Origin of the sequence: Pseudomonas soli (assembly GCF_900110655.1) — a bacterium.
In the GTDB taxonomy this organism is placed as follows: domain Bacteria; phylum Pseudomonadota; class Gammaproteobacteria; order Pseudomonadales; family Pseudomonadaceae; genus Aquipseudomonas; species Aquipseudomonas soli.
The window spans coordinates 226,374-337,318 of record NZ_FOEQ01000006.1; the positions used below are offsets into that span (position 1 = coordinate 226,374).

Here is a 110,945-nt window from a genome sequence, read left to right on the forward strand (position 1 = left end):
CAGCAGCAAGTACACCTGGGCCAACGCCGCCTACGCCATGGCGGTGAACATCAACCGTTCGTTCAAGCACTACGGCTGGTGCTCGCGCATCCGCGGCGTGGAGTCGGGCGGTGAAGTCGAAGGCCTGCCGGCGCACACCTTCCCCACCGACGACGGTGGCGTGGACATGAAGTGCCCGACCGAGATCGCCATTTCCGACCGCCGCGAGGCGGAACTGGCCAAGAACGGCTTCATGCCACTGCTGCACAAGAAGAACACCGACTTCGCCGCCTTCATCGGCGCGCAGTCGCTGCAGAAACCGGCCGAGTACGATGATCCGGACGCCACCGCCAACGCCAACCTGGCCGCGCGCCTGCCGTACCTGTTCGCCACCTGCCGCTTCGCCCATTACCTGAAGTGCATCGTTCGCGACAAGATCGGCTCGTTCAAGGAAAAGGACGAGATGCAGCGCTGGCTGCAGGACTGGATCCTCAACTACGTCGATGGCGATCCGGCGCACTCCACCGAGACCACCAAGGCCCAGCACCCGCTGGCGGCCGCCGAAGTGGTGGTCGAGGAAGTCGAAGGCAACCCGGGTTACTACAACTCGCGCTTCTACCTGCGCCCGCACTACCAGCTCGAAGGGCTGACCGTGTCGCTGCGCCTGGTGTCGAAGCTGCCTTCGGCCAAAGGGGCCTGATCATCGCGGGGCCGCCCGCGCCCACAGAGGGGGCGGGCCCCGCGATCAGCCAATACCACCGCTAACCGACGCGAAATCCCGAGGACATCATGGCTGTAGATATTTTCATCAAGATCGGCGACATCAAGGGCGAGTCCCACGACAAGGCCCACAAGGACGAAATCGACGTGCTCAACTGGAGCTGGGGCATGTCCCAGTCCGGCAACATGCACCTGGGCAGCGGCGGCGGTTCGGGCAAGGTCAACATCCAGGACCTGTCGATCACCAAGTACATCGACAAGTCCAGCCCCAACCTGATGGCTCACTGCTCCAGCGGCAAGCACATCGACAAGGTCAAGCTGACGGTGCGCAAGGCCGGCGGTGAAAGCCAGGTCGAGTACCTGATCATCAACCTCGAAGAGGTGATCATCAGCTCGCTGAGCACCGGCGGTTCGGGCAGCGACGACCGCCTGACCGAGAACGTGACCCTGAACTTCGCCAAGGTCACCGTCGACTACCAGCCGCAGAAAGCCGACGGCACCAAGGAAGGCGGCCCGATCAAGTACGGCTGGAACATCCGCTCGAACGTCAAGATCTGATCGACCGCGCCCGTGCCGCGCCTGGGCGCGGCGCGGGCGCACCTCCCCACGCGTCACCCGCTCACGGTGAACATAATGGCCAAGCCTTCTTTCATCAACCTGTGGAATGCCTACCCGAGCGTGTCCTCGCCCTGCGACGGCCCGTGGGACAACCAGTGCGCCATCCGCATGAGCATCGCGCTCAACGGCGAGATGAGCCTCAAGGTCAACAAATCGACCTATACCGAACCCAAGTGCGCCCACGAGCATGCCCGTGGCGCCGAATCCCTGGCCAACTGGCTGGAGACACGATTGTTCTACCCGCTGAAGATTGCCGGTACCGCCCAGGCCCGCGAAGCGCTCAAGGCCAAGACCGGGATCATCTTCTACAGAGACTGCTTCGCCCGCACCGGGCAGAGCCAGGAGAACCGCACGGGCGACCATATCGACCTGTGGAACCGCGGCCTGACCAAAGGTTTCTCCGACCACAACTACCAGTCGAAGCAAGTCTGGTTCTGGGAGCTCACATGACCCGCGCTGCCCTGGCCGGCGCCCTGCTGTTGGCCTTGAGCGCTTGCGCCGACGCCGAACTGCTGAACCAGGCCAACCTGGGCGGGCAGACCGTGACGCTGAGCGAGAATGCCGGCCAGTGTGTGCTCGATCGCGGCGAACAGCGCCTGGCGCTGGACATGCAATGGCCCTGCGGCCTGAGCCCGGACCGCGCCGGCAAGGCCCGGGTCGAGCAGTTCAATGGCACGCCAATCGTGCTGGTGACCCATGTGCAGCCACACCCGACGCTCAAGGGCGAATGCCTGAAGACCTCGCGCGCCGTGCGCCTGACCCAGGCCGGCCTGGAAGCCTCAACGCCGGCGCCGAGCGCCTCGTGCGACACCGGTTTCGAAGACCAGAAAATGTTCACAGGGATGTTCCAGTGGTAGCCGAAATCGCCACCCGCGACCGCCTGCAGCCTTCGCTGCTGGATCGCCTGACCGACGATGACCCGGGCAACCCACAGGAAGCCCCCGACAAGCGCGTGCTCAGCCTGCAGCAGCTCAAGGCCTCGGTACTGCGCGACCTGGCCTGGCTGCTCAACACCACGTCGCTGCTCGACACCGGCGCCACGCTGAACTCCCCGGCCGGCGCCTCGGTAATCAACTACGGGTTGCCGGCATTGGCCGGCAACAGCGCGTCGAACATCGACCTCAACGCGCTCGAACGCATCATCCACCAGGCCATCGCCACCTACGAGCCGCGCATCCTCGCCCATACCCTGAAGGTACGCGCCCAGGCCGCACCCGGCGAGATGAACGCCAACGCCCTGAGCTTCGAGATCGAAGGCGACCTGTGGGCCCAGCCTGCAGCCCTGCCGCTGCTGCTCCAGACCGACGTCGACCTGGAATCCGGGCACGTGCGTGTGGCCCCCGCCGACCGCCGGAGGCGCGCATGAACCCGCGCCTGCTCGAACTGTACAACCAGGAACTGCAGCACATCCGCGAGGGTGCCGCGGAGTTCGCCAAGGAATACCCGAAGATCGCCGGGCGCCTGACGCTGTCCGGGATCGAGTGCGCCGACCCTTACGTCGAGCGCCTGCTCGAAGGTTTCGCCTACCTCACCGCGCGGGTGCAGCTCAAGCTCGACGCCGAATACCCGACCTTCACCCACAACCTGCTGGAAATCGCCTACCCGCACTACCTGGCGCCGACGCCATCGATGACCGTGGTGCAACTGCAGACCGATCCCGACGAAGGCTCGCTGGCCGCCGGATTCCAGCTACCCCGTGACAGCGTCCTGCGCGCCAATCTTGGGCGCAATTCGCAGACGCCCTGCGAATTTCGCAGCACCCAGGACGTCACCCTGTGGCCGTTGCAGGTTGCCCGGGCCGAGTACTTCGGCAACCCCGGGGCTGTGCTCGGGCGCCTGGCCGCCAGCGAACCGAAAGCCCGCGCCGGACTGCGCCTGACCCTGCGCAGCGGCGCCGAGATTCCGTTCTCCAGCCTGCCGCTGACGCACTTGCCGCTGTACCTCAACGGTGCCGACGAAACCCCGTTCCGCCTGTACGAACAACTGCTGGGCAGCGCCTGCGCGGTGTTCGTGCGCCAGCCGGGCGCCGACTGGGTCGAACGCATCCCCGTCGAGGACGCCTTGCTGCCCTGTGGCTTCGATGACCGCGAAGCAGCGTTGCCGGTGGTGCCGCAGGCCTTCCAGGGCTATCGCCTGTTGCAGGAGTATTTCGCCCTGCCCCAGCGCTATCTGTTCGTCGACTTCGCCGGGCTGGAACGCGCGGTCAAGCGCTGCGACGGCCAGGAGCTGGAGCTGCTGGTGCTGTTCGACCGTATCGACGCCGCGCTGGAAAGCAGCGTGGGCCCCGCCCAGTTCGTGCCGTTCTGCACCCCGGCGATCAACCTGTTCCCGCGCCGGGTGGATCGCATCCACCTGACCGACCGGGTCCACGAGCACCATGTGATCGCCGACCGTACCCGGCCCACCGATTTCGAGATCCACTCACTGCAGCGGGTCACCGGCCACGGTACCGGGCCGGACCAGGAATTCCTGCCGTTCTACGCGGTGCGCGACCCGTCGCGCTATGGCCGTGACCAGGCGTACTACCTGGTGCGCCGCGAACCGCGCGTGCTCTCCAGCGAGCAGCGGCGCAACGGTACGCGCTCCAGCTACATGGGCAGCGAGACCTTCGTCAGCCTGGTCGATGGCAACCAGGCGCCGTACCGCCATGACCTGCGCCAGCTGGGCATCAGCGCGCTGTGCAGCAACCGCGACCTGCCGCTGTTCATGAATGTCGGCGACGGGCGCAGCGACTTCAGCCTGGCCGACAGCGCACCGGTATCCGCCGTGCGCTGCCTGGCCGGCCCCAGCCGACCGAAGGCCAGCCACGCCCACGACAACCGGGCCTGGCGCCTGATCAGCCAGTTGTCGCTGAACTACCTGTCACTGGCCGAGCAAGGCCAGGGCGCCGCCGCCCTGCGCGAGCTGCTGCGCCTGTACGGCGACCAGCAGGACAGCGCCCTGCAGCTGCAGATCGACGGCCTGCGCGAAGTCAACTGCAAACCCTGCACGCGGCGCCTGCCGATGCCCGGGCCGATCGTCTTCGGCCGTGGCCTGGAGATCACCCTGACGTTCGACGAGAACGCCTTCCGCGGCACCGGTGTGTTCCTGCTGGGCGCGGTGTTCGAGCGCTTCCTGACCCGCTATGTGTCGATCAACAGCTTCACCGAAACCGTGCTGCGCACCAGCGAAAGAGGCGAGATCATGCGCTGGAAAGCCAAGCCCGGGCGCAGGCCGAACCTGTGAACACGCTACAGGCCATGCAGGCCGAGCCCTGGGAATACGATTTCTTCCAGGCGCTGCGTCGCCTCGAGGCGGAGAACCCCGAGCTGCCCCGCTTCGGCCACTCGCTGCGCCTGGCCGACGAACCGGTGCGCCTGGGCCAGCGCCTGGACTGCGGCTTCGCCCCGGCGACGCTGGCCTCGGTCACGGCCAACGACGACCAGCCAGCGCGCCTGGAGCAGTTCTTCTTCGGCCTCGGCGGCCCCAACGGCCCGCTGCCGCTGCACCTGACCGAGTACATGCGCGAGCGCCAGCGCAACCACGCCGACCCGACCAGCAAGCGCTTCCTCGATGTCTTCCACCACCGCCTGCTGAGCCTGTTCTATCGCGCCTGGGCCGAGGCCCGGCCGACCGTCAGCCATGACCGCCCGGGCGACGATTACTGGGCCGCGCGCCTGGCCGCCCTCAGCGGCCGCGGTCAACCGGAGCTGCAAGGCCAGGGGCCGCTGGCCGATACCGCCAAGCTGCACTGGTCCGGCCACCTGGCGGCGCAGACCCGCTACCCGGATGGCCTGTGCAGCATCCTGGCCAGCTACTTCGGCGTGCCGGTGAAGCTCGAGGAATACGTCGGCCAGTGGCTGGAGCTGCCTGAACGCAGCCAGCTCGGCGTGCGCGCCAACCGCCTGGGTGTCGACCTGTGCCTGGGCCGCTACGTCTGGGACCGCCAGCACAAGTTCCGCCTGTGCCTGGGCCCGCTGACCCTCGACCAGTACCACGCCCTGCTCCCCGGCGGGCAGGCGTTCGTCGAGCTGGCCGCGTGGGTCGCCGAGTACCTGGGCCAGGAACTGGACTGGGACCTCAACCTCATTCTCGCGCAGGGCCAGGTGCCCGCGCTGCAACTCAATGCCGGCCAACGCCTGGGGTTCGATACCTGGCTCGGCCGGCCGTCGCACGATGCCAACGACCTGAAGCTTGCCCGGTACTACGCCGAGCGGCCGGTCAACGCCCCGCCAACAAGGAGTCAGGACCATGGGTGAAATCAGCCGCGCCGCGCTGTTCGGCAAACTCAACAGTGTCGCCTACAAGGCCATCGAGGCCGCCACGGTGTTCTGCAAGCTGCGGGGCAACCCCTATGTCGAATTGGCGCACTGGCTGCACCAGCTGCTGCAGCTGCAGGACAGCGACCTGCACCGCATCATCCGCCAGTTCAACGTCGAGCCGGCGCGCCTGGCCCGCGACCTGACCGACGCCCTGGACCGCCTGCCGCGGGGTTCGACGTCGATCACCGACCTGTCCTCCCAGGTCGAGGAAGCCGTCGAGCGCGGCTGGGTGTACGGCAGCCTGATGTTCGGCGAAAGCCAGGTGCGCACCGGCTACCTGCTGGTCGGCATCCTCAAGACCCCGAGCCTGCGCAACGCCCTGCTGGGGCTGTCCAGCGAATTCGCCAAGCTGAAGGTCGAGGCCCTGAGCGAGCGCTTCGACGAGTACGTCGGCGACTCGCCGGAAAACAACCTGGCTGCCAGCGACGGCTTCAGCGCTGCCGCCCCGGGCGAAGCCAGCGGCGCGGTGGCGCCAGCGGCGATGGGCAAGCAGGAGGCACTCAAGCGCTTCACCGTCGACCTCACCGAACAGGCGCGCAGCGGCAAGCTCGACCCCATCGTCGGCCGTGATGAGGAAATTCGCCAACTGGTGGACATCCTCATGCGCCGCCGCCAGAACAACCCGATCCTCACCGGCGAGGCCGGCGTCGGCAAGACCGCCGTGGTCGAAGGCTTCGCCCTGCGCATCGTCGCCGGCGATGTGCCGCCGGCCTTGAAAGACGTCGAACTGCGCAGCCTGGATGTCGGCCTGCTGCAGGCCGGCGCCAGCATGAAGGGCGAGTTCGAGCAGCGCCTGCGCCAGGTCATCGAAGACGTGCAGGCTTCGCCCAAGCCGATCATCCTGTTCATCGACGAAGCCCACACACTGGTCGGCGCTGGCGGCGCGGCCGGCACGGGCGATGCCGCCAACCTGCTCAAGCCGGCCCTTGCTCGTGGCAGCCTGCGCACCGTGGCGGCGACCACCTGGGCCGAGTACAAGAAGCATATCGAGAAGGACCCGGCGCTGACCCGGCGCTTCCAGGTCGTCCAGGTGGACGAGCCGAGCGAAGCCAAGGCGCTGCTGATGATGCGCGGCGTGGCCTCGACCATGGAGAAGCACCACCAGGTACAGATCCTCGACGAAGCGCTGGAAGCCGCCGTGAAGCTGTCGCACCGCTACATTCCGGCGCGCCAGCTGCCCGACAAGTCGGTGAGCCTGCTCGACACCGCCTGCGCCCGCGTGGCCATCAGCCTGCACGCAGTGCCGGCCGAGGTGGACGACAGCCGTCGGCGCATCGAGGCGCTGGAAGTCGAGCTGCAGATCATCGCCCGCGAAGCCGCCATCGGTGTCAACACCGGGCAACGTCAGGCCCAGGCCGACAGCCTGCTGGCCGAGGAGCGCGAGCGCCTGGCCGCCCTGGAAAGCCGTTGGGCCGAGGAGAAAGCCATGGTCGACGAGCTGCTGGCCACCCGTGCGCAACTGCGTGAACAGGTCGGCGTGGTCGATCAGGAAGTGGACGTGCAGGGCAGCCATGAGCTGCGCGAAAAACTCGTCGACCTGCAGCAGCGCCTGAGCCAGCTGCAAGGCGAGAGCCCGCTGATCCTGCCAACCGTGGACTACCAGGCAGTGGCCTCGGTGGTCGCCGACTGGACCGGTATCCCGGTGGGGCGCATGGCGCGCAACGAAATCGAGACCGTGCTCAACCTCGACTCGCACCTGGCCAAGCGCATCATCGGTCAGGATCACGCGCTGAAGATGATCGCCAAGCGCATCCAGACCTCCCGCGCAGGCCTGGACAACCCGAACAAGCCGATCGGCGTGTTCATGCTCGCCGGCACCTCCGGCGTGGGCAAGACCGAGACCGCCCTGGCCCTGGCCGAGGCCATGTACGGCGGTGAACAGAACCTGATCACCATCAACATGAGCGAATTCCAGGAAGCCCATACCGTCTCGACCCTCAAGGGCGCGCCACCCGGCTACGTCGGCTACGGCGAAGGCGGCGTGCTGACCGAGGCCGTGCGCCGCCGCCCGTACAGTGTGGTGTTGCTGGACGAGGTGGAAAAAGCCCACCCCGACGTGCACGAGATTTTCTTCCAGGTATTCGACAAGGGCGTGATGGAAGACGGCGAAGGCCGCCAGATCGACTTCCGCAATACCCTGATCCTGCTCACCACCAACGCCGGCACCGAGCTGATCGCCAACACCTGCAAGGACCCGCAGGCCCTGCCCGACCCCGAGGCCGTGGCCACCTCGCTGCGCAAGCCGCTGCTGGAGATCTTCCCGCCGGCGCTGCTCGGCCGCCTGGTGACCATCCCCTACTACCCGCTCAGCGACACCATGCTCAAGGCCATCACCCGCCTGCAGCTGGAGCGCATTCGCAAGCGCGTGGAAGGTACCCACAAGGTCGGCTTCGCCTACGACGACGAGGTGGTCGAGCTGATTGTCTCGCGCTGCACCGAGACCGAAAGCGGTGGCCGCATGATCGACGCCATCCTCACCAACGGCCTGCTGCCGGACATGAGCCGCGAGTTCCTCACGCGCCTGCTCGAAGGCAAGCCGCTGGCCAGCGTCAGCATCAGCCGTCGCGACAACGACTTGCACTATGACTTCGGCGCCGCCGACTGACAGGACCGACCATGCTGTTCAAGCAGTTCACGCGCCTGGCGCAGATCAACAGCCCCCTGGGGCCGGACAAGCTGATCCTTGCCGAGATGGGCGGCAGCGAGGAGCTTGGCCGCCTGTTCGACTATGAGCTGCAGCTGACCAGCGACGACCCCGCCATCGACCTCAACCAGCTGCTGGGCAAACCGATGAGCCTGAGCGTGCAGCAGAGCGTCGGCACATCGCGGCACTTCCACGGCATCGTCGCCCGCTGCAGCCAGTCGGTGGACCAGGGCCAGTTCGCCAGCTACCGCGTCACCCTGCGCCCCTGGCTGTGGTTGCTGACGCGCACCAGCGACTGCCGGATCTTCCAGCACCTGAGCGCGCCGCAGATCATCAAGCAGGTGTTTCGCGACCTGGGCTTCTCGGATTTCGAGGACCTGCTCAGCCGCAACTACCGCGAGCGCGAGTACTGCGTGCAGTACCGCGAGACCAGCTTCGACTTCGTCAGCCGCCTGATGGAAGAAGAAGGCATCTACTACTTCTTCCGCCACGAGCAGGAGCGCCACGTGCTGGTGCTCGCCGACGCCTATGGCGCGCACCAGAAGGCCCCCGGCTACGAGACCGTGCCCTACTACCCGCCGGACGGCCAGCACCGCGAGCGCGACCATATCAACGACTGGCACCTGGCCCAGGAAGTCCAGCCGGGCTCGCTGGAGCTCAACGACTACGACTTCCAGCGCCCCAGCGCGCGCATCGACGTGCGTTCGGCGATGCCCCGGCCGCACCAGGCCGGCGACTACCCGCTGTACGACTACCCCGGTGCCTATGAACAGACCCAGGATGGCGAGCACTACGCCCGCACCCGCCTGGAATCGCTGCAAAGCCTGCACGAGCGCGTCGAGCTGCGTGGCAACGCCCGGGGCCTGGGCAGCGGCCATCTTTTCAGCCTGAGCAACTTCAGCCGCCAGGACCAGAACCGCGAGTACCTGATCGTCGCCGCCCGCTACTACGTGCACCAGGAACGCCTGGAAAGCGGTGGCGGCAGCGGCGCGGCGCAGTTCGAGAGCAACCTGAGCTGCATCGACGCGCAGCAGAGTTACCGCCCGGTGAGCAGTTCGCTGCGCCCGATCGTCAAGGGGCCGCAGACCGCCGTGGTGGTCGGCCCGGCTGGCGAGGAGATCTGGACCGACCAGTACGGCCGGGTCAAGGTGCACTTCCACTGGGACCGCCACGACCAGTCCAACGAGAACAGCTCGTGCTGGATCCGCGTGTCCCAGGCCACGGCCGGTAAGAACTGGGGTTCGATCCAGGTGCCGCGCATCGGCCAGGAGGTGATCGTCAGCTTCCTCGAAGGCGACCCCGACCGGCCGATCATCACCGGGCGGGTGTACAACGCCGAACAGACCGTGCCCTACGACCTGCCCGGCGGCGCCACCCAAAGCGGCATGAAGAGCCGTTCGAGCAAGGGCGGCAGCCCGGCCAACTTCAATGAAATCCGCATGGAAGACAAGAAGGGCGCCGAGCAGTTGTACATGCATGCCGAACGCAACATGGACACCGTGGTCGAGCAGAGCGAGACGCTGTCGGTGGGCATCAACCGCACCCAGACCGTCGGCATGCTCGAGACCATCACCATCGGCCAGGACCGCATCCGCGCCGTGCGCCGCGACGACATGCTGCTGGTCGGCGCGAGCAAGACCGACAGTGTCAGCACCAGCTACCTGATCGAAGTCGGCGAGAACCTGCGCCTGGTCTGCGGCAAGAGCGTGATCGAGCTCAACGCCAGCGGGCAGATCAACATCAGCTGCGAGCAGTTCAGCTTCCACGCCAACGCCGACGCCGAGATCAACACTGGCGGCACCCTTGACCTGAACGTGGGCAGCGGCGCGCAGACCGGCCCGAACAACCAGGGCGTTAAAACGGCCATCGACGGTGCGGTGAAGGCCCTCTTCCCCGGTACCGGCAAGTAACGAGACCAAACCATGAGCTACCGCCTCAACGAATTCCGCTTCGCCCTGCCCGATGCGCAGGTACGCGACACCAGCATCAACATCCTGCGCTTCGAAGCCCTGGGCACCTCGCTGATCGTCAGCCGCAGCCTGCTCGAAGAGGGCGAGACGCTGCAGAGCAACTTTGACGGCCAGTTGCAGCGCCTGCAGCAACAGGTCAAGGACCTGCAGTTCCAGCCGGCCCGCGCCACCCAGGTGGGCGCGGCGCAGCCGATCGAGGCGATCGAGCTGAGCAGCCAGTTCAGCAAGGGCCAGGAAAAGGTCTACCAGTACCAGCTGGCGCTGGTGATACCGGGCACGCGCAAGATGTTCGCCCTGAGCTATGTCAAACCCACCCCCCTGGGCGAGACCGAGGCGACGCACTGGGCGGCGCTCAAGCAGTCCCTCGATTTCGACAACCTGGGCTGACACCGCACCATGTCCGACGCACTCTGGGCCGCCCGCGAAGGCGATGCGCTGCTGCACACCTCGGTGATGGCCGACATCATCGGCGGCGTGCTGGAAGTGGCCGCCAACGTCGCCATCGGCGCCCTGGCCACCGCTGCGGTGGGTGCGGCACTGGGCATTACCGTGGTCACCGGCGGCCTGGGCTGCTTTGTGCTTGGCGCGGTGGTGGGCCTGGTGGTCGGCGTGGTCATGGCCAAGACCGGCGCCGACACCGGGCTCAGTCGATTATGCGAAGGCATCGGCAACGCCCTGTTCCCGCCGACCGTGCAAGCCACCATCGCCAGTGGCTCGCCCAACACCAAGACCAACGGCAAGCGCGCCGCGCGCGCGGCCGGCGTGGTCACCGCGCCCTCGGCCCCGGCCAGTGGCGAGGGCGGTGACGCGCAGGCCGAGGAGCAGGAAGAGACCTTCCTTGACATGGCCAAGGGCTTCTTCTCACAGATGTGGCGGCCGACCGTCGCCAGCCCATCGGCCAACACCCAGGAAGCTCCCGACGACAAGGTGCTGTGCACCAAGCACCCGCCGATGCCGCCGCAGTACCTGGCCGAGGGTTCGAGCAAGGTGCTGATCAACGGCCACCCGGCCTGCCGCAGCGGCGACCGTAGCACCTGCGAGGCGGTGATCGTCGATGGCGGGCTGGTGTCGGACAACGTGCGCATCGGCGGCGGGCCGATCGTGGTGCGCGAGATCCGCAGCGGCAAGACGCCGGGGATCGGCCTGGCTATTACGGCGTTGATGATGTTGCGAGGGCGGGGGGGGAAGTTTTACAGCAAGTTTGGGTGCATGTTGATCGGGGGCGTCACCAGCTTGGTGACCAGCCAAGTCACCAGTGCCCTCACTTCGGCCATCGCCGGCTCACCCAACCCGGTGCATGCGCCTACTGGTGCGAAGATCCTCAATGGTGAGGCCGAGTTGGATTTCGAGCTGCCGGCACTGATCCCACTGGACTGGCAGCGCTACTACAACAGCCATGGGGAGCGTGAGGCAGGACTGCTCGGCAGCGGCTGGAGCGTACCTTACGAGGTCCATATCGACGTCATACCCCATGCCGATGGCGGTGAAAGCCTGGTCTTCAACGATGAGCAGGCCCGAGCAATCGACATGGGGCATCTCCCGCTGGGAGATGCGCTTTATAGCACCGGCGAAGGCCTGAGCGTGCGCCGAGCACTCAACGGTGAGGTACTGATCGAAGATCGTGATGGCCGCTATCGTCTATTTGAGCAGGTGCCCGGCAACCCAGCCAGATTGCGCTTGAGCCAGATCGGCGACCGCAACGACAATCGTGTCTACCTGGACTATGACGACCGCGGGCGCCTGCGCGGCCTGCGGGATACCTTCGGCCTGGTCGAGGTGGAACTGCACTACAGCCCGCAATGGCCTCAACGTGTCAGCCATGTGCAACGCCGCTTCGCCGATACCAGCACCGAACAACTGGTCAGTTACAACTACGACGACAGAGGAAACCTCACCGAGGTGCGAGACGCCCAGGGCCAGGTGAAACGACGCTTCGCCTATGACCAGGGCCAGAGGATGATCGAGCACCAACTACCAACCGGCCTGCGCTGCCATTACGAGTGGGTGCTGACCGAAGATGGCTGGCGCGTGGCTCGGCACTGGACCGACGAGGGTGACGAGTACCTTTTTGAGTACGATGTAGCCGCAGGTGTGACCCGTATCACCGATGGGCTTCAACGCCAGAGCATCCGCATTTGGAACAACCAATACCAGGTCACCGCCTACACTGATGCCCTTGGCCGGACCTGGCGCTTCGACTGGAACGACGAGCGCCAACTGCTGGCCGCCAGCGACCCGGACGGTGGGCTGTGGACGTTCGACTACGACACGTCTGGCAACCTCGCACAGACTATCGACCCTCTTGGTCGCAGTGAGTCGACACACTGGATGGAGCACTGGGCACTACCCCGCGCCTGGACCGACGCCGCCGGCAACTGCTGGCAATACGGCTACGATCAGCGTGGTAATTGTGTCCGGGAAACTGATCCGCTAGGCCTGGTAACCCGTTATCGCCATGACGGACACGGACGCACGGTCGAAATCGTCGACGCCATGGGTAAAGCCAGACAACTGCAATGGAACGACCTGGGCCTGATCAGTGCATTTACCGATTGCTCCGGCTACACCACGCGCCTCGTCTATGACCGCCATGGCTACCTGGCCACGGTGGTCGACGCACAAGGGGAACGCACCGACTATCGCCATGATGCACAGGGACGACTGCTGGAGGTCCGCACGCCAGATGGTCGCAGCGAGCACTACCGGTACAATACCGCCAGCCTGCTGGTGCGACGTGAGGACCCCACCGGCCATGGCTATGAGTTTCACTACGACGTTTGCGGCCGACTGCAACGGCAGGTTGATCCCCTGGGGCGGACCGTCGCGTACCGCTACGACACTTATGGTCGTCTGCTCAGCCTGGCCAACGAGAACGGCGAAAGCTATCGATTTACCTGGGACCCCGCCGACCGGTTGGTTGAGCAGCGTGATCTAGATGGCAGCGCCCGACGCTACCATTACGACCGCCTCGACTGTCTGCAGCGCCTTGATTACATGCCTGCGCCCCATGGCTTGGGACTGGCACTGGTACCCGGCACGCCGATGGCGCCGATCAGCCACGTCTTCGAGCGCGATGCCGGTGGTCGCCTCCTGGCCAAGGTGACCGACGACGGACGTACCGAGCACCAATACGATGCACTCGACCAACTGCTCATGGTCCGCTTCACCGACAACCAGGGCGATAGCCAACAGCTTGGCTTTGCCTACGATGCCCTGGGTCGACTGATCGAGGAGCACGGTACATCGGGTGTTTTACGCCATCACTACGATGAACTGGGCAATCGCATCCGCACCCAGTTACCGGACGGCCGCGAGCTGAACCAGCTTTACTACGGCAGTGGCTATCTGCATCAGGTGAATCTCGATGGCAAGGTGATCTGCGACTTCGAGCGTGACCGCCTGCACCGCGAAGTCCTGCGCACCCAGGGCAACCTCGATACCCACAGCGAGTACGACCGATCCGGCCGCTTGCGTTCGCGTCGAAGTCGACCGCGTGGAATGCCCAGGCAGCTGCCAGCCCCCCTGCAGCAGCACTTCGAATACGACCTGGCGGACAACCTCACAACGCGCTTACGGCAGAGCCCTGGCGAGCAGCACGCACAGCATCTGCGCCACGATGCCAGTGAACGCATCATCGCCAGCCAGCCAACCGGTATGCAGCCGGGCGAAACCTTCACCTATGATGCGGCAGCCAACCTGCTCGATGGCCCACAAGGTGGCTGGGTCCGCCACAATCGCGTGCTGACTTACCAGGACAAGCGTTACCGCTATGACGCTTTTGGCCGACTCATCGAGAAGCGTAGCGCGCGGCGCGGTGTGCAGCGCTTGCGTTACGATGCCGAGCACCGTCTGATCGAAGTGCGCTCCCAGCACAGCGGACGCGAGCGCGTGGTGCGCATGCAGTACGACCCCCTTGGCAGACGCATCGCCAAGAGCGAATACGATGATACGGGGCAGTGCCTCGGCCTCACCCGGTTCGACTGGGACGGCTACCGCTTGCTCGAAGAGCGTCGCCATGGGCAACGCTGCCTCTACCTGTATGAAGACGACAGCCATGAGCCCCTGGCCCGTGTCGACGGCCTGGGCGAGTACCAGCAGATACATCACTACCACAACGACCTCAATGGCCTGGCGGAGCAACTGAGTGATGAAGCTGGCAACATCGTTTGGCAGGCCCGCTATCAGGTCTGGGGTAATACGGTGCAGGAACTGCGCGAGCCGGCACTCGTCGAGCAACAAAACCTGAGGTTCCAGGGCCAGTACCTTGATAGGGAAACCGGCCTGCACTACAACTTGTTCCGCTTCTACGATCCGGATGTGGGTCGGTTTACCCAGCCGGATCCGATCGGCCTGGCGGGCGGGCTGAACTTGTACCAATACGCCCCGACACCCGCCACCTGGATCGACCCACTAGGGCTGGAAGTCTGCCGGTTGAGTAGCGCAGACAAGAAGAAGATGGGGCGCGCGCCCAAAAACATGAAAAACCCGCACCGGCACCACATCGTTCGGGAAAACGCGCCACGCAACTGGAAACAGCAGAACCGTGACTACATCCTCAATGCGCAGGCGATCATGGCCAAGCATAAAATCGACCTGAACACCGATTTACGCAATTTCACCTGGGCGCGCAATGGCGGCAAAACCCACACTGTCGCGTCGGCCCAGAAAGTCTTCGAGCGTCTGCAGAAAGCCGATGCCAAAGGATTGAAAGCGGTGGAGCGCGAATTAAAACGCATGGGACTGGCCTTCAAACGGGGAACTTTCATCTGATGATCGACTGGCAACAACTCTACGAAAAGCATGAGACCAAGCTCGACCGCCTCTATGACGATGTAGAAGAGGGCAAGCTGGAGCGGCTACGTGCGTTCGCACAAAAATACCCCGAGCTGCTGGTGCTGCCCCGCTATGGCGAGGCCGACGAGGAAGGGCTGCTGCATATGGCCGCCCGGGCCGGACAGACTGCGAACTGTGGCCTGCTCCTGGAGCTGGGCCTGGCGCCTAACCAGCCGTATGTAGACGAGGGCCATGCCAGTGCACTCGAACTGGCAGCCAGTGAAGGGCACCTTGAAACCTGCGTTTGCCTGCTCGATGCCGGTGCCTGGGTCGATGGCCTGCCACTCAGCGTCTGCCCACCGCTATACGCAGCGGCCCAATCGGGCCACAACGAGGTCGTCGCACTGCTGCTGACTCGAGGCGCACAGGTCAATCGCCTGCACCGACGCGCCAATGACAGCGCACTGGACGCTGCGCGTGAATGGGGGCATCAGCGCACGGTCGATCTGCTGCTCGAACACGGCGCACGCAGCATCAACGATGTCGAGGGTGCCGATGCCGAAGGCGCCGGACAGGCCATTGTCACCTTCGTGCACAATACTGCTGGGTGGGTCCTGCCCACCGAGTTCTGCCCCCCCAGTGAAGACCCTCGCAGCACGCTGCATGTCAGCCTGATCGATAGCAAGACTGACTACAAGCTGTTGTTCACCAGCGGCCTGTACCAGGTTGCCCCGATGACCGAGTTGTTCCTCTGCCTGCCAGGTGACTGGGCACTGCCCCAGGCCGGATTGCCGGTGCCAGACGCCTGGTGTTTTCCAGTACGAATGCTGGCACGCCTCGCCGCCACAACCTTCGAGCACGGCCCGGTGGCCGAGGGCATGCTGTTCCAGCGTGACGATCCACAATTTGCCGACCTGCGCTGGCCTTGCGCGGTGGATGCGCTGTTGGCGGTGGACAAGCCCTGGAACAAGCATGGTGATGACGTGCGGATTCCCGAAAGTGACAAGGTCACCCTGCTGACCCTGGCACCGGTGAAGTTCACCGGCAAGGGTGCTCCGACCGCCAAGGCCCTGGCCGCGCTCATCGAACGTAAACGCAAGGCGAGCTGGAAGGCCTTGGCGCTGGAGGGGCCGACTGAAGCCCCTGTGTAGGGGTATGGATACCTGTATGCCGAGGGACCGGCAGGTACGGCGCGGTAGCCGGTGTCCGCGCCAGGCGCATCCGCGTCGAGTAACAGTCTTTTACCGAAACCCCAGGTTTTCCCTGCGCAACCTTTGCCTATCCTAGGCCGGGTCATCCCGCCTGCGATGGACCCATGAAAGACTCGCTCCCCAGCCGCTATGCCTGCCTGTTCCTGTGTCTGGTCTTCACGATTGCCAGTGCCCCTTTGCTGCTTGCCCACACCTGGCTCTGGCCCTTTACCGTCACCAGCGCCCTGCTCAGCCTGGTCGGCCTCAACGACCTGCGCCAACGCCACCACGCCGTGCGCCGCAACTACCCGATCCTGGGCAATATCCGCTACCTGATCGAGACCATCCGCCCGGAGATCCGCCAGTACCTGATCGAGGGCGACGACGACAAGCTGCCGTTCTCCCGCGCCCAGCGTTCGCTGGTGTACGCCAGGGCCAAGAACGAAAGTGCCGAGAAAGCCTTCGGCACGCTCAATGATGCCTACAAACCGGGCTTCGAGTTCATCAGCCACTCGATGCTGCCGGTGCCGATGCCCGACCCTGCGTCGTTCCGCATCCGCATCGGCGGCCCGCAGTGCCGCCAACCGTACTCGGCGTCGATCTTCAATATCTCGGCCATGAGCTTCGGCGCCCTCAGCGCCAACGCCATCGCCGCGCTGAACAAGGGCGCGCGCCTTGGTCGCTTCGCCCATGACACTGGCGAGGGCAGCATCAGTCCCTACCACCGCGAACACGGCGGCGACCTGATCTGGGAAATCGGCAGCGGCTACTTCGGCTGCCGCACCGAGGACGGCCAGTTCGACCCCGAGCGCTTCGCCGAGCAGGCCCGTGCCGCCCAGGTGAAGATGATCGAGATCAAGCTCAGCCAGGGCGCCAAGCCGGGCCATGGCGGGATCCTACCGGCGCACAAGGTCAGCGCCGAGATCGCCGCCACCCGAGGCGTGCGCGAGGGCGAGGACTGCATCTCGCCGGCCGCCCACAGTGTTTTCGCCACGCCGCGGGAACTGCTGCAGTTCGTCGCCCGGCTGCGCGAGCTGTCTGGCGGCAAGCCGGTGGGCTTCAAGTTCTGCCTGGGCCACCCGTGGGAGTTCATGGGCATCGCCAAGGCCATGCTGGCCACCGGCATCACCCCGGACTTCATCGTCGTCGACGGCAAGGAAGGCGGCACCGGCGCGGCGCCCCGGGAGTTCTCCGACAACATGGGCGTGCCGCTGCGTGAGGGCCTGATGTTCGTGCACAACACCTTGGTGGGGCTGAACCTGCGCGAGCGCATCCGCATCGGCGCGGCGGGCAAGCTGGTCAGCGCCTTCGACATAGCCTGCGTGCTGGCCATCGGCGCGGACTGGGTCAACTCGGCCCGGGGCTTCATGTTCGCCATCGGCTGCATCCAGTCGCAAAGCTGCCACACCAACAAGTGCCCGACCGGCGTGGCGACCCAGGATGCGTTGCGCCAGCGCGCGCTAGTGGTGCCGGAGAAGGCCGAGCGGGTCGCCAGCTTCCACCGCAATACCCTGCACGCCTTGGCCGAGATGCTTGCCGCTGCCGGCCTGGACCATCCTTCTGAACTCAAGCCCAAGCACCTGGCGCGGCGTATCAGCGCCAGCGAGATCAGCCTGTTCTCGCAGCTGCACACCTTCCTCAAGCCGGGCGAGCTGCTCAGCGGTGCGATCGACAGCGAGTTCTATGCACGGATGTGGCGGATGGCGCGCAGTGACAGCTTTGCGCCGGAGACGGGGGAGATCGAGGTGGCGGCGTCGGTTAACGTGCGCCGGAAAGAAACAGCCCCGGCATAGGCCGGGGCTGCGGGTGACGCGGGATCAGGATCAGAAGATGCTGATCGGGTACTCGACGAATACGCGGACTTCGTTGCCGTCGTCGTTGTAACCGTTCTGCTGGACAGCATTGTTGGTCCGCAGGAAGGAGCTACGCAGTTTGACGGACAGGTCCTTGGCCGGGCCTTCCTGAACCACGTAACGGATCTGGTTGAAGATCTCGCGCTCTTTACCTTCACCGAAGCCTTGTGGGGCGCCGACTTTACGGGTGTTGATGTTGTCACCCACTACATAGGCAAACTTGTAGGTCAGCCCCGGCACGCCGAAGGCACCGAAGTCCAGGCCGTAGCCCAGCTGCCAGGAGCGCTCGTCTTCTGCGTTGAAGTCGGACCAGTAGGAGTTGGCGAGGTAGATGGTCGAGCCACCGTCACCCACGCCACCATCGTTCTGGTACCAGCCGTAGTTGTAGCCGGTGCTGCCGGTGCTGCGCTGGTGCGCCAGGGTGAACGAGTGCGGGCCGTAAGCGTAGGTGGCGGCCAGGCTCCAGATGGTGTTGGAGTCGCCGTTGAGCTTGGCGGCACGCACGTACTTGTTGTCGATGTCCGACTTGTAGCCGTTGAAGTCCAGGGTCAGGGACTGGTCGCTGGCAATCGGGAAGACGTAGTTCAAGCCCAGGTAGTGCTTCTTCATCACGTCTTCGTTGTCGGCGGTGTACAGCGACGCGGTGAAGTTGTCGGTGAACTTGTAGCTGCCGCCGAGCACGTTGATCGACTTCAGGCCGCCGCCATCGCGACGCTCGGCGCTCTTGCGCGCTTCCTGGGTGAAGCGGCCGGCGTTGATTTCCAGGCCCTTGATCTCCTTGGAGGTGATCATGGTGCCGGTGAAGCTTTCTGGCAGCAGGCGACCGTCGTCGTACTGCAGGACCGGCAGGGCCGGCATCTGGTCACCGTATTTGAGTACGGTGTTCGAAACACGGAACTTCACCGCAGCGCCACCACGGGCCAGGTTGTGCGGAGCGTTGGTCTTTTCACCATCGAAAGTGGGATCGGAACGCTTGAAGAAGTCGACACCGCCACCCTGGTTACGGCCCTTGCCGCCATCGAGGCGCAGGGCGTACAGGCCGAAGGCGTCGACACCTACACCGACGGTGCCTTGGGTGAAACCGGAGGAGAAGTTGGCGATGACACCCTGGCCCCACTGAGACTGGTCGTTGGTGTGATGCTTCTTGTCACGGTTGATGAAGGCGTTGCGCAGAAGGACGTTGGCGTGGCTGTCCTCGATGAAGCCCTTGCTCTCGGCCTGGTCATTGGCCTGTGCCTGGGTCGCGGCGATCATCGCCAGGGCGACCAGGCTGATCCTGGTTTTCAACATGTTATTTTCCTTATTTCGTATTCAAAAACGCTCTGCATCAGAACGCCAGGAACCAACGCCCCTTCGTAGGTTCGACGCTATGCGGATCCAAGCCGAAGGCCCGCCAATGGTCTGCAACGGGCCTTGCAGCCGCATGGCCAGAGAATGGCCAGCAGGCGTAGAGCCCGAATCCTAGCCCTGCCTGCTTATACATGTCAAAAAAACGTGAAATGCAGGTTGATATAACCAAAAACAAGGTCAGCACTGGTGCATTTACATGCATATCTGTCGTGGGTCAGCGCAAATTTGTCTCTTTTGTGGAAAGCAGTCGAAATCCATAAAACCGTCATACGGCCATGTTCCCGCAGTCCTTCCGAAAGCCTTGAACTGCCCTGTTCTTCCCACTGCGCGGTCACGCGCAGAGCAACGTTGCACTCACCGCCGCTTCCACAAGCCATTCCGAAGCGCATCCTTGTGAATGCCAATACACTTCAAATCAATTCAAACAAATAGCAACATCTTGAAACATATGTAAAGGCAACCCTTTACAAATGTCGATGCAACAGCAAATAGCAAGCATTACCATTCGCGCCCAATTTCTCACTCCTCCCTTGGACGCCTTCGATGCCTGCCCCCTGCCGCCTCTCACCCTTGACTCTGGGCCTGTCGCTGCTGTTCAGCACCGGCCTGGCCAGTGCCGCCACCACCACACTGCCGGAAACCTCGGTGACCGCCGACAGCACCCGCGAAGAGGACAACCCGCGAGTCAAGGACGTGACCACCGCGACCCGCACCTCGACCCCCGCGCGCTACGTGCCACAGGCCATCGATTCGGTGAAGACCCGCAACGTGCTGGACTACGGCAGCAGCAACCTGGGCAAGGCGCTGGAAGGCATCCCCAACGTCAGCAGTGGCGCCGACACCCGCTTCGACAGCCTGCGTATCCGCGGCTTCGACGCCAGCAACGACTTCTACCTGGACGGAGTCCGCGACGACAGCCAGTACACCCGCGACCTGCACAACATCGAGCGGGTCGAGGTACTCAAGGGGCCAGCGGCAGTGCTTTATGGCCGTGGCAGCCAGGGCGGCATCGTCAACCGGGTGAGCAAGGCGCCGGAGCACGGCCGCCGCTCGAGCATCGAGGCTCAAGGTGGCAGCCAGGACCTGCGCAGCCTATATGCCGACCTCAGCGCCGACCCCAGCGACACCCTCAGCCTGCGCCTGAACCTGGGCAACGAGGACAAGAACAGCTTCCGCGACGGCATTGACGGCAACCACCGCCAACTGTTCGCCCCGTCCATGAGCTGGCAGATCACCCCCGAGCTGAACTGGCTGGTGCAGTATGAGTACAGCCGTTACGACCGCACGCCCGACCGTGGCATCCCCGGCAACCCGCTCACCGGGCGCCCGGCCGATGTCAGCCGCAAGACCACCTACGGCGACACCCAGCGCGACTACATCAACGACCGCGCCGAGTCGCTGCGTTCGCGCCTGAACTACGAGCTGAATGACCAGTGGCAACTGCGCCACACCTTCAGCCTGTTCACCCTGGAGAGCGACTTCGACAATACCTACCTGACCGCCTACCGCCCCGCTACCGGACTGGTGGACCGCCAGCGCTGGCAGCAGGACCTGAGCACCCGCAATCTCTACAACACCGTCGAACTCGAAGGTCATGTAGAAACCTTCGGTCTGGAGCACACGCTGCTGGTGGGTCTGGAAATGGGCGAACAGCGTCGCAACTCGCTGCTGAGCCAAGGCGTGGGCGTGCCCTCGGTACCGCTGCAGGGGGCCACGGCCAGCCAGCAGCACAACGGCACGATGCGGGTGTCCAGCAACAACCACACCGACGTCGAGAGCCGAGGGATCTACCTGCAGGACCAGATCCGCCTCAACGACCAGTGGCAGCTGCTGGCCGGCGGGCGCTTCGACCAGTTCGAGGTGGACACCACCAACAAACTGCGCAACATCTCGGAAAAGCAGAAGGACAACAGTTTCAGTCCGCGTATCGGCGTGGTGTACACCCCCTGGCAGGATCACTCCTTCTATGCCTCCTGGAGCAAGACCTACTCTCCGGTCGGTGGCGGCCTGATAGGCATCACCCCTGGCGCGGCCGGCAACGCCAACCAGACCGACCCGGAACAGACCCGGCAGAAGGAGATCGGGGTCAAGAGCGAATGGTTCGACGAACGCCTGAGCACCACCCTGGCGATCTACGAACTGGAACTGTACAACCGCCGTACCCGCGACCCGATCAACCCGGAACTGATCCAGCTCAGCGGCCTGCAGCGTTCACGCGGCATCGAGCTAACCGCCACCGGCAACGTGGTGGGCAACTGGTATGTGCGCGGCGGCATCGGCCTGCAGGACGCGACCATCGTCAAGGACAACAACGGCCAGCAGGGCAACCGCATCAACGACGTGGCCAAGCGTAACGCCAGCCTGTTCGTGACCTGGAAGCCGGAGCTGGGCTGGTACGCCGAAACCGGCCTGACCCTGGTCGGCGACCGCTACGCCGACAACCAGAACACCGTGATCCTGCCGGGCTACGGCCGCTGGGACGCGCTGGCCGGTTATCGCACCCACGACTGGGATGTACGCGCGGCGTTGAGCAACATCACCGACAAGACCTACTACAGCTCGGCCACCAGTGCGGCGCAGATCCAAGTGGGCGATCCGCGCAGCCTGGTGGTGACCGGAACCTATAGCTTCTGAGTTGTGACAGCAGCGAGCATCAAGGACGGGCCGCCCAAACGAAAACGCCACCGCAATTGCGGTGGCGTTTTTTTCTGCGACGGGTTCCTTCCCGGTCAATGCCAGACAGCCAGCAGAGCTTCGAGCTCTTCCTCGCTGATCAGGCCTTGGGGGTATCGCCCATCCAGCAGGCGTCGTGGGTCGGTCGTCCTGACCCGATCGTCTCCATGACGTTTCAACCACTGAGCCAGGATTCTGAGCGATTGGTGACTGGCCGCCGTTGAGGGCAAAGCCGACTCACTTGCTGCGTTCATTTCCTCACGTACTCCCTGGGCCGAGTGAGCGGCTAAGTTACTTCAGGCACGTTACAGAACGGCGTAGGCCGATTCCCCTGAAGTACGAGGAAAAATCAATACAATTGCTGTGCCATTCCAAGTGTCCGACTATCGCCAGCAAAAAAAAGCCCGTCTTGCGACGGGCTTTTCTCTCAGTGGCCGATCAGCGTTTGACCGGTGCCGGCTGCTGCTGGGTCAGGCAGTGAATGTTGCCACCGCCAAGCAGCAGTTCACGCCCTGGGATCATCACCACTTCGTGGTCCGGGAAAACCTTGGCCAGGATCGCTCTGGCCTGGGCATCAGCCGGGTCGTCGAAACTCGGGGCGATGATGCCCCCGTTGACGATCAGGAAGTTCACGTAGGAACCGGCCAGGCGTACCGAAGGGTCGCGCTCCTGGCTGCCCGCCACGTGATCGACGCCGTCGCATTCTGCCTGGGTGGCATACAGCGGCCCCGGGATCGGCATTTTGTGCACCACGAACTCGCGCCCTTTGGCATCGCGGGTGTTTTTCAACACCTCGTAGGCGGCGTGGCAGCGTGCATAGTTGGGGTCATTGGAATCATCGGTCCAGGCCAGTAACACTTCGCCTGGGCTGACGTAACAGCAGAAGTTGTCGACGTGGCCATCGGTCTCGTCGTTGTACAGGCCGTCCGGCAGCCAGACGATGGTCTCGACCGCCAGGTGCTCGCGCAGGATCTCCTCGATCTGTTCGCGGTCCAGGTGCGGGTTGCGGTTGCGGTTGAGCAGGCATTCTTCGGTGGTGATCAGGGTGCCTTCGCCATCGACGTGGATCGAACCGCCTTCGAGCACGAAGCCTTCGGTGTGGTAACGCTGCACGCGCTCCATCTCCATGACCTTGGCGGCCAGCTCCTCGTCACGGTTCCAGGGCGCGTACAGGCCGCCGTCGAAACCGCCCCAGGCGTTGAAGCCCCAGTCCACGCCGCGTACCTCGCCGTGGTCGTTGATGACGAAGGTCGGGCCGGTGTCACGCACCCAGGCGTCGTCGTTGCTGATCTCGACCACGCGGATGTTGGGCAGGTCGAGCTGGCGACGGGCGTTCTCGTACTGCCCGGCGGACACCGCCACGGTGACCGGCTCGAAGCGGGCGATGGCCTTGGCCAGGGTCACGTGCGCGGCCTGCGCCGGCTTGCCGCCCAGGCGCCAGTTGTCCGGACGCTCCGGCCAGACCATCCACACCTGGGTCTGCGGGGCCCACTCGGCGGGCATGTGGAAACCGTCGGCGCGGGGGGTCGAGTTGAGGGTCTTCATGGGTAACCTCTGCGAAGGCCCGGGGCCAGGGGCGCCAGGTCGGTGATCGAAAAAGATGCAGGCCCGCCAATATAGGCAGCGTAATGATCCGTCGATAATACAACCGATAAATATCGACATTAAATAGATAATCATAAAATATTTAGGCATAAAAAAGCCTGACAAACCGATAACAATCGATTTACCAGGCCTGCATGCCTTGAATCAGAGCCCTTCGTCGAGGACCCGCTCCACGCTGTCGACGAAGTAGTCCACGCTGGCCCGCGTGGTGCACATCGGTGGCTTGATCTTGAGGATGTTCAGGTAGTCGCCGGTCGGCTGCATGAAGATCCCCAGATCGCGCAGGCGATCACACAGGATCATGGTCTCCTCGGTCGCGGGTTCCAGCGTCTGGCGATCACGCACCAACTCCAGCCCCAGGTAGAACCCAGAACCATGGGCGGCGCCAGCAAGCGGATATTTATCGACCAATGCCTGCAGCCGAGCCTTGAAGTAACGGCCCACGTCTCGGGCGTTGTCCCACAACCCTTCGTCGCGCATCACCTCCAGCACCGCCATGCCGATGCGGCAACTGACCGGGCTGCCACCGGCCGACGAGAAGAAGTAGCCCTCGGCCTCCAGCGCCTCGGCGATCTCGCGCCGGGTGATCACCGCGCCCAGCGGCTGGCCGTTGCCCATGCCCTTGGCCATGGTGATGATGTCCGGCACCACGCCCTGCTCCTCGAAGCCCCAGAAGTACTCGCCCAGGCGCCCGTAACCGACCTGCACCTCGTCGGCGATGCACACCCCGCCGCGTTGGCGCACCTTGGCGTAGGCCTCGCGCAGGTAGCCCGGCGGCAACGAGATGCCCCCAGCGTTTCCGTACACCGGTTCGCAGATCATCCCGGCCAACTGGCGACCACGGGCGTCGAGGTCGGCCAGCTTGGCATCGACATCGCGCAGGTAGTCGGCGGCGCTGTCAGCGCCCCGGTAGCGACCGCGGAAGGTGTTCGGCGCCTCCACCGGATGCACCCAGTCTGGCCGGGTCTCCAGGGCCTGGGGGTTGTCGGCGATGGAGGTGGAGATCGCGTCAGTGGCCACCGACCAGCCGTGATAGGCCTCCAGCACGCTGAGCAGGTCGCGCCCGCCGCTGTAGGCCCAGGCCAGACGAATCGCCAGGTCATTGGCCTCGGTGCCGCTGTTGACCAGGAACACCCGGTCGAAGCCTTCCGGGGCCACTTCCAGCAGGCGTTCGGAGAATTCGGCGATGGCTGCGTAGTGAAAGCGCGAGTTGGTGTTGACCAGCGACCACTGGCGCGCCGACTCGGCGGCCATGCGCGGATGACCATGGCCAAGCACCGCGACGTTGTTGAGCATGTCCAGGTACGAGCGGCCCTGCATGTCGATGAGGTAGTTGCGCCAACCGCGCTCGATATGCGGAGGCTGGGCGTAGTAGTGCTTCTGCGAGCGTGCGAAGCTGGCATCGCGACGGGCCAGCAGGGCCCGTGCGTCGGCCAGCGGCTCGGCATCGCAGTCGAAGCCGAGCAGGGTGCGCGGTGACGGGCACAGGGCCAGCCAGGCGGCAGCGTGGGAGGGCGTGGCAAAGAATGGCGGACGGATATCGGTATCCACGCACAGCTGCACGCGAAGGTACCCACAGGTCGCGCCGATGGCCTGGCCCTTGCGCAACGCCTGGCCATCGGTCGGTGCCTCCTCCAGGCCATCGAGCCACAGACTCCAGTGCGCGGTGCGCAGGCAGCCACGGCCATCGCCGATGCATTGCCATACCCCAGCAGCGGGCGCCTGCAACGCGGTGCCGGGTAACAGGTTCAGCTCCACGCCCAAGGCGCAGGTAGCCGGTTCTTCAGGCCGGTCGATGTGGGTTTGCGACAGGCGGTACTGCCCATGCAGGCTGCACGCCGGCCCCGGCTGGGCAGCAAGCAGGCGCTGGTCAAAGCCGGGTTGCTCCCAGTTGCCCGCCTCGCAGTGGGGGCTGAGCACGCCCAAGTCGACCCGGGTCATCGCCTCGCCGTTCAGCGTCGGCAGCAACACGGCGCAATCGCCAAGATCGATGCTGGCCGGTTTGCGCCCAGCCGCCTGGAGGATCGCCGCCTCCATCAAAGCTGCGGGCACGGCGCAGGCCGTATCTAAGATCTCCCACTCATGGGCGATGTTGTCACGGGTGTACTGGTTGTCCGGATCGATGGCCAGTTGCTGTTCGCTGCTGAGCACCAGCACGGCTGCTCGGTTCAGCACCAGCGGCCAGAGGGCGCGCAACTCCGAGTCCTGCAGGGGATTCACGGCATGGTAGGCGCTGACCGCCGGCAGGATCCGCAGCGGGTCGCCCTCGGCGTGATGCAGCAAGGCCGCGCAGGTCACCGACAGATCAGCGATGCGCCAGGTACGCACCAGGTCACCGAAGTCGATGACACCCTGCACCTGCCACTGCCGCTCGGCATCGCGCGCCCAGACCACGTTGTCGTCGGTGATGTCCAGGTGCACGGCCTGGATCGGCAGCAGGTCGACCAACGGTTGCAGACGTGCGGCTGCCGACTGGGCGACCTGCTCCACCTGCGCCCGGCGCTGGGCATTCTGCAACACGGGCGACAAATGCGGGATCAGTACCTGGGCATGGCGCGGATCCCACTGCAAGGTGCGCTCGAGGCCTGGATGGTCGAAATCGGCTAGCGCCTCATCGACACGGGCGCAAAGCGTACCGAGCTCAGCCATCACCCGCGCTGGCAAATGGCCCAGGCGGGTCAGTGGCTGCCCGTCGATGTAATCGAGCAGGCGGGCCCGAAGCGGCTGGCCATCGACCTCGAGGTCCAGCAATAGCTCGCCGGTACTGGCTTTGCGCACTACCGGCACTGGCACGCCTTGCCCATGCAGGAACGCCAGCGCCGCATGCTGGGCTTGCAGTTCGACCGCCGCATAGCCGCCATGGCAGACCTTGAGCACGAAGCGGCCCTGGTCGCTGTCCACGCGAAAGTTGAGGTCCTGCTGGCTGCCCAGCACCTGCAACGTGCCCTGCAAGTCGTAGTGCGACCTCAGCAGGGCATGGGCCTGGGCCTCGCCAAGTGAAGGACTGGGCTGGCTCGAACGCTGGATCAGGGTGCTCAGGAGCATGAACGGGAAACCTCGTTTTTTTGTCGCTTATATCGCCACCACCGCTGCCGATAAGCAAGTGGCAGCCTTGCACAGACGACAGGCCGCCCTGCAACAAGACTTGCAACAGACGACGCCAGCCAACAAGCTAGGCATCTGCCACCACGTTTTCCGCACAGGCATCTGCACATGCGCATTCTCGTCACCGGCGGCGCCGGCTTCATCGGCTCGGCCCTGATCCGCCACCTGATTGACCATACCGAGCATGAAGTGCTCAATCTCGACAAGTTGACCTACGCGGGCAACCTGCAGTCCCTGCAGCGGATCGCCGACAACCCCCGCTATGAATTTGTCCAGGCTGATATCGCCGACCAGGTCAGTGTCAGCGCCTTGCTTGCCAGGTTCCAGCCACACGCCATCATGCACCTGGCCGCAGAGTCGCACGTCGACCGCTCCATCGATGGCCCGGCGGACTTCATTTACACCAATATCGTCGGCACCTACAGCCTGCTGGAGGCCGCTCGCGGTTACTGGAGCTCGCTTGAAAAGCCTGCCCGCGACACGTTCCGCTTCCACCACGTTTCCACCGACGAAGTGTTCGGCGACCTGCACGGCCCCGACGGACTGTTCGATGAAAACACCCCGTACGCCCCCAGCTCTCCCTACTCGGCCAGCAAGGCGGCAGCCGATCATCTGGTCCGCGCCTGGCAACGTACCTACGGCCTGCCGACGGTGATCAGCAACTGCTCCAACAATTACGGCCCGTATCACTTCCCAGAAAAGCTGATCCCGTTGATGATCCTCAACGCCCTGGCCGGCAAGCCGCTTGCGGTGTACGGCGATGGCCAGCAAGTCCGCGACTGGCTGTACGTCGAGGATCACGTCCGAGCCCTGCTCCGGATCGTTACCGCTGGAGAGGTCGGCCAGACCTACACCATCGGCGGCCACAACGAGCAGCGGAACATCGACGTGGTGCAGGCCGTGTGTGCGCTGCTGGAAGAGCTGGCCCCTGCGCACCCCGCCGGGGTGACCCGCTACACCGACCTGATCACCCACGTCCAGGACCGCCCGGGGCATGACCTGCGCTACGCTATCGATGCCGGCAGGATCGAGCGTGAGCTCGGTTGGGTACCGCAGGAAACCTTCGCCTCAGGCTTGCGCAAGACCGTGCAGTGGTACCTGAACAATCTCGACTGGTGCCGCCAGGTCCAGGACGGCAGCTATCAAGGACAGCGCCTGGGCAATTCGGACTTCAAGGACCTGATCGCATGACTAAAGGAATCGTCCTGGCCGGCGGCACGGGCACCCGCCTGCACCCCATCACCCTCGGTGTCTCCAAGCAGTTGCTGCCGATCTACGACAAACCGATGATCTACTACCCGATATCGGTGCTGATGCTCGCCGGCATCCGCGACATCCTGCTGATCTCCACGCCACAAGACCTGCCGCAGTACCGCCAGTTGTTCGGTGACGGCAGCCCGTTCGGCATTCACATAAGCTATGCCGAACAGCCGTCCCCCGACGGGCTGGCACAGGCGTTCCTGATCGGAGAGTCGTTCATCGGTGAAGATGCCGTCTGCCTGATTCTTGGCGACAATATCTTTCACGGCCAGAGCTTCAGCGAACAGTTGCAGCGTGCAGTGAAGCACACCTCGGGCGCCACCGTGTTCGGCTACTGGGTCAAGGACCCGGAGCGATTTGGCGTGATCGAGTTCGACGCCGATGGCCGGGCGTTGTCGATCGAGGAGAAGCCCCGGCAACCCAAGTCCAGCTTTGCCGTGACCGGCCTGTACTTCTACGACAACGATGTGGTGAACATCGCCAAGAGCATCCGCCCGTCAGCCCGCGGCGAACTGGAGATCACCGACATCAACAACGCCTACCTGGCACGCGGCGACCTGCGCGTAGAACGCTTCGGCCGTGGCTTCGCCTGGCTCGACACCGGCACGCACGACAGCCTGCTGGAAGCCTCGCAGTACGTGCAGACCCTCGAACATCGCCAGGGGCTGAAGGTGGCCTGCCTGGAAGAGATCGCCTTCCAGAACGGTTGGATCAGCCGTGAGCAACTGCTGGCCAAGGCCTGCGAACTGCAAAAGACCGGCTACGGCCAATACCTGAGCCAACTGGCCGAAGAACAGCCATGAATGTCATCTCCACCGCACTTCCCGACGTCCTGATCATCGAGCCCAAGGTGTTCGGTGACAGCCGAGGGTTCTTCTACGAAAGCTACAACGCCCGCGACTTCGCCCTGCGCACCGGCATCGATACGCCATTCGTCCAGGACAACCACTCTCGCTCCCTACACGGAGTGCTACGTGGGCTGCACTACCAGTTGCAAAATGCCCAGGGCAAACTGGTCCGCGTGCTGCAAGGCGATATCCTCGACGTGGCGGTGGACATCCGTCGCAGCTCGCCAACCCTGGGCCAGTGGGTGGCGGTGCGACTGTCCGCCACCAACCACCGCCAACTGTGGCTGCCACCCGGTTTCGCCCATGGTTTCCGGGTGTTGAGCGAGTCGGCCGAAGTGCTCTACAAGACCACCGACTACTACAACCCCGACGCCGAGTACGGCATCCGCTGGGACGACCCGCAGCTGGCCATCGACTGGCAGCTGAACGGCCTGCAACCGTTGCTGTCGGCCAAGGACCAGGCCGCCATGTCATTTGCCGATGCACAGCTGTTCCCATGAAGATCCTCGTCTGCGGCCGCCACGGCCAGGTTGCACTGGCACTCCAGGAAGCATTGCGCGGCCTGGGCGATATGCAGCGGCTCGGTCGTGACGGGTTCGACATGGCCCGACCAGGGCAACTGCGCGCCGTGCTGCGCCAGATGGCGCCCGACCTGATCATCAACGCCGCCGCCTACACGGCAGTCGACCAGGCCGAAAGCGAAACGCAGCTGGCCCATGCCATCAACGCCGAAGCGCCCCGGATACTGGCCGAAGAAGCCGCACGGCTCGGCGCACCGCTGATCCACTACTCCACCGACTATGTCTTCGACGGCAGCAAGCCAGCTCCCTACAGCGAGGATGACGCCCCCAATCCACTGAGCGTCTATGGCCGAAGCAAGCTGGCGGGCGAACAGGCCATCACCGCTGTCGCCGGTGAACATCTGATCCTGCGCACCAGCTGGGTCTATTCGCTGCATGGACGCAACTTCCTGCTGACCATGCAGCGCCTGCTTCAGGAACGTCCACAGCTGAAAGTCGTCAACGACCAGATCGGCGCCCCGACCTGGGCAGGCACCCTCGCCGCCAGCACCCGCGCGCTGATCGAGCGCTGGCGCGACGGCCAGGCCGGTGCCTGGGGCACCTACCACCTGACCGCACAGGGCGAGACCTCCTGGTTCGGCTTCGCCCAGGCCATCGCTGACCAGCTCAAGGCCCAGGGGCGGCCTTGCGCCGAACTGCTGCCGATCCCTTCCAGCGAGTACCCGACACCGGCAAGACGACCGCTCAACTCACGCCTGGATTGTTCCCGCCTGGCCCGTGAATGGCACGTCAGCCAACCGCACTGGCACGATGCACTCATCGACTGCCTCAAGTAGCGCATAATTGCGCCAGATCCTACTGGCGCCCTTATTGCGATGATCCCAAGACCCACGCCTCCCCGCCGCCCCCGCTGGCGCAGCCTGGCCCTGCTGGCGCTGTGCCTGGCCCCACTGCTGTGGCCGCTGCACCACCTGGCCGAACGCTACTACCAGGATGAGCTGGCCTCGCAGAATCGCCAGACCCTCGACCTCTACGTTGCCAACCTGCTGGGCACCTTGCACCGCTACGAAACCCTGCCGCAGATCCTCGGCGACCTGCCGGCGCTGCGCGGCGTGCTGGCCGACCCGTTCCGCCTCGAGGCGGTGACCAACGCCAACCGGTTGCTCAAGGACATCACCCAGCAGACCGGTGCCGAGGTGATGTACCTGATGGATGTCAGCGGCAACACCCTGGCCGCGTCCAACTGGGACAAGCAGGACAGCTTCGTCGGCCGCAACTTCTCGTTCCGCCCGTACTTCATCGAGGCGATGGAGGGGCGGCTGGGACGGTTCTTCGGCCAGGGCACCACTTCGGCCAAGCGCGGCTACTTCTTCGCCGCCGCCGTGCACGACCGCGACAAGGTGATCGGCGTGCTGGTGGTCAAGGTCGACCTCGACCACACCGAAACCCTGTGGGGCCGCACGCCGGAACAACTGCTGCTGACCGACCAGAACGGCGTGGTGGTGCTCACCTCACGCCCGGACTGGCGGTTCCGCGCCACCCGCGAATTGACCGCGGCCGAGCGCCAGGCCATCGTCGCCATCCAGCCCTACCCGACCCAGGCTCCACAGCCGCTGAGCCTTGACCGTGACGCCTGGCTGATCCAGACCCGCGACATCAAGGAAACCGGCTGGCAGGTGAACATCCTCGCCCCACGCCTGCTGGTCGACCGCTCGGTGCAGACGGTCATGGCCATCGGCGGTGGCGCGCTGCTGGTGACCATGCTCCTGGCTGGCCTGGTGATGCAGCGCCGACGCCACTATATCGACCGCATCGACTTCGAGGCCCGTGCCCGACAAGAGCTGGAAAAGCGCGTGATCGAGCGCACCGCCGATTTGGAAGGCCTCAATACCCGGCTTAAGAGCGCGGTGCTGGAGCGCGAAAGCGCCCAGCAAGAGCTGGTGCGCGCCCAGGACGAACTGGTCCAGGCCGGCAAGCTCTCCGTGCTGGGCACCATGTCGGCGAGCATAAGCCATGAGCTCAATCAGCCGTTGGCGGCGATTCGCAGTTATGCCGAGAACGCCGAGATCCTCCTCGACCATCAGCGCACCGAGGACGTGCGCGGCAACCTCAAGCTGATTGGCGAACTGACCGGGCGCATGGCCTCGATCATCGCCCACCTGCGCGCCTTCGCCCGCCGCGACCAGCACGCCCCGGAGAGCGTTGCCCTGCAACCGGCCCTGGATGATGCCCTGGCGCTGCTGGCCAAGCGTCGCCGGGCCATGGCCGTAGAGCTGGTGCGCGACCTGCCTGAGGCCACCCTGTGGGTGCAGGCCGGCGAAACCCGCCTGCGCCAGGTACTGGGCAACCTGCTGGCCAACGCCCTCGATGCCCTGACCGAAAAAGCCAACCCGCGCAGGCTCTGGCTAAGTGCCGAACGCCAGGACGGCTGCGTCTACCTGTACATCCGCGACAATGGCCCAGGCTTCAGCCGCCAGGCCCTGGAGCACGCCAAGGAGCCGTTCTTCACCACCAAGACCCGCACCCAGGGCCTCGGCTTGGGGCTGGCTATCTGCGAAAGCCTGATGCACGCGCTCGGCGGCGAGTTGCTGCTGGGCAACCACCCTGAAGGCGGTGCCCTGCTGACCCTGAAACTGCGCGTGGCCAAGCCCGGCGCCAATCTGCAATCTTCGGAGGACACCTCGGCATGAGCACCGAGACACCCATCGACAGCCGTGCCCAGGTGATCCTGGTCGATGACGACCCGCACCTGCGCCAAGCCCTGAGCCAGACCTTGGACCTGGCCGGGCTCAAGGTGGTGGCCCTGGCCGAAGCCCAAGGCTTGGCCGAACGCCTCGAGGAAGACTGGCCGGGGGTTGTGGTCAGCGATATCCGCATGCCCGGCATCGATGGCCTGCAACTGCTGGAGCAACTGCACGCCCGCGACAGCGAATTGCCGGTGCTGCTGATCACCGGCCACGGTGATGTGCCATTGGCGGTGCAGGCCATGCGCGCCGGGGCCTATGACTTCCTCGAGAAGCCCTTCGCCAGCGACGCCCTGCTCGACAGCGTGCGCCGCGCCCTGGCCCTGCGCCGCTTGGTGCTCGACAACCGTAGCCTGCGCCTGGCCCTGAGCGATCGCCAGCAGTTGGCCACGCGCCTGCTCGGCCAGTCCCCCGGCATGCAGCGCCTGCGCGAGCAGATCGGCGCCCTGGCCGGCACCCGCGCCGACGTGCTGATCCTTGGCGAAACCGGCGCCGGCAAGGAGGTGGTGGCGCGTGCGCTGCACGACCTGTCGAGCCGGCGCGACGGCCCCTTCGTGGCGATCAACGCCGGCGCACTGGCCGAGTCGGTGGTCGAGAGCGAGTTGTTCGGCCATGAGCCGGGCGCCTTCACCGGTGCGCAGAAGCGCCGCATCGGCAAGTTCGAGTTCGCCAATGGCGGGACGCTGTTCCTCGATGAAATCGAGAGCATGAGCTTGGATGTTCAGGTCAAGCTGCTGCGCCTGCTGCAGGAGCGGGTGGTCGAGCGTCTGGGCGGCAACCAGCTTATCCCGCTGGATATCCGTATCATCGCCGCCACCAAGGAAGATCTGCGCCAGGCCGCTGACCAGGGGCGTTTCCGTGCTGACCTCTACTACCGCCTGAACGTCGCACCGTTGCGTATCCCCGCGCTGCGTGAGCGCGGCGACGACATCCTGATGCTGTTCCAGCACTTCGCCGACGCCGCCAGCGACCGGCATGGCCTGCCCCCCCACAACCTGCAACCGGTGCAGCGTGCCCTGCTGCTGCGCCACGACTGGCCGGGCAATGTACGCGAGCTGCAGAATGCCGCCGAACGATTCGCCCTTGGCCTGGAGCTGGCCCTCGATGGCCAGGCGCCTGCGGTGGCCAACGATAGCCATGTCCCGGTGCCAGCCGGCAACCTCAGCGAGCAGGTCGAACAATTCGAGCGCTCGCTGATCGCCGCCGAGCTGATGCAGCCGCACAGCTCCATGCGCAGCCTCGCCGAGGCCCTTGGCATCCCGCGCAAGACCCTGCACGACAAACTGCGCAAGCACAGCCTGAGCTTTGGCGGACACGACGACCAGGAGGACAACCGTCAATGAGCAACGACAGCCAGTACCTGCAGTCCGTACTGCACAGCGATATTCCGCTGACCCGCGAAATGGGCATGGAGGTCATCGATTGGCAGGCGCACACCTTGCGTCTGAAGCTGCCTTTGGCGCCCAACGTCAACCACAAGAGCACCATGTTCGGCGGCAGCCTGTACTGCGGCGCTGTGCTGGTGGGTTGGGGCTGGCTGCACCTGCGTCTGCGCGAGCTGGGGATCGATGACGGGCATATCGTCATCCAGGAGGGGCAGATCAGCTACCCGCTGCCAGTCACCGGGGCCGCCGTGGCGCGTTGCCCGGCGCCGGACGAGAGGACCTGGGAGCGGTTTCTGACAATGTATCAACGTCGTGGACGGGCACGCCTGACGCTGGAGACGGTGGTGAGCAACGAGGGTAGTGACGAGCCTGCGGTGACGTTCAGCGGGCAATACGTGCTGCATCGCTGAAAGCTTGGGGCGCGTAGCGGCCCCGACAAGCTCAAGCTTTGATCGCACTCGCCAGTTCGACGAGCGCCTGTCGCCATTCAGCAGCGCGGGGCAACGCCAGGAAGAACGGATTGAGCAACGACTCACGCGGTGGGTAGCGGAACGGCAACCCGTCCAGCCCGATCACCTCGCCCCCGGCACCTTCCAGCACGCCCTGGGCGGCGGCAGTATCCCACTGCGAGGTCGGCGCCAGCCGCGGATAACAGTCGGCACTGCCTTCGGCGAGCAGGCAGAACTTCAAGGAGCTGCCGATGTTGGCCAGTTCCAGCTCCCCTAACGCACTCCCAAGCCCCGCCAGCAGCGCTTCCTGCTCCGGGCTGGAATGCCGACGGCTGGCGACGACGGTAAACCGCTCATGCGCCGGTGGGGCATTACGCACCTGGATCGGTTGAGCCTCTTCGTTATGCTCGGTCTTCCAGGCACCTAACTCGCGCCCACCGGAATAACAGCGGCCATTGGTCGGCATTGCCACCACGCCAAACACCACCTCGCCGTTTTCGATCAGCGCGATGTTGACGGTGAACTCCTCACTACCGGCGATGAACTCCTTGGTGCCATCCAAAGGATCGACCAGCCACCAGCGCTGCCAACCTGCGCGGGTTGCCAGCGGGATGTCGCAGTCCTCCTCGGAGAGCACCGGAATCTGCGGCGCCAACGCCTGCAAGCCATCGGCGATAACCCGATGGGCTGCCAGGTCGGCAGCGGTCACCGGTGAATCGTCGGCCTTGTTGCTTACCGCCACGTCAGCGCGCCAGAACGGCAGGATCGCCTCGCCAGCCAACAGGGCGAGCTTGACCACGTCCTGCATCAGTTGCCGATCATTCATACGCTCAGCACCCCACGCTGGATCAGCAGGTCACGGGCCAGGTACAACGCCGCCAGTGCTCGGCCTTCGCTGAACTGCGGGTGCATGGCCAGGGCCGAGAGCTCGCGCAGGTTGACCTTGTCGACCCGCATCGGCTCGGGCTCGTCGCCCTCCAGACGCTCTTCGTACAGGTCGGTGGCTAGGACCACCTGAATCTTCTGGCTCATGTAGCCGGGCGACAGCGACAGCTCGGTCAGGTGCTCCAGCTGACGCGCGCCAAAACCAGCCTCTTCCTTGAGCTCCCGGTCGGCGGCGGCGAGCACGTCCTCGCCCGGCTCGATCAGGCCTTTGGGCAACGACAGCTCGTACTCGTCGGTACCGCCGCAATATTCCTCGACCAGCACAGCATGCTCGGCATCGAGCATGGCCACGATCATCACCGCGCCATAGCCGTTGCCGCGGCCAACCAGTCGCTCATAGGTGCGCTCGGTGCCGTTGGAGAAGCGCAACTGCACGGCTTCCACGCGGAACAGGCGGCTGCTGGCGACGATTTCGCGGCTGAGAACGGTGGGTTTCTGGCGCATGGGGCGGCTCCTTGGCGTGAACGGGTTACTATACCGTGGCTTGCCGACTGATCGAGAATTTCCCATGCCCGTTCTTCCCTGGTCCGCCATCGATACCGTCCTGCTGGACATGGACGGCACCCTGCTCGACCTCCATTACGACAACCGCTTCTGGCTGCAGCACCTGCCCCAGCGCTACGCCGAGCTGCATGGCGTGAGCCGGGCCATGGCCGAGCTCGAGCTGCGCCCGCTGTTCGAACAGCATGCCGGCACGCTCAACTGGTACTGCCTGGACTTCTGGAGCCGTGAACTGCGCCTGCCGATCCGCGAGCTCAAGCTGGAGATCGCCGACCTGATCGCCTTGAAGCCGGATGCCGATACCTTCCTCGCCGCCATTCGCAAGGCCGGCAAGCGGGTGGTGATGATCACCAACGCCCACCGCGACTCGCTGTCGCTGAAGCTGGAGCGGGTTGAACTGGCGCCGTACTTCGAGCGGCTGATCAGCTCGCACGACTATGGCTATCCGAAGGAGAGCCCGCAGTTCTGGGATGCGCTGCAGGCGGACATCGGCTTTGAGCCGGCGCGCAGCCTGTTCATCGATGACACCCTGGCGATTCTGCGCAGTGCCCGGCAATTTGGCGTGGGGCACCTGCTGGCTGTGCGCCAGCCGGATAGTCGGGCCGAGCCACGCGATACCCAGGAGTTCACGGCAGTAGAGGATTACCGGGAGTTGCTGGAAGGGTTGTAACTGCGCAATCGCCCCGTAGGAGCGGCTTCAGCCGCTCCTACAAGCGCCCCCTCAGTCGGGAATACGCAGCACCTGCCCCGGATAGATCTTGTTGGGATCCTTCAGCATCGGCTTGTTTGCCTCGAAGATCTTCTGGTACTTGTTGGCATCGCCGTAGACTCGCTTGGAGATGGCACTCAGGGTGTCACCCTTCTCGACCTCGACGAACCGGGCAGCTTGAGCAATTGGCCCGGTGACGGTGATCTGGTCATCCACCGAGGCCACACCGGCGATGTTGCCTGCAGCCAGGATGATCTTCTCTTTCTCTTCCTGGCTGCTTACCTCACCCTTGAGGATGACCTTGTCACCCTCTACAGTGGCCGAGATGTTCGGGTTGCCCAAGCCAACGTCACTGACGTGTTTCTTCAACTGTTCCTCGGCATTGGCATTGCCGGGGGTCAGCAGGTCGATCAACTTCTCGCCGGCTTCCTTCACGAAACTGAACAGGCTCATGTGGCGCTCCTTTGATGGTGAATCCATGGAAGCAGGAGTCTAGGCCAGGATCGGCCAACCCGCCCCGGTGCGACCAATCGACGCGCTCTATCACGGGATAGACGCTAGCGATTAGACGCCATCTGCACAGGGGCCTAGGCTTGTGGGGTCAAACTGCCAGCCGGTATTCGAGCCGATGAACAGCAAGCCACCGGTCTGCGCGGCGTCAACGCCTCTCGCCCTGCCCGCCGCCAGCAACACCTACGACTACGTCCAGCTTTCCGATGCCGCCCGCGACAATACCCCGCTGGCCGAGGAAGTGGCGTTGGCGATCGTCTACAACGGCCTGAACCAGGCGGTGATGCTGGTCAGCCCGACCGACCTGGAAGACTTCGCCGTCGGTTTCAGCATCGGCAGCGGCATCGTTGCCGGTACCGAGGAAATCTACGACATGAAGCTCTCCGGCAGCGGTTCGGCGCTCTACGCCGACCTGGAGATATCCAGCCGCGCCTTCTGGAACCTGAAGAACCAGCGCCGCCAGCTGGCCGGCACCAGCGGTTGCGGCCTGTGCGGCGTCGAGGCATTGGAGCAGGCGCTGCCCGAGCTGAACGTGCTGCCTGGCGCGCCGCTGCCACCTGCCCACTGGCTGAAGGACCTGCGCCAGCGCATCGACGCCTTCCAGCCACTGGGCCAGCACTGCGGTGCGGTGCACGCGGCACTGTTCATGGACCGCGACGGCCAGCTGCTGCTGGGTCGCGAGGACATTGGCCGGCACAACGCCCTGGACAAGCTGATCGGCGCCCTGCTGCGCCAGCGCATCGAGACCCAAGGGGGGCTGGCCATCGTCACCAGCCGCTGCAGCCTGGAACTGATCCAGAAGGTCCTGCGCGCCGGCATCCAGACCCTGGTAAGCCTTTCCGCGCCCACCGGCCTGGCCCTGCAATGGGCCCGCAAGCACAACCTCAACCTCATTCATCTGCCCAAACACAGCGCACCGCGGGTGTTCAGCCCAGCGGCGGAGTAGCAACAGCCGTGACCTCCTACGAAAAACTGCCAGACAACGCCCCCGCCTCCACCCCTCGCTACAAACCTTATCCCGGCCCCGCCGGCGGCTGGGGCGCGCTGCGCAGCGTGGCCAAGGCCTGGGTGGGCAGCGACAACGCCCTGAAGAACATCCGCGCCCTGCTCAAGACCAACCAGAACGGCGGCTTCGACTGCCCCGGCTGCGCCTGGGGCGACTCGCCCGAAAGCGGCATGGTCAAGTTCTGCGAGAACGGCGCCAAGGCGGTCAACTGGGAAGCCACCAAGCGCCGGGTGGATGCCGCGTTCTTCGCCCGCTACAGCGTGAGCGCGCTGCTGGGGCAGAGCGACTACTGGCTCGAGTACCAGGGCCGACTGACCGAGCCGATGGTCTATGACCCGATCACCGACCGTTACCGGCCGATCGACTGGGACGCCGCCTTCGCCCTGATCGCCCGGCACCTGAACAACCTGGCAAGCCCCGACCAGGCCGAGTTCTATACATCCGGCCGGGCCAGCAACGAGGCGGCTTATCTCTATCAGCTGTTCGTGCGCGCCTACGGCACCAACAATTTCCCCGACTGCTCGAACATGTGCCACGAGGCCAGCGGCGTGGCCTTGGGCCAGAGCGTCGGCGTGGGCAAGGGCACGGTCACGTACGACGATTTCGAGCACGCCGACACGATCTTCGTCTGGGGCCAGAACCCCGGCACCAACCACCCTCGCATGCTCGACCCGTTGCGTGACGCGGTGAAACGCGGCGCCCAGGTGGTGTGTGTCAACCCGCTCAAGGAGCGTGGCCTGGAGCGTTTCCAGCACCCGCAGAACCCGTTGGAGATGCTGACCAACAGCGACCGACCGACCAACACCGCATTCTTCCGCCCGGCGCTGGGCGGCGACATGGCGCTGCTGCGCGGCATGGCCAAGTTCCTGCTGCAATGGGAGCGTGAGGCCCAGGCCAGCGGCGCGCCGGCGATCTTCGATCATGCCTTCATCGCCGAACACGGCCATGGCGTGGACGAATACCTGGCGGTGGTCGACGCCACCCCATGGGAACAGATCCAGGCCCAGTCCGGGCTGACCCTGGCCGATATCGAGCTGTCGGCACACATGTACTGCAAAGGCAAACGCGTGATCATGTGCTGGGCCATGGGCATCACCCAGCACCGCCATTCGGTGCCGACCATCCAGGAAATCGTCAACCTGATGCTGCTGCGCGGCAACCTCGGGGTACCGGGCGCCGGCCTGTGCCCGGTGCGCGGCCACAGCAACGTGCAGGGCGACCGCACCATGGGCATCAACGAACGCCCACCGGTGTTGCTGCTCGATGCCATCGAAAAACGCTTCGGCTTCCCGGTGCCGCGCCATAACGGCCACAACACCGTCGAGGCCATCCACGCCATGTTGGAAGGCCGGGCCAAGGTGTTCATCGGTTTAGGCGGCAACTTCGCCCAGGCCACGCCGGACACCGAGCGCACCGCCCAGGCGCTGCGCAACTGCGAGCTGACCGTGCACATCAGCACCAAGCTCAACCGCAGCCACCTGATTCATGGCAAACAGGCGTTGATCCTGCCGTGCCTGGGCCGCACCGATATCGACCTGCAGGGCGAAGGCCCGCAGGCGGTGACGGTGGAGGACTCGTTCAGCATGGTCCACGCCTCCAACGGCCAGCTCAAACCACTGTCCCGACAGATGCGCTCGGAGCCCGCCGTGGTTGCCGGCATCGCCGCCGCCACCTTGGGCAAGCAGCCAGTGGACTGGCACTGGCTGGTGGCCGACTACGACCGTATCCGCGACCTGATCGCCGACACCATCCCGGGCTTTGCCGACTTCAACGAGCGTCTGCGCCTGCCCGGCGGCTTCTACCTGGGCAACAGTGCCGGCAGCCGCCAGTGGAAGACCGCCAGCGGCCGCGCCAACTTCAAGGCCAATCTGCTACCGGACAGCCTGCTCGACGAGCGCGTGCGTGCCAGCGGCCAGATACCGGACCTGATCATGCAGTCGATGCGCTCGCACGATCAGTACAACACCACCATCTATGGCATGGACGATCGTTATCGTGGCGTGCGCGGCCAGCGTGACGTGCTGTTCGTCAACGAGGCCGACATCGTCCGCCTGGGCTTCCAGCCGGGGCAGAAGGTCGACATTGTGTCGCTCTGGGGCGATGAACATCTGCGCCGGGTGCATGGGTTTACCCTGCTGGCGTTCGACATCCCCGCTGGCCAGGCGGCGGCCTACTACCCGGAGGTGAACCCGCTGGTGCCGCTGGAGAGCATCGGTGACGGCAGTTACACGCCGACGTCGAAGTTCATCGCCATCAAGTTGGAGCGCGCGCGGGACGACGGGCGCATCATCTGATTCGCGCCCGGCAAAGCTGAACGCCGCCCACAAAAAAGCCCTGTTCCGCAACGGTTCAGGGCTTTGTCATAATTACCTCAGACAAGCAAAAATCGAGAAAGTTTCATACAAAATTCAATAACTTAGAGAATTGTGTACAACTCGTGCTACTCGTCGGATTCCGATTGCCAGCCGCTTCGCCGAGCCTCAAATTCCGCTTCGTCATCCCTCTGAGGCTCTCTTGATGAAGAAGTACTCCTCGATTCTGTTGTTGTCTTTTGGTCTGCTCAGCGGCGTTGCCATGGCAGGCGGCACCACCGAGGCCGGCATTGGCGGCGCATTGGGTGGGGTACTGGGCTCCGTGGTGGGCAACTCCATCGGTGGTAGCACCGGCGGCGCCATCGGTGCCGGTCTGGGCGGCGCGGCCGGCGGTGCCCTGGGTGCCGACAAGCGCCAGCGCGGCGAAGCGGCCATCGGTGGCGCACTGGGCGCGGCCGGCGGCAACGTGGTCGGTCGCTCGGTGGGGGGTACCACCGGTAGCTACATCGGTGCGGCGGCCGGCGGCGGCGCTGGTGGGGCACTGGGCAACTACATGGGCAACAAGGCCGATGAAGACGAGCGCCATGAGTCGCGCCGCTACCGCCGTGACTATGATGATCGCCGCCACTATGACCGTGGCCACCACTACGGTCACCGCAAACACAAGCGCCACTGGCGCGACTGATCGCCAGGCTTACGCCTGACGCCTAAGGCCCTGCCCTCATCGGCAGGGCCTTTTCATTTGCAGGCACGCCAAGGGATTAAGGGCCGCCCCGATATGGAGGCCACTAGCCACTAGTTATTATCGCTGTTTTGACCAAGCACAGGACGCAGGGAATGCGCGCGACCTTCACCGACTCCATCTGTCTACCCCGGGCCAGGAGAGGCTGAGGAATGCCAAGCCGCCGCCCACCTCTGCTCAGCGAAGCAAGCTTTGCGTCAATACGTCAGCGGGTAATGCAGGCTACGGGTGTGCAACTGGCCGATGATCGCCGGACCGTGATCGCGACGCGCCTGCACAAGCGCTTGAAGGCTCTCGGCCTGGCTAGCTTCGAGCATTACCTCGACTTGCTCGACAGCCCACAAGGCACAAACGAGCACGAACAGTTGCTGCGCCTGCTGGTCGCCCGCGACAGTTATTTCTTTCGCGAACATCGGCATTTCGAATGCCTGGCCTCCTGGCTGGCCGAACTCGACCACCCCGCCCGTCTGTGGAGCGCCGCCTGCGCCACCGGTGAGGAGGCCTGGAGCCTGGCAATGGTAGCCGCGGAAAAAGCCCGCCACCCCGGTTGGGAGGTGCTGGCCAGTGATTTCGACCCGCAACTGCTGGAAAGCGCAGACAATGGGATCTACGACATTGCCCAGGCCCGTTACTTCCCCGAGGGCTGGCTGACCCGTCACTGCCTGTGCGACGTCGGCAAGATGGCCGGGCGGCTGTGCATCGCTCAGGCTCTGCGAGAGCGGGTACGCTTCCAGGCCATCAACCTGATCCGCCCCATGCCTGCTTATCTCGGCAGCTTCGACGTCATCCTGCTGCGCAACCTGTTGTCGAGCCTGGCACCACGCTACAAGAGCGAGGTGCTTCAACACCTGCTGGCACACCTGCGCCCCGGAGGCCTGCTGATCATCGGCCACAGCGAAAGCGTCCATGCGCTGGGCCTGCCCCTGCGCCCACTACTGCCGTCGGTGTTCGAACGCCTATGATAAGAGGCACTGCCGCGCCCATCGGCAGACAAGGACTGATCGCGCAGTTGCGCGGCAGTGCGCTTTCGGATCGAGCAGGCCTGCCGCCCCCCTTCTCTTGCGAAACAGGCCCTAATCCATGCCTTGCCGAATTCTGCTTGCCGATCATTCGCCCCTCTTCCGCGCTGGCCTACGTGCCCTGCTGGAGCAGAAGAAAGATTTCGTCGTGGTGGGCGACACCGGTGATGCCATGAGTGCCGTGAGCCTGGCCGAAAAGCTCAAGCCAGATATTGTGGTGCTCGACATGAGCGGCGAGCTGGACAGTCAGCAGGCCCTGCAGGAACTATTCATCCGCGCCCCTGCCAGCCGAGTGCTGATGTTCTCGTCGCGCTCGGAGCTTGAGCATGTAATGAGCTGCCTGCAGCTCGGCGCCCATGGTTTTCTGCTCAAGAACGCTACGGTGACCGAACTGGAGCAGGCTCTGCAAACCCTGCGCGGTGGTGGCCAGTACCTGTCTTCAGCGGTACTGCCGATGGTCATCGGCCAGGCTCTCAAACACAGTCGCAAGCGCGTTGCGAATCAGGTCCAGCCACCACCCCTGACCACTCGCCAGCTGGAAATCCTGCGCCTCATCGCCCGGGGCGAGACCACCCGCTCCATCGCCGACGGCCTGGGTTTGAGCATCAAGACTGTCGAGGCGCACCGCTCGCAGATCATGCACCGCTTGCAGATCCACGACGTGCCCGGCCTGGTGCTGTTCGCTGTACGCGAAGGGATCATTCGCCTCAACGATTGAGCGACAGCCCGGCGAGGATCAGTTGCAGCGTTTCCGGCAGTGCCGCCGGGCGGCCCGAGGCACGCTCGATGAACACCTGCACCATGCTGCCCGCCGCACAGGCTTCGGCCTCGCCCGGGCGGAACAGCGCCAGGCGGAACTCAACGGTACTGCCCGCCAGACGGGTCACACCCAGGCCCACCTCAAGCACGTCGGGAAAGCCAGGCAAGGCGAAGAAATCTGCCGCCGAACTTACAACAAAACCGGCCAGTTCACCGTCGCGCAGGTCCAACTCGGCCTGTTCGACCAAGAAGGCCTGGATCGCGGTTTCAAAGCAGGCATGCACGGTGGAGCCGGCGAGGTGGCCGTTGTGGTCATTGTCCTGCGGACGGGTGAGGATGGGATGGAAATGGGAGAAGGCGGAGCGTTGCGGAGACTCGGTCATGGGGCCATCTGCATTCTGGTGGGTACCCTGCAAGTGAAACAGATTCTGCCGGTACTGTATCGCCTCCATCGCAGCTCAAACCCGGTCCTACATCGAATAACGAAAAAGCCGCCCCGAGGGGCGGCTTCCTTATCCGAACCGGCAGCAGCTTACAGCTGCGGACCAGCGGCCTTGATGGCGTCGGAAACGTCGAACTTCTTGAAGTTCTCGGTGAACAGCGTAGCCAGCCCCTTGGCAGCTTCGTCGTAGGCAGCCTTGTCAGCCCAGGTGTTGCGGGGGTTGAGCAGCTCGGTCTCGACGCCCGGAACGGCCTTGGGTACGTCCAGGTTGATGATGTCCAGGTGCTCGGTTTCTGCACCGACCAGCGCGCCGCTCTGGATGGCAGCGATCACACCACGGGTGGTGGGAATGCTGAAGCGCTTGCCAACGCCGTAGCCACCACCGGTCCAGCCAGTGTTGACCAGGTAGACCTTGGAGCCGAACGCCTTGATGCGCTTGATCAGCAGCTCGGCGTAGACGCCAGCTGGGCGTGGGAAGAACGGTGCGCCGAAGCAGGTGGAGAAGGTCGACTTGATGCCGCTGCCCGAACCCATTTCGGTGGAACCGACCAGCGCGGTGTAGCCGGACAGGAAGTGGTAGGCCGCCTGCTCGTTGTTCAGGATCGACACTGGCGGCAGCACGCCGGTCAGGTCGCAGGTCAGGAAGATGACTGCGTTCGGCTCGCCGCCCAGGTTCTTCTCGGAGACCTTGGCCACGTGGGTCAGCGGGTAGGCTGCGCGGCTGTTCTGGGTCAGGCTCACGTCGGCGTAGTCGGCGTGCTTGGCATCGTCGATGACGACGTTTTCCAGCACCGCGCCGTGCTTGATGGCTTTCCAGATGACCGGCTCGTTCTTCTCGGACAGGTCGATGCACTTGGCATAGCAACCGCCCTCGATGTTGAAGACCACGCCTTCGCCCCAACCGTGCTCGTCGTCACCGATCAGGTAACGGCTTTCATCGGCCGACAGGGTGGTCTTGCCGGTACCGGACAGGCCGAAGAACAGGGTGACGTCACCCGCTTCGCCGATGTTGGCGGCGCAGTGCATCGGCAGCACGTCGGCGGCCGGCAGCAGGAAGTTCTGCACCGAGAACATGGCTTTCTTCATTTCACCGGCGTAACGCATGCCGGCGATCAGCACTTTCTTCTGGGCGAAGTTGATGATCACGCAGCCGTCGGAGTTGGTGCCGTCACGCTCTGGCACGCACTCGAAGTTGGCGACGTTGAGCACCTGCCATTCATCGCGGCCAGCCGGGTTGTACTGGGCCGGGTTGATGAACAGGCAACGGCCGAACAGGTTCTGCCAGGCGGTCTGGGTGGTCATCTTGACCGGCAGGTAGTGCTCGGCGGCAGCGCCTACGTGAACGTAGGAAACGAAGTGATCCTGGGCGTTGTTGAACGCCTCGACGCGGTTCCACAGGGCATCGAACTTGTCGGCCGGGAACTTGCGGTTGATCGGGCCCCAGCCAATCTGGTCCTGGGTGGAAGGTTCTTCGACGATGAAACGGTCAGCCGGCGAACGGCCGGTGCGATGACCGGTTTCCACCACCAGCGCGCCGGTATCGGCCAGCACGCCTTCACCGCGGGACAGCGCTTCTTTTACCAGCTCATCGACGCTCAGGTCGGTGTACACGGTGTTGTTGGCTTGCGTCATGAGATACCCCATCCGGCCCGAGGCCGAGTGCTCCAAACGTTTTGTAGTTGTCTCGAAAAAACTACTACAGCGAAAAAAGTGGCCGGATTATGCCAGAAAAGCCCAAAAAAAGTAGGCCCCTCCTGTCAGAACTGCGCTTTTGCGCAATTCGACAGGAATATTTCCTGTAGTTAACCGTTTCAGTGCTGAGTTTCTGACGGCGCCTCAGTGCCACCGCCGGCAAACAATTGCGCGACATCGCTCGCATCGAACAAATAACGTTCGTTACAAAACTGGCAATCGATCTCGACCTGGCCGCCACATTCGGCCACCAGCGCCTTGGCATCCTGCTCGCCGAGACTGACCAGTGCATTGCCGGAGCGCTCGCGCGAGCAGCTGCAGCGGAACCGTAGCGGCTGGATATCGAACAGGCGAACCGCGTCCTCGTGGTACAGGCGGTGCAGCACGGTTTCGTTGTCCAGACCGAGCAGCTCCTCGATCTTCACGGTGTTGGCCAGGGCCTTGACGTGGGCCCAGCTTTCATCGCGCTCCTCGCTGTCCTTGTGGATCTCGGCCGGCAGTTGCTGCACCAGCAGGCCACGGGCACGGGCGCCATCGGCGGCCAGCGAGATGCAGGTGTTCACCTGCTGCGACATGACGAAGTAATTGGTGAAGCACTCCGACAGGTCCTTGCCGTCCAGTTCGACGGTGCCCTGGTAACGCTGGCCGTTGACAGGAATGATAGTCAGCACCAGGTGACCGCCAGGCATCAGATCGGCAAGGCTGGCATCCGCCTTGATCTGCTCGGTCTCGTAACGCGCCAAGCCACGGATATCGTGCTCGCTGGTGTACTCGATGGCTAGCAGCGGAACCGGGCCCTGGGACTGCGCCTGGAGCACCAGCAACCCGTCGAACTTCAAAGTGCCGACCAGCAGCGCGGCCGCGGCCATCAGTTCACCGAGCAGATGCTTAACCGGCTGCGGGTAGTCGTGCTTGGCCAGCACCTCGGCATAGCTGCGTTCCAGCACCACCATCTCGCCGCGCACATCGCGGTCATCGAAAAGGAAGCGTTGGGTGAAATCGGTATCTGGCAAGTCGCTCATGGTTGTCTGGCTTTCTGAAAATGGTTACAAAATAATTACAGGAGACTGAAAGGTCTGTCGCAGAGCGCTAAAAGGCGCTTATTTCCTGCTGGATATCGAGGTATTTTATGGATAATCGACCACTGTTCCAAGCAAGGTGGTCCTGGGGACCTTTGGCAACCTGCACCCTGCTGCCCATCGCGCTACTGTGTTTCTGGTTGTGGCCCGTTGGCCAGATCCTTTGCCTGACATTCGACGAGTGGCTGTTCCACAGCCTGAATGCGCCGCTGGCCAATAACACAAGCTGGCGCTACATATGGACCGTCGGCAGCCTGCGCCCGTTCGACATCGTCGTCGGCCTGATCCTTCTGGCAGTGCTTATTCGTGGTGACTGGGTGTTCAAGGCAGCCCAGGTCCGCCAGGCCTTCTTCGGCTTTCTGGTCACGCTACTCCTCTTAGTGGTGATTCGCGCGCTGTTTTCCAAGTGGGTGGATGCAGCCGGTTGGCAACACAAGAGCCCGTCGATGATGTTCGACGACGTGGTGCACCTCAGTGACTACTACCCCAACCTGGAGGCGTCCTGGGAGCTCAAGGACCGATCGAGCAAGAGTTTCCCGGGGGATCACGCCTCTGTGTTGTTGATCTGGGCACTGTTCATGAGCCTGTTCAGCCGTCGCCTGCTGCAGTACCTGCTGGTGTGGGGGCTGGCCTTGTTGTTCATGCTGCCGCGCCTGGTCGCCGGCGCTCACTGGGGGCAGGATGACTACATCGGTGGCCTGCTGATGGCAGTGCTGGCGCTAGGCTGGAGCTGCTATACGCCGCTGGCGGCCAAAGGCAGCGCAGCGTTGCTGCGCTGGACGGGACCGCTGTTCGACCTGCTGGGCAAGCTGCCATTGATCGGGCGGATGAGCGTGGTTCGCGCCGCCTGATCATGACTGGGGCCGCTGCGCGGCCCTCGTCACTCGAAACTGCCGTGCAGCTGGTGAATCTGCCGGCGCTGCTTCTTGGTCGGCCGCCCGTCGGTGGTCACGCCCATCGCCCCCGCCTTGCGCATTTCAGCAGCCTGCTCGCGGCGCGTCACACTCTCGGCGGTTTCCTCGTACAACATCTGTGCTTCGGGCGCGCCACGGCGCACCACCGACAACGCCCTGACCACCACGGTGCGCTCGTCGAAACCGGTGCGCAAAACGAACTCATCGCCCACCCGTGGCTCCTTGCCCGGCTTGCAGCGCTCGCCCCGGCAGTGCACCTTGCCACTTTCAATGGCCGCCTTGGCCAATGCGCGGGTCTTGTAGAAGCGCGCTGCCCACAGCCACTTGTCCAAGCGTACCTTGTCGTCGTCTTCAGGCTTTTGTGCCATGGTTTTTCCTCGAATTCTGTCTTTCACGGAACTGTACTACCGTGACTCACAGATGCAAAAAGTCCGTGCCGTCATTACAGTTCACCTCCTTATCCGCAGGGCACGCTAAGTGAAGACATTTGACCACCTGACTGTGATCGGCCTGCGCGAGTGGGTCGCCCTGCCCGGCCTCGGCGTCGCCGGCCTGCGCGCCAAGATCGACACCGGAGCCAGCACCTCCAGCCTGCACGCCACGGAGGTCGAGCCGTTCGAGCGCGATGGCCAGCAATGGGTACGCTTCACCGCCCACCTGGGTTCGGTGGTGCAACTGCGCCATCGACGGTGCGAAGCGCCCATGGTGACCATGAAGACGATCAAGAGCTCCAACGGCCATGCCCAGACCCGCTATGTGATCCGCACACCCCTGGCGCTCGGTGACCGGGTCTGGGAGGTCGAATTCACCCTGGCCTGCCGCAAGAGCATGCGCTATCGCCTGCTGCTTGGTTCGAAGGCGCTCATCCATGGCCAACTGGTGGTCAACCCCGGCCTCAAGTACGTTCAGGACAAACCGGCCTTCGCGGCCACCCTTTCCCCTGTCACAGGTGCTGCATGAAGATCGCTGTGCTGTCGCGCAATCCGCGTCTGTATTCCACCCGCCGCCTGGTCGAAGCCGGTACCCAGCGGGGCCACGAAGTGGTGGTGATCGACACGCTTCGGGCCTACATGAACATTGCCAGCCACAAGCCGCAGATCCACTACCGCGGCAAACCCCTGGAAGGCTTCGACGCGGTCATACCACGCATCGGCGCCTCGGTCACCTTCTATGGCTGTGCGGTGCTGCGCCAGTTCGAGATGATGGGCGTCTATCCGCTCAACGAATCGGTGGCCATCGCCCGCTCGCGGGACAAACTGCGCTCTCTGCAACTGCTGTCACGTCGGGGTATCGGCCTGCCGATCACCGGTTTCGCCCACTCGCCGGACGACATCCCCGACCTGATTCAGATGGTCAACGGCGCGCCGCTGGTGATCAAGGTACTGGAAGGTACCCAGGGCATAGGCGTGGTGCTGTGCGAGACCACCAAGGCCGCCGAGTCGGTGATCGAGGCATTCATGGGCCTGAAGCAGAACATCATGGTCCAGGAATACATCAAGGAAGCTGGTGGCGCCGACATCCGTTGTTTCGTGGTCGGTGACAAGGTGATCGCCTCTATGAAGCGCCAGGCCAAGCCGGGCGAGTTCCGCTCCAACCTGCACCGCGGGGGCGTGGCCAGCCTGATCAAGATCACCCCTGAAGAACGCATGACCGCGATTCGGGCGGCCAAGGTAATGGGGCTGAGCGTGGCGGGCGTGGATATTCTGCGTTCGAACCATGGCCCACTGGTAATGGAAGTGAACTCGTCGCCGGGCCTGGAGGGGATCGAGGTGACTACCGGCAAAGACGTGGCCGGGATGATCATCGAGCACCTGGAAAAGAACAGCGGGCCGAATCAGACGCGGACCAAAGGCAAGGGTTGAAATTAATCGCGGGGCAAGTCGCACCGGCGCACCGGTGCGACTTGCCCCGCGATGGGTCTAGACGGCATTACGCGGCAGCAACAAACCCAACGGCAACCTCACTCGCGCCTCGATCCCGCCACCGGACCGGTTGCGCAACTCGACATTGCCGCCATGCTGCGCGGCGATGCGCTTGACGATCGCCAACCCCAGCCCGGTGCCCTTGCCGCCCCGCGCCCGGTCGCCCCGGATGAACGGGTTGAAGATGGTCTCCAGTTCCGACTCGTCGATGCCCGCCCCGCGATCCAGCACGCTGAGCACCACATAAGGCGCACTCTGGTCACCCGACACATAGGCCGCCACCTCAACCCCCTTGCCGGCGTGATGCAGCGCGTTGCCGATCAGATTGCCGAGCATACGCTTGAGCGAGACACGGCGCAGCGGGAACGGCGGAATCGGCTCGAGGCACAGGCGCACCTGTTCTTCATGCTGGTTATAGGGGGCCACCACTTCGTAGATCAGCTCATTCAGGTCGACCTCTTCCACCGGCTCGTCACGCCCATCACGAATGAACGCCAGGAACTGGTCGAGGATCGCGTCCATGTCCTCGATATCGCGGACCATGTCCTCACTGAGGTCGCTTTCGTTGCCCATCAGCGACAACGACAAGCGCAACCGAGTCAATGGTGTGCGCAGGTCGTGGGATACCCCCGCGAGCATCAACTCGCGCTCGCGACCGGCCTGCTCGACATCCTCGGCCATCTGGTTGAACGCCCGATACACCTCGGTCATTTCGCTGGGGGTATCGCTGATCGGCAGGCGCACACTGCGCCCCTGGCCCAGCTGACGGGCAGCGAACACCAGACGCTTGAGCGGCTGATTGAGCTGGCGCACGAAGATCCAGGCCGAAGCGGTGGACAGCAGGCCGATGGCCAGGAACCAACCAAGCACGTTCCAGATCTTCTGGCCACGTAGCGGATGCGGGTACAGCGGCACCTTGAGCCAGCCTGGTCCCAGGCTCGGCGCGTTCACCCAGAGCGCGGGCGGTGCGTGGATACGCAACCGCACCTCGGTGTCCTCGCCCAGCTCGGCTTGCATCTGCCGCTGGTAGATCTCGCTGTAGGGCCAATGCTGCTCACCCTCCGGGACACCGGCGCCGGTCACGCGGATCAGGCCAGCAGCCTCGGCTATCTGCTCGCGGTTCTCTTCATCCGCTGCCCAATAGGCACGCAGCGTCAGGGCCACGCCGTGGCTGTACTGGCGGTCGACCAGCACGTCCTCATTCATCAACAGGTACACGAGCGTCAGTGCCTTGGAAAACAGCACGACGATCAGCACCAGCCAGAGGGTGCGGGCGAAGAAGCTTTGCGGGAACCAGAGAGGCGTTTTCATCGATCAACTACTGTACTGAAAAGGCCGGTCGCCGTAGACGAAACAGGGCGACCCGCATGGGTCGCCCTGCTGCACCCTGACGAGCCGGCAGGCTCATTTGCCGGCGTTTCCGTCCGGCACGAAGACGTAGCCCACACCCCATACGGTCTGGATGTAACGCGGCTTGGAAGGATCGGGCTCGATCATCCGGCGCAGGCGCGAGATCTGCACGTCGATGGAACGCTCCAGGGCATCCCACTCACGGCCACGGGCCAGATTCATCAGTTTGTCGCGGGTCAGCGGCTCGCGAGCATGCATCACCAGGGCCTTGAGCACGGCGAACTCGCCGGTGGTGAGCATGTGTGTTTCTTCACCGCGCTTGAGCTCACGGGTGGCCAGCGAAAGTTCGTAGTCGCCGAAGGTGACGGTCTCTTCCTCGCTGCCCGGCGCGCCCGGCACGGCCGGGGCCTGGCGGCGCAGCACGGCCTTGACCCGGGCCACCAGCTCATCTGGGTTGAACGGCTTGGCCAGGTAGTCATCGGCGCCAAGCTCCAGCCCCTTGATACGGCTGAGCTCATCGCCCTTGGCGGTGAGCATGATGATCGGAATCTGGTTGTTCGCAGCGCGCAGGCGCTTGCACGCCGACAGGCCATCCTCGCCCGGCAGCATCAGGTCGAGCACCACCAGGTTGAACACTTCACGGGCCAGCAGGCGATCCATCTGTTCGACGTTGGGCACGGTGCGCACACGGAAGCCCTTGCTGGTGAAGAAACGGTCCAGCAGGCTGCTCAGGCCCGGGTCGTCGTCGACGATGAGAATCTTGTCGCCTTCTACGGCGTTTGCGGTGCTGGTCATGAATTACTCCTCTGATATCGCCGCGCATTATGGCGTAGCCATTGCCGCGCGTGCCGTGTGCATTGTTAGCAGATTTTTCCCGCCGTGCCACTGCCGCCCCATCGACGACTGGCCCCGCGCCATCACCGCAAGCCCGGCCCGATGGGTATAATGCGCGGCTTTCACCCAGCGTCGCCGGGGCTGAACGCCCACCCGCGGCCTTGCATTCACTATTTGTCAGGTGGTTTTCATGGACAGCATCAACAGCCGTATCGCCGAGGAACTGGGCGTGCGCCCACAGCAGGTCGAAGCGGCCGTGGGCCTGTTGGACGAAGGATCGACCGTGCCCTTCATCGCCCGTTACCGCAAGGAAGTGACCGGCAGCCTGGATGACACTCAACTGCGCCACCTGGAAGAGCGCCTGCGCTACCTGCGCGAGCTCGACGAGCGTCGCGCCAGCATCCTGGCCAGCATCGAGGAGCAGGGCAAGCTGACCCCGGAGCTGGCGCGCGATATCAAGCTGGCCGACACCAAGACCCGCCTCGAAGACCTCTACCTGCCGTACAAGCAGAAGCGCCGCACCAAGGGCCAGATTGCCCTGGAAGCCGGCCTGGGCGAGCTGGCCGACAGCCTGTTCAGCGACCCGCAACTGAACCCGGAAGCCGAAGCCGCACGCTTCGTCGACGCGGGCAAGGGCGTGGCTGACGTCAAGGCCGCCCTGGAAGGCGCCAAGTACATCCTCATGGAGCGCTTCGCCGAAGACGCCGGCCTGCTGGACAAGCTGCGCAACTTCCTCAAGCAGGAAGCGGTGCTCACCGCCCGCGTAGTCGCCGGCAAGGAAGACGAAGGCGCCAAGTTCCGCGATTACTTCGCCCACGACGAACTGCTGCGCACCACGCCGTCGCACCGTGCCCTGGCGATCTTCCGTGGGCGCAACGAAGGAGTGCTGAGCGCGTCGCTGAAAGTCGGCGAAGAACTGCCAGGCACCCTGCACCCGTGCGAGATGATGATCGGCAACCATGTCGGCATCGAAAACCGCAACCGCCCCGCCGACAAGTGGCTGGGCGAGGTGGTGCGCTGGACCTGGAAGGTCAAGCTCTACACCCACCTGGAAACCGACCTGTTCGGTGAACTGCGCGACAATGCCGAAGGCGAGGCGATCAACGTCTTCGCCCACAACCTGCACGACCTGCTGCTGGCCGCCCCGGCCGGCCCGCGCGCCACCCTGGGCTTCGACCCGGGCCTGCGTACCGGCTGCAAGATCGCCGTGGTCGATGCCACCGGCAAGTTGCTGGACTACACCACGGTCTACCCGCACGCGCCGAAGAACGACTGGGACCGCACCATTTCCGTGATGGCCGCGCTGTGCGCCAAGCACTCGGTGGAGTTGATCGCCATCGGCAACGGCACTGCCAGCCGCGAGAGCGACAAGCTGGTGGCGGAGCTGGTCAAGAAGTACCCAGCACTGAAGGTCACCAAGATCATGGTTTCCGAGGCTGGCGCTTCGGTGTACTCGGCCTCTGAACTGGCCGCCCGCGAGTTCCCCGATCTGGACGTGTCGATCCGCGGCGCGGTGTCCATCGCCCGCCGTCTGCAGGACCCGCTGGCCGAACTGGTGAAGATCGACCCGAAATCCATCGGTGTCGGCCAGTACCAGCACGACGTGTCGCAGGTGAAACTGGCCCGGGGCCTGGACGCCGTGGTCGAGGACTGCGTGAACGCCGTGGGCGTGGACGTAAACACCGCCTCGGTGGCGCTGCTGACACGCATTTCCGGCCTCAATGCCACCCTGGCGCAGAACATCGTCGCCCACCGCGACGCCAACGGCCCGTTCGCTACCCGCGCCGCGCTGAAAAAGGTCAGCCGCCTGGGCGAGAAAACCTTCGAGCAGGCCGCCGGCTTCCTGCGCGTGATGAACGGCGACAACCCGCTGGACGCCTCGGCGGTGCACCCGGAAGCCTACCCACTGGTGCAGCGCATCGCCGCCGACACCGACCGTGATATCCGCTCGCTGATCGGCGACAGCGGCTTCCTCAAGCGCCTGGACCCGAAGAAATTCACCGACGAGTCCTTCGGTCTGCCGACCGTCACCGACATCCTCCAGGAACTCGACAAGCCAGGTCGCGACCCGCGCCCGGAGTTCAAGACCGCCACCTTCCAGGACGGCGTCGAGGACCTCAAGGACCTGGAACCCGGCATGATCCTCGAAGGCGTGGTGACCAACGTCACCAACTTCGGTGCTTTCGTCGACATCGGCGTGCACCAGGATGGGCTGGTGCACATCTCGGCGCTGTCGGAGAAGTTCGTCAAGGACCCGCGTGAAGCGGTCAAGGCCGGCGACGTGGTCAAGGTCAAGGTCATGGAAGTGGACATCCCGCGCAAGCGCGTCGGCCTGTCCATGCGCATGAGCGACACCCCGGGCGAGAAGGTCGAGGGCAACCGCGGCGGCAACCGCTCCAATGGCGGCAACCGCCAGCAGCAGGCGCCGCGCCAGCGCGAGGCCACCGCCGCCGCGCCGGCCAACAACGCCATGGCAGCGCTGTTCGCCAATGCCAAGCAACTGAAGAAGAAGTGATGGAAGTACCGAAGGAGTACGTCGAAAGCGCCTTCAGCCAGCTCCTCGGCTGCCGCCTGCAACGCCTGGAAACGGGTGTTGCAGAAGTGGCCCTGGCGCTTGAGCCGCACCTGCGCAACCGTGGCCAGAAGCTGCACGGCGGGGCGATCTTCAGCCTGGTCGATATCAGCATGGGCCTGGCCTGCTCGGCCAGCCATGGCTTCGACCAGCAGAGCGTGACCATCGAGTGCAAGATCAACTACATGCGCGCCGTCAGCGAGGGCGAGGTCGTGTGTACCGCCCGGGTGCTGCATGCGGGACGGCGCACCCTCGTGGTCGACGCCGACGTGCTCCAGGACGACAAGCTGGTGGCCAAGGCGCAGGGAACCTTCGCGGTTCTCTAGCTGACAGGCCCCGATCTGCGGTATTTTCGGCGTAATGCTGTACACCTGATCGCGGGGCAAGCCCGCTCCCACGAACGTTTCTACGCTTCGTGGGAGCGGGCTTGCCCCGCGATCAGACGCATACAGGCCAGCGACGGAACCGCGTAAACCAGGCGACAACGCCAGTTCCTTTCCCAACTACCCTTGTAGACCGTCATCTCTACCCCCATATTGGGGCGACTGACGCGTGAAGGAATCCATCTTGAGCGACCTCCTCAACCGCCGCCTGAGCCTGCTCGGCGACAATATCGACCTGCTCAAGCAGTGCCTGCACGGCATTGAGCGCGAATGCCTGCGCGTGACCAAAGAAGGTCGCCTGGCCCAGACCCCGCACCCCGAAGCACTGGGGTCGGCGCTGACCAACGAGCAGATCACCACTGACTATTCCGAGTCACTGCTGGAGTTCATCACCCCAGCCCTGGCGGACCCTGCCAAGGTACTCGAGAGCCTCGAACAGACCCACCGCTTCGTCTACAGCAAACTGGGCGACGAACTGCTGTGGAGCCCGTCGATGCCCTGCGCGCTGCCGGCCGAAGAAGACATCCCGATCGCCGAGTACGGCAGCTCGAACATCGGTAAGCTCAAGCACGTGTACCGCAAGGGCCTGGCCCTGCGTTACGGCCGCACCATGCAGTGCATCGCCGGCATCCATTACAACTTCTCGCTGCCCGAGACGCTGTGGCCGCTGTTGCGCGATGCCGAAGGCGGCGAGCAGGACGACCGCGACTACCAGTCCTCGGCCTATATCGCGCTGATCCGCAACTTCCGCCGCTACAGCTGGCTGCTGATGTACCTGTTCGGCGCGTCCCCGGCCCTGGACAAGGGCTTCCTGCGCGGCCGCCCGCACCAGCTCGAAGAACTCGACGCCGAAACACTGTACTTGCCCTACGCCACCAGCCTGCGCATGAGTGACCTGGGCTACCAGAGCAACGCCCAGGCGGGCCTCACGCCCTGCTACAACAACCTGGCCAGCTACACCGATAGCCTGCGCAAGGCCGTCGGCACGCCCTACCCGCCCTATGTCGAGGTCGGCACGCACGTCGATGGCGAGTGGGTGCAGTTGAACACCAACATCCTGCAGATCGAGAACGAGTACTACTCGAACATCCGCCCCAAACGCGTCACCTACACCGGCGAGCGGCCAATCCAGGCCCTGACCTCGCGTGGCGTGCAATACGTGGAAGTACGCTGCCTGGACATCAACCCGTTCCTGCCAGTGGGCATCGACCTGACCGAAGCCCGTTTCCTCGACGCCTTCCTGCTGTTCTGCGCCCTCGAAGAGAGCCCGCAACTGGACAACGGCGAGTGCGGCCAGTGCACCGACAACTTCCTCACCGTGGTCAAGGAAGGTCGGCGCCCGGGCCTGGAGCTGCGCCGTGACGGCCAGCCGGTCGCATTGAAGGAATGGGCAAGCGAACTGATCGAGCGGATCGGCCAGCTGGCCGGGCTGCTCGACCGTGCCAAGGGTGGCAATGACCACGCCAAGGCCCTGGAAGCACAGCAGGCCAAGGTCGACGATCCCGAGCTGACGCCATCGGCGCAGGTGCTGGCGCGCATGACCGAACATGACGAGAGCTTTGTCCAGTTCTCCCTACGCCAGAGCCGCCTGCACGCCGAGAGCTTCCGCGAGCAGCCACTGACCAGCGCGCAGCAACAGGCCTTCGAAACCCTTGCTCGCGAGTCGATCGCCAAGCAGTCCGAGCTGGAACAGGAAGAGGTCGGTGACTTCGACCTGTTCGTCGGCGCCTACCAGGCCAGCATCCTGGCAATCAGCAACTGATGAACCGCACCGCCACCCCGCGCAAGCCACGCGCCAGCAGCCAGGCCAGGATCGAAGCGATCCTCGCCGCGGCACGCGAGCTGCTGGCAGGCCAAGGGGTGGCGGGGTTGTCGATCTACAGCGTGGCGGAACGGGCGCAGATCCCGCCATCGTCGGTGTACCACTTCTTCGCCAGCGTGCCGGCCTTGCTGGAGGCGCTGACCGCCGATGTGCACCGGGCTTTTCGCGAGGCCCTGAGCGCACCGATCGAAAGCACGGCGTTCAGCACCTGGCCTGGCCTGTCGCGCCTGATCGAGCAGCGCATGCTCGACATCTACAACGAGGACGCCGCGGCGCGGCAGCTGATCCTCGCCCAGCATGGTTTGAGCGAAGTGGTCCAGGCTGATCGCCAGCATGATCTGGAACTGGGCGAGTTGATGCACCAGCTGTTCGACCGACATTTTCAGTTGCCAGCGATGCCGAGGGAGGTGCACGTGTTCGCCCTGGCGATGGAACTGAGCGACCGGGTGTATGCCCGCTCGATGCAGCTGCATGAGACGATCACGCCACGCATGGCGGAGGAAGGGATGCGCGTGTTCGAGGCGTATCTGGGGCTGTATCTGCCGCCTTATCTGGCCAAACGCTGATTCGGCGTGGGAGCGGCGGTGCGCCGATGCGACTTGCCCCATGATAGCGTCAAGTCAGGCAACGTAGATGTGTCGACTGACGCCATCGCGGGGCAAGCCCGCTCCCTCGCAAGACACCGGAAATCAGAGCTTGGCGATGGACACCTCGGTCGATTTCACGAAGGCGATCACCTCGCTGCCTACCTGCAACTCGAGCTCCTTCACGGAACGGGTGGTAATCACCGAAGTGACGATGCCAGAGGCGGTCTGCACGTCGATTTCAGAGAGTACCGGGCCTTCGAGGATTTCCTTCACGGTGCCTTTGAACTGGTTGCGAACGTTGATGGCTTTGATGGTCATGGCGTCATTCCTTTTTGCGGTTTCGGGGATTCAATGAGCCCAACGCAACTGCGTGGGCAACGGGGCGACAGGTTCCGGATCGGGCGGCGTGCCCGGGACGGAGAGAACACGGTTGAGCACTTCGCTTTCCAGCGCCGCCAGGCGGTGCGAACCCCGCACTCGAGGTCGCGGCAGGTCGATGACCAGGTCCAGGCCGACGGCGCCGTCTTCGATCAGGATCACCCGGTCGGCCACGGCGACGGCTTCGCTGACGTCGTGGGTGACCAGCAGCACGGTGAAACCGTGCTGGCGCCACAGGCGCTCGATCAGTTGCTGCATCTCGATACGGGTCAGGGCGTCCAGCGCGCCCAAGGGCTCATCCAGCAGCAGCAGACGCGGCTGATGAATGAGCGCCCGGGCCAGGGCCACCCGCTGTTTCTGGCCACCGGACAAGGCCGCCGGCCACTCATTGGCGCGATCGACCAGGCCGACCGCCTCCAGGGCTTCCAGGGCGCGTGGCCGCCAGTTGCCGGACAACCCCAGGCCGACGTTGTCGATCACCTTCTTCCAGGGCAGCAGGCGCGCGTCCTGGAACATCAGCCGGGTATCCTCGCGGGCCTCGGCAAGCGCCGCGGCGCCCGCCAGCAATTGGCCGCCGCTGGGCTGGTCGAGCCCGGCCAGCAGGCGCAGCAAGGTGCTTTTACCGCAACCACTGCGACCAACGATGGCGACGAACTGGCCAGCCGGAATGTGCAGATCGATCCCGCGCAGCACTTCGCGCTGGCCGAACGTACGACGCAGGTCCCTGGCCGCCAGGGGGATGCCACGCAGCAGGCGTGGCGGTTGTGCCTTGAGCACCGTCATCACGCGCCCTCCTTCTTCGCCACCTGGTACGCCGGGTGCCAACGCAGCCACACACGCTCCAGGCCACGGGCGGCCAGGTCGGCCAGCTTGCCGAGCACCGCGTACAGGACAATGGCCAGCACCACCACGTCGGTCTGCAGGAACTCACGGGCGTTCATCGCCAGGTAGCCGATGCCCGAGTTGGCCGAAATGGTCTCGGCGACGATCAGTGTCAGCCACATGAAACCCAGGGCGAAGCGCACGCCGACCAGGATCGAGGGCAGCGCCCCCGGCAGGATCACCTGGCGGAACAGCGCGAAGCCCGACAGCCCGTAGCTGCGCGCCATCTCCACCAGCGCCGGATCGACGTTGCGGATCCCGTGATAGGTGTTCAGGTAGATGGGGAACAGCGTCCCCAGGGCCACCAGGAAAATCTTTGCCGACTCGTCGATGCCGAACCACAGGATCACCAGCGGGATCAGCGCCAGGTGCGGCACGTTGCGGATCATCTGCACCGAACTGTCGAGCAGGCGCTCGCCCCAGTTCGACAGGCCGGTGATGAAACCGAGCAACAGGCCGAGACTGCCGCCGATCACGAAGCCCAGGCCGGCACGCCAGCCGCTGATGGCCAGGTGGGTCCAGATCTGGCCACTGCGCACCAGCTCGACGCCAGCACTGACCACCGCGCTCGGCGCCGGCAGGATGCGGGTCGACAGCCAGCCTGCGCTGACCGACAACTGCCATACCGCCAGCAGCAGGATCGGCAGGGCCCAGGGCGCCAGGCGCTTGGACCAGGTGGTGGTGGATGCACGACTCATGGCCCCGGCCCTCAGCTCTGCGACACGGATTTGGGCAGGATGTCGTTGGCGACCATTTCACCGAACGGGCTTACGTAGCCACCGGTTTTCGGCTGCTCCGGGCGCTGCACGTCCAGATGCGGGAACAGCAGCTCGGCGACGCGGTACGACTCTTCGAGGTGTGGATAGCCCGAGAAGATGAAGGTATCGATGCCAAGATCGGCGTATTCCTTGACCCGCGCCGCGACGGTCGGGCCATCGCCCACCAGCGCGGTGCCGGCGCCACCACGTACCAGGCCGACACCGGCCCACAGGTTCGGCGCCACTTCGAGGTTGTCGCGCTTGCCACCGTGCAGCGCGGCCATGCGCTGCTGACCGACCGAGTCGAAGCGCGCCAGCGACGCCTGGGCGCGGGCGATGGTGTCGTCGTCCAGGTGCGAGATCAGCCTGTCGGCGGCGGCCCAGGCCTCCTCGTTGGTTTCTCGCACAATCACGTGCAAGCGAATGCCGAAGCGCACCTCACGGCCCTGGGCGGCCGCTTTCTCACGTACCGCAGCAATCTTCTCGGCCACCGCGGCCGGCGGCTCGCCCCAGGTCAGGTACAGCTCGACCTGTTCGGCGGCCAGGTCCTGGGCAGCGTCAGACGAGCCACCGAAGTACAGCGGCGGGCGCGGCTGCTGGATCGGCGGGTAGAGCAGCTTGGCGCCTTTGACCTGGATGTGCTTGCCGTCGTAGTCGACCGTTTCGCCTTCGAGCACCTTGCGCCAGATACGGGTGAATTCCACCGACGCCTCATAGCGTTCCTGGTGGTTCAGGTGCAGGCCATCACCGGCCAGTTCGTCCGGATCGCCACCGGTCACCAGGTTGAACAATGCACGGCCGTTGGACAGACGATCCAGGGTCGCGGCCTGACGGGCTGCGACGGTCGGCGAGATGATCCCCGGGCGCAGGGCCACCAGGAACTTCAGGCGCTCGGTCACCGGGATCAGCGACGCCGCCACCAGCCAGGAGTCCTCGCAGGAACGTCCGGTGGGGATCAGCACGCCGCCGAAGCCCAGGCGGTCGGCGGCCTGGGCGATCTGGCTCAGGTAACCGTGGTCGACGGCGCGGGCGCCTTCGCTGGTGCCCAGGTACTTGCCGTCACCATGGGTAGGGAGGAACCAGAAAATGTTAAGGCTCATTGGAGTTGTCTCCTCAAGGGTGGCTCATGCCGGGGCGACGCCCCGGCGCAGGCGAAACGTTCAAGGCGCACTGGCGACCTTGGCCGGGGGTGTCCAGATCACGTCCTTGATGCTCAAGGGCTTGGGAATCAGCTTCAGGGCCTGGAAGGTGTCGGCAATCTTCTGCTGTGCGGCGATCACTTCCGGGGTCAGCGGCGCGGCTCCGTAGCCTTGGCGCTTGACCGAAGTCAGGGTGATGTCGGCAGGCAGGCCGAGCAGCGGCGCAACCTGGTCGGTGACCTGATGCGGATTGGCCTGGGACCATTCGCCCACGGCGCGCACTTCTTCAACCAGGGTGTTGATCACCGCCGGGTGCTGGGTCGCATAGCTGCGGGTGGCGAGGTAGAACTGGTGATTGTCGACCAGATCCTTGCCGTCACGCAGGGTGCGTGCCTGCAGCTGTTGCTCGGCGGCGGCCTGGTACGGATCCCAGATCACCCAGGCATCGACACTGCCGCGCTCGAAGGCGGCGCGGGCATCGGCCGGGGGCAGGTAGACGGGCTGGATATCGGTGTACTTGAGACCGGCGTCTTCCAGGGCACGCACCAGCAGGTAATGCACGTTGGAACCCTTGTTGAGGGCGACTTTCCTGCCCTTGAGTTCCTTCACCGACTGGACCGTCGACCCCTTCGGCACCAGGATCGCCTCGCTGTGCGGAGCTGGCGGCTCATAGGCGACGTAGAGCAGATCGGCGCCCGCGGCCTGGGCAAACACCGGCGGCGTTTCGCCGGTCACGCCGAAGTCGATGGAGCCGACGTTGAGCCCTTCGAGCAGCTGTGGACCGCCGGGGAACTCGGTCCATTGCACGTCGATGCCCTGTTCCTTCAGGCGCTTTTCCAGCGACCCCTTGGCCTTGAGCAGCACCAGGGTGCCGTATTTCTGGTAACCGATACGCAGGCTCTCGGCCTGGGCTTGGCTGATGGCGCCGAAGGACACAGCCGCCGCGAACAGGGCGACCAGACCACGACGCAAGAAGACTGTGCGCATGGCGCTCTCCTGTGCGAGTTGGGTTCGGGTAGCACCTGCTTGCCTCGTTGGCGGGCGAGTAAGGTGGGGACAGCGATGGAGCGGTCAAGCCTGGTTCAGATACTCCAGCGGGCACTGATCAGGCGTTCGTTGAGCACGCCGGGGGCGACAGGTTGGGGCCGGCGCGCCATGGCGCTGTGGAACGTTTCCAGCGAATCCTGCAGGCGCTGCTCCAGGGCAGCGGCCAGTTGCGCGGGCCTGGCGCCCTCGCCGTAGGCAATCTGGCTGTCGTCGGCGAAGATCCCTTGCAGGGTCTCCTGCGCCTTGAGGGCCGACAGCACGGGCTTGAGCGCGTAGTCCACGGCCAGCATGTGGGCGATGCTCCCACCGGTTGCGATCGGCAACACCACCTTGTGTTCCAGGGCCCGCTCGGGCAGCAGGTCGAGCAAGGTCTTCAAGGCCCCGGCGAAGGACGCCTTGTACACCGGGGTGGCCACCACCAAGCCGTCGGCCTGGGCTACAAGTGCGTTGAAGTGGCGCACCTGCGGGCTGTCGAAACGGGCATGCAGCAGATCTTCGGCGGGAAACTCACGCACCTGGAAGGTCACCACTTCGACGCCCCGCTCCTGCAGCCAGTCGCGCGAGCGCTCTAGCAGCACGCCGGAGCGTGAACGAAGACTGGGGCTACCACCGACAGAGACAACCAGCATTGAAAGAGCTTCCTTCGATTCGATTGCAGGGCCGCGAGGGGTTGTCCCCGCTGGATGTAACGACATTAACAGCTCGTCACATATATCTATAAATCATATTTTTTCATTTGTTTATTCCATTTATGAATTTACGAATTACTGTAGCCACACAATAAAAAAGGGCCGTCGAAACGGCCCGAAGATCCCTGCTTGGCTAAGAGCAATGCAACGAGGAATGCCTCAACGATTGGGTTGCGGGGTCAGCCGCAGATAGGGTTTCACCGCCCGATACCCTTTCGGGAAACGACGTTTGATTTCATCTTCGTCCTTGAGCGAAGGCACGATCACTACCTCATCGCCATCCTGCCAGTTGCCCGGCGTGGCGACCTTGTAGTTGTCGGTCAGCTGCAGCGAGTCGATCACCCGCAGGATCTCGTTGAAGTTGCGCCCGGTACTGGCCGGATAGGTGATGGTCAGGCGCACCTTCTTGTTCGGGTCGATGACGAACAGCGAACGCACGGTCAGGGTGTCGCTGGCGTTGGGGTGGATCAGGTCGTACAGGTCGGAGACCTTGCGATCGGCGTCGGCGATGATCGGGAAGTTGACCACGGTGTTCTGGGTCTCGTTGATGTCGTCGATCCACTTGTGGTGCGAGTCCACCGGGTCCACCGACAGGGCGATGGCCTTGACCCCGCGCTTGGCGAAATCATCCTTGAGCTTGGCGGTCAGGCCCAGTTCGGTGGTGCACACCGGGGTGAAGTCGGCCGGGTGGGAGAACAGCACGCCCCAGCTGTCGCCCAGCCATTCGTGGAAACGGATCTTGCCGGCGCTGGAATCCTGTTCGAAATCGGGGGCGATATCGCCGAGTTTGAGGCTCATGGAAGCGGCTCCTGTGCTGTGTCTGGCCTTGTGGGTTCAATGTGCCTGCTTCCGAATAAAAATAAAAAGAATAAATATCGATTTATTTATAACCAGATCGCATACGGAATCGCAGACACAAAAAGCCTCGCACAAGGCGAGGCTTTCTTTGTGCAGCTACGACTTACATGAAGGCGTAAGTGTAGTTGACGATGAAGCGAGTCTGGTCCTGGTCTTTGGTGTATTCAGTGTTGCCGGCAGGACCGTTGGTCCCGCGGTAAACACCTTGACGCAGGCTGAAGCCCAGTCCCTTCAGAGTACCTTCCTGGATCACGTAGTCGACACGCGCGTCCCGCTCCCACTCGCTGTAGGAACCGTTGCCCGAAGCGTTGCGAACGTCGGTACCGCGCAGATATGCAACGGACGCCTTCAAGCCTGGCACGCCAAGACGAGCGAAATCGTACGAGTACTGGCCGAAGGTAGTGTTTTCACCTGCACGAGCGAACTGGTTGATCATGCTGTCGGTGAACAGGTAGAAGCTAGCACCGCCCGCGCCTTCCGGACGGCCATTGCCATCGCGCACGCTACCCTGGTTCAGCCAGACGAACGCACCGTCATCGCTGACCTGCTGGTGACCGAGCATGAGTGCATGGCCGCCCAGAGTATAGGTGAACATCGCCGACCAGGTTTTGTTGTCAACTTCACCGACATGCTTGGCATAACCGTTGTTGTTGTTGAAGTTGTAGCCGCCACCACTGCCGTTCCGGCCGTCGCTGCTGCTGTCAAAGTAGCGCAGGTCGGTCTTGAATGACTGGTCGTCCGAGATCTTGAAGACGTGAGTCGCACCCAGGAAGTGCTGTTTGTAGAAGTCTTCCAGGTTCGAGTAGTAGTACTGCAGGGTCAGGTCTGGAGTGAGCTTGTAGTCCAGGCCGCCGTAGCGGAACTTGTTGCTGTCAGCGGTAGCACCGTTGACCGACAGGCCGGTGCGGTTGCTCGAAGCACGACCCATGGCGTGGGTCAGTTGACCGGCGTTGACAGTCAGATTGTCGATTTCCTTCGAGGTGATGGTTGCACCTTCAAAGGTTTGCGGCAGCAGGCGACCGTCGTTGGAGACCAGGATCGGCAACATTGGCGCCAAGGCGCTACCGAAGTGAGCTTCAGTTTTGGAGAAGCGGGCTTTGGCGTTGGCGCCAAGACGAGCCCATTGGGCCGCTGCCGAACCGTTGGTCTCACTCGGGAAGAAGGAGCTGTTGTCAGGGTGCTTGCCTTTGCCACCGTCGAGGTGAATACCCCACAGCGCCTGAGCGTCCACACCGAAGCCTACGGTACCTTCGGTGAAACCAGAAATGTAGTCGAGCTTGAAGCCCTGACCCGATTCACGGTTGTCCGCACCGACTTCACGGTTATCGTTGTTGAAGTACATGGTGCGCGAGCTCAGGGACAGCTTGCTGTCCTCGACGAAACCTGCAGCGCCTGCTTGTTGGGCGAGAACCCCCAGTGCCACGGCCAGGGCCAGGCTGGACTTGTACATGTTTTGCTCCTCTACGTTCTAATTTTTGTGCGTCTCAAGCGGCGGAGTCTGCTGCCCCACTCACCCGGATTGGCGATTTAGCCCTAAAGCGTGACCGCCAAGTCAATCGCTAACGATCGATTCGCGACTTTGGTCTAATCCGTCGATCTGCGCTACAGGATAATGACAATCCTATAAATCCAAAATGACCGTTTTATGAATCTGTAAGATTTTTACGGAATAACATCGGAACCATTCCTGCAAATCGTTGTATCGACGCCGTCAATCATACCTTTAGGTTATGTGCAAACGTTTGCAGGCGTGACGACCGCCCCGTCGAAACCGATCAAGCCTAGCTGGCTTGGCAGATTCCGCCACCAGTACCGCCGCCCCACAGGGCCGTGGGTCAGAGCGATTGGCTTTTAAGCTAATTCTAAAAAGTTATTTATTTCATATTTCTTAGATCATCTAGTCTTCTCGCCATCTATCCCAGAATGCCTGACGAGAGGTTCAACCATGATCCCGCATGCTCCGCTGCGCCTGTTCGCCGCCCTGACCCTCACCAGTGCCAGCTGGCTGGCCCAGGCCGCCGACCTGACCGTTGCCTACCAGACCACCGTCGACCCGGCAAAGGTGGCCCAGGTCGATGGCACCTATGAAAAGGACAGCAAGGCCAGCATCGACTGGCGCAAGTTCGACAACGGCGCCGACGTGATCACCGCTGTCGCCTCGGGCGACGTGCAGATCGGCTACCTCGGCTCCAGCCCGCTGGCCGCCGCCGCCACCCGCAAATTGCCTGTGGAAACCTTCCTGATCGCCACCCAGATCGGCGCCGGCGAAGCCCTGGTCGCCCGCGACAGCATCAAGACCCCGCAGGACCTGGTGGGCAAGAAAGTCGCCGTGCCGTTCGTTTCCACCGGCCACTACAGCCTGTTGGCCGCGCTGAAGAGCTGGAACATCGACCCGTCGAAAGTGCAGATCCTCAACCTCGCGCCACCAGCGATCATCGCCGCCTGGAAACGCGGCGACATCGACGCCACCTACGTCTGGGACCCAGCCCTGGGCGTGGCCAAGGAGAACGGCAAGGTACTGATCACCTCCGGCGAGCTTGCCGAGAAAGGCGCGCCGACCTTCGACGCCTGGATCGTGCGCAAGGACTTCGCTGCCAAGCACCCGGAGATCGTCAAGTCGTTCGCCAAGGTCACCCTCGACGCCTATGCCGACTACCGCAAGGACCCGCAAGCCTGGCTGGCCGACAAAGACAACGTCGCCAAGCTGGTCAAGCTGTCTGGCGCCAAGCCCGCCGATATCCCGGTGCTGCTGCAGGGCAACGTCTATCCACTGGCCGCCGACCAGGCCAGCGCACTCGGCGCACCGACCACCCAGGCGCTGACCGACACCGCCACCTTCCTCAAGCAGCAGGGCAAGGTCGATGCCGTGCTGCCGGACTACGCGCCCTACGTCAGCGCCCAGTACCTGCCCAACTGATCTGGAGCCCGTCATGGCCTTGCTCGAGCTGGAGCGCATCAGCGCACAGTACCCCGGCGCCCCCACCCCGGTGCTGGCCGATATCAACCTGAGCCTGGGTCCGCGCCAGTTGCTGGTGGCCCTCGGGCCTTCAGGCAGCGGCAAGACCTCGCTGCTCAACCTGATCGCCGGCTTCGTCGCCCCCAGCGGCGGGCGCATCACCCTCGATGGCGCACCGGTGCAAGGCCCGGGGGCCGAGCGCGGCGTGGTGTTCCAGGACGACGCCCTGCTGCCCTGGCAGGACGTGCTCGGCAACGTCGCCTTCGGCCTGGAGCTGGCAGGCGTACCGCGTGCACAGCGTGAAGCCAAGGCACGAGAGATGCTGGCACTGGTAGACCTGGCCGGCTTCGGCGAGCGGCGCGTATGGCAATTGTCCGGTGGGCAGAAGCAGCGCGTGGGCCTTGCCCGGGCGCTGGCGGCCGACCCGCGAGTGCTGTTGATGGACGAACCGTTCGGCGCCCTCGATGCCTTTACCCGCGAACAGATGCAGGAGCTGCTGCTGCAGGTCTGGCAGCGCACCGCCAAGCCAGTGTTCCTGATCACCCACGACATTGAGGAAGCGGTGTTCCTCGCCACCGAGCTGGTGCTCCTGGCGCCCAATCCGGGACGGGTGGTCGAGCGCCTGCAACTGGACTTCGGCCAGCGCTACGCCGCTGGCGAGTCGGCGCGGGCGATCAAGTCCGATCCACGCTTCATCGAGACCCGCGAGCACGTGCTGGCGCGGGTGTTCTCGCAACGTCAGGAGTCCGCATGAGCAGTATCGAATTGCCAGCCACCGCCAAGCGGCCCCCCCGGACGCCACCTGTCGTGAAAACCCGCAAGCCCTTACCGACCCGCTGGATCAGCGCCCTCACCCTGGCCTCGCTGCTGTTGGTGTGGTGGCTGGTTACCGCCGCCGGCTGGATCGAGCCGCTGTTCCTGCCCTCGCCCGCCGATATCCTGGCCAAGGGCTGGACGCTGCTCACCCAGGGCTACATGGACGCCAGCCTGTGGCAGCACCTGGGCGCGAGCCTGGGGCGCATCGGCCTGGCGCTGCTTGCCGCCACCCTGACCGCCATCCCGGTGGGCATCGCCATCGGCTACAACCGCGTGGCCCGCGGCGTTCTCGACCCGCTGATCGAGTTCTACCGGCCGATTCCGCCGCTGGCTTACCTGCCGCTGATCGTCATCTGGTGCGGCATAGGCGAGCTGTCGAAAGTGCTTTTGATCTACCTGGCGATCTTCGCCCCGATTGCCATCGCCACCGCCACCGGCGTGCGCACCGTCGACCCGGCCAAGTTGCGCGCCGCGCAGTCGCTGGGCGCCAGCAAAATCCAACTGATCCGCCACGTGATCCTGCCTAGCGCACTGCCCGACATCCTCACCGGCATCCGCATCGGCCTCGGCGTGGGCTGGTCGACGCTGGTCGCCGCCGAACTGATCGCCGCCACCAGTGGCCTGGGCTTCATGGTGCAGTCCGCCGCGCAGTTCCTGGTCACCGATGTGGTGGTCCTGGGGATCCTGCTGATTGCCCTGATCGCCTTCGCCCTTGAGATGGGCCTGCGCGCCCTGCAGCGCAAGCTGGTGCCCTGGCACGGCCAGAGCCATTGATCCCCAAATGACCACGCCGGCAAACCGGCACCTGGAACGAGAAAAGACATGAGCCTGACCGTTACCCCCTTGAGCCCGGCACTGGGCGCGCAGATCAGCGGCGTGGACATCAGCCGCGACATCAATGCCCAACAGCGTGACGCCATCGAGCAGGCGCTGCTCGAGCACCAGGTGCTGTTCTTCCGCGATCAACCAATCACTCCCGAGCAGCAGGCGCGCTTCGCCGCCCGCTTCGGCGACCTGCATATCCACCCGATCTATCCCAATGTGCCGGAGACACCGCAGGTGTTGATCCTCGACACCGCAGTCACCGACGTGCGCGACAACGCCGTGTGGCACACCGACGTGACCTTCCTGCCGACCCCGGCGCTGGGCGCGGTGCTCAGCGCCAAGCAGTTGCCGGCCTTTGGTGGTGACACTCTGTGGGCCAGCGGCATCGCTGCGTTCGAGGCGCTGTCGGCGCCGCTGCGCACAATGCTGGACGGCCTGACCGCCACCCATGATTTCACCAAGTCGTTCCCGCTGGAACGTTTCGGCACTACGCCCGAGGACCTGGCCCGCTGGGAGACGACCCGGCGCAACAATCCGCCGCTGTCGCACCCGGTGGTGCGCACGCACCCGGTCAGCGGACGCAAGGCGCTGTTCGTCAATGAAGGTTTCACCACGCGGATCAACGAATTGAATGAGCAGGAGAGCGAGGCGCTGCTCAAGCTGCTGTTCGCCCATGCGACGCGGCCGGAGTTCAGCATTCGCTGGCGTTGGCAGGAAAATGACGTGGCGTTCTGGGACAACCGCGTGACGCAGCACTTTGCGGTGGATGATTACCGGCCCAGCCGGCGGGTGATGCATCGGGCGACCATCCTGGGGGATGCGCCGTTCTGAAAGATCGGGGGAGGCCTTTGGCTTCCTTTCGCTGGCAAGCCAGCTCCCACAGGTTTTGCAACAACCCTGTGGGAGCCTGCGAAAGGGCCGCATAGCGTCGCCAGCGATCTACCTGACCAGGTGCAGGTACTGCATGTGCCGCTCGTACTGGTCGAGGATGTCGTTGATGATCTGCTCCTTGCTGTAGCCCACCAGGTCGTAGTTCTGGCTGCCTTCGGACAGATGCACCTCCGCACGGTAGTAGCGGCGGTTCTTCAAGTCCTGGGTGCCCAGCCCGCCCAGGGCGAACGACGGCGTAAAGTACCCGCGCATCTGCACCTGGTAGATGAACGGCTGCTCCTCGCCATGGCCGATCTTCAGGCTGACGTTGTCGTGGCTCGGGTCGTCCTGGGTGATCAGCACCAGGCCCTTCTGCTCGAACACCTCGCGCACTTCGGCGATCGCCGGGCGCACCACGTCGTCCATGAAGCGATACACCTCGTCCCGAGACGGGAAGTGCACCGCCTGGCTCAGGCGTTGGCGCCAACCGCCACGCCCACGCCGGGACTGGGCGAACGGCGCCAGCGAATGCATCTGCGCGATCTGCCGCTGGCTTTCCAGGTAGAAGGCCTTGTGCAGCCCCCACATCATGCACAGCAGGATCAGCGAGAACGGCAGCGAGGTCAGCACCACCGCCGACTTCAGCGAATCGATGCTGCCGGCGAACAGCAGGCTGCTGGTAATCAGCGCGGTCATCGCCCCCCAGAAGATCCGCAGCCAGTTCGGGCCGTCCTCGTCGGCGCCACCGCCCTTGGCCGACAGCGTCGACAGCACCACGGTGCCGGAGTCGGCCGAAGTGACGAAGAACACAAAGCTGATGAACACCGTCACGGCTATCACCGCCTTGCTCCACGGGTAGGTTTCCAGCAGCAGGTACAAGCTCATCGACGGGTTGTCGAGGGCTGACTGGCCGAGCGCGGTCATGCCGTGGTTGATCACCTGGTCAAGGGCGCTGTTACCGAAGATCGACATCCACGCCAGGGTGAAGCCCAGCGGGATCAGCAGCACGCCGAAGACGAACTCGCGGATGGTCCGGCCCCGCGAGATACGGGCGATGAACAACCCCACGAACGGCGCCCAGGCAATCCACCAGGCCCAGTAGAACACCGTCCAGCCGCCCAGCCAGTCGCGCTGCTCGCCGTAGGCGTACACATCGAAGCTCTTGCGTGGCAGGGCGCCAAGGTAGTCACCGAGGTTCTGGATCAGGGTGTTGAACAGGTGCTGGGTGGGCCCGGCGAACAACACGAACAGCAGCAGCGCGCAGGCCAGGAACAGGTTGATGTCGCTCATCACCCGCACGCCCTTCTCCACCCCGGCGACCGCCACGGCCACGGCCGCGCCCATCATCAGGGTGATGAGGATCACCTGCACCCATTGGCTGTGGCTGATGCCGAACAGGTAGTCCAGGCCTGCGTTCAGGTGCAGCACGCCAAAGCCCATGTCGGCGCCCAGGCCGAATACCGTGGCGATAATGCCAAAGCCATCCACCGCGTAGCCGATCGGCCCGTTGATGCGCTTGCCGATCAGCGGGTACAGCGCCGAGCGCAGGGCCAGTGGCAGGTTGTGGCGGTAGGCGAAGTAGGCGAGCGCCATGCCGACGAAGGCGAACACACCCCAGCCGTGCAGGCCCCAGTGCAGGAACAGGATCTGCATCGCCTGGCGCCCGGCCTCGGCCGTGCCCGCCTCGCCTTGGGGCGGCTGGAGCATGTGGGTCAGAGGTTCAGAGACGCAGAAGAAGAACAGCGTGATGCTGATGCCGGCGGCGAACAGCATGCCGGCCCAGGACAGGTAGCTGAACTCGGGCTCGTCATGGTCGGCGCCGAGCTTGATCTTGCCGTAGCCCGACAAGGCGGTGACCACCACGAAGACCAGGTACAGGGTCATGGCCAGCATGTAGTACCAGCCGACCGTGTTGGCCGCCCAGTTCTGCGCTGCCAGCAACCACTCGCCGGCAGCCTGGGGCTGAGCGATGACGATCAAGCCGAAAATGAGGATGAAGCTTGCCGCGAAATAGAACACGGGGGGGTTCATGCGGATCTTGCCGTTGGCAAGGTCGGGGGTCGGTGCACTCATTGAACGGGCACCTCGTCACGGGACGTGAGGTTCGGATTGAACGGGTTCAGCAAAGGCGATTCCTCCTTTTGAACACCGGCAATGGACCAGCGTTTTTCGTTGAACAAGCGTTCAAGTTAAACATGGATTGGATTTCAATGCGACCCGATGCCGCTCCAGGGCGTGATCGAGGTGGTGGCGGGAAGTCCCGCCGCCACGCCTCATAAGCCTAGAGCTAGAGGGCTTTCTTGCCCTCGCAATCGAGCTGCAGGTTCGCCTGGGTAATGTTGCTGTCAGCCGGCACGCTGCGGGTCAGCCAGACGTTGCCGCCAATGGTCGAACCCTTGCCGATGGTGATACGCCCGAGGATGGTCGCGCCGGCGTAGATCACCACGTCGTCCTCGACGATCGGGTGCCGCGCCAGGCCCTTGTGCAAGGTGCCGGACTCGTCGCTGGGGAAGCGCTTGGCGCCCAGGGTCACCGCCTGGTAGATACGCACCCGCTCGCCGATGATCGCGGTCTCACCGATTACCACGCCTGTGCCGTGGTCGATGAAGAAGCCAGGGCCGATCTGCGCACCGGGATGGATATCGATGCCGGTGGCCGAGTGCGCCAGCTCCGAACTGATCCGCGCCAGCAGCGGCAGGCCGGCCCGGTACAGGTGATGGGCCAGCCGGTGGTGGATGATCGCCAGGATGCCCGGGTAGCACAGCAGCACCTCGTCTACGCTGCGCGCCGCCGGGTCGCCGTGGTAGGCGGCGAGTACGTCGGTGTCCAGCAGCACGCGCAGCGCCGGCAGGGCTGCGGCGAAGTCCTGGATCAGACGCAGGGCGTGGGTATCGACATCGATCACATCAGTCTTGCCATGACGCGCCGCATAGCGCAGCTCCAGGCGTGCCTGGGCCAACAGCGCGGTCAGCGCAGCGTCGAGCGTATGGCCCACATAAAAGTCCTCGCTCTCCTCGCGCAGGTCCACCGGCCCTAGGCGCATCGGGAACAGCGCGCCGCAAAGCTGCTCGAGGATTTGCCGCAGCGCCTCGCGCGACGGCAGTTCGCGCCCGCCCTGCTCGCCGCTGCTGCGGCCATTGCTGCTGCGCCACTGCTCGCGGGCGTTGCGCAGGCCACTGACGATACCCTGCAACTGCCAGTGCCCGGTTGATGGTTGTTCGCTCACGGTGTTTCTCCTGCCAGGCGGCTTTCTCGGTATGCATACGCTCCTACAAGGAGGTGCAAAACACGATACGTCAAATCTGCCTCTTGGAAAAAACAACGCTTTATTCCATCCTGAGCTAAGTCGGGTATAAGCCGCTGCAATTTGCAGATTTGGAATAATAACCTGATTTTTTATTATTTCCCGGCCTATGAAGCCCACCTCTATAGTCGCCACCTCACTACTTCCACAACAAGCGCGGGGCATGCCATGACCAAATTCGCCAAACCCCTTCTCAACGCCAGCCTGGCGCTCCTGCTCGGCGCCGGCTTGCTCGGCCAGGCCTTTGCCGGCGAGCAGTTGAAGACCATCCAGGAAAAAGGCGTGATCAACGTCGGCCTGGAAGGCACCTATCCACCGTTCAGCTTCCAGGACGAAAACGGCAAGCTGACCGGCTTCGAGGTCGAGCTGTCCGAGTTGCTGGCCAAGGAGCTGGGGGTCAAGGCCAAGGTCCAGCCGACCAAGTGGGACGGCATCCTCGCTGCACTGGAATCCAAGCGCCTCGACGTGGTGATTAACCAGGTGACCATCTCCGAGGATCGCAAGAAGAAGTACGATTTTTCCGAGCCGTACACCGTTTCCGGCATTCAGGCCCTGGTACTCAAGGGCAGTGACAACGAGAAAAACATCAAGACTGCCGCCGATCTCGGTGGCAAGAAGGTCGGTGTCGGCCTGGGCACCAACTATGAGCAATGGGTCAAACAGGATGTGCCGACAGCCGATGTGCGCACCTACGAAGATGACCCGACCAAGTTCGCCGACCTGCGCAACGGTCGTATCGACGCCATCCTGATCGATCGCCTGGCTGCACTCGAGTACGTCCAGAAAACCGCCAAGGACAAGAAACCGACCGCACTCGCTGGCGAGAAATTCTCCAAGCTGGAATCGGGCGTGGCCTTGCGCAAAGGCGAACCTGAACTGCTCGATGCGCTGAACAAGGCCATCGACAAGCTCAAGGCCGACGGCTCGCTGGCCAAGCTGTCCGAAAAATACTTCGGTGCCGATGTCACCAAATGATCGCTGAAAGCCTGCAACTCGTTGTCGATTCCGCGCCCTTCCTGTTGAAGGGTGCGGGTTATACCGTGCTGCTCAGCGTCGGTGGCATGTTCTTCGGCCTGGTGCTGGGCTTTGCCCTGGCGCTGATGCGGCTGTCGAAGATCCTGCCGCTGGACTGGCTGGCGCGCATCTATGTGTCGTTCTTCCGCGGCACGCCGCTGCTGGTGCAGCTGTTCGTGATCTACTTCGGCCTGCCGCAGATCGGCATCGAGCTCGATCCGATCCCCGCCTCGCTGATCGGCCTGTCACTGAACATGGCGGCCTATGTCTGCGAAATCCTCCGCGCGGCAATCTCCTCGATCGACCTTGGCCAGTGGGAAGCCGCAGCCAGCATCGGCATGACCCGCACCCAGGCCATGCGCCGGGCGATCCTGCCGCAAGCCCTGCGCACTGCCCTGCCTCCGCTGGGCAACAGTTTCATCTCGCTGGTCAAGGACACCGCCCTGGCGGCGACCATCCAGGTGCCCGAGCTATTCCGCCAGGCACAGCTGATCACCGCACGGACCTTCGAGGTCTTCACCATGTACCTGGCTGTCGCGGTGGTCTACTGGATCCTCTGCAGCATCCTGGCGCACTTCCAGAACCGCATGGAAGCGCGGGTCAACCAGCACGACCAGGAGCACTGAGATGATCGTAGTAGAAGGCCTGACCAAGCAGTTCAAGGGCCAGACCGTGCTCAACGGCATCGACCTGAGCGTGCAGCCCGGCGAAGTGGTGGCCATCATCGGCCCCAGCGGCTCGGGCAAGACCACTTTCCTGCGCTGCCTGAACCTGCTGGAAACCCCCGATGCCGGGCGCATCCAGATCGGCGATATCAGCATCGATGCCAACCGTCCGCTCGGCGGCCAACAGGGTGCTATCCGCCGCCTGCGCCAACAGGCCGGGTTCGTGTTCCAGAACTTCAACCTGTTCCCGCACCGCACCGCCCTGGAAAACGTCATCGAAGGGCCGGTGATCGTCAAGAAGACGCCCCGCGACAAGGCCATCGAGCTGGCCAGGCGCCTGTTGGCCAAGGTCGGCCTGGCGGGCAAGGAAGACGCCTACCCCAGGCGCCTGTCCGGCGGCCAGCAGCAACGGGTGGCCATCGCCCGGGCCCTGGCCATGGAGCCGGAAGTGATCCTGTTCGACGAGCCCACTTCGGCGCTCGACCCCGAACTGGTCGGTGAAGTGCTGGAGACCATCCGTAGCCTGGCCGAGGAAAAGCGCACCATGATCATCGTCACCCACGAGATGAGCTTCGCCCGCGATGTCGCCAACCGGGTGATCTTCTTCGACAAGGGCGTGATCGTCGAGCAGGGCGAGGCCAAGGCACTGTTCGCCAACCCGAAGGAAGAGCGCACACGCCAGTTCCTGCGCAAGTTCCTCGGCACCGCCGCCGGCCAGGAGTGAAGCCGATGCGCGGGGCTCACACCTCGCGCAGGTTGTGGCAACGCCTGAAGCGCGCTTCCAGGTTGCGATCGGGCATCTGGTGGCTGCGTAGGGCGTTGAGGGTCTGCTCCACGTAATCGCGCGTGGTGCCGTAGCGCCCCTTGGCGCTGGCGAGGATCTGGCTGAGCAGGGTGTCCGGCAGGTTGCCCGCGTAGCACGGCAGGTGCCGCTCCAGCACAAAACCCAGCGCCTGCACCTTGCTGCCATCGCCCAGGCGGCAGCTCAGCCAATGCGGACGATAGGCCGGGAACGGCATCTCACGCTGCCACAGGGCCATGAGCGAGTCGTGCAGGTTGGTTTCGTCCAGACGGAAGGCAAAGCCGCTGCAGGAGCCGCCACGGTCCAGGCCGAACACCAGGCCTGGGCACTCCGGTGTACCACGGTGTTCGTGGGACCACAGGTAGAGGCCGCGGTGATAACCATGCACCCGCGCCCGCTGCCGCTCGACCGAGTTGCATTCGGGGCGCCAGATCAGCGAACCATAGGCAAACAGCCAGACCGGGCCGCCTTCGTGCTGGGACATGGTTTCCTGCATCGAACACTGCAGTTGTTCACGGGTCAACTGCTGCCCGAAGTCGAGTGACGGCGGATAGGCTATTTGCCAGGATGAACTTTCAAGCGTCGACATGAGCTGCCGCCATTAATTCCTGAGAACTACCAAAGTGCAGGTATTGCCGTGCCTGTTCGGATGCTATCGCGGAGCAAGCCCGCTTCCACAAAGGCCCGCCAGGATCGCATGGGAACGGGCTTGCCCGGCGATTTACCTGGCGCCTAACGTAAGGCAAATCGCTCTTTGCACTCAACCCCGAAAACAGGATTTCATTAAAGCATCCGCTGAACGGAAACTAATAGTCCGAGTATAGCGAAACTTATTACCCGCACCGGTAACAATCCCCACCATGTAACCAACAGAAAAAACTTGGTTATTAAACCCGACACTCCCTTGCAGCGTGCCGGGTGACTTCAGCCGCGTGGCGCGTAGGCAAACACGTCAGCCCGCATGCGGTGGGCATCCATGCCGGCCTCGACCAATGCATCGAGGGTGGCGTAGACCATGTTCGGCGAGCCACTGGCATAGACATGCACCTGGTTCAGGTCGCCGATGTCCTCGCATACCGCTTCGTGGAGCAGGCCACAGCGCCCCTCCCAACCGCACAGATCGCTGACCACTTTGTGCAGGAACAGGTTCGGCAGACGCTCCCACTCAGCCCAGTGCTCGATCTGGTAGAAGTCTTCAGGCCGGCGTACACCCCAGTACAAGTGCACCGGGTGCTTGAAGCCCTGCGCCCGGCAGTGCTCGATCAGGCTGTGCATCTGCCCCATGCCGGTCCCGGCGGCGATCAGTACCAGCGGGCCATCCGGCAACTCCGCCAGGTGAGCATCACCAAATGGCAGTTCGATGCGGGCCAGGCCATTGCGCTGCAACTGCTTGATCAACTGCACGGCACTGCTTTCGCGGGCCAGCACATGCAACTCCAGCTCACGCCCACCGTGGGGCGCCGAAGCGAGCGAAAAAGCCGCCTTGTCCATACCCTCGCGCTCGATCATCAGATATTGCCCGGCGTGGTAGCGGGGCGGCTTGCCGGCCGGCGCGCGCAGGCGCACGCGCCAGACATCGCCACCGATCTCGACGCACTCGGTCACGGTACAGGCCAGCTTGCGCAGCGGCAGCTCGCCCAGGGCCAGCACACCATCCCACAGCAACACACAGTCCTCCAGCGGCTCGGCGATGCAGGTGAACAGCTCACCGTGATCGCGCACCTGGCCTTCCTGGCGAACACTGCCTTCCACCAGCAGCGCGGCACATACATGGCAGTTGCCGTTGCGGCAGCTGCTCGGGCAGTCATAGCCCAGGCGCCGTGCCGCATCCAGAATCCTTTCACCCGGTTCGACCGCCAGTACCGCCCCGGAAGGCTGCAAGGTTACCTGCATCAATCTATTCCCAACTGGTCCCACAACTCATCGATACGGCGGGTGACGGCCTCGTCCTTGACGATGACCCGGCCCCATTCGCGTGTAGTCTCGCCCGGCCATTTGTGCGTGGCGTCCAGGCCCATCTTCGACCCCAGCCCCGATACCGGCGACGCGAAGTCGAGGTAGTCGATGGGGGTGTTGTCGATCATCACCGTATCACGCTTGGGGTCCATGCGCGTGGTGATGGCCCAGATCACATCGTTCCAGTCGCGGGCGTTGATATCGTCGTCGGTGACGATAACGAACTTGGTGTACATGAACTGTCGCAGGAACGACCACACACCCAGCATGACGCGCTTGGCATGGCCCGGGTACTGCTTCTTCATGGTCACCACCGCCATGCGGTACGAGCAGCCTTCCGGCGGCAGGTAGAAGTCGGTGATCTCGGGGAACTGCTTCTGCAGGATCGGCACGAACACTTCGTTCAGCGCCACGCCGAGAATCGCCGGCTCATCCGGCGGCCGGCCGGTGTAGGTGCTGTGGTAGATCGGCTTTTGCCGGTGGGTGATGCGCTCGACGGTGAACACCGGGAAGCTGTCCACTTCGTTGTAGTAGCCGGTGTGGTCGCCGTACGGGCCTTCCGGGGCCATCTCGCCGGGGTGGATCACGCCTTCGAGGATGATCTCGGCGGTAGCCGGTACCTGCAGGTCGTTGCCACGGCACTTGACCAGTTCGGTGCGATTGCCACGCAACAGGCCAGCGAAGGCGTATTCGGAAAGCGTGTCCGGGACCGGGGTCACGGCACCGAGGATGGTCGCCGGGTCCGCGCCCAACGCCACGGCTACCGGGAACGGCTGGCCAGGATGCTTCTCGCACCATTCGCGGTAGTCCAGCGCCCCGCCGCGGTGGCTCAGCCAGCGCATGATCACCTTGTTGCGGCCAATCACCTGCTGGCGATAGATGCCCAGGTTCTGGCGTTCCTTGTTCGGCCCGCGAGTCACGGTCAGGCCCCAGGTGATCAGCGGCGCAACATCGCCCGGCCAGCAGTGCTGGATCGGCAGCTGGCCGAGGTCAACGTCATCGCCTTCGACCACGATTTCCTGGCATACCGCGTCCTTGACCACCTTCGGCGCCATGGACACGACCTTCTTGAAGATCGGCAGCTTCGACCAGGCGTCCTTCAGGCCCTTCGGCGGCTCGGGCTCCTTGAGAAACGCCAGCAGCTTGCCGATCTCGCGCAGCTCTTCGGTCGACTCGGCGCCCATGCCCATGGCCACGCGCTCGGGGGTGCCGAACAGGTTGCCCAGCACCGGCATATCGAACCCAGTGGGCTTTTCGAAGAGCAAGGCCGGGCCCTTGGCGCGCAGCGTGCGGTCGCAGACTTCGGTCATTTCCAGAACTGGGGAGATGGGAACCTGGATGCGCTTGAGTTCACCGCGCTGTTCCAGGCCACGAATGAAGTCGCGCAGATCGCGATACTGCATGCAAAGGCCTCGTGTTGGGCGTATCGGTCGGGGTGCAGAGTGTAGCGCCGTTCACGCCTTGTTTGGGGGCAAAAAATGAAAAGGGGCCGCTTCGCGATCCCATCGCCGCGTTGCCGGCGATGGGCTGCAAAGCAGCCCCTTTCAGTACCTGGCCGGGAAGCTTACTTGCGCTTCATCGACAGGAAGAACTCATCGTTGGTCTTGGTCTGCTTGAGCTTGTCGACCAGGAACTCGATGGCGGCGATTTCGTCCATCGGGTGCAGCAGCTTGCGCAGGATCCACATGCGCTGCAGTTCGTCGTCGGCGGTCAGCAGCTCTTCGCGGCGGGTACCGGACTTGTTGATGTTGATGGCAGGGAACACACGCTTCTCGGCGATGCGGCGGTCCAGGGGCAGCTCCATGTTGCCGGTACCCTTGAACTCTTCGTAGATCACTTCGTCCATCTTCGAGCCGGTCTCGACCAGCGCGGTGGCGATGATGGTCAGCGAACCGCCTTCCTCGATGTTACGGGCGGCACCGAAGAAGCGCTTCGGCTTCTCCAGGGCGTGGGCATCGACACCACCGGTCAGCACCTTGCCAGAGCTCGGGATCACGGTGTTGTAGGCACGCGCCAGACGGGTGATGGAGTCGAGCAGGATGACCACGTCTTTCTTGTGCTCGACCAGGCGCTTGGCCTTCTCGATGACCATCTCGGCGACCTGCACGTGGCGGGTCGGCGGCTCGTCGAAGGTCGAGGCGACCACTTCGCCGCGCACGGTGCGCTGCATCTCGGTCACTTCTTCCGGGCGCTCGTCGATCAGCAGGACGATCAGGTGGCACTCGGGGTTGTTGCGGGTAATGTTGGCCGCGATGTTCTGCAGCATGATGGTCTTACCGGCTTTCGGCGGTGCGACGATCAGGCCACGCTGGCCTTTGCCGATCGGGGCACACAGGTCGATGACGCGACCGGTGAGGTCTTCGGTGGAGCCGTTACCGGCTTCCATCTTCAGGCGCTTGTTCGGGAACAGCGGCGTCAGGTTTTCGAACAGGATCTTGTTCTTCGCGTTTTCCGGACGGTCGAAGTTGATGGTATCGACCTTCAGCAGCGCGAAGTAACGCTCGCCTTCCTTCGGTGGGCGGATCTTGCCGACGATGGTGTCGCCGGTGCGCAGGTTGAAGCGACGGATCTGGCTGGGCGAAACGTAGATGTCGTCAGGGCCGGCCAGGTAAGAGGCATCCGCCGAACGCAGGAAACCGAAACCATCCTGGAGAATCTCCAGCACGCCGTCACCCGAGATCTCTTCGCCGCTTTTCGCATGCTTTTTCAGCAGGGCGAAAATCACGTCCTGTTTGCGCGAACGGGCCATGTTTTCGATGCCCATCTGTTCGGCCATTTCCAAAAGATCGGTAATCGGCTTTTGCTTGAGTTCTGTCAGGTTCATAAGGGGAGTGACGTAATCATGTAAGGAAGGGAAAAATTAAGCAGTTGGCTTAATGAGGCCGCGCCGCTAGATGGCGACAGGATCGCGTACTGATTCGAATTAGGGATGCTTCGGCGACGGCGTGCAGAGGGCACTGGAGAAGCAGTGCGAGGCCGAATGTAACACTTGCTTTTTTCGACGTCTAGTGGTTTTGGCCAGTGTTTTACGGGGCCATCCGACTGGATGGCCGCAAGGCCGGGGCTCGCCAGCCCTCAGGAAAACCACCTACAACAGATAAAGAAAAGCCCCGCATTTGCGGGGCTTCTTCACATCACAGGCTGGCGTCGAGGAACGCTTTGAGCTGCGACTTGGACAACGCGCCGACCTTGGTGGCCTCGACGTTGCCGTTCTTGAACAGCATCAGCGTCGGGATGCCACGCACGCCGTGCTTGGCCGGGGTTTCCTGGTTTTCGTCGATGTTCAGCTTGGCGATGGTCACCTTGCCTTCGTATTCAGTGGCGATGTCGTCCAGAACCGGAGCGATCATCTTGCATGGACCGCACCATTCAGCCCAGTAGTCGACCAGTACCGCACCTTGAGCCTGCAGGACTTCGGCTTCGAAGGTAGCGTCGGTGACATGTTTGATAAGATCGCTGCTCATGGATATCTCCAGGTCGTAAGCACAAAAAAACGTTGCCCATCATAGCCGCACCCAGGCGCGACAGGAAGCCACAGACGATTGAGTGTAACTATAGTTGTGCAAGACGCCACGAATCGAAACTGTCATATCACGGTCATAACATTGCTATGACATTGCCATGCATCAAGCCTTGCAGTGCCGCTCGTTGGCGTAGGACCACGATCGTGGCACGATTGCCGGGTTAACGACCGAGAACCTCCAGACCATGCCGCATACCACCGCGAAGAACCTGTCTCTGATCGCCGCCATCGACCTGGGCTCCAACAGCTTCCACATGGTCGTGGCCAAGGCCCATCATACGGAAATCCGCATCCTCGAAAGGCTTGGAGAAAAGGTTCAGCTCGCCGCCGGCATCGACGATGAGCGCAAGCTCAGCGAAGAAGCCATGCAACGCGGACTGGAATGCCTCAAGCGCTTCGCCCAGCTGATCAACGGCATGCCCCAGGGCGCGGTGCGCATCGTCGGCACCAACGCCTTGCGCGAAGCACGCAACCGCAACGAATTCATCCAGCGCGCCGAGGCCATCCTCGGCCACCCGGTCGAGGTCATTTCCGGCCGTGAAGAGGCGCGCCTGATCTACCTGGGCGTGTCCCACACCCTGGCCGACACCCCGGGCAAGCGCCTGGTTGCCGACATCGGCGGCGGCAGCACCGAGTTCATCATCGGCCAGCGTTTCGAGCCGCTGCTGCGCGAAAGCCTGCAAATGGGCTGCGTCAGCTTCACCCAGCGTTATTTCCGCGACGGCAAGATTACCCCGGCGCGCTACGCACAGGCCTACACCGCCGCGCGCCTGGAGCTGATGAGCATCGAGAACGCCCTGCACCGCCTGACCTGGGATGAGGCCATCGGCTCGTCCGGGACCATCCGCGCCATCGGCGCCGCCATCAAGTCCGGCGGACTGGGTAATGGCGAGGTCAACGCCGAGGGCTTGGCCTGGGTCAAGCGCAAGCTGTTCAAGCTGGGCGAGACCGACAAGATCGACTTCGAAGGGGTCAAGCCCGATCGCCGAACCATTTTCCCCGCAGGCCTGGCCATCCTCGAGGCGATCTTCGATGCGCTGGAGCTGCAGCGTATGGAACACTGCGACGGTGCCCTGCGCGAAGGCGTGTTGTTCGACCTGCTGGGCCGCCACCATCACGAAGATGTGCGCGAGCGCACCCTGAACTCGCTGATGGAGCGTTACCACGTCGACCAGGGCCAGGCCGCACGGGTCGAGCGCAAGGCGCTGCACGCCTTCGACCAAGTGGCCAAGGCATGGGACCTCGAGGACGGCAACTGGCGCGATCTTCTTGGCTGGGCGGCGAAAGTGCACGAAGTGGGCCTGGACATCGCCCATTACCACTACCACAAGCACGGTGCCTACCTGATCGAGCACTCCGACCTGTCCGGCTTCTCCCGCGAGGACCAGCAGATGATGGCCCTGCTGGTGCGCGGCCATCGCCGCAACATTCCCAAGGACAAGTTCGCCGAGTTCGGCGACGAAGGCATCAAGCTGATCCGCCTGTGCGTGCTGCTGCGCTTCGCCATCCTCTTCCATCACATCCGCGGCACCCAGCAGATGCCGAAAGTGGTGCTGCAGGCCGGCGACAACAGCCTGGAAGTGATCTTCCCTGGAAACTGGCTGGAAGAAAACCAGCTGACCCAGGCCGACTTCGCCAACGAGGCGGAGTGGCTGGCCCGGGTCGGCTTCGTTCTCAGCGTACGTTGAGGACCGGGTTGCTCAGGCGCTCCAGCAGGGTCGCCTGGGCACTGCGCGGATTCTGGTTGCCGGTCGGGGTGCTGCGCACGTAGCGCCCGTCCGGTTGCAGGGTCCAGGCCTGGGTGTTGTCGGTCAGGTACCCTTCCAGCTCCTTCTTGACCCGCAGCAACAGCTTCTTGCCTTCCACCGGGAAGCAGGTCTCGACACGCTTGTCGAGGTTGCGCTCCATCCAGTCGGCACTGGACAGGTAGATCTGCTCCTCGCCGCCATTGAGGAAGTAGAACACCCGGGTATGCTCGAGGAAGCGGCCGATGATCGAGCGCACATGGATGTTGTGCGACACCCCCGGTATACCCGGACGCAGGCAGCACATGCCACGCACCACCAGGTCGATGCGCACGCCCGACTGGCTGGCCTTGTACAGCGCCTTGATGATCTTGGCGTCGGTCAGCGAGTTGAACTTGGCGATGATGTGCGCAGGCTTGCCCTCCAGGGCGAACTGGGTCTCCCGGGCGATCATGTCGAGCATGCCCTTTTTCAGGGTGAAGGGCGCGTGCAGCAGCTTCTTCATGCGCAGGGTCTTGCCCATGCCGATCAACTGGCTGAACAGTTTGCCGACGTCCTCGGTGAGGGCGTCGTCGGAGGTCAGCAGGCTGTAGTCGGTGTACAGGCGGGCGTTGCCGGCGTGGTAGTTGCCGGTGCCCAGGTGTGCGTAACGGACGATCTCGCCCTGCTCGCGGCGCAGGATCAGCATCATCTTGGCGTGGGTCTTGAAACCGACCACCCCGTAGATCACCACCGCGCCGGCGGCCTGCAGGCGGCTGGCCATCTGCAGGTTGGACTCTTCGTCGAAGCGTGCGCGCAATTCGATCACTGCCGTGACCTCCTTGCCGTTACGCGCCGCGTCCACCAGGGCGTCGACGATCTCCGAGTTGGCACCCGAGCGATAGAGCGTCTGGCGCACGGCAAGCACGTGCGGGTCCTTGGCGGCCTGACGCAGCAGGTCGATCACTGGGGTGAACGATTCGAACGGGTGCATCAGCAGGATGTCCTGCTTGCCGATCACACTGAAGATGTTGTCGGCGTTCACCAGCAGCTTGGGGATCGCCGGGGTGAACGGCGTGTACTGCAGCTCGGGGTGGCTGTCGAGCCCGGTGATGCTGAACAGACGGGTCAGGTTGACCGGGCCGTTGACCTGGTACAGTTCGCTCTCGCTCAGGCTGAACTGCTTGAGCAGATAGTCGGAGAGGTGTTTGGGGCAGGTATCGGCTACCTCGAGGCGCACGGCATCGCCGTAGCGGCGCGAGAACAACTCGCCGCGCAGGGCACGGGCGAGGTCGTCGACCTCTTCCGAGTCCAGCGCCAGGTCGGCGTTACGGGTCAGGCGGAACTGGTAGCAGCCCTTGACCTTCATGCCCTGGAACAGGTCATCGGCATGGGCATGGATCATCGACGACAGGAACACATAGTTGTCGCCAGGCCCGCCGACGTCTTCCGGCACCCGGATTACCCGCGGCAGCAGGCGCGGTGCCGGGATGATCGCCAAGCCCGAATCGCGGCCGAAGGCGTCGACACCCTCGAGCTCGACGATGAAGTTCAGGCTCTTGTTCACCAGCAACGGGAACGGGTGGGTCGGGTCGAGGCCGATCGGGGTGATGATCGGCGCGATCTCGTCGCGGAAGAAGCGTCGTACCCAGGTCTTGAGCTTGGGTGTCCAGTAACGGCGCCGGATGAAGCGAATGGCGTGTTTTTCCAGCTCCGGCAGCAGCACGTCGTTGAGGATCGCGTACTGCCGATCCACTTCAAGGTGCACCAGCTCGCTGATCCGCGCCAGCGCCTGGTGCGGCTGCAGGCCATCGGCGCCGGCCTGTTCGCGGGCGAAGTTGATCTGCTTCTTCAGGCCCGCCACACGGATTTCGAAGAACTCGTCCAGGTTGCTGGAGAAGATCAACAGGAACTTCAGGCGCTCGAGCAGCGGGTACGACTCGTCCAGCGCCTGCTCCAGCACGCGGATATTGAACTGCAGCTGCGAAAGCTCGCGATGAATGTACAGGCTGCTGTCGTCCAGGCTCGGCACGGCGATCGCCGGGGCCGGCGCAGGCACAGGGGCCGGGGCGGCTTCAGCGACAGGTTCCGGCTGCGCTACCGCCGGCAGGTCGGGCGGGGTCTGCACCATTTCTTCGGGCACGGCCTGGGCATCCTTGATCGCGACAGGGTTGAGCACTTCGTTATTCATCTGACGTTCCTGGAGAGCGTTACTGCCCTCTCATCATTTGAGCGGCACGCACGGCGAAATAGGTCAGGATGCCATCGGCGCCTGCCCGTTTGAATGCGGTGAGGGATTCGAGGATCACGGCTTCGCTGAGCCAGCCGTTCTGGATCGCGGCCATGTGCATGGCGTACTCGCCGCTGACCTGATAGACGAAGGTCGGCACCTTGAACTCGGTCTTCACCCGGTGAACGATGTCCAGGTACGGCATGCCCGGCTTGACCATGACCATGTCGGCGCCTTCGGCAAGGTCGGTGGCCACTTCGTGCAGGGCCTCGTCGCTGTTGGCCGGATCCATCTGGTAGGAGGCCTTGTTGGCCTTGCCCAGGTTCAGCGCCGAGCCGACCGCATCACGGAATGGGCCGTAGTAGGCACTGGCGTACTTGGCCGAGTAGGCCATGATGCGCACGTTGACGTGGCCGGCCACTTCGAGGGCTTCACGGATCGCGCCGAGACGGCCGTCCATCATGTCCGACGGGGCGACCACCTGGGCGCCGGCCTCGGCATGGGACAGCGCCTGACGCACCAGGGCGTCGACGGTGATGTCGTTCTGCACATAGCCTTCCTCATCGAGGATGCCGTCCTGACCGTGGGTGGTGAACGGGTCAAGGGCCACGTCGGTGATCACCCCCAGTTCCGGGAAGCGGGCACGCAGGGCGCGGGTGGCACGCTGGGCGATGCCGTCCGGGTTCCAGGCTTCGGCGCCATCGAGGGATTTCTTTTCGGTCGGGGTCACCGGGAACAGCGCCAGCGCCGGAATGCCCAGCTCTACCCAAGCCTGCGCGGCTTCCAGCAGCAGGTCGATCGACAGGCGCTCGACGCCCGGCATGGACGGCACTTCTTCGCGGCGGCCCTCGCCGTCCAGTACGAATACCGGAAGAATCAGGTCATCGACAGTCAGGGTGTTTTCGCGAACCAGACGACGGGAGAATTCGTCCCGACGGTTGCGACGCAGACGGGTGGCAGGAAACAGACGATTGGCGGGGGTAAAGCTCACGGCAGACTCCTGAGCCCGCGCAGGCGGGCGAGCGCGACAGTTATAAGCGGCCATTATGACGCCTGTGTGACACCCGAGGGCAACCCTGCGACTTGTGGCCGCAGTCATTGTCCTTGTAGGAATTGTTCACGTCGAGACACATTTGGACACTTTCCCGAACGCGCCCGAAGGGGTAGGCTGCGCGTTCATTTCGCCAGCACGCCAGAAAATGCTTCAACAATTCCTGAACGATTTCGGCTACTTTGCCCTTTTTCTCGGCACGTTCTTCGAAGGCGAGACCATCCTCGTGCTCGCAGGGTTTCTTGCGTTTCGCGAATACATGGATATCAAGCTGGTGGTCCTGGTGGCCTTCTGTGGCAGTTATGCCGGTGACCAGTTGTGGTATTTCATGGGTCGACGCCACGGGCGCAAGATCCTCGCCCGCAAGCCTCGCTGGCAAGCCATGGGCGACCGCGCGCTGGAGCATATCCGCCGCCATCCGGACATCTGGGTGCTGAGCTTCCGCTTCGTCTACGGCCTGCGCACGGTGATGCCGGTGGCCATCGGCCTGTCCGGCTACCCGCCACGCCGCTACCTGCTGCTCAACGGCATCGGCGCCGCAGTCTGGGCCCTGGCCCTGGGCCTGGCCGCCTATCACTTCGGCGCCATACTCGAAGGCATGCTGGGCAGCATCAAGAAATACGAGCTATGGGTGCTCGGCGGCCTGCTGGTGCTGGGCCTCGCGCTCTGGCTGCGCCGGCGCTTTCGCAACAGCCGCGCCGAGCGTCGCGCGGCGGCAGAGGGCCAGGCCGCCGAGGCTGAGCAGGCTGTAACCCAGGAGCAGCAGCCAGAACAGGGGCGTGACCAGCACTAAGCCCAACGCGCCGGCCAGGTACAGCGCTGGCGCATTCGATAGCAGGCGCGCCAGCTCCAGGCGCGCTGCCCAGGGTCGATCCTCGAGCGCCACGCCCAGCACGAACAGCCCGAACGCCATTACCGTCCAGCCCAATGCCAGGGCTGCGGGCGTCACCTGGTCCGCCATCTCCATCAGATAACTGCCCAACGCCACGTAGACCGCGAACTGCGCCGTGACGTACAACTGCTGTGCACCGCCCAGCGGGATCGCGAACTTGCGAAACGCGGCGAGGTCCTGCTTGGCCTGTGGATAAGCGGCGGTCACGTCCGCTGGCCGCCAGCCAGTGGGCATGAACCAGATACGCAGCTTGTCCCACCAACGGGCCGTTCGCCGGGCGTCGTCCCACAGCTGGGCGTAGAACTGCACGTTGGCCCACAGCGGGTTCCAGCTCGCCAAAGGCGTGGTCACGCCGAAGATCACCGGCTCGCGATCGTCCTCTTCCTGGAAGGTGCCGAACAGCCGGTCCCAGATTATGAACACGCCGCCGTAGTTGCGATCCAAGTACAGAGGATTCTGCGCATGGTGGACGCGATGGTTGGACGGCGTAATGAAAATCCACTCGAGCCAGCCCAGCTTGGGCACATGGCGAGTGTGCACCCAGAACTGGTAGAGCAGGTTCAGCGAGGCCACGGTGAGGAACACCAGGGGCGGCACGCCCAGCAACGCCAGCGGCAGGTAGAAGATCCAGGAAAACAGAAAACCGCTGCTGGTCTGGCGCAAGGCGGTGGTGAGGTTGTACTCCTCGCTCTGGTGATGCACCGAGTGCGCGGCCCACAAAACGTTGCGCTCGTGGCCCAGGCGGTGCAGCCAGTAATAGCAGAGGTCGTAGAGCACGAAAGCGACCACCCACACCCACCAGGCACCCGCCGGCAGCCGCAGCCAGGCCAGGTGCTCCCAGGCCACGGCATAGGTGATCAGCCCCACCCCTTTGGTCAGAAGGCCGGTGCTGGTGGACAGCGCACCGGTGCTCAGGCTGTTGATCGAGTCGGCAAGCTGGTAGTTGCGGCGCCCGCGTACGCGGTCGGCGATCAGCTCCACCGCGATCAGCACGAAGAAGAACGGCACGGCCAGCAGAATCAGGTCCATGAACGGCCCCCTCCAAGGTTGTCCACGAAGATTAGGCCCGCACTGGGGCAAATCCCATGGCTACATCTGCCAAACTAGAGGACATTTAGCGCCTCGACACTGGAGTATTGAGCATGACGAAAAAAGTTGCGGTGATTCTGTCCGGTTGCGGCGTGTACGACGGCGCCGAAATCCACGAGAGCGTGATCACCCTGCTGCGCCTGGACCAGCGCGGCGCCCAGGTGCAGTGCTTCGCGCCGAACATCGCGCAGATGCATGTGATCGACCACCTGACCGGGGAAGAGATGCCCGAATCGCGCAATGTGCTGGTGGAGTCGGCGCGCATCGCCCGTGGCGAGGTGAAGGACATTCGCGAAGCCAAGGTCGAGGACTTCGACGCCCTGATCGTGCCGGGAGGCTTCGGCGCGGCGAAGAACCTGTCGAACTTTGCCGTCGAAGGCGCCAACTGCACCGTGCAACCGGACGTGCTGGCGCTGGCCGAGGCCTTTGCCGGCGCCTGCAAGCCGGTCGGGCTGATCTGCATCTCGCCGGCCCTGGCGGCGAAGATCTATGGGCCGGGCGTGGTCTGCACCATCGGCACTGACGCCGATACCAGCGCGGCGGTGGTGAAGATGGGCGGCACCCATGAAGAGTGCGATGTGCATGACATCGTCGAAGATACCCAGCGCAAGCTGGTGACTACCCCGGCGTACATGCTGGCCAAGTCGATCAGCGAGGCGGCGGGTGGCATCTACAAGTTGGTGGATCGGGTGCTGGAGCTGACCCACGAGGGTGACAAGTAAGGCCTCGAAGGCCTGCTACGCAGGCCATCGCCGGCAAGCCGGCTCCCACAGGATCACCTACACATGCGGGAACCGGCAACCCCACGTACTCAACGCTTGGAAAGCCGTCCCAGAATCCGGTCCAGGGCATTGGCGAACGCCTGCTTCTCGCGTTCGCCATAAGGTGCCTGCCCGCCACCCACCTGCCCCTGCTCGCGCAGTTCGGTGAACAGGTTGCGCACCGCCAGGCGCTCGCCCATGTTGCGCTCGTCGAACTCGCGGCCACGCGGGTCCAGCGCGGCTACGCCTTTCTTGATCAGGCGGTCGGCCAGCGGCACGTCGCTGCAAATCACCAGCTCGCCGGGCTCGGCGTTGTCCACCAGGTAGTCGTCGGCCGCGTCCATGCCGCTGGGCACCACGATAAGCCGCACGCAGGCGAAAGCCGGCTTGATCTGCGGCTGGCCGGCCACCATCACCACCTCCAGCTTGCGCTTGAGGGCGAACTTGACGATCAGGTCCTTGGCCGCCTTGGGGCAGGCGTCGGCATCGATCCATACACGCATGAGATTAATCCTGTGCTCCGGGCGGACATTATGCCAGCCCCAGCCTCATTGCGGGGCGGGGTGGCGGCACACCACCCCTTCCCACTGCACAGACTCAGCTGGCCGCCGCCCGGCGCTTCTCGGCCAAGCGGCTGCGCCCATAGAGGAACACGATAGCCAGCAACGCCACCGCCTGCGCGCTCAGTGAGTAGAGATCGGCGTGGATCCCCAGCCAGTCGAACTCGAAGAACGCCACCGGCCGCGTACCCAGGACGCCGGCCTCCTGCAGCGCCTTGACGCCATGCCCGGCGAACACCACCGACAGCGCACAGAGCAAAGCCGCGTTGATGCTGAAGAACAGCGACAGCGGCAGCTTGGCCGAGCCGCGCAGGATCACCCAGGCCAGGCCCACCAGCAGCACCAGCGCCGTGGCACCGCCTGCCAGAACCGCCTGGTGGCCAGCCGGCCCGGCCTGCAGCCACAGGGTCTCGTAGAACAGGATCACCTCGAACAACTCGCGATACACCGAGAAGAACGCCAGCACGGCAAAGCCGAAGCGCCCGCCGCCACTGACCAGGCTGCTCTTGATGTAGTCCTGCCAGGCGGCCGCGTGGCGGCGGTCGTGCATCCACACGCCGAGCCACAGCACCATCACCGCGGCGAACAAAGCCGTGCAGCCTTCGAGCAGCTCACGCTGCGCGCCACCGACATCGATCACGTAGGCCGCCAGGGCCCAGGTGGCGAAACCGGCGACCAGCGCCAGGGCCCAGCCGACGTTGACGCTACGCACCGCAGACTGCTGGCCGGTGTTGCGCAGGAAAGCGAGGATCGCCGCCAGCACCAGGATCGCCTCCAGGCCCTCGCGCAGCAGGATCAGCAGGCCGGAGATGTAGCTCAACGACCAGCTAAGGCCATCGCTGCCCAGCAGCTTCGAGGCCTGTTCGAGCTTGACCTTGGCTTCAGCCAGGCGCTGTTCGGCCTGGGCCACCGGCAGGCCGTCCTGCAGCGACTGACGGTAGGCCATCAGCGACTTCTCGGTGTCCTTGCGGGCCTGGGTGTCGATGTTGTCAAGCGAGCTTTCCACCAGCTCGAAGCCTTCCAGGTAAGCCGCCACCGACAAGTCGTAGGCCTGGTCGTGGTCGCCGGCACGGTAAGCCGCCAGGCTCTTGTCCAGGGTGCTGGAGGTGTACTCGAGCAGCTGCGCCGGGCCACGCTTGACCTGCGGCGGTTGCGCCCGCTGGGCGCGGAACGCGCCCACGGCGTTTGCGCCTTCATTGGCGGCAACCTCGGCCGGGGTCTGCCGGGCCAGGTCGGCGAGGTTCCAGGTCTTGTCGCTCTTTGCCGCCTGCGGATCGGCGGTGAAACTGGCGATGTAGGCCGCCACGTCCCAGCGTTGGCGCTCGTCGAGCTGGTCAGCGAACGAGGGCATCTCGGTGCCCTCGATGCCCAGCCCGAGGGTGTTGTACAGGTCGAACAGGCTGAGCTGGTCGAGGCGCGCGGCATCGCGCAGGTTGGCCGGCGCAGGCTCCAGGCCGACGCCGGCCGGGCCATCGCCCAGCCCGGTATCGCCGTGGCAGATCGAGCAATTCTGGGCATACAGCGATGCGCCGCGGGCCGGGTCCGGGGTGATCACCGGTGCCTGGCTTACCTCGTAGGCCACGGCCAGCCGCGCACCCAGCTGGCGGGCCTGACGGGCAACGCCGGCGCCATCCTGACGCTGGTCGATGGCCTGGCGCAGGCTCTGGACACCCTGCTCCAGCGCGCCGCGCTCGGCATGCTCGGGCAGCCCCTTGACCAGCTCGGCCAGCACCCCGCTGAACTCCTGTTGCTCGCGGTATTCCCCGTCGTCCACCACCTTGCCGTCGCGCACGGTCGGTGGGTAGTCGGCACCGATGTAATCCAGCAGATGCAACGCCTTGGTCGCCTCGGCGGGTGCTTCGGCCAGCGTCGGGGTGCTGCACAGCGCCATCACCGGGCCAAGCAACAGGGCAGGCAGCCAGGCAAGCAGACGGGAACGGGAAATCATGGCCAATCTCGACGGAAATACGAAAGAGAACATTGTTCACTTCCACTCTCTCCCGCTCAAGGCTCACTGGCAGATTTCATGAAAAATCTTGCGACAAATTGACCTGTCAACAGCCTGGAAAGCGCTTTTTCGACCGATGGCACGCCTGCAGAAAATGCGAAGCAATTCGCCATCACATAGCTACTACTTTGGGTATAATTCCGCGCCGCCGTAATAGCCATTAGCAATCAAGGCGCCTCCATCGAGAGGTTCTGGCGATAAAACAGAGGGATCTGCCGCCCCCGCCCACGCGGCCAACCGTTTCAGGGAAAGAAGAAGTCCGATGGTATCCCGCGCCCTCACCCTGGCGACCCTGGTCGCCGCCGTGCAGCTTACCGGCTGCTCGGTGTTCCGCAGCTACGACAGCGAACTGCAGGAGACCAACAAGCAGTTGGCCGCCGGCAATGTCGACGCCGCCCTCGCCCTGCTGGAAAGCAACAACAAGGGCGACAAGAAAGACCTGCTCTACTACTTCGAGAAAGGCGAGCTGCTGCGCTCCAAGGGCGACCTCAAGGGCAGCCAGGACGCCTGGCGCTCGGCCGACAGCGTGGTGTTCCAGTGGGAAGAGTCGGTCAAGCTCGACACCGACAAGTACCTGAGCCAGTTTGGCAGCTACTTGGTCAACGACAAGGTGCGCCGCTACGAAGGCTACGACTACGAAAAAGTCATGTTGACCACGCAAATGGCCTTGAACCTGCTGGCGCAGAACGACTTCGACGGCGCCCGCACCGAGATCAAGAAGACCCACGAGCGTGAGGCGATCATCGCCGAGCTGCGCGACAAGGAATACCTCAAGCGCGAGGAAGAGGCCGAGAAGGAAGGCATCAAGACCGAATACAAGGACCTGCAGGGTTACCCGGTCGCCAGCCTCGACGCCCCTGAGGTGGTCGGCCTGAAGAACAGCTACCAGAGCGCCTTCAGCCATTACCTGTCCGGCTATGTCTACGAAGCCCTCGGCGAGAAGGGCCTGGCCGCGCCGGGTTACCGCAAGGCCGCCGAGCTGCGCCCGAATACCCCGCTGCTGGACCAGGCGCTGCTGGAGCTGGACAAGAACAGCGCCAAGGCCGGTGAAAGCGACGTGCTGATCGTGGTACAGACCGGCCTGGCCCCGGCTCGTGATTCGATCCGCATCCCGCTGCCACTGCCGATCCAGGACAACCTGGTGATCACTCCGTTGTCGTTCCCGATCATCAGGGAGGACACTTCGACCGCGCACCTGAGCGAGATTCAGCTCAACGACAAGGTCCTGGCCCTGACCGCGCTCAACAGCACCACTGCCATGTCACGCCGCGCCCTGCGCGACGACATGCCTGGCATCATCCTGCGCACCAGCGTGCGCGCCATCAGCCGCGGCGTGGCGCAGAAGAACTTGAACCAGACCAACCCGATGGCCGGGCTGGTGGTGGGCATTGCCTCCACCGTGCTGGAAGGTGCCGATACCCGTACCTGGCGCACCCTGCCAAACGAAACCCAGGTGGCCCGTGTACGCCTCAAGCAGGGCGAACACCACGTGAGCCTGCCGTCGAGCCTCGGCGGTACCCAGGTCACGGTGAAAGTCGATCGCCCCTACCAGGTGGTCAGCCTGCGCGTGGTCGGCAACCGCGTGTTCGCTGGCGGCCCGTCCGTCGAAGTCGCCCCGCAGGCCGCAGCCACTGCTGTCGCCAGCCTCAAGTAACCCAAGGATCGAACATGCGCAAAACATGCCTCGCCCTGGCCGCCGTCGCCCTCCTGGCCGGCTGCGCCACCCCGCCCCCTGCCCCGGGCAGCGCCGCCAGCAAGGTGGTGACCATGGGCCAGCTGGATGACATCGAGATCGGCCAGATGCGCGTCGCCCGCGAAAACGGCTATCTCACCGTCAACGTGGCGCTGACCAACAGCAGCCGCAGCAACCAGACCCTGTTCTACCGCTTCGCCTGGCTGGGCAGCGATGGTTTCCCGGTGGCCGATGAAGAGAGCTGGAAGGCCCTGCCGCTGTACGGCAAGCAGGCCAAGTTCCTGCCCGCCATCGCACCGACCCCCGCAGCCCGTGACTTCCGCCTCGAAGTCCACACCCGGTAACCCCCTTTCAGGAGCACGTTCGATGTTTGCACGCCTTTCCCTCGCCGCCCTCGCCATCGCCCTGGTCAGCGGCTGCAGCACCCCTTCGCCGGTTCTCGGCGGCAAGAACATCAGCTACGGCGACAGCAAGGCCGTCGAACTGGTGACCAACGAGTTCGGCTCCACCGACCTGCAGATGATAGCCGAGAGCATGACCCGCTCGCTGGCCCAGTCCGGCGTGCTGCACGGCCGCCCGGTGGTGCAGGTGTACGACGTGAAGAACAAGACCAGCGAGTACATCGACACCCGCGAGATCACCACCTCGATCAAGACCCAGCTGATGAAATCCGGCGCCGCCCGCTTCGCCAGCGACAACACCGACATGCAGAGCCAGGTCGACCAGCTCAAGCTGCAGAACCAGAGCGGCCTGTACAAGAAGAAGACCGTGGCCAAGACCGGCAACATGATAGCCGCCAAATACCGCCTGGAAGGCTCGATCAGCTCGATCGTCAAGCGCAGCAGCGACTACAAGGACGTGTTCTACAAGTTCAGCCTGCAGCTGATCGACGTGGAAAGCGGCCTGGCCGAGTGGATGGACGAAAAAGAAATCCGCAAGACCACGGAGCGCTGATCGATGCGTGCATGGATGGCAATAATCGGCCTGGCCTGCGCCTTCGGCGCGCAGGCGGCCCCCAAGGTGGCGGTGACCGACCTGGCCTACCAGGCGCAGGTGGAGGAATACATCCACACCATCAACGCCCAGAGCAGCGGCCAGGCCGGCATGTACCACGCCAGCGGCCAGTCGAGCTACAGCGAGTACGAGAGCCTCAACAGCTACATCGAGCAGACCGAGCTGCGCAAGTTCGGTGGCGACATCAAGGGTGAGATCCTCAAGACCGGCATGTTCCAGCTGGTCCAGGGCCGCCCCTACACCGCCGACTCGAAGGAGGACGTGTACGACGTGATCCGCCGCATCAAGAACGGCGCGTTCAAGGGTGCCGACTACGTGCTGTTCGGCACCCTGTCGGACATCGACTTCCAGCAGGACATCAACTCGCTGGACCACACCGACAGCTACTCGGCGGTGCTGGGCCTGACCGTGGTCGCCGACTTCAGCCTGATCAACACCCGCACCTACGAGATCACCTCGGCGTTCACCGCCATGGGTGAAGGGCAGGACACCAAGCTGGTGAAAAGCCAAGACCGCCGCGTGACGTTGAACCGTCCGCGGGTGGTGCGCGATGTATCGAAGGCACTGGGCGAGGATGTGGCGCAGCAGTTGGCCGAGCAGTTGGGCGGCTCGGTGCCCGGGCAGGCGAAGCAGCCGCGTGGGCGGGACAACCTGCCGCCGGATGAGCCGGCGCGGGTGCTGAACTAAGCCTCTCCCCTAAGGGAAATGGGGGCTTCATAGGGGTTCGTGGGAGCGGCGATGCGTCGCTCCCACACTCTTCCTCAAGGTCTGGCACTGCTTTTCCAGCCGCCACCCAAGGCCAGGAACACGCCTATCTGCCCCATCGCCACCTGACTGTTGGCCGCCGCCAGCTGCGCCCGTGCATCGGTGTAGGTCCGCGTCGCTTGCAGATCCGCCAGGAACGACTCACGCCCCACCTGATAGCGCATGTGGGTCTGGTCCGCCGACTCCTTGGCGGAGCGCTCCGCCTCGGCCAGCGCGTCGCGCCGATCCAGCAGCGCGCTGTATTGCGCCAGGCGGGTCTGGGTTTCGCGAATGGCATTCAGTACCACCCCATCGAAATGTGCCAGCGCCGCTTGGGTCGAGGCCTCGGCCATGCGGATGCGCGCGCGGGTGCCGTTGGTGGGGATGGCCCAACTGACCTGCGGGCCGAAGCCCCAGCGGTTGGTGGCCGGCTCACCGAGGTTGTCGAGGATGCCGATGGTGCCCACCTGGGCGCCGATGCTGATATCCGGGTACAGCGCGCCGGTGGCCACACCGATGGTGGCAGTGGCTGCCGCCAGCTGGCGTTCGGCCTGACGCACATCCGGGCGGCGCTTGAGCAGAGCGGCGCCATCGCCGACCGGAACCAGTTGTGACAGCTGTGGCAGCTCGGCGCAATCGGCGGTGCCGGCAGGCAATTGCTCGACAGGCCTGGCCAGCAACGCGGCCAGCGTGTAGAGGCCCGCCTCGCGCTCGGCCTTGAAGCGCGGCAGCTCGGCGCGCAAGGACTTGAACTGGGTCTGCGACCGGGTGACCTGGCTCTCGTCGCCACGCCCGGCGTCGCGCAGACGCTGGGTCAGTTGCACGCTCTGCTGCTGCAGGTCCAGCGACTCGCGGGCGATGTGGTACTCCTCGTTGGCCGAGCACACCTGGGTGTACGCCTTGACCACATCGGCCACCAGGGTGATGCGCGCGGTGTCGGCGGCGGCTTGCACGGCATCGGCATTGGCCTTGGCGGCCTCGGTGCCGCGCTTGAAGGTGCCCCAAAGGTCGAACTGGTAGCTGGCGCTGATGATCGCCTCGCCAATGTTGGCAACCGGCACTTTCTCCGGCAGCAGGAACGCTTCGCCGGACTCCTGTAGGCGCTGGGCACCCAGCTTGACGCCACCATTGAAGCCACCCTGCGACTCGGCCACCTCCACCTGGGCGCGGGCCTTGGCGATGTTGGCGGCAGCCACGCGCAGCTCGGTGTTGGCGCCGAGCGCCTCGCGCACCAGCTGGTTGAGCCGTTGATCCTGGTACAGCTGCCACCAGTCCTCGGGCACTGGCGCCGAGACCACGCTATCGGCGTCCTGGCGCAGCGGGCCGTTGAGGTCGCCGCGCTGCACGGCGGCCTCCTTGGGCAGCTCGTAGTCCGGGCCGACCATCATGCAGGCGCCAAGGGACAGGCACAGCCCCGCCAGGATCAGCTGTTTCATGGGCGTTGGCCCTCTACGATCGACACCGTGGCGGTGCGCCCGGCGATCATGCGAAAGTCCGCCGGCACTTCGTCGAAGGTGATGCGTACCGGGATCCGCTGGGCCAGGCGCACCCAACTGAACGCCGGGTTGACGTTGGGCAGCAGGTTGGCGCCGCTGCTGCGGTCGCGGTCCTCGATACCGGCGGACAGGCTCTGCACTCGGCCGCGCAGGCGGGTGGGGTCGCCCATCACACGGATATCCACGGCGTCGCCGATATGGATCCCGCCCAGCTTGGTTTCCTCGAAATAGCCATCGACGTGATACGAGGCGCTGTCGACCACCGACAACACCGGGCGCCCGGCGCTGACGAACTCATGAGCGCGCGGGGCGCGGTCGTTGAGGTAGCCATCCACCGGGCTGCGCACCACCGAGCGGTCGAGGTTGAGCTGGGCGACATCCACCTGCACCTGGGCCTCGCTCACCGCCGAACGGGCGCGGGCCTCGCGCGACTGGCTCTCTTCCAACTGCTCGGCCGCCACCAGGTTGCCCAGCTTACGGTTGCGCTGGGCCTCGCGGGAGGCCTGGGCCAGGGTTTCCTGGCGTTCGGCCAGGGTTGCCTTGGCCTGGCGCAGGGCCAGGGTGAAACGGTCCTGGTCGATGGTGAACAGCACGTCACCGCGCTTGATGGTCTGGTTGTCGCGCACCTCGACCTGCTGGATCAGCCCGGAGACATCCGGGGCGATCTGGATCACGTCAGCGCGGATATGGCCGTCGCGGGTCCAGGGGGCGAACATGTAGTACACCACCATCTGCCACACGAGCACGGCGGCGAAGGTCACTACCAGCAAGGTCAGGACCACGCGGCCCAAGGTCAGCAAAGGTTTTTTCATGGCAGCATCAGGCTTCGGCAAAAGTGGTCCACCGCGCCAAGCAGCACGGCATACAGGGCAACGTTGAACAGCGCCCGGTGCCAGACCAGGCGGTAGAAATGCAGGCGCACCAGCACTGCGTGCACCCCCAGGTACAACAGGTAGGTGCCAAACATCATCACCAGCAGCGTGGGCAGGAACACCCCGCTGATATCCAGTTCACCGATCACAGGGGTGCTCCGTCGAGGCCCGGGGGCAGTTGCGTTTGTTCGGCGGGCTCGAGCATCACCTCGACACCTGGCAGCAGCGCCAGGCGCAAACCGGCCAGGGCGTGCAGCAGGTGGGTGCGGGCATCGCCGCGCTCGTAAAGCTCATCGAGGTTCAGCGCCAGGCGCGCGCGCTCCATGTTGCGCAGCAGTGCCGCCGGGGCATGCAGGCGCTCGCCGGCGCGCAGGCAGGCGGCATAGTGCGCGCCGACTTCCTCGATCACCGTCTGCAGGCGCTCGCGAGCCTGGGCGCCGGCGCGCGGCATGTACGCCAGCAGGTCGAGCAGATTCAGGCCCACGCGCAGGTCGCGCAAGGCCACGCCACTGTCCTGGCCGGTCTGCGACAGGCGAGGCAGGTGCTGCATCAGGCGGTCGAGCATCTGCACGCCGACCTGGCGGTGCTCGGCCAGGGTGGCCGGCGCGGTCATCTCGACAATGTCGCGCCAGGCGAAGCGGGTCATGCGCTTGGCCGCCAGTTCCACGCCGAACGGGCGTACCACCAGGGTCCAGATGAAGGCGAACAGCAGCCCCACGGGACCGGCCAGGTTGGAATTGAGGAAGGTGAAAAAGTCAGCGTCGTAGGCACCCTGGATGCTGATGAAGGTCGAGGTGTTGACGATGGTCAGCAAGGTGCCGAGGTAGAAGCGCGGCTGCACGGTCAGGGTGCCGACGCAGATGAACGGCACGGCAAACGCCAGCACCAGCATGGCGAAATCATGCAGGTTGGGCAGCACCAGGAACAGGTACAGGCTGGAGAAGATCACCGACATCAGCGTCCAGAAGAAGAACCGGTAGATCTGCGGCGCCGGGTCGTCCATGGCGGCGAAGAAACTGCACGACACGGCGGCGAGGATCACCGCGCTGGCGCCGTCGTTCCAGCCAAGGCCGATCCACAGGCCGCAGGCGACGACGATGGCGGTGACGGTGGAAAACACCGAGTAGAGCATCAGGCCGCGATCGAAGAACGGCGTCAGCCGGCCCAGGCGCCAGTGACGATAGACCGCGCGCCAGGGCGTGGCGTCGTCCTTGCGCAGGGCGTGCTGCAGGCTGCAGCAGTCCTGCCAGAGGTCGGCCCATTCGGTCAGGCGATAGAGGGCGTTGGACAGCAGCAGCTCGGCGCGCTGGTCGAGGGCGGCGGCGCCCGGCTGCAGGCGGTCGATCTGCTCGTGCAGGGCGGTCCAGCGTGCCACCGAGGCGCTGTCGGCGGTGCCTTCGAGCCATTTACGGGCGCTGTCCAGCACCGGTTGCAGCAAGGCGAACTGCGCCGGGGCACGACCTTCAAGGGCGATCAGGGCATCGTCGAGCGCGTCGATCACCGGCAGCAGATGGATCATCCGCCCGCGCAATTCGCGGGCGTTCTTCAAGGTATGCGGGCCGGCGCCTTCATGGCCGAGCTGGCCGATCATCAGCTCCAGCGAGTTGAAGGTGGCGACCATCGCGCCACGCATGCCGCCGACCTTGTCGGCGCCGGCTTCGCGGGCCAGGTAGGTGTCGCAGTAGCGAATCGCTTCGCCGAACCAGCTGCCGGTGGCGCCGACCACCACAGGTGCCAGCCGGCGCGGCCAGAACACCGCGCCAACCACCGCCGCGCAGACGATTCCCAGGCAGATTTCCTGGGCCCTGGACGAGGCCACGTCAAACACTGCCAGCGGGTTATCGACCACCGCCAGGGCGATCATCGGCAGGGTGTAGCCGGCCAGCATCAGCACGTAGTTGTTGGCCGTGCGCAGGTTCAGCGAGAGGAACAGCAACGTGCCGGTCCACAGGGCGATGGCGATGCTCAGCAGCAGCGGCGATTGCACCAGCGGTGGCACCAGCAGGATCGCCCCGCCAGCGCCCAGCAAGGTGCCCAGGGCGCGGTACAGCGCCTTGGATGTGGTCGGGCCGAGGAATGGGCTGGAGACGATATAGACCGTGGCCATGGCCCAGTACGGGCGCGGCAGCTGCATCAGCAGGGCGATATACAGGGCAATCATCGAGGCGGCGAAGGTGCGCACGCCGTAGAACCAGTCGCGGGCAGGCGGGACCGAGCTGAAGAAGCCACTCATGGCTGCAGGCCTGCCTGTTCGAAGGCATGGATGACCCGCAAGGTGGCCTCCAGGTCGGCCTGGTCTATGCCTCCAAGCACCTCACGACGCAGGCGCACCAGCTCGCCTTCGATGGACTCGGCCAGGGCGCGGCCCTCGACGGTCAGGCTCAGCGCCTTGGCACGACGGTCCAGCGGATCCTCGCTGCGGCATACCAGGCCAGCCTTGCACAGCTGGTCGAGCAGGCGCACCAGCGACGGGCTTTCCAACCCGGCCGCCTGGGCCACCGCCACCTGATGCACGCCATCGCCCAGGCGCACGATCATCAGCAAGGGGACGGCGCAGGCTTCGGAAATACCGTAGCCGGTCAGGGCGCCCTGGCACAGGCGGCGCCAGTGCCGGGCAGCCACAACCATGCCGCTGCTGATTTTCAGGTGCAGTGCGTCGAGGGACATGTGAGAACCGAGGATATTCATAGTTTGCTAACTATCAATATACGCCCTGCCCTCCCCCTGTCGTCAACCGCAGGTGACGGAGGGAAAACATGAAAGGTTGTTCATGATCCCGGCAGGCGCGCTGCGCTAAGGCTGGATCTGGTCTTCCAGCTTCATGGTCAGTGCCAGCGTGCTGCCCAGTTGGATTGCCTGGTCGCGCCAGCCCAGGTAGCGCGCCGCGTCGCGGCTGCTGAAATGCACAGCCAGCTCCTCGGCGGCCTGCATCACCCCGGTTGCCGCCGCCAACTCCAGCCAGTACAGACCGGCCTTGATATCGGCCTCGACGTACAGGCCGTGCAGCAGTCGGTACCCCACTTCGAAGCGGCAGCGCTTCTCGCCACGCTCGGCGCCACGCAGAAACCATTGGTAAGCCTCGAGAGGGTCGACCTGCCACTCCTGTTCGCCGTCGCACACCTCTTCCTCGTACAGATCGCCCAGCGCCGCAGCGGCATGCACCATGCCCCGCTCGAAAGCATGGCGGTAGTATTCGGCCGCGTTAACGTAGGAAACATCGACGCCCTTGCCGAAGTATTGCTGCTGGCCGAGGTTGAACCAGGCGGCAGCGTTGCCCTGCAACGCCGCCATGCGCAACAGGTGCCCCGCCAGCACCGTGTCGCCGCGCCAGTACTTGCCATTGAGCCAGACCCAGCCCAGGTCGTTGAGCGCCGCGACATTGCCCAGCAGGGCCTGGCGGCAGAGGTCGTGGTAGACCGCCTGCAGGTCGACTGCCTCGTCCAGGCGGTCGATCAGGCCAAAGCGCTCGCCGCTCAGGGCCTGTTGGGCGGGCATGCCGACCCCGGCGAACAGCCGGTGGCGCTGCCCCGGGCGAGCCGGCGCCGGGACGATCCGCTCCGGTAGAAGCCGGGCAAGCAGCGAGTGGATATTGCTGGCGGCAGACATGTTCATCCTCATTGAACGACCCACAGCTCCAACCTCCACTGTGATGAGGCGTGATTCTGCGCGATGCCACGACAAAACCTGTCGCGAACGAATTGATCCCAGGCAACCAATTGCATCTTCCTTGATCTGAGCAGGCTGTGGCCAATTGCCATGCCCTGCACGTGCCGCCATCCTATGCCCGCAAGCCTAGACAAGGACGTTTCCTTTTGCCGTTCGCCACCACCCGTGCCACCCTCAGCCGCCAATGGGCATTGCTGCGCCAGTTGCCCAGCCGCTCCCCCGGGATCACCAGTGCCGAACTGGTGTGGCGCCTGCGTGACGTGGGCTTCAATGTCAGCAAACGCACGGTCGAGCGCGACCTCAACGAGCTGTCGCTGATCTTTCCACTGGAGCGCAATGACAAGAGCATCCCGTTCGGCTGGCACTGGTCGGCCAACGCCGGCGGGGAGTTACGCGGAAATTTCGACCTGCAGGGGTATCTGCGCGGCGATACTTTGCAGCCTGGACAAGGTCAGGGCATCGAACTGCAGGCGTGGATCAGCGATTTGCTGGCCCGCCGCCTGCGCGAGACACCGCTGAGCGCGGATATGCGGTTGACCGCCCTGGATCAGGGGCACCGACTGCGAGCGACGGTGGCGGACGGTTGGCCCTTGCGCTGGTGGTTGCTGAGCCAGGGCGATGGACTGGTGGTGGAAGCGCCGCAGACGCTACGTGAAGAGATTGCACGGACATTGGTCAACGCGGCGGCGCAATATCTGGAATGACTGACTGCCCCACCATGGCATCGGACCAAGCAACATCTCTGCTTGCACTTACGCCATCGCGGGCGCAGCCCGCACACAAGCACTGCTGATGCCCCTTGAGGCGATCAGCGCTCACGCAGCGCTTCGCTGCGCGCCTTGATGATCGGCTTGAGCAGGTAGCTCATGATGGTCTTCTTGCCGGTCATGATGTCTACCGTCGCCACCATTCCCGGGATGATCAGCAGCGGCTTCTCGTCGCTGCCCAGGTGGCTCTTCTCGGTGCGCAGCTTGATCAAGTAGTAGGTGGTCTTCTTGTCTTCGTCGGTGATGGTATCAGCGCCGATCTGCTCCAGCTTGGCCTTCATCCCGCCATAGATGGTGTAGTCATAGGCTGTGAACTTGACCGTGGCTTCCTGGCCTGGATGCAGGAAGGCGATATCCTTGGGCAGGATCTTCGCCTCGATCACCAAGGTATCGTCCAGCGGCACGATCTCGATGATGTCGCTGCCCGGTTGGATCACTCCACCGATGGTGTTGACCAGCAACTGCTTGACGATACCTCGCACTGGCGAAGTGACCATGGTGCGGTGCACGCGGTCATCCAGCGCCTTGCTGGTGGCGGTGGCCTTGTTCAGCTCGGTGCGGGCCTCGTTGAGCTGGGTCAGCGCCTCGCTGCGGAACTTGCCGCGGGTCTCCTCGATCTTGCTCTCGACCTCCTTGATCGCCGCCTCGGCCCGCGGGATAGCAAGGGCGGTGGAGTCCATCTGCCCACGGTTCTCAACCTCGGCCCGGCGCAGCCGCAGCACCTCGACCTGAGAGATAGCGCCTTGGGCCACCAACGGCTCGGACATGGCGATCTCCTGGCGCAGCAGCTGCAGGCTGTTGGCGTACTGGGCGCGCTTGGAGTTGAACTCGCGTAGCTCTTGTTGCTTTTGCACGAGTTGCTGTTGCAGACCGCCAATCTCGTCCTGCAGCTGCTGACGCCGACTCAGGTACAGCGACTGCTCGTTGGCCGCCTGGCTTGGGGCGGCTTTGCGCAGTTCCTCGTCAATCTGCAGCGGCTTGTCCTCGACCTCGGCGTTCAGACGCTGCACACGCAGAGCCATGGCCAAGCGCGAGGCCTCGGTCTCGTCGACGTTGGAGGCAAAGCGGGTCTCGTCCAGGCGCAGCAGCGGCTGGCCGACTTCGACGATCTCCCCCTCCTTGGCGAAGATCTCGGCAACGATGCCACCTTCAAGGTTTTGGATTTTCTGCACCTTGGATGACGGGATGGCCTTGCCCTCCCCACGGGTCACCTCGTCGATGGGCGCGACGCTGGCCCAGACGATGAGAAACAAGAAGAACGCGATCACGCCCCAGATGGTCAGACGCACCACTCGCGGCGCGTCCTCGATCAGCGCCTTGTTGACCTCGGGCAGCGGCTGCCCGGCCAGCGACTCGGAGCCCTTGAAGTAGCGGCGCAGGTTGTCCTTGAAACGCCCCATATCCAGCTTATGCAACACTGATCTGCCCCTTCTTCAGCGCATCCATGACGGCGGCTTTCGGGCCATCCGCGACGATCTGTCCACGATCGATGACGATCAATCGATCCACCAGCGACAGCAGCGACGCCCGGTGGGTAACCAGCAGCACGGTCTTGTTCTCGACCACTGCGGCGAGGCGCTGCTTGAGCCGCTCCTCGCCGGTGTTGTCCATGGCGCTCGTGGGCTCGTCGAGCAGCAGAATCTGCGGGTTGAGCAACAACGCACGACCCAGAGCGACGTTCTGCCGCTGGCCACCGGAAAGATTTTGGCCGCGCTCGCCGACCTGCAATTCGTAGCCGTCGGGGTGCAGGCGGGCGAACTCGTGCACGCCGGCCAGTTCCGCGGCCTGGAGAATCAGCTCGTCCTCGATGTAGCGGGCGCCGCTGACCAGGTTGTCGCGCAGGGTGCCGGCCAACAGCTGGATGTCCTGGGGCACGTAGCCGATGTTATGGCGCAGTTCGCTGACGTCGATCTGGCGGATATCCACGCCATCGACCAGCAGCGAGCCGTTATCTGGTTCGTACAGGCCGACGATCAGCTTGGCCAGGGAGCTCTTGCCCGAACCACTGCGACCGATGATGCCAACCTTCTCACCCGGACGGATATTCAGGTTGATGCCCTTGAGCGCCTGGTTCTGCTGGTTTGGATAGGTGAACTCGACGCCGCGGAACTCGATCGCGCCCTGCAGCACCTGACGGCTCAGCGGACGCTCTTCGAAATTGCGCTCCTGGGGCAACTCCATCATCTGGTCGGTGGCAACCATGGTCACCTTGGCTTGCTGATAGCGGGCCAGCAGGCCGTTCAGCGAGCCCAGTGGGCCAAGGGCCCGACCGCTGAGCATGTAGCAGGCCACCAGGCCACCCATGCTGAGATTGCCGTCGATGATCAGGTAGACGCCCACGCAGATCATGGCCACGCCCGCCAATTGCTGGACCAGCGCGGTAATGTTCATGGCCAGGCCCGACAGCACCTTCACCCGCAGTTCCAGTCGGCTTAAGGTGCCTAGGGTCTGCTCCCACATGTACTGACGCTCACTCTCGGCGTTGTTGACCTTGATCCCGTCCAGTCCGGCCAGGGTCTCGATCAAGCTCGACTGCCGCTCGGAGGCCAAAGCCATGGTGCGTTCCATGGTCGCCATCAGCGGTTTCTGCAAGGCGTAGCCAATACCCAAGGCAAGGGGGAACGCCAGGATCGGAATCCATACAAGGTGCCCCCCGATGATGGCGATGACCACCAGGATTAGCAGAGTAAACGGTAGGTCGATCAGGCTGGTCAGTGTCAACGAGGCAAGAAAGTCACGCAGGCCCTGAAACTCATGGATGTTCTGGGCGAAGCTGCCGACCCGCGCCGGCCGGTACTTCATGGCCATGCCGACGATACGCTCGAACAGCGTCGCCGATATGATCAGGTCGGTCTTCTTGCCGGCCAGGTCCAGGCACAGGCTGCGTAGTCCTTTGAGGATCAGGTCGAACACATAGGCCCCGGCGATACCCACCGCCAGCACCCACAGGGTCGAGGTGGCCTGGTTGGGCACCACGCGGTCATAGACGTTCATCACGAACAGCGGCGCTGCCAGGGCGATCAGGTTGATCACCAGGCTCGCGGCGATGGCATCGATGTACAGCCATTTGCTGCGCAGCAGCGTGTCGCGGAACCAGGAGCGCGCGCGAGGGATCAGGTTGCCGTGGTTGACGTCGAACTTGTGCTGGGGCTGGGCGAAGAACACCTTGCCGCTATAGTCGCCCAGCAACGCCTCACGGGTGACATGCACTTCGCCGCCGTCGCTTTCGCTGAGCAGCAGCCGCGCGGTGTCTTCATTTTCCCAGCCCAGCAGCACCGCGCAGCGGCCTTCCTTGAGCAGCAGCATCGCCGGCATGGCGATGCTGGGTATCTGCTCCAGCTTGCGCTGCAACAGGCGCCCCTGCAGCCCGGCCCGTGCGGCCGCACGCGGCAGCAACTCGGCGGTCAGGCGTTGTGAGGGCAAGGGCAGCCCGGTGGTCAGCATGGCCCGGCTGGCGGGTTTCTGATGCAGGACACACAGGGTCAGCAGACTGTCCAGCAGCGGGTCGTCATGCTGACTGCGTGGATCGTGGCTGAGTTGGACTCGACTGACTTCGGATTCCACGCGGCGCTCTCTTCATCCTTGCGGGGGGTGGGTTCAAGGCGCCTTTCAGTTCATGCCTGGCAGGTTCACCTTGGGTTTCAGGTCGTTCTGCACAACGGTGGCCATCGGGGCTACAACACCCTGGCTCTTGAGCAGTTGGCCAATGGTCGCCTTGATTCGGTACTGAGTAAACATTTGTATGTTCTTCACTTCCACCAGACGACGCTGGGCGGTGAAGGTTTCATTCTCGCTGTCGAGCAAGTCGAGCAGGGTTCGCTCGCCCAGGCCGAACTGCTGCTGGTAGGCGCTGCGCACCCGCTTGCTGTGATCGACGTACTGCTGGGCGATCGGCACCTGGGTGTTGGCGTTGTCCAGAGCATTCCATGCCAAGCCTAACTCCTCATTGAGTTGGCGCAAGGCGTTGTTACGAATGTCCAGTGCCTGGTTGGCCAGGTACGACTTCGATTCCAGGTCCGCCTTGTTGCTGCCGCCTGCGTACAGGTTGAAGTTCATGCGCAGCATCGCCTGCCACTCGTTGTTGTGGCCGGTCGCACCGTCTAGGTTGTTGGCTACCGTTCGTCCAATTTCGGCATCGAAGCGCGGATAGAACGTGGACTTTGCCGCTTCGTATTGTTTTTCGGCGGCGGCGATGTCCGACTCGGCCGAACGCAGAATCGGACTGTTCTTGATCAACTGATGACGGGCCTCCTCAAGGGTGGCCGGCAGCAGGTCCAGAAATGGCGCAGGCATGCTTAATTCGTCGGGCATCTGCCCGACGACGCTCAGGTAATTGATATTGGCATCAGCCAGGTTGGTCTGCTCGGTGGTCAGGTTGTTGCGGGCCTGGGCCAGGCGCGCCTCGGCCTGGTCGAGGTCGGCAAGACGGCCGACGCCACGGCTGGTTCGCAACTTGATCTGGTCAAGGATGCGTTCGTGGTTTCGCAGGTTATCTTCGGCCAGGCGCACCATCTCCCGGCGCGACAGCACATCGAGGTAGACCTGGGCAACTGTCAGCGCGGTGCGCTCAGAGGTGCCCAGCAGGGAGTAGGCGCGAGCGTTGACGGTAGCCTGTTGACGCCCGACCTCACTGGAAGTGGCGAAGCCGTCGAAGACCATCTGCCGCAGGCGGATCGCCGATTCGCCACGGTTGAGCGTCTCCCAGCGATTGCGGGTGCCTGGGCTGTCGCTGCCCTCGCGGCCATAGCCGGCGGTCACTTCGACCCGCGGCAAATAGCCGCCTTGGGCTGCACGCAATTGATGGTCCACAGCCGCGCGTGCGTTCACGCCGGCCTGGATTTCCGGGTGCACCTCAAGGGTTTTCTGCATGGCTTCGGGCAACGTCTGGGCTTGAACAAGCGTAGTGATGAAAGTGAAAGGTAGAGCGGCGAACAAGAACACACGCATTCAACTGATTCCCGGAAAAATACTGTCACGACTATAAGAGCTAATTCCTCCTAACCTTTTAAGATGAAAGCTCACTTGTAGCAGTAGGAATATTTACCCAATCATGTACGGCATGTAGGAATACTCTTCAGAAACACGATTTCCGATATGAAGTGCAAAAATTATTGATTAGCATCATCCGAAACATGCCAAGGACTCAGGCAAACCCTAGGGGCATAGTCAGGCCTAGGGTTATCACGAATAGTTGTCGCGCGGCGATCAGGCAAGGCAAAAAAAGGCGAAGAGCGGTCGGGCCGTGCTCGAACCTACAGGCTGTAAAAGTTCAACTCGAGCCTATTTCAACGCAGCATGCCCATCGAGCAGGCAAAGCCTAAAGCTTGCGCCACATATTCAAGCACACCAAGCCCAAGTGACATAACCACATGGCCGCCACTATGGCAGACCCCTGCATAAAAGTTTGGAGAGTTAAATGAGCACTGTTGCCGCCATCGTAAAAAGCCTTGTTGGCCAGGTTATCGCAGTTTCTCCAGAGGGTATCCAGCGTATATTGATCGAAGGCGACCGCTTGCTTGCCGGAGAGCAACTCGACACTGGCATCGGCGGCTCGGTGACCCTTGAACTGGCCGATGGTCGCATCTTCGAACTGGGTGGCGACACCCGGTGGACCGGCACTCCTCCAGGCAGCAGCGACCTCAGCACAGCCGCATCGTCGAGCGAAGCACTGCAGCAAACCACCACGGTGGGCGCAGACGCGACTATCGAATTCGATATCCCAATCGTCGCCCCAAACGCCCCTGATGACGGTGGCCACAGCAGCGTCATGCTAGAAGAAACCGCAGGGATGGTTGCCCCGAGAATCGGCTTCCCAACCGATACTGGCACGCCATCGAGTTGTAGCGATCTCCACGAATCCCCTGGCAATGCATATACCTCAGGCGCTCGGGCGCTCAACACGATCCATGCACCTAACGCGACGTCATCCTTTACTGATCAGCCGCAGGCCTACGTCGGCATCAATCTGAACGAGGGAGATGACACCTACGCCCTCACCGCTGATCACAATATCGTTGTGGCAGACATTGCGGGCTGGCGTGTCCTGCCCGGGCAGAACTACAACCTTGCGTTCATCGTGGACACCTCTGCCAGTATGAAAGAAGAAGGCGTCGGTGCAGCGAAAAAGTCTCTCGAGACAGTGTTCAAGGTATTGGCCGCCAGCGCCCAGAGCGCCCACTCAGGCAGCGTGAACATCCTCCTGGTGGACTTCTCCTCCAACGTCAACAGCATCGTTTCGGTTACCCTGAACGAAGAAGGCTTAAAGCAATTGCTCGATGCCTTGAACACCCTCAAACCGGGAGAGGGCGATAACGCTGGCACAAACTATGAAGATGCATTCAAGACAACTGCCAATTGGTTCAATAATCTCCAGAGTGCTGGCAGCTGTGCCAGTAACCAGACGTTCTTCCTCACCGATGGCGTACCAACCCATTATCAAGAAGAGCGCATCAACCCGATACTGGGTGACTCAGGCACTACTCTGGATAGTTTCCTGAGCACTATAGATTATCAGAAGGGCATGACATACAACGGCCACCTTGGCAGCGGCACTTCCACTATAAATATCGATAGCGATGGCAGCCTGACGCTGAGCTATTACAGCGATAAAACATGGAAGCATGAGCCACTTGGGAAATTGTACGCAAATGGCCATGGCGGTTACGAACTGTCTACTGTCGTACATGAAAACCCAAAGCAGGGCCCTAACTCCCTCCTCAACGCACTTGCCAGCTTCGAACTGCTGAAAGACCTGTCCAATGTCGAGGCCATCGGCATAAATGACAGTATCCAGCTTGTGGAACTGAACCCTTTTGATTCCGACGGCGTGCCGCAGGCCAATATCGACCCGAGCAAGCTGGCCGAGGCTATCTTCGGAACCACCGAGTCTGTCCGACCGGGTAACGATACCGTCAATGGTGGTGGCGGCAACGACATTCTTTTCGGCGACCTGATCACCTTCGACGGCATCGCCAGCGCTGGTGTTCATGCAATTCAAGATTACGTCGCCGACAAATTGAACATGCCGGTGAATGCTGTAAATACCGAAACCATGCACAATTTCATCACCGAGCACAGCGCCGAATTTAACGTTTCGGGCAGAAATGATGGAGCCGACACACTGCTGGGCGGTGCTGGCCAGGACATTATCTTCGGCCAGGGTGGCGACGATCACATAGAGGGTGGCAAAGGTGACGACGTGCTGATCGGAGGCAAAGGGGCCGATACCTTCGTGTGGAGGGCCGGCGACGAAGGTAACGATGTGATCCGGGACTTCAACGTCCAGGAAGGCGACCGACTCGACCTGCGCGATCTGCTACAGAGTGAGGAGGACATTGCCATCGACAACTTCCTCAGAATCACCACTGTCGACGGCGAGACCACGCTACAGGCGAGCAGCGACGGCAAACTGAACGCTGCCGGCGGCTTGGCAAATGCCGATGTCAGCATCAAGCTCGAGGGTGTCAACTGGTCGAACACCACGATCCAGTCACTGATCAGCGGTGCCGATCCGACCATCAAGGTCGACCATTCCAACAGCTGAACCCGCTCCAACCAACGGCCTGCAGCCACCGTCGGAAGGAGCCAGGGATACTCAAGACTTCCCTCAGTTCATGCCCGGCAGGTTCACCTTGGGCCTCAGGTCGTTCTGCACAACCGTCGCCATCGGCGCGACGACACCCTGGCTCTTGAGCAGCTGGCCGATGGTCGCCTTGATTCGGTACTGAGTAAACATTTGTATGTTCTTCACCTCCACCAGGCGGCGCTGGGCGGTGAAGGTTTCATTCTCGCTGTCGAGCAAGTCGAGCAGGGTTCGCTCGCCCAGGCCGAACTGCTGCTGATAGGCGCTGCGCACCCGGTTGCTGTGATCGACGTACTGCTGGGCGATCGGCACCTGGGCGTTGGCGTTTTCCAGAGCATTCCATGCCAGGCCTAACTCCTCATTGAGCTGTCGCAAGGCGTTGTTGCGGATGTCCAGTGCCTGGTTGGCCAGATACGACTTCGATTCCAGGTCCGCCTTGTTGCTGCCGCCGGCGTACAGGTTGAAGTTCATGCGCAGCATGGCCTGCCATTCGTTGTTGTGGCCGACCGCGCCGTCGAGGTTGTTGTCGGCCGTTCGTCCGAGTTCGGCATCGAAACGTGGATAGAACGTAGACTTTGCCGCTTCGTATTGCTTCTCGGCAGCCGCGATGTCCGACTCGGCCGAACGCAGGATCGGGCTCTCTTCGACCAACTGGTGGCGAGCTTCATCGAGGGTCGCCGGCAACAGGTCGACAAATGGCGCGGGCGTGCTTAACTCGTCGGGCATTTGCCCGACGACGCTCAGGTAGTTGGTGTTGGCATCGGCCAGGTTGGTCTGCTCGGTGATCAGGTTGTTGCGGGCCTGGGCCTGGCGCGCTTCGGCCTGGTCGAGGTCGGCCATGCGGCCTACGCCACGGCTGGTGCGCAACTTGATCTGGTCGAGGATACGATCGTGGTTGCGCAGGTTTTCTTCGGCCAGGCGCACCATCTCACGGCGCGATAGCACGTCCAGGTAGACCTGGGCGACGGTCAGCGCGGTGCGCTCGGAGGTCCCCAGCAGGGAGTAGGCACGTGCGTTGACGGTGGCTTGTTGACGCCCGACCTCGCTGGAGGTGGCAAAACCGTCAAAGACCATTTGCCGCAGGCGGATCGCCGATTCGCCACGGTTGAGCGTCTCCCAGCGGTTGCGGGTGCTTGGGCTGTCGGTGCCCTCGCGGCCATAACCGGCCGTCACATCGACCCGCGGCAAATAGCCGCCCTGGGCTGCACGCAGTTGATAGTCCGCGGCCGTGCGCGCGTTCACGCCGGCCTGGATTTCCGGGTGTACCTCGAGGGCCTTCTGCATGGCTTCGGGCAAGGTTTGTGCTTGAACGAAAGAGGCGGCGAGAGCGAAAGGAAGAGCGGTGAACAGTGACGCACGCATTTTTACTGGTTCCCGAGAGAGCTGTTGTCCCAAATCACAGCCGAAGCCGTGCCTGCCTTGGAAAATGGCGAACCCTGATCTGTATGTAGGAAGCTTCCGAATAGGCAGTGCGATTAATACAAAAGAAAGGGGTTGGCTGGCCAAATATCAATGTGACATTACCTTGGCGATTGTTTAGGATGGCAGCCAGAAGGTCAATAGTTTGGCATAAACTTAATAGCCAGAAATTATAGACGTAAAATTGACGCAATTATGCGTCAAAAACATTATTGAAACATTCCATCAGTCGCCGCCTTCGAATGCCGGCCGGGCATGGAAGCCAACTGAACGGGTAGTCCGGAGAGTCCAATGAGCACTGTTGTTGCCATCGTCAAAAGCATTGTTGGCCAAGTCATCGCAGTTTCCCCAGAAGGCATCCGGCGCGTTCTGATCGAAGGCGATCGCCTGCTTGCCGGTGAACAGGTAGACACCGGCACTGGCGGCGCGGTCACTCTGGAGCTGGCCGACGGCCGTTTGCTCGACCTCGGTCGCGACACCCAGTGGAGTGCCGACGCCCCCGACAGCAGTATTGACCTGAGCCAGGCCACCGCCCAGGCGGCGCCCTCGGTCGAAGAGCTGCAGCAAGCCATTGCCGCCGGCGTCGACCCAACCACCGAACTTGAAGCCACCGCAGCCGGCCCGGCCGCGGCGGGCGGCGGTTCGGTAGGCGGCGGGCATAGCTTCGTCCTGCTTCAGGAAACCGCCGGAGTGGTCGACGCGACCATCGGCTTCCCCACCGGCCCGATAGGCTTCGGCAACGGCCTGGCGGTCGAGGAGCTGGGCGGACTGGACGGCAACGCTGCCAGCACCAACACGGCCAACGTCCCGCTCACCACCGGTCTGACCCTGAGCGCCACCCCCACGATCACCGAGGCGGGTGGCGTCATCGTCTATACCGCCACCGTCGGCCAGCCTCCGCTGACCAACCTGACCGTGACCCTGTCCAACGGCGCCGTCATCGTGATCCCGGCCGGCCAGACTACCGGCACCGTCAACGTCAATATCCCGGCCAACGACACGCCCTACATTGATGGCGGCCAGATTTCCGCGACCATCACCGGTACAAGCGGCGGCAATGGCCTGATCGTCACGCCGAGTACCACCCCGGCGGTGACCCAGGTCACCGACACCATCGACACCACAACTGCCACGCTGACCGCCAATCCAAGCGTGACCGAAGGTGGCGTGATCACCTACACCGTGACCCTGACCAACCCGGCCCAGACCCCGGTCACCGTCACCCTGTCCAATGGCCAGACCGTCACCATCGAAGCCGGCAAGTCGTCAGGCAGCGTTGATTTCCAGACCCCGGCCAATGACGTTTATAACAATGGCAGCACTGTAAGCACCACGATCACGGGGGCAACGGGCGGCAACTTCGAGAATCTGGTGGCGAACCCAGCACCAGCGGAAACGAAGATCAACGACTCCGTCGACACTACCACCGCCACCCTGACCGCGACCCCAAGTGTGACCGAAGGTGGCGTGATCACCTACACCGTGACTCTGACCAACCCGGCCCAGACTCCAGTCACCATCACCCTGTCCAACGGACAGACCGTCACCATCGACGCCGGCAAGTCGTCCGGCAGCGTTGACTTCCAGACCCCGGCCAATGACGTCTATAACAATGGCAGCACTGTAAGCACCACGATCACGGGCACAACGGGCGGCAACTTCGAGAAACTGGAGCCGAACCCGGCACCAGCGGAAACGAAGATCAACGATTCGATCGACACTACCACTGCCACCCTGACCGCGACCCCAAGCGTCACCGAAGGCGGCGTGATCACCTACACCGTGACTCTGACCAACCCGGCCCAGACTCCGGTCAGCGTCACTCTGTCCAATGGCCAGACTATTACCGTCAAAGCCGGCGAAAGCGCTGGCAGCGTCGACTTCCAGACCCCGGCCAACGATGTGTTCGTCAACGGCAGCACGGTCAGCACCAGCATCACCGGCGCCACCGGCGGCAACTTCGAAAAACTGGTGCCCGACACCACGCCAACCCAGACCGTGATCAGCGACAGCATCGACACGGTGACCGTCAGCATCGCCAGCAATGGCAACGTGACCGAGGCCGAACAGCCGACCTTTACTGTTTCAGTCAGCCAGAAGCTCGACCATGACCTGACCGTGACCCTTTCCAATGGCGCCACTGTGGTTATCGGCGCCGGCCAGACCCAGGCCACCTACAGCCTGCCGGCCCAAGGCGACGACGTATTCAAGGACGCCGGCTCCGTGACCCTCGGCGTGACCGATGCCAGCGTGACGGGCAAGACCTTCGAGAACCTGCAGTTGGGTGGCGATGCCACCGTGCAGATCACCGACACCGTCAGTGAAGTAGTAGCGACCCTCACCGCCGACAAGACCACTGTGTCGGAAGGTGGCCAAATCACCTACACCGTGACGCTGACCAACGCCCAAGGTCTGCCGGTCAACGGCCACAATGGCCTGACCTTCACCCTGACCGATGGCACCAAGGTCACCATCCCGGCCGGCAGCGCCAGCGGCACCTTCACCATTACCGCACCGGATGACGTGTTCGTCGGTGGCCAACCGACCATCACCAACAAGCTGGAAGGCGTCACCGGCGCCGACAACTTCGAAAAACTGACCCTGGTTCAGGACGAAGTGAAGACCTCCGTCACTGACGAACCGGGCACTGGTACTCCTGGTACCGATAACCAAGGCGACAAGGTCACCGTCACCATCGTCGGCAAGGGCGATGTCACCGAAGACCAGCAACCCGCCTTCACGGTCAAGGTCAGCCAGAAACTCGACCACGACCTGACCGTCACCCTGTCCAATGGCGACAAGGTCGT

General features: G+C 63.8%; 93 protein-coding genes and 1 pseudogene (1 of these 94 only partly in view). 51 read left to right on the forward strand and 43 right to left on the reverse strand.

Features of this window, described 5'->3' with window-relative positions; all coding sequences use genetic code 11:
* The 13 genes from tssC to BMY03_RS15570 all read left to right on the forward strand — a co-directional run.
* A protein-coding gene (tssC, locus tag BMY03_RS15510) for a type VI secretion system contractile sheath large subunit (protein ID WP_023632507.1) crosses the window boundary here: on the forward strand, positions 1–679 show its end. 815 nt of this gene lie to the left of the window's left edge; the window shows 679 of its 1,494 coding nt (coding positions 816–1,494); the start codon falls outside the window, past its left edge; it ends in the stop codon at positions 677–679.
* A gap of 89 nt (positions 680–768) precedes the next feature.
* Positions 769–1,257 (forward strand): Hcp family type VI secretion system effector, encoded by a 489-nt coding sequence (locus tag BMY03_RS15515; RefSeq protein ID WP_023632508.1) that lies wholly within the window; start codon positions 769–771, stop codon positions 1,255–1,257.
* A gap of 75 nt (positions 1,258–1,332) precedes the next feature.
* Complete coding sequence (locus BMY03_RS15520) at positions 1,333–1,767, forward strand: type VI secretion system amidase effector protein Tae4 (protein ID WP_023632509.1); 435 nt, start codon at positions 1,333–1,335, stop codon at positions 1,765–1,767.
* Positions 1,764–2,174, forward strand: a complete 411-nt coding sequence (locus tag BMY03_RS15525; protein WP_038707177.1) for a hypothetical protein — start codon at positions 1,764–1,766, stop codon at positions 2,172–2,174. Before BMY03_RS15520 ends, BMY03_RS15525 begins: the two co-directional genes overlap by 4 nt.
* Complete coding sequence (gene tssE, locus BMY03_RS15530; protein WP_038707176.1) at positions 2,168–2,683, forward strand: type VI secretion system baseplate subunit TssE; 516 nt, start codon at positions 2,168–2,170, stop codon at positions 2,681–2,683. The genes BMY03_RS15525 and tssE overlap by 7 nt, the downstream gene beginning before the upstream one ends.
* Positions 2,680–4,542, forward strand: a complete 1,863-nt coding sequence (tssF, locus tag BMY03_RS15535) for a type VI secretion system baseplate subunit TssF (RefSeq protein ID WP_038707175.1) — start codon at positions 2,680–2,682, stop codon at positions 4,540–4,542. Before tssE ends, tssF begins: the two co-directional genes overlap by 4 nt.
* Complete coding sequence (tssG, locus tag BMY03_RS15540) at positions 4,506–5,555, forward strand: type VI secretion system baseplate subunit TssG (RefSeq protein ID WP_038707645.1); 1,050 nt, start codon at positions 4,506–4,508, stop codon at positions 5,553–5,555. Before tssF ends, tssG begins: the two co-directional genes overlap by 37 nt.
* Positions 5,548–8,223 (forward strand): type VI secretion system ATPase TssH, encoded by a 2,676-nt coding sequence (tssH, locus tag BMY03_RS15545; protein WP_038707174.1) that lies wholly within the window; start codon positions 5,548–5,550, stop codon positions 8,221–8,223. Before tssG ends, tssH begins: the two co-directional genes overlap by 8 nt.
* An 11-nt stretch (positions 8,224–8,234) precedes the next feature.
* Positions 8,235–10,172 (forward strand): type VI secretion system Vgr family protein, encoded by a 1,938-nt coding sequence (locus BMY03_RS15550; RefSeq protein WP_038707173.1) that lies wholly within the window; start codon positions 8,235–8,237, stop codon positions 10,170–10,172.
* A gap of 12 nt (positions 10,173–10,184) precedes the next feature.
* Entirely contained in the window at positions 10,185–10,619 is a 435-nt protein-coding gene (locus BMY03_RS15555; protein ID WP_023632541.1) for a DcrB-related protein, read from the forward strand.
* Between the two features lie 9 nt (positions 10,620–10,628).
* Positions 10,629–15,002 (forward strand): RHS repeat-associated core domain-containing protein, encoded by a 4,374-nt coding sequence (locus BMY03_RS15560; RefSeq protein ID WP_094011585.1) that lies wholly within the window; start codon positions 10,629–10,631, stop codon positions 15,000–15,002.
* Positions 15,002–16,156, forward strand: a complete 1,155-nt coding sequence (locus tag BMY03_RS15565) for an ankyrin repeat domain-containing protein (protein WP_023629709.1) — start codon at positions 15,002–15,004, stop codon at positions 16,154–16,156. The genes BMY03_RS15560 and BMY03_RS15565 overlap by 1 nt, the downstream gene beginning before the upstream one ends.
* Positions 16,157–16,320: 164 nt before the next feature.
* Complete coding sequence (locus tag BMY03_RS15570) at positions 16,321–17,988, forward strand: FMN-binding glutamate synthase family protein (RefSeq protein ID WP_038707171.1); 1,668 nt, start codon at positions 16,321–16,323, stop codon at positions 17,986–17,988.
* 30 nt (positions 17,989–18,018) lie between these two features.
* Here the strand turns inward: BMY03_RS15570 and BMY03_RS15575 are convergent, their stop codons facing one another.
* Positions 18,019–19,338 carry an OprD family porin gene (locus BMY03_RS15575; RefSeq protein WP_023630145.1) on the reverse strand — a complete coding sequence of 440 codons (1,320 nt, stop codon included), beginning with the start codon at positions 19,336–19,338 and terminating at the stop codon, positions 18,019–18,021.
* Positions 19,339–19,532: 194 nt separating this feature from the next.
* Positions 19,533–19,775, reverse strand: coding sequence for a hypothetical protein (locus BMY03_RS26170; protein ID WP_143067555.1), 243 nt, complete (start codon positions 19,773–19,775; stop codon positions 19,533–19,535).
* Positions 19,776–19,941: 166 nt separating this feature from the next.
* Here BMY03_RS26170 and BMY03_RS15580 point away from each other — a divergent pair, with 166 nt between their 5' ends.
* Positions 19,942–22,032 carry a TonB-dependent receptor gene (locus BMY03_RS15580; protein WP_094011586.1) on the forward strand — a complete coding sequence of 697 codons (2,091 nt, stop codon included), beginning with the start codon at positions 19,942–19,944 and terminating at the stop codon, positions 22,030–22,032.
* A gap of 477 nt (positions 22,033–22,509) precedes the next feature.
* On the opposite strand, the gene aguA is transcribed toward BMY03_RS15580, so the two are convergent.
* Together aguA and BMY03_RS15595 are read right to left on the reverse strand one after the other, a co-directional pair.
* Entirely contained in the window at positions 22,510–23,616 is a 1,107-nt protein-coding gene (gene aguA / locus BMY03_RS15590) for an agmatine deiminase (RefSeq protein ID WP_023630147.1), read from the reverse strand.
* A 204-nt stretch (positions 23,617–23,820) separates the two neighbouring features.
* Positions 23,821–26,721 carry an aminotransferase gene (locus BMY03_RS15595; protein ID WP_094011587.1) on the reverse strand — a complete coding sequence of 967 codons (2,901 nt, stop codon included), beginning with the start codon at positions 26,719–26,721 and terminating at the stop codon, positions 23,821–23,823.
* A 168-nt stretch (positions 26,722–26,889) separates the two neighbouring features.
* Between BMY03_RS15595 and rfbB the strand changes: the two genes are divergently transcribed.
* The 7 genes from rfbB to BMY03_RS15630 are packed head-to-tail and all read left to right on the forward strand — an operon-like array spanning position 26,890 to position 33,949.
* Positions 26,890–27,972 (forward strand): dTDP-glucose 4,6-dehydratase, encoded by a 1,083-nt coding sequence (rfbB, locus tag BMY03_RS15600; RefSeq protein ID WP_094011588.1) that lies wholly within the window; start codon positions 26,890–26,892, stop codon positions 27,970–27,972.
* Positions 27,969–28,844, forward strand: coding sequence for a glucose-1-phosphate thymidylyltransferase RfbA (rfbA, locus tag BMY03_RS15605; RefSeq protein ID WP_094011589.1), 876 nt, complete (start codon positions 27,969–27,971; stop codon positions 28,842–28,844). The genes rfbB and rfbA overlap by 4 nt, the downstream gene beginning before the upstream one ends.
* Positions 28,841–29,389 carry a dTDP-4-dehydrorhamnose 3,5-epimerase gene (gene rfbC / locus BMY03_RS15610; RefSeq protein ID WP_094011590.1) on the forward strand — a complete coding sequence of 183 codons (549 nt, stop codon included), beginning with the start codon at positions 28,841–28,843 and terminating at the stop codon, positions 29,387–29,389. Before rfbA ends, rfbC begins: the two co-directional genes overlap by 4 nt.
* Entirely contained in the window at positions 29,386–30,246 is an 861-nt protein-coding gene (gene rfbD / locus BMY03_RS15615) for a dTDP-4-dehydrorhamnose reductase (RefSeq protein WP_094011591.1), read from the forward strand. The genes rfbC and rfbD overlap by 4 nt, the downstream gene beginning before the upstream one ends.
* A 39-nt stretch (positions 30,247–30,285) precedes the next feature.
* Positions 30,286–32,100: a sensor histidine kinase gene (locus BMY03_RS15620; protein WP_094011592.1), complete on the forward strand. Its 1,815-nt coding sequence runs from the start codon at positions 30,286–30,288 to the stop codon at positions 32,098–32,100.
* On the forward strand, positions 32,097–33,497 hold the full coding sequence (locus tag BMY03_RS15625) for a sigma-54-dependent transcriptional regulator (RefSeq protein ID WP_094011593.1): 1,401 nt from the start codon (positions 32,097–32,099) through the stop codon (positions 33,495–33,497). Before BMY03_RS15620 ends, BMY03_RS15625 begins: the two co-directional genes overlap by 4 nt.
* Positions 33,494–33,949, forward strand: a complete 456-nt coding sequence (locus BMY03_RS15630; protein ID WP_094011594.1) for a thioesterase domain-containing protein — start codon at positions 33,494–33,496, stop codon at positions 33,947–33,949. Before BMY03_RS15625 ends, BMY03_RS15630 begins: the two co-directional genes overlap by 4 nt.
* Before the next feature lie 31 nt (positions 33,950–33,980).
* Here BMY03_RS15630 and cysQ read toward each other — a convergent pair whose 3' ends face one another.
* Both cysQ and nudE read right to left on the reverse strand, forming a co-directional pair.
* Entirely contained in the window at positions 33,981–34,814 is an 834-nt protein-coding gene (gene cysQ / locus BMY03_RS15635) for a 3'(2'),5'-bisphosphate nucleotidase CysQ (protein WP_094011595.1), read from the reverse strand.
* Entirely contained in the window at positions 34,811–35,377 is a 567-nt protein-coding gene (nudE, locus tag BMY03_RS15640; protein ID WP_023630347.1) for an ADP compounds hydrolase NudE, read from the reverse strand. Before nudE ends, cysQ begins: the two co-directional genes overlap by 4 nt.
* Positions 35,378–35,441: 64 nt before the next feature.
* Between nudE and yrfG the strand changes: the two genes are divergently transcribed.
* On the forward strand, positions 35,442–36,104 hold the full coding sequence (gene yrfG, locus BMY03_RS15645; RefSeq protein WP_023630346.1) for a GMP/IMP nucleotidase: 663 nt from the start codon (positions 35,442–35,444) through the stop codon (positions 36,102–36,104).
* 51 nt (positions 36,105–36,155) lie between these two features.
* Here the strand turns inward: yrfG and lysM are convergent, their stop codons facing one another.
* Positions 36,156–36,596 carry a peptidoglycan-binding protein LysM gene (gene lysM / locus BMY03_RS15650; RefSeq protein ID WP_023630345.1) on the reverse strand — a complete coding sequence of 147 codons (441 nt, stop codon included), beginning with the start codon at positions 36,594–36,596 and terminating at the stop codon, positions 36,156–36,158.
* A 175-nt stretch (positions 36,597–36,771) separates the two neighbouring features.
* On the opposite strand from lysM, the gene fdhD reads away from it, so the two are divergent.
* The 5 genes from fdhD (at position 36,772) to BMY03_RS15675 (ending at position 42,450) form a co-directional block, all read left to right on the forward strand.
* Complete coding sequence (gene fdhD, locus BMY03_RS15655; RefSeq protein ID WP_094011596.1) at positions 36,772–37,599, forward strand: formate dehydrogenase accessory sulfurtransferase FdhD; 828 nt, start codon at positions 36,772–36,774, stop codon at positions 37,597–37,599.
* An 8-nt stretch (positions 37,600–37,607) separates the two neighbouring features.
* Positions 37,608–39,953, forward strand: a complete 2,346-nt coding sequence (locus BMY03_RS15660; protein ID WP_094011597.1) for an FdhF/YdeP family oxidoreductase — start codon at positions 37,608–37,610, stop codon at positions 39,951–39,953.
* A gap of 223 nt (positions 39,954–40,176) precedes the next feature.
* Complete coding sequence (locus BMY03_RS15665) at positions 40,177–40,656, forward strand: glycine zipper domain-containing protein (RefSeq protein ID WP_038707165.1); 480 nt, start codon at positions 40,177–40,179, stop codon at positions 40,654–40,656.
* A 209-nt stretch (positions 40,657–40,865) separates the two neighbouring features.
* A complete protein-coding gene (locus tag BMY03_RS15670; protein ID WP_094011598.1) occupies positions 40,866–41,675 on the forward strand; it encodes a CheR family methyltransferase in 810 nt (269 codons plus the stop codon).
* 118 nt (positions 41,676–41,793) lie between these two features.
* Positions 41,794–42,450: a response regulator gene (locus BMY03_RS15675; RefSeq protein WP_023630630.1), complete on the forward strand. Its 657-nt coding sequence runs from the start codon at positions 41,794–41,796 to the stop codon at positions 42,448–42,450.
* On the opposite strand, the gene BMY03_RS15680 is transcribed toward BMY03_RS15675, so the two are convergent.
* The 3 genes from BMY03_RS15680 to hslO all read right to left on the reverse strand — a co-directional run bounded on the left by BMY03_RS15680 (position 42,440) and on the right by hslO (position 45,647).
* A complete protein-coding gene (locus BMY03_RS15680; RefSeq protein WP_094011634.1) occupies positions 42,440–42,874 on the reverse strand; it encodes an acyl-CoA thioesterase in 435 nt (144 codons plus the stop codon). The two genes, BMY03_RS15675 and BMY03_RS15680, sit on opposite strands and share 11 nt — an antisense overlap.
* A gap of 149 nt (positions 42,875–43,023) precedes the next feature.
* A complete protein-coding gene (locus BMY03_RS15685) occupies positions 43,024–44,565 on the reverse strand; it encodes a phosphoenolpyruvate carboxykinase (RefSeq protein WP_038707164.1) in 1,542 nt (513 codons plus the stop codon).
* A gap of 179 nt (positions 44,566–44,744) precedes the next feature.
* Positions 44,745–45,647 (reverse strand): Hsp33 family molecular chaperone HslO, encoded by a 903-nt coding sequence (hslO, locus tag BMY03_RS15690; RefSeq protein WP_094011599.1) that lies wholly within the window; start codon positions 45,645–45,647, stop codon positions 44,745–44,747.
* Positions 45,648–45,754: 107 nt separating this feature from the next.
* On the opposite strand from hslO, the gene BMY03_RS15695 reads away from it, so the two are divergent.
* Complete coding sequence (locus BMY03_RS15695) at positions 45,755–46,555, forward strand: phosphatase PAP2 family protein (RefSeq protein WP_094011600.1); 801 nt, start codon at positions 45,755–45,757, stop codon at positions 46,553–46,555.
* 29 nt (positions 46,556–46,584) lie between these two features.
* Here the strand turns inward: BMY03_RS15695 and BMY03_RS15700 are convergent, their stop codons facing one another.
* Positions 46,585–46,986: an RNA-binding S4 domain-containing protein gene (locus BMY03_RS15700; protein WP_094011601.1), complete on the reverse strand. Its 402-nt coding sequence runs from the start codon at positions 46,984–46,986 to the stop codon at positions 46,585–46,587.
* 109 nt (positions 46,987–47,095) lie between these two features.
* On the opposite strand from BMY03_RS15700, the gene rimB reads away from it, so the two are divergent.
* Both rimB and rimK read left to right on the forward strand, forming a co-directional pair.
* Complete coding sequence (gene rimB, locus BMY03_RS15705; protein WP_038707162.1) at positions 47,096–47,578, forward strand: retropepsin-like aspartic endopeptidase RimB; 483 nt, start codon at positions 47,096–47,098, stop codon at positions 47,576–47,578.
* Complete coding sequence (gene rimK / locus BMY03_RS15710) at positions 47,575–48,480, forward strand: 30S ribosomal protein S6--L-glutamate ligase (protein WP_011531656.1); 906 nt, start codon at positions 47,575–47,577, stop codon at positions 48,478–48,480. The genes rimB and rimK overlap by 4 nt, the downstream gene beginning before the upstream one ends.
* Before the next feature lie 57 nt (positions 48,481–48,537).
* Here rimK and BMY03_RS15715 read toward each other — a convergent pair whose 3' ends face one another.
* Together BMY03_RS15715 and ompR are read right to left on the reverse strand one after the other, a co-directional pair.
* Complete coding sequence (locus BMY03_RS15715; RefSeq protein WP_094011602.1) at positions 48,538–49,851, reverse strand: ATP-binding protein; 1,314 nt, start codon at positions 49,849–49,851, stop codon at positions 48,538–48,540.
* Positions 49,852–49,944: 93 nt separating this feature from the next.
* The gene (ompR, locus tag BMY03_RS15720) at positions 49,945–50,685 is read right to left on the reverse strand and encodes an osmolarity response regulator transcription factor OmpR (protein WP_038707160.1); all 741 of its coding nucleotides are present in this window, start codon (positions 50,683–50,685) and stop codon (positions 49,945–49,947) included.
* 229 nt (positions 50,686–50,914) lie between these two features.
* Between ompR and BMY03_RS15725 the strand changes: the two genes are divergently transcribed.
* The 4 genes from BMY03_RS15725 to BMY03_RS15740 all read left to right on the forward strand — a co-directional run bounded on the left by BMY03_RS15725 (position 50,915) and on the right by BMY03_RS15740 (position 56,067).
* On the forward strand, positions 50,915–53,239 hold the full coding sequence (locus tag BMY03_RS15725; RefSeq protein WP_038707159.1) for a Tex family protein: 2,325 nt from the start codon (positions 50,915–50,917) through the stop codon (positions 53,237–53,239).
* Positions 53,239–53,622 carry a PaaI family thioesterase gene (locus tag BMY03_RS15730; protein ID WP_023630730.1) on the forward strand — a complete coding sequence of 128 codons (384 nt, stop codon included), beginning with the start codon at positions 53,239–53,241 and terminating at the stop codon, positions 53,620–53,622. The genes BMY03_RS15725 and BMY03_RS15730 overlap by 1 nt, the downstream gene beginning before the upstream one ends.
* Positions 53,623–53,863: 241 nt before the next feature.
* Entirely contained in the window at positions 53,864–55,441 is a 1,578-nt protein-coding gene (gshA, locus tag BMY03_RS15735) for a glutamate--cysteine ligase (protein WP_177182918.1), read from the forward strand.
* Positions 55,441–56,067 carry a TetR/AcrR family transcriptional regulator gene (locus tag BMY03_RS15740; RefSeq protein ID WP_094011604.1) on the forward strand — a complete coding sequence of 209 codons (627 nt, stop codon included), beginning with the start codon at positions 55,441–55,443 and terminating at the stop codon, positions 56,065–56,067. The genes gshA and BMY03_RS15740 overlap by 1 nt, the downstream gene beginning before the upstream one ends.
* A 123-nt stretch (positions 56,068–56,190) precedes the next feature.
* Here BMY03_RS15740 and BMY03_RS15745 read toward each other — a convergent pair whose 3' ends face one another.
* The 8 genes from BMY03_RS15745 to BMY03_RS15780 form a co-directional block, all read right to left on the reverse strand.
* Positions 56,191–56,406: a TOBE domain-containing protein gene (locus tag BMY03_RS15745; protein WP_008095172.1), complete on the reverse strand. Its 216-nt coding sequence runs from the start codon at positions 56,404–56,406 to the stop codon at positions 56,191–56,193.
* 30 nt (positions 56,407–56,436) lie between these two features.
* The gene (gene ssuB, locus BMY03_RS15750) at positions 56,437–57,249 is read right to left on the reverse strand and encodes an aliphatic sulfonates ABC transporter ATP-binding protein (RefSeq protein ID WP_038707158.1); all 813 of its coding nucleotides are present in this window, start codon (positions 57,247–57,249) and stop codon (positions 56,437–56,439) included.
* Positions 57,249–58,046 carry an aliphatic sulfonate ABC transporter permease SsuC gene (ssuC, locus tag BMY03_RS15755; RefSeq protein ID WP_094011605.1) on the reverse strand — a complete coding sequence of 266 codons (798 nt, stop codon included), beginning with the start codon at positions 58,044–58,046 and terminating at the stop codon, positions 57,249–57,251. The genes ssuB and ssuC overlap by 1 nt, the downstream gene beginning before the upstream one ends.
* Positions 58,047–58,057: 11 nt before the next feature.
* On the reverse strand, positions 58,058–59,206 hold the full coding sequence (gene ssuD, locus BMY03_RS15760) for an FMNH2-dependent alkanesulfonate monooxygenase (RefSeq protein ID WP_094011606.1): 1,149 nt from the start codon (positions 59,204–59,206) through the stop codon (positions 58,058–58,060).
* A gap of 60 nt (positions 59,207–59,266) precedes the next feature.
* A complete protein-coding gene (locus BMY03_RS15765) occupies positions 59,267–60,232 on the reverse strand; it encodes a sulfonate ABC transporter substrate-binding protein (protein WP_094011607.1) in 966 nt (321 codons plus the stop codon).
* A 95-nt stretch (positions 60,233–60,327) separates the two neighbouring features.
* A complete protein-coding gene (gene ssuE, locus BMY03_RS15770; protein WP_094011608.1) occupies positions 60,328–60,921 on the reverse strand; it encodes an NADPH-dependent FMN reductase in 594 nt (197 codons plus the stop codon).
* A 219-nt stretch (positions 60,922–61,140) separates the two neighbouring features.
* Complete coding sequence (locus BMY03_RS15775; protein WP_046857522.1) at positions 61,141–61,779, reverse strand: peroxiredoxin; 639 nt, start codon at positions 61,777–61,779, stop codon at positions 61,141–61,143.
* A gap of 163 nt (positions 61,780–61,942) precedes the next feature.
* Positions 61,943–63,289: an OprD family porin gene (locus BMY03_RS15780; protein ID WP_094011609.1), complete on the reverse strand. Its 1,347-nt coding sequence runs from the start codon at positions 63,287–63,289 to the stop codon at positions 61,943–61,945.
* A gap of 495 nt (positions 63,290–63,784) precedes the next feature.
* Between BMY03_RS15780 and tauA the strand changes: the two genes are divergently transcribed.
* From tauA to tauD, 4 genes are read left to right on the forward strand one after another with little or no spacing between them, the layout of a single operon-like run.
* Positions 63,785–64,756, forward strand: a complete 972-nt coding sequence (gene tauA / locus BMY03_RS15785) for a taurine ABC transporter substrate-binding protein (RefSeq protein WP_094011610.1) — start codon at positions 63,785–63,787, stop codon at positions 64,754–64,756.
* Positions 64,757–64,769: 13 nt separating this feature from the next.
* Positions 64,770–65,549, forward strand: coding sequence for a taurine ABC transporter ATP-binding subunit (gene tauB / locus BMY03_RS15790; protein WP_038707154.1), 780 nt, complete (start codon positions 64,770–64,772; stop codon positions 65,547–65,549).
* Positions 65,546–66,385 carry a taurine ABC transporter permease TauC gene (gene tauC, locus BMY03_RS15795; RefSeq protein ID WP_038707153.1) on the forward strand — a complete coding sequence of 280 codons (840 nt, stop codon included), beginning with the start codon at positions 65,546–65,548 and terminating at the stop codon, positions 66,383–66,385. Before tauB ends, tauC begins: the two co-directional genes overlap by 4 nt.
* Before the next feature lie 48 nt (positions 66,386–66,433).
* Positions 66,434–67,267 carry a taurine dioxygenase gene (gene tauD, locus BMY03_RS15800; RefSeq protein ID WP_094011611.1) on the forward strand — a complete coding sequence of 278 codons (834 nt, stop codon included), beginning with the start codon at positions 66,434–66,436 and terminating at the stop codon, positions 67,265–67,267.
* A gap of 108 nt (positions 67,268–67,375) precedes the next feature.
* On the opposite strand, the gene betT is transcribed toward tauD, so the two are convergent.
* Together betT and epsC are read right to left on the reverse strand one after the other, a co-directional pair.
* A complete protein-coding gene (betT, locus tag BMY03_RS15805; protein ID WP_167335944.1) occupies positions 67,376–69,337 on the reverse strand; it encodes a choline transporter BetT in 1,962 nt (653 codons plus the stop codon).
* Between the two features lie 256 nt (positions 69,338–69,593).
* Positions 69,594–70,532, reverse strand: a complete 939-nt coding sequence (gene epsC / locus BMY03_RS15810) for a serine O-acetyltransferase EpsC (RefSeq protein ID WP_023630288.1) — start codon at positions 70,530–70,532, stop codon at positions 69,594–69,596.
* 246 nt (positions 70,533–70,778) lie between these two features.
* Here epsC and tcyJ point away from each other — a divergent pair, with 246 nt between their 5' ends.
* Genes tcyJ through tcyN form a run of 3 tightly spaced genes read left to right on the forward strand, consistent with a single transcriptional unit; the run spans position 70,779 to position 73,013 of the window.
* Positions 70,779–71,585: a cystine ABC transporter substrate-binding protein gene (tcyJ, locus tag BMY03_RS15815; RefSeq protein ID WP_094011612.1), complete on the forward strand. Its 807-nt coding sequence runs from the start codon at positions 70,779–70,781 to the stop codon at positions 71,583–71,585.
* Complete coding sequence (gene tcyL / locus BMY03_RS15820; RefSeq protein ID WP_094011613.1) at positions 71,582–72,250, forward strand: cystine ABC transporter permease; 669 nt, start codon at positions 71,582–71,584, stop codon at positions 72,248–72,250. The genes tcyJ and tcyL overlap by 4 nt, the downstream gene beginning before the upstream one ends.
* A gap of 1 nt (position 72,251) precedes the next feature.
* Positions 72,252–73,013, forward strand: coding sequence for an L-cystine ABC transporter ATP-binding protein TcyN (gene tcyN / locus BMY03_RS15825; RefSeq protein ID WP_094011614.1), 762 nt, complete (start codon positions 72,252–72,254; stop codon positions 73,011–73,013).
* A gap of 16 nt (positions 73,014–73,029) precedes the next feature.
* Here the strand turns inward: tcyN and BMY03_RS15830 are convergent, their stop codons facing one another.
* From BMY03_RS15830 to trxA, 5 genes are all read right to left on the reverse strand, one after another.
* Positions 73,030–73,680: a gamma-glutamylcyclotransferase gene (locus tag BMY03_RS15830; protein ID WP_094011615.1), complete on the reverse strand. Its 651-nt coding sequence runs from the start codon at positions 73,678–73,680 to the stop codon at positions 73,030–73,032.
* A gap of 335 nt (positions 73,681–74,015) precedes the next feature.
* Positions 74,016–74,984 carry a CDP-6-deoxy-delta-3,4-glucoseen reductase gene (locus BMY03_RS15835; RefSeq protein WP_038707150.1) on the reverse strand — a complete coding sequence of 323 codons (969 nt, stop codon included), beginning with the start codon at positions 74,982–74,984 and terminating at the stop codon, positions 74,016–74,018.
* Positions 74,984–76,450 carry a 4-hydroxy-3-polyprenylbenzoate decarboxylase gene (gene ubiD, locus BMY03_RS15840; protein ID WP_023630294.1) on the reverse strand — a complete coding sequence of 489 codons (1,467 nt, stop codon included), beginning with the start codon at positions 76,448–76,450 and terminating at the stop codon, positions 74,984–74,986. Before ubiD ends, BMY03_RS15835 begins: the two co-directional genes overlap by 1 nt.
* A 161-nt stretch (positions 76,451–76,611) precedes the next feature.
* Entirely contained in the window at positions 76,612–77,871 is a 1,260-nt protein-coding gene (gene rho, locus BMY03_RS15845) for a transcription termination factor Rho (protein ID WP_011536308.1), read from the reverse strand.
* Between the two features lie 310 nt (positions 77,872–78,181).
* Positions 78,182–78,511, reverse strand: a complete 330-nt coding sequence (gene trxA / locus BMY03_RS15850; protein ID WP_094011616.1) for a thioredoxin TrxA — start codon at positions 78,509–78,511, stop codon at positions 78,182–78,184.
* 244 nt (positions 78,512–78,755) lie between these two features.
* On the opposite strand from trxA, the gene ppx reads away from it, so the two are divergent.
* Complete coding sequence (ppx, locus tag BMY03_RS15855; protein ID WP_023630296.1) at positions 78,756–80,258, forward strand: exopolyphosphatase; 1,503 nt, start codon at positions 78,756–78,758, stop codon at positions 80,256–80,258.
* Here the strand turns inward: ppx and ppk1 are convergent.
* Together ppk1 and hemB are read right to left on the reverse strand one after the other, a co-directional pair.
* Positions 80,245–82,425, reverse strand: coding sequence for a polyphosphate kinase 1 (gene ppk1 / locus BMY03_RS15860; RefSeq protein ID WP_371041541.1), 2,181 nt, complete (start codon positions 82,423–82,425; stop codon positions 80,245–80,247). The two genes, ppx and ppk1, sit on opposite strands and share 14 nt — an antisense overlap.
* Before the next feature lie 79 nt (positions 82,426–82,504).
* Positions 82,505–83,515 carry a porphobilinogen synthase gene (gene hemB, locus BMY03_RS15865; protein ID WP_094011618.1) on the reverse strand — a complete coding sequence of 337 codons (1,011 nt, stop codon included), beginning with the start codon at positions 83,513–83,515 and terminating at the stop codon, positions 82,505–82,507.
* Positions 83,516–83,723: 208 nt separating this feature from the next.
* On the opposite strand from hemB, the gene BMY03_RS15870 reads away from it, so the two are divergent.
* Positions 83,724–84,368 (forward strand): DedA family protein, encoded by a 645-nt coding sequence (locus BMY03_RS15870; protein ID WP_081941314.1) that lies wholly within the window; start codon positions 83,724–83,726, stop codon positions 84,366–84,368.
* Between the two features lie 501 nt (positions 84,369–84,869).
* Here the strand turns inward: BMY03_RS15870 and BMY03_RS26665 are convergent.
* Positions 84,870–85,496 (reverse strand): annotated as a pseudogene (locus BMY03_RS26665) (sterol desaturase family protein); the annotation flags it as partial.
* Positions 85,497–85,609: 113 nt separating this feature from the next.
* On the opposite strand from BMY03_RS26665, the gene elbB reads away from it, so the two are divergent.
* A complete protein-coding gene (gene elbB / locus BMY03_RS15880; protein WP_094011619.1) occupies positions 85,610–86,278 on the forward strand; it encodes an isoprenoid biosynthesis glyoxalase ElbB in 669 nt (222 codons plus the stop codon).
* Positions 86,279–86,367: 89 nt separating this feature from the next.
* On the opposite strand, the gene BMY03_RS15885 is transcribed toward elbB, so the two are convergent.
* Both BMY03_RS15885 and BMY03_RS15890 read right to left on the reverse strand, forming a co-directional pair.
* A complete protein-coding gene (locus tag BMY03_RS15885) occupies positions 86,368–86,820 on the reverse strand; it encodes a YaiI/YqxD family protein (RefSeq protein ID WP_023630873.1) in 453 nt (150 codons plus the stop codon).
* A gap of 94 nt (positions 86,821–86,914) precedes the next feature.
* Positions 86,915–88,858, reverse strand: a complete 1,944-nt coding sequence (locus tag BMY03_RS15890; protein ID WP_094011620.1) for a cytochrome c/FTR1 family iron permease — start codon at positions 88,856–88,858, stop codon at positions 86,915–86,917.
* A gap of 289 nt (positions 88,859–89,147) precedes the next feature.
* Between BMY03_RS15890 and BMY03_RS15895 the strand changes: the two genes are divergently transcribed.
* From BMY03_RS15895 to BMY03_RS15910, 4 genes are read left to right on the forward strand one after another with little or no spacing between them, the layout of a single operon-like run.
* Positions 89,148–90,539 (forward strand): COG3014 family protein, encoded by a 1,392-nt coding sequence (locus tag BMY03_RS15895; protein ID WP_094011621.1) that lies wholly within the window; start codon positions 89,148–89,150, stop codon positions 90,537–90,539.
* A gap of 14 nt (positions 90,540–90,553) precedes the next feature.
* Positions 90,554–90,922, forward strand: coding sequence for a YcfL family putative periplasmic lipoprotein (locus BMY03_RS15900; RefSeq protein WP_038707145.1), 369 nt, complete (start codon positions 90,554–90,556; stop codon positions 90,920–90,922).
* Positions 90,923–90,944: 22 nt separating this feature from the next.
* A complete protein-coding gene (gene lpoB / locus BMY03_RS15905) occupies positions 90,945–91,532 on the forward strand; it encodes a penicillin-binding protein activator LpoB (protein ID WP_023632455.1) in 588 nt (195 codons plus the stop codon).
* A gap of 3 nt (positions 91,533–91,535) precedes the next feature.
* A complete protein-coding gene (locus BMY03_RS15910; protein ID WP_046857545.1) occupies positions 91,536–92,279 on the forward strand; it encodes a hypothetical protein in 744 nt (247 codons plus the stop codon).
* A 74-nt stretch (positions 92,280–92,353) separates the two neighbouring features.
* Here BMY03_RS15910 and BMY03_RS15915 read toward each other — a convergent pair whose 3' ends face one another.
* The 6 genes from BMY03_RS15915 to BMY03_RS15940 all read right to left on the reverse strand — a co-directional run bounded on the left by BMY03_RS15915 (position 92,354) and on the right by BMY03_RS15940 (position 98,310).
* Entirely contained in the window at positions 92,354–93,772 is a 1,419-nt protein-coding gene (locus tag BMY03_RS15915) for an efflux transporter outer membrane subunit (RefSeq protein ID WP_094011622.1), read from the reverse strand.
* Entirely contained in the window at positions 93,769–94,644 is an 876-nt protein-coding gene (locus tag BMY03_RS15920; RefSeq protein ID WP_094011623.1) for an efflux RND transporter periplasmic adaptor subunit, read from the reverse strand. The genes BMY03_RS15915 and BMY03_RS15920 overlap by 4 nt, the downstream gene beginning before the upstream one ends.
* Positions 94,641–94,853, reverse strand: a complete 213-nt coding sequence (locus BMY03_RS15925; RefSeq protein WP_011531590.1) for a DUF1656 domain-containing protein — start codon at positions 94,851–94,853, stop codon at positions 94,641–94,643. Before BMY03_RS15925 ends, BMY03_RS15920 begins: the two co-directional genes overlap by 4 nt.
* Positions 94,850–96,937: an FUSC family protein gene (locus tag BMY03_RS15930; protein WP_038707142.1), complete on the reverse strand. Its 2,088-nt coding sequence runs from the start codon at positions 96,935–96,937 to the stop codon at positions 94,850–94,852. Before BMY03_RS15930 ends, BMY03_RS15925 begins: the two co-directional genes overlap by 4 nt.
* Positions 96,934–97,371, reverse strand: a complete 438-nt coding sequence (locus BMY03_RS15935) for a MarR family winged helix-turn-helix transcriptional regulator (protein ID WP_023630816.1) — start codon at positions 97,369–97,371, stop codon at positions 96,934–96,936. Before BMY03_RS15935 ends, BMY03_RS15930 begins: the two co-directional genes overlap by 4 nt.
* A gap of 126 nt (positions 97,372–97,497) precedes the next feature.
* Positions 97,498–98,310, reverse strand: coding sequence for a tetratricopeptide repeat protein (locus BMY03_RS15940; RefSeq protein WP_094011624.1), 813 nt, complete (start codon positions 98,308–98,310; stop codon positions 97,498–97,500).
* 206 nt (positions 98,311–98,516) lie between these two features.
* On the opposite strand from BMY03_RS15940, the gene BMY03_RS15945 reads away from it, so the two are divergent.
* Positions 98,517–99,074, forward strand: coding sequence for a WYL domain-containing protein (locus BMY03_RS15945; protein ID WP_094011625.1), 558 nt, complete (start codon positions 98,517–98,519; stop codon positions 99,072–99,074).
* A gap of 104 nt (positions 99,075–99,178) precedes the next feature.
* Here the strand turns inward: BMY03_RS15945 and BMY03_RS15950 are convergent, their stop codons facing one another.
* Genes BMY03_RS15950 through BMY03_RS15960 form a run of 3 tightly spaced genes read right to left on the reverse strand, consistent with a single transcriptional unit; the run spans position 99,179 to position 104,084 of the window.
* On the reverse strand, positions 99,179–100,537 hold the full coding sequence (locus tag BMY03_RS15950; RefSeq protein ID WP_031315213.1) for an HlyD family type I secretion periplasmic adaptor subunit: 1,359 nt from the start codon (positions 100,535–100,537) through the stop codon (positions 99,179–99,181).
* Between the two features lie 7 nt (positions 100,538–100,544).
* Complete coding sequence (locus BMY03_RS15955) at positions 100,545–102,701, reverse strand: type I secretion system permease/ATPase (protein ID WP_038707141.1); 2,157 nt, start codon at positions 102,699–102,701, stop codon at positions 100,545–100,547.
* Positions 102,702–102,746: 45 nt separating this feature from the next.
* Complete coding sequence (locus tag BMY03_RS15960) at positions 102,747–104,084, reverse strand: TolC family outer membrane protein (RefSeq protein WP_094011626.1); 1,338 nt, start codon at positions 104,082–104,084, stop codon at positions 102,747–102,749.
* A gap of 469 nt (positions 104,085–104,553) precedes the next feature.
* On the opposite strand from BMY03_RS15960, the gene BMY03_RS15965 reads away from it, so the two are divergent.
* On the forward strand, positions 104,554–106,680 hold the full coding sequence (locus BMY03_RS15965) for a retention module-containing protein (RefSeq protein ID WP_094011627.1): 2,127 nt from the start codon (positions 104,554–104,556) through the stop codon (positions 106,678–106,680).
* 63 nt (positions 106,681–106,743) lie between these two features.
* On the opposite strand, the gene BMY03_RS15970 is transcribed toward BMY03_RS15965, so the two are convergent.
* Positions 106,744–108,081, reverse strand: a complete 1,338-nt coding sequence (locus BMY03_RS15970) for a TolC family outer membrane protein (RefSeq protein WP_094011628.1) — start codon at positions 108,079–108,081, stop codon at positions 106,744–106,746.
* A 348-nt stretch (positions 108,082–108,429) separates the two neighbouring features.
* On the opposite strand from BMY03_RS15970, the gene BMY03_RS15975 reads away from it, so the two are divergent.
* The coding region (locus BMY03_RS15975; protein WP_143067556.1) for a retention module-containing protein at positions 108,430–110,945 on the forward strand (2,516 nt) is incomplete at its 3' end.

Coding starts and splice junctions, on each gene's coding strand:
- BMY03_RS15685 (WP_038707164.1), bottom strand. CDS start 44,565: ATGACGCAAGCCAACAACACCGTGTACACCGACCTGAGCGTCGATGAG.
- BMY03_RS15775 (WP_046857522.1), bottom strand. CDS start 61,779: ATGAGCCTCAAACTCGGCGATATCGCCCCCGATTTCGAACAGGATTCC.
- rho (WP_011536308.1), bottom strand. CDS start 77,871: ATGAACCTGACAGAACTCAAGCAAAAGCCGATTACCGATCTTTTGGAA.
- BMY03_RS15965 (WP_094011627.1), top strand. CDS start 104,554: ATGAGCACTGTTGCCGCCATCGTAAAAAGCCTTGTTGGCCAGGTTATC.
- BMY03_RS15580 (WP_094011586.1), top strand. CDS start 19,942: ATGCCTGCCCCCTGCCGCCTCTCACCCTTGACTCTGGGCCTGTCGCTG.
- BMY03_RS15675 (WP_023630630.1), top strand. CDS start 41,794: ATGCCTTGCCGAATTCTGCTTGCCGATCATTCGCCCCTCTTCCGCGCT.
- ppk1 (WP_371041541.1), bottom strand. CDS start 82,425: ATGGTGCAGACCCCGCCCGACCTGCCGGCGGTAGCGCAGCCGGAACCT.
- ssuC (WP_094011605.1), bottom strand. CDS start 58,046: ATGAGTCGTGCATCCACCACCACCTGGTCCAAGCGCCTGGCGCCCTGG.
- tssF (WP_038707175.1), top strand. CDS start 2,680: ATGAACCCGCGCCTGCTCGAACTGTACAACCAGGAACTGCAGCACATC.
- BMY03_RS15695 (WP_094011600.1), top strand. CDS start 45,755: ATGGATAATCGACCACTGTTCCAAGCAAGGTGGTCCTGGGGACCTTTG.
- aguA (WP_023630147.1), bottom strand. CDS start 23,616: ATGAAGACCCTCAACTCGACCCCCCGCGCCGACGGTTTCCACATGCCC.
- tauA (WP_094011610.1), top strand. CDS start 63,785: ATGATCCCGCATGCTCCGCTGCGCCTGTTCGCCGCCCTGACCCTCACC.
- BMY03_RS15970 (WP_094011628.1), bottom strand. CDS start 108,081: ATGCGTGCGTCACTGTTCACCGCTCTTCCTTTCGCTCTCGCCGCCTCT.
- BMY03_RS15780 (WP_094011609.1), bottom strand. CDS start 63,289: ATGTACAAGTCCAGCCTGGCCCTGGCCGTGGCACTGGGGGTTCTCGCC.
- BMY03_RS15915 (WP_094011622.1), bottom strand. CDS start 93,772: ATGAAACAGCTGATCCTGGCGGGGCTGTGCCTGTCCCTTGGCGCCTGC.
- BMY03_RS15935 (WP_023630816.1), bottom strand. CDS start 97,371: ATGTCCCTCGACGCACTGCACCTGAAAATCAGCAGCGGCATGGTTGTG.
- BMY03_RS15595 (WP_094011587.1), bottom strand. CDS start 26,721: ATGCTCCTGAGCACCCTGATCCAGCGTTCGAGCCAGCCCAGTCCTTCA.
- lpoB (WP_023632455.1), top strand. CDS start 90,945: ATGTTTGCACGCCTTTCCCTCGCCGCCCTCGCCATCGCCCTGGTCAGC.
- BMY03_RS15680 (WP_094011634.1), bottom strand. CDS start 42,874: ATGACCGAGTCTCCGCAACGCTCCGCCTTCTCCCATTTCCATCCCATC.
- BMY03_RS15870 (WP_081941314.1), top strand. CDS start 83,724: ATGCTTCAACAATTCCTGAACGATTTCGGCTACTTTGCCCTTTTTCTC.
- BMY03_RS15550 (WP_038707173.1), top strand. CDS start 8,235: ATGCTGTTCAAGCAGTTCACGCGCCTGGCGCAGATCAACAGCCCCCTG.
- BMY03_RS15725 (WP_038707159.1), top strand. CDS start 50,915: ATGGACAGCATCAACAGCCGTATCGCCGAGGAACTGGGCGTGCGCCCA.
- BMY03_RS15830 (WP_094011615.1), bottom strand. CDS start 73,680: ATGTCGACGCTTGAAAGTTCATCCTGGCAAATAGCCTATCCGCCGTCA.
- lysM (WP_023630345.1), bottom strand. CDS start 36,596: ATGAGCCTGTTCAGTTTCGTGAAGGAAGCCGGCGAGAAGTTGATCGAC.
- ppx (WP_023630296.1), top strand. CDS start 78,756: ATGCCGCATACCACCGCGAAGAACCTGTCTCTGATCGCCGCCATCGAC.
- BMY03_RS15565 (WP_023629709.1), top strand. CDS start 15,002: ATGATCGACTGGCAACAACTCTACGAAAAGCATGAGACCAAGCTCGAC.
- cysQ (WP_094011595.1), bottom strand. CDS start 34,814: ATGAATGATCGGCAACTGATGCAGGACGTGGTCAAGCTCGCCCTGTTG.
- BMY03_RS15740 (WP_094011604.1), top strand. CDS start 55,441: ATGAACCGCACCGCCACCCCGCGCAAGCCACGCGCCAGCAGCCAGGCC.
- betT (WP_167335944.1), bottom strand. CDS start 69,337: ATGAACCCCCCCGTGTTCTATTTCGCGGCAAGCTTCATCCTCATTTTC.
- BMY03_RS15525 (WP_038707177.1), top strand. CDS start 1,764: ATGACCCGCGCTGCCCTGGCCGGCGCCCTGCTGTTGGCCTTGAGCGCT.
- elbB (WP_094011619.1), top strand. CDS start 85,610: ATGACGAAAAAAGTTGCGGTGATTCTGTCCGGTTGCGGCGTGTACGAC.
- BMY03_RS15835 (WP_038707150.1), bottom strand. CDS start 74,984: ATGCAGGTAACCTTGCAGCCTTCCGGGGCGGTACTGGCGGTCGAACCG.
- BMY03_RS15890 (WP_094011620.1), bottom strand. CDS start 88,858: ATGTTCTCTTTCGTATTTCCGTCGAGATTGGCCATGATTTCCCGTTCC.
- BMY03_RS15745 (WP_008095172.1), bottom strand. CDS start 56,406: ATGACCATCAAAGCCATCAACGTTCGCAACCAGTTCAAAGGCACCGTG.
- rfbB (WP_094011588.1), top strand. CDS start 26,890: ATGCGCATTCTCGTCACCGGCGGCGCCGGCTTCATCGGCTCGGCCCTG.
- tauC (WP_038707153.1), top strand. CDS start 65,546: ATGAGCAGTATCGAATTGCCAGCCACCGCCAAGCGGCCCCCCCGGACG.
- rfbC (WP_094011590.1), top strand. CDS start 28,841: ATGAATGTCATCTCCACCGCACTTCCCGACGTCCTGATCATCGAGCCC.
- BMY03_RS15630 (WP_094011594.1), top strand. CDS start 33,494: ATGAGCAACGACAGCCAGTACCTGCAGTCCGTACTGCACAGCGATATT.
- BMY03_RS15700 (WP_094011601.1), bottom strand. CDS start 46,986: ATGGCACAAAAGCCTGAAGACGACGACAAGGTACGCTTGGACAAGTGG.
- BMY03_RS15730 (WP_023630730.1), top strand. CDS start 53,239: ATGGAAGTACCGAAGGAGTACGTCGAAAGCGCCTTCAGCCAGCTCCTC.
- ssuE (WP_094011608.1), bottom strand. CDS start 60,921: ATGCTGGTTGTCTCTGTCGGTGGTAGCCCCAGTCTTCGTTCACGCTCC.
- BMY03_RS15515 (WP_023632508.1), top strand. CDS start 769: ATGGCTGTAGATATTTTCATCAAGATCGGCGACATCAAGGGCGAGTCC.
- BMY03_RS15520 (WP_023632509.1), top strand. CDS start 1,333: ATGGCCAAGCCTTCTTTCATCAACCTGTGGAATGCCTACCCGAGCGTG.
- BMY03_RS15575 (WP_023630145.1), bottom strand. CDS start 19,338: ATGTTGAAAACCAGGATCAGCCTGGTCGCCCTGGCGATGATCGCCGCG.
- BMY03_RS26170 (WP_143067555.1), bottom strand. CDS start 19,775: ATGGCTTGTGGAAGCGGCGGTGAGTGCAACGTTGCTCTGCGCGTGACC.
- fdhD (WP_094011596.1), top strand. CDS start 36,772: ATGAACAGCAAGCCACCGGTCTGCGCGGCGTCAACGCCTCTCGCCCTG.
- BMY03_RS15920 (WP_094011623.1), bottom strand. CDS start 94,644: ATGAAAAAACCTTTGCTGACCTTGGGCCGCGTGGTCCTGACCTTGCTG.
- tcyJ (WP_094011612.1), top strand. CDS start 70,779: ATGACCAAATTCGCCAAACCCCTTCTCAACGCCAGCCTGGCGCTCCTG.
- BMY03_RS15670 (WP_094011598.1), top strand. CDS start 40,866: ATGCCAAGCCGCCGCCCACCTCTGCTCAGCGAAGCAAGCTTTGCGTCA.
- nudE (WP_023630347.1), bottom strand. CDS start 35,377: ATGCGCCAGAAACCCACCGTTCTCAGCCGCGAAATCGTCGCCAGCAGC.
- tssH (WP_038707174.1), top strand. CDS start 5,548: ATGGGTGAAATCAGCCGCGCCGCGCTGTTCGGCAAACTCAACAGTGTC.
- BMY03_RS15620 (WP_094011592.1), top strand. CDS start 30,286: ATGATCCCAAGACCCACGCCTCCCCGCCGCCCCCGCTGGCGCAGCCTG.
- ubiD (WP_023630294.1), bottom strand. CDS start 76,450: ATGCAGTATCGCGATCTGCGCGACTTCATTCGTGGCCTGGAACAGCGC.
- BMY03_RS15560 (WP_094011585.1), top strand. CDS start 10,629: ATGTCCGACGCACTCTGGGCCGCCCGCGAAGGCGATGCGCTGCTGCAC.
- hslO (WP_094011599.1), bottom strand. CDS start 45,647: ATGAGCGACTTGCCAGATACCGATTTCACCCAACGCTTCCTTTTCGAT.
- yrfG (WP_023630346.1), top strand. CDS start 35,442: ATGCCCGTTCTTCCCTGGTCCGCCATCGATACCGTCCTGCTGGACATG.
- BMY03_RS15765 (WP_094011607.1), bottom strand. CDS start 60,232: ATGCGCACAGTCTTCTTGCGTCGTGGTCTGGTCGCCCTGTTCGCGGCG.
- rimK (WP_011531656.1), top strand. CDS start 47,575: ATGAAGATCGCTGTGCTGTCGCGCAATCCGCGTCTGTATTCCACCCGC.
- rfbA (WP_094011589.1), top strand. CDS start 27,969: ATGACTAAAGGAATCGTCCTGGCCGGCGGCACGGGCACCCGCCTGCAC.
- ompR (WP_038707160.1), bottom strand. CDS start 50,685: ATGACCAGCACCGCAAACGCCGTAGAAGGCGACAAGATTCTCATCGTC.
- BMY03_RS15555 (WP_023632541.1), top strand. CDS start 10,185: ATGAGCTACCGCCTCAACGAATTCCGCTTCGCCCTGCCCGATGCGCAG.
- rfbD (WP_094011591.1), top strand. CDS start 29,386: ATGAAGATCCTCGTCTGCGGCCGCCACGGCCAGGTTGCACTGGCACTC.
- BMY03_RS15930 (WP_038707142.1), bottom strand. CDS start 96,937: ATGAGTGGCTTCTTCAGCTCGGTCCCGCCTGCCCGCGACTGGTTCTAC.
- tcyL (WP_094011613.1), top strand. CDS start 71,582: ATGATCGCTGAAAGCCTGCAACTCGTTGTCGATTCCGCGCCCTTCCTG.
- BMY03_RS15910 (WP_046857545.1), top strand. CDS start 91,536: ATGCGTGCATGGATGGCAATAATCGGCCTGGCCTGCGCCTTCGGCGCG.
- tauB (WP_038707154.1), top strand. CDS start 64,770: ATGGCCTTGCTCGAGCTGGAGCGCATCAGCGCACAGTACCCCGGCGCC.
- BMY03_RS15900 (WP_038707145.1), top strand. CDS start 90,554: ATGCGCAAAACATGCCTCGCCCTGGCCGCCGTCGCCCTCCTGGCCGGC.
- BMY03_RS15940 (WP_094011624.1), bottom strand. CDS start 98,310: ATGTCTGCCGCCAGCAATATCCACTCGCTGCTTGCCCGGCTTCTACCG.
- tauD (WP_094011611.1), top strand. CDS start 66,434: ATGAGCCTGACCGTTACCCCCTTGAGCCCGGCACTGGGCGCGCAGATC.
- BMY03_RS15570 (WP_038707171.1), top strand. CDS start 16,321: ATGAAAGACTCGCTCCCCAGCCGCTATGCCTGCCTGTTCCTGTGTCTG.
- trxA (WP_094011616.1), bottom strand. CDS start 78,511: ATGAGCAGCGATCTTATCAAACATGTCACCGACGCTACCTTCGAAGCC.
- BMY03_RS15665 (WP_038707165.1), top strand. CDS start 40,177: ATGAAGAAGTACTCCTCGATTCTGTTGTTGTCTTTTGGTCTGCTCAGC.
- BMY03_RS15895 (WP_094011621.1), top strand. CDS start 89,148: ATGGTATCCCGCGCCCTCACCCTGGCGACCCTGGTCGCCGCCGTGCAG.
- BMY03_RS15885 (WP_023630873.1), bottom strand. CDS start 86,820: ATGCGTGTATGGATCGATGCCGACGCCTGCCCCAAGGCGGCCAAGGAC.
- BMY03_RS15625 (WP_094011593.1), top strand. CDS start 32,097: ATGAGCACCGAGACACCCATCGACAGCCGTGCCCAGGTGATCCTGGTC.
- BMY03_RS15950 (WP_031315213.1), bottom strand. CDS start 100,537: ATGGGGCGTTTCAAGGACAACCTGCGCCGCTACTTCAAGGGCTCCGAG.
- ssuB (WP_038707158.1), bottom strand. CDS start 57,249: ATGACGGTGCTCAAGGCACAACCGCCACGCCTGCTGCGTGGCATCCCC.
- BMY03_RS15715 (WP_094011602.1), bottom strand. CDS start 49,851: ATGAAAACGCCTCTCTGGTTCCCGCAAAGCTTCTTCGCCCGCACCCTC.
- BMY03_RS15960 (WP_094011626.1), bottom strand. CDS start 104,084: ATGCGTGTGTTCTTGTTCGCCGCTCTACCTTTCACTTTCATCACTACG.
- tcyN (WP_094011614.1), top strand. CDS start 72,252: ATGATCGTAGTAGAAGGCCTGACCAAGCAGTTCAAGGGCCAGACCGTG.
- ssuD (WP_094011606.1), bottom strand. CDS start 59,206: ATGAGCCTTAACATTTTCTGGTTCCTCCCTACCCATGGTGACGGCAAG.